At 73.5% G+C, this 94,099-nt stretch carries 73 protein-coding genes; 32 read left to right on the forward strand and 41 right to left on the reverse strand.

From position 1 onward, the window contains the following. Positions 1–1,576 (reverse strand): LutB/LldF family L-lactate oxidation iron-sulfur protein (locus A0J59_RS02470; RefSeq protein WP_172819996.1); only part of this gene is annotated, 1,576 nt, incomplete at its 3' end. Further along, on the reverse strand, positions 1,573–2,367 hold the full coding sequence (locus A0J59_RS02475; protein ID WP_064315120.1) for a (Fe-S)-binding protein: 795 nt from the start codon (positions 2,365–2,367) through the stop codon (positions 1,573–1,575). The genes A0J59_RS02470 and A0J59_RS02475, both read right to left, overlap by 4 nt. 174 nt (positions 2,368–2,541) lie before the next feature. Here A0J59_RS02475 and A0J59_RS02480 point away from each other — a divergent pair, with 174 nt between their 5' ends. Then, positions 2,542–3,285, forward strand: a complete 744-nt coding sequence (locus tag A0J59_RS02480; protein ID WP_064315121.1) for a FadR/GntR family transcriptional regulator — start codon at positions 2,542–2,544, stop codon at positions 3,283–3,285. Positions 3,286–3,421: 136 nt separating this feature from the next. Here the strand turns inward: A0J59_RS02480 and A0J59_RS02485 are convergent, their stop codons facing one another. After that, entirely contained in the window at positions 3,422–5,029 is a 1,608-nt protein-coding gene (locus tag A0J59_RS02485) for an endo-1,4-beta-xylanase (RefSeq protein WP_231581688.1), read from the reverse strand. A gap of 170 nt (positions 5,030–5,199) precedes the next feature. Beyond that, positions 5,200–6,234, reverse strand: a complete 1,035-nt coding sequence (locus A0J59_RS02490; RefSeq protein ID WP_047231453.1) for a LacI family DNA-binding transcriptional regulator — start codon at positions 6,232–6,234, stop codon at positions 5,200–5,202. Positions 6,235–6,533: 299 nt separating this feature from the next. Between A0J59_RS02490 and A0J59_RS02495 the strand changes: the two genes are divergently transcribed. The 7 genes from A0J59_RS02495 (at position 6,534) to A0J59_RS02525 (ending at position 17,234) form a co-directional block, all read left to right on the forward strand. After that, entirely contained in the window at positions 6,534–8,972 is a 2,439-nt protein-coding gene (locus A0J59_RS02495) for a glycoside hydrolase family 3 N-terminal domain-containing protein (protein WP_064315122.1), read from the forward strand. Beyond that, a complete protein-coding gene (locus A0J59_RS02500; RefSeq protein ID WP_047231455.1) occupies positions 8,969–10,018 on the forward strand; it encodes a sugar ABC transporter permease in 1,050 nt (349 codons plus the stop codon). Before A0J59_RS02495 ends, A0J59_RS02500 begins: the two co-directional genes overlap by 4 nt. Further along, a complete protein-coding gene (locus A0J59_RS02505; RefSeq protein WP_082140940.1) occupies positions 10,012–10,932 on the forward strand; it encodes a carbohydrate ABC transporter permease in 921 nt (306 codons plus the stop codon). The genes A0J59_RS02500 and A0J59_RS02505 overlap by 7 nt, the downstream gene beginning before the upstream one ends. Positions 10,933–11,018: 86 nt before the next feature. Then, entirely contained in the window at positions 11,019–12,680 is a 1,662-nt protein-coding gene (locus A0J59_RS02510; RefSeq protein ID WP_064315123.1) for an extracellular solute-binding protein, read from the forward strand. A 128-nt stretch (positions 12,681–12,808) separates the two neighbouring features. Continuing rightward, positions 12,809–14,359: a cellulase family glycosylhydrolase gene (locus A0J59_RS02515; protein ID WP_064315124.1), complete on the forward strand. Its 1,551-nt coding sequence runs from the start codon at positions 12,809–12,811 to the stop codon at positions 14,357–14,359. Next, positions 14,356–15,087 carry a glycosyltransferase gene (locus A0J59_RS02520; RefSeq protein ID WP_220084423.1) on the forward strand — a complete coding sequence of 244 codons (732 nt, stop codon included), beginning with the start codon at positions 14,356–14,358 and terminating at the stop codon, positions 15,085–15,087. The genes A0J59_RS02515 and A0J59_RS02520 overlap by 4 nt, the downstream gene beginning before the upstream one ends. Positions 15,088–15,122: 35 nt before the next feature. Continuing rightward, positions 15,123–17,234, forward strand: coding sequence for a beta-galactosidase (locus A0J59_RS02525; RefSeq protein WP_064315125.1), 2,112 nt, complete (start codon positions 15,123–15,125; stop codon positions 17,232–17,234). A 121-nt stretch (positions 17,235–17,355) separates the two neighbouring features. On the opposite strand, the gene A0J59_RS02530 is transcribed toward A0J59_RS02525, so the two are convergent. From A0J59_RS02530 to uxaC, 8 genes are all read right to left on the reverse strand, one after another. Then, the gene (locus A0J59_RS02530; RefSeq protein WP_064315126.1) at positions 17,356–17,685 is read right to left on the reverse strand and encodes a hypothetical protein; all 330 of its coding nucleotides are present in this window, start codon (positions 17,683–17,685) and stop codon (positions 17,356–17,358) included. A gap of 25 nt (positions 17,686–17,710) precedes the next feature. Further along, a complete protein-coding gene (locus A0J59_RS02535) occupies positions 17,711–18,292 on the reverse strand; it encodes an NADAR family protein (protein WP_369799740.1) in 582 nt (193 codons plus the stop codon). 56 nt (positions 18,293–18,348) lie between these two features. Beyond that, positions 18,349–19,671 carry an RNA polymerase sigma factor gene (locus A0J59_RS02540; RefSeq protein WP_064315127.1) on the reverse strand — a complete coding sequence of 441 codons (1,323 nt, stop codon included), beginning with the start codon at positions 19,669–19,671 and terminating at the stop codon, positions 18,349–18,351. Positions 19,672–19,681: 10 nt separating this feature from the next. Then, on the reverse strand, positions 19,682–20,038 hold the full coding sequence (locus A0J59_RS02545; RefSeq protein WP_047231460.1) for a YciI family protein: 357 nt from the start codon (positions 20,036–20,038) through the stop codon (positions 19,682–19,684). Beyond that, on the reverse strand, positions 20,038–20,208 hold the full coding sequence (locus A0J59_RS02550; RefSeq protein ID WP_156186287.1) for a hypothetical protein: 171 nt from the start codon (positions 20,206–20,208) through the stop codon (positions 20,038–20,040). The genes A0J59_RS02545 and A0J59_RS02550 overlap by 1 nt, the downstream gene beginning before the upstream one ends. Positions 20,209–20,413: 205 nt before the next feature. Then, positions 20,414–21,901 carry a serine hydrolase gene (locus A0J59_RS02555; RefSeq protein WP_064315128.1) on the reverse strand — a complete coding sequence of 496 codons (1,488 nt, stop codon included), beginning with the start codon at positions 21,899–21,901 and terminating at the stop codon, positions 20,414–20,416. A 4-nt stretch (positions 21,902–21,905) separates the two neighbouring features. Further along, positions 21,906–23,942, reverse strand: a complete 2,037-nt coding sequence (locus A0J59_RS02560) for an alpha-glucuronidase (protein WP_064315129.1) — start codon at positions 23,940–23,942, stop codon at positions 21,906–21,908. Positions 23,943–24,016: 74 nt separating this feature from the next. After that, positions 24,017–25,516 (reverse strand): glucuronate isomerase, encoded by a 1,500-nt coding sequence (gene uxaC, locus A0J59_RS02565; protein WP_255364909.1) that lies wholly within the window; start codon positions 25,514–25,516, stop codon positions 24,017–24,019. Positions 25,517–25,651: 135 nt separating this feature from the next. On the opposite strand from uxaC, the gene A0J59_RS02570 reads away from it, so the two are divergent. After that, the gene (locus A0J59_RS02570; RefSeq protein ID WP_064315130.1) at positions 25,652–26,680 is read left to right on the forward strand and encodes a LacI family DNA-binding transcriptional regulator; all 1,029 of its coding nucleotides are present in this window, start codon (positions 25,652–25,654) and stop codon (positions 26,678–26,680) included. Positions 26,681–26,837: 157 nt separating this feature from the next. On the opposite strand, the gene A0J59_RS02575 is transcribed toward A0J59_RS02570, so the two are convergent. Together A0J59_RS02575 and A0J59_RS02580 are read right to left on the reverse strand one after the other, a co-directional pair. Beyond that, the gene (locus tag A0J59_RS02575) at positions 26,838–30,227 is read right to left on the reverse strand and encodes a family 16 glycoside hydrolase (protein ID WP_082918682.1); all 3,390 of its coding nucleotides are present in this window, start codon (positions 30,225–30,227) and stop codon (positions 26,838–26,840) included. 154 nt (positions 30,228–30,381) lie between these two features. Then, positions 30,382–31,386, reverse strand: a complete 1,005-nt coding sequence (locus A0J59_RS02580) for a LacI family DNA-binding transcriptional regulator (protein WP_064315131.1) — start codon at positions 31,384–31,386, stop codon at positions 30,382–30,384. Positions 31,387–31,691: 305 nt separating this feature from the next. Between A0J59_RS02580 and A0J59_RS02585 the strand changes: the two genes are divergently transcribed. The 8 genes from A0J59_RS02585 (at position 31,692) to A0J59_RS02620 (ending at position 40,143) form a co-directional block, all read left to right on the forward strand. Beyond that, positions 31,692–31,979 (forward strand): hypothetical protein, encoded by a 288-nt coding sequence (locus A0J59_RS02585; RefSeq protein WP_047231465.1) that lies wholly within the window; start codon positions 31,692–31,694, stop codon positions 31,977–31,979. A 465-nt stretch (positions 31,980–32,444) separates the two neighbouring features. After that, positions 32,445–33,272 carry a sugar phosphate isomerase/epimerase gene (locus tag A0J59_RS02590; protein WP_053369508.1) on the forward strand — a complete coding sequence of 276 codons (828 nt, stop codon included), beginning with the start codon at positions 32,445–32,447 and terminating at the stop codon, positions 33,270–33,272. Next, complete coding sequence (locus tag A0J59_RS02595; RefSeq protein WP_255364910.1) at positions 33,269–34,228, forward strand: ABC transporter permease; 960 nt, start codon at positions 33,269–33,271, stop codon at positions 34,226–34,228. The genes A0J59_RS02590 and A0J59_RS02595 overlap by 4 nt, the downstream gene beginning before the upstream one ends. Positions 34,229–34,297: 69 nt before the next feature. Beyond that, positions 34,298–35,320, forward strand: a complete 1,023-nt coding sequence (locus tag A0J59_RS02600) for an ABC transporter substrate-binding protein (protein WP_047231467.1) — start codon at positions 34,298–34,300, stop codon at positions 35,318–35,320. Beyond that, positions 35,317–36,132: an ABC transporter ATP-binding protein gene (locus A0J59_RS02605; RefSeq protein ID WP_053369509.1), complete on the forward strand. Its 816-nt coding sequence runs from the start codon at positions 35,317–35,319 to the stop codon at positions 36,130–36,132. Before A0J59_RS02600 ends, A0J59_RS02605 begins: the two co-directional genes overlap by 4 nt. A 17-nt stretch (positions 36,133–36,149) precedes the next feature. Continuing rightward, positions 36,150–37,226 carry a Gfo/Idh/MocA family protein gene (locus A0J59_RS02610; protein ID WP_255364912.1) on the forward strand — a complete coding sequence of 359 codons (1,077 nt, stop codon included), beginning with the start codon at positions 36,150–36,152 and terminating at the stop codon, positions 37,224–37,226. A 176-nt stretch (positions 37,227–37,402) separates the two neighbouring features. Continuing rightward, a complete protein-coding gene (locus A0J59_RS02615) occupies positions 37,403–39,025 on the forward strand; it encodes a mannitol dehydrogenase family protein (RefSeq protein ID WP_255364913.1) in 1,623 nt (540 codons plus the stop codon). 2 nt (positions 39,026–39,027) lie between these two features. Further along, a complete protein-coding gene (locus A0J59_RS02620; RefSeq protein ID WP_255364930.1) occupies positions 39,028–40,143 on the forward strand; it encodes a mannonate dehydratase in 1,116 nt (371 codons plus the stop codon). 24 nt (positions 40,144–40,167) lie between these two features. Here A0J59_RS02620 and A0J59_RS02625 read toward each other — a convergent pair whose 3' ends face one another. Genes A0J59_RS02625 through A0J59_RS02635 form a run of 3 tightly spaced genes read right to left on the reverse strand, consistent with a single transcriptional unit; the run spans position 40,168 to position 43,804 of the window. Beyond that, on the reverse strand, positions 40,168–40,587 hold the full coding sequence (locus A0J59_RS02625) for a TIGR03618 family F420-dependent PPOX class oxidoreductase (RefSeq protein WP_053369511.1): 420 nt from the start codon (positions 40,585–40,587) through the stop codon (positions 40,168–40,170). A 59-nt stretch (positions 40,588–40,646) separates the two neighbouring features. Next, positions 40,647–41,828, reverse strand: coding sequence for a Gfo/Idh/MocA family protein (locus tag A0J59_RS02630; protein ID WP_255364918.1), 1,182 nt, complete (start codon positions 41,826–41,828; stop codon positions 40,647–40,649). Next, entirely contained in the window at positions 41,825–43,804 is a 1,980-nt protein-coding gene (locus tag A0J59_RS02635) for a DUF6807 family protein (RefSeq protein ID WP_082918684.1), read from the reverse strand. Before A0J59_RS02635 ends, A0J59_RS02630 begins: the two co-directional genes overlap by 4 nt. Before the next feature lie 241 nt (positions 43,805–44,045). Here A0J59_RS02635 and A0J59_RS02640 point away from each other — a divergent pair, with 241 nt between their 5' ends. From A0J59_RS02640 to A0J59_RS02665, 6 genes are all read left to right on the forward strand, one after another. After that, positions 44,046–44,969 (forward strand): carbohydrate ABC transporter permease, encoded by a 924-nt coding sequence (locus tag A0J59_RS02640; protein ID WP_047231473.1) that lies wholly within the window; start codon positions 44,046–44,048, stop codon positions 44,967–44,969. Further along, positions 44,962–45,939 (forward strand): carbohydrate ABC transporter permease, encoded by a 978-nt coding sequence (locus A0J59_RS02645; RefSeq protein WP_082140945.1) that lies wholly within the window; start codon positions 44,962–44,964, stop codon positions 45,937–45,939. Before A0J59_RS02640 ends, A0J59_RS02645 begins: the two co-directional genes overlap by 8 nt. 100 nt (positions 45,940–46,039) lie before the next feature. Beyond that, the gene (locus A0J59_RS02650) at positions 46,040–47,386 is read left to right on the forward strand and encodes an ABC transporter substrate-binding protein (protein WP_047231474.1); all 1,347 of its coding nucleotides are present in this window, start codon (positions 46,040–46,042) and stop codon (positions 47,384–47,386) included. Positions 47,387–47,535: 149 nt separating this feature from the next. Continuing rightward, a complete protein-coding gene (locus A0J59_RS02655) occupies positions 47,536–48,960 on the forward strand; it encodes a Gfo/Idh/MocA family oxidoreductase (protein WP_255364921.1) in 1,425 nt (474 codons plus the stop codon). Further along, on the forward strand, positions 48,957–50,507 hold the full coding sequence (locus A0J59_RS02660) for a UxaA family hydrolase (protein ID WP_064315133.1): 1,551 nt from the start codon (positions 48,957–48,959) through the stop codon (positions 50,505–50,507). The genes A0J59_RS02655 and A0J59_RS02660 overlap by 4 nt, the downstream gene beginning before the upstream one ends. A gap of 51 nt (positions 50,508–50,558) precedes the next feature. Beyond that, positions 50,559–51,584 carry a 3-oxoacyl-[acyl-carrier-protein] synthase III C-terminal domain-containing protein gene (locus tag A0J59_RS02665; RefSeq protein WP_053369881.1) on the forward strand — a complete coding sequence of 342 codons (1,026 nt, stop codon included), beginning with the start codon at positions 50,559–50,561 and terminating at the stop codon, positions 51,582–51,584. A 58-nt stretch (positions 51,585–51,642) separates the two neighbouring features. Here the strand turns inward: A0J59_RS02665 and A0J59_RS02670 are convergent, their stop codons facing one another. The 3 genes from A0J59_RS02670 to A0J59_RS02685 form a co-directional block, all read right to left on the reverse strand. Then, positions 51,643–54,252, reverse strand: a complete 2,610-nt coding sequence (locus A0J59_RS02670) for a discoidin domain-containing protein (protein ID WP_064315134.1) — start codon at positions 54,250–54,252, stop codon at positions 51,643–51,645. Positions 54,253–54,356: 104 nt separating this feature from the next. Further along, positions 54,357–55,766 carry a DUF1996 domain-containing protein gene (locus tag A0J59_RS02675; RefSeq protein ID WP_255364923.1) on the reverse strand — a complete coding sequence of 470 codons (1,410 nt, stop codon included), beginning with the start codon at positions 55,764–55,766 and terminating at the stop codon, positions 54,357–54,359. A 151-nt stretch (positions 55,767–55,917) separates the two neighbouring features. Further along, positions 55,918–58,191 carry a discoidin domain-containing protein gene (locus A0J59_RS02685; protein WP_064315136.1) on the reverse strand — a complete coding sequence of 758 codons (2,274 nt, stop codon included), beginning with the start codon at positions 58,189–58,191 and terminating at the stop codon, positions 55,918–55,920. Positions 58,192–58,513: 322 nt separating this feature from the next. Between A0J59_RS02685 and A0J59_RS02690 the strand changes: the two genes are divergently transcribed. Next, entirely contained in the window at positions 58,514–59,560 is a 1,047-nt protein-coding gene (locus A0J59_RS02690; RefSeq protein WP_047231478.1) for a LacI family DNA-binding transcriptional regulator, read from the forward strand. A gap of 39 nt (positions 59,561–59,599) precedes the next feature. Here the strand turns inward: A0J59_RS02690 and A0J59_RS02695 are convergent, their stop codons facing one another. Continuing rightward, positions 59,600–60,538, reverse strand: a complete 939-nt coding sequence (locus A0J59_RS02695; RefSeq protein ID WP_047231479.1) for an SDR family oxidoreductase — start codon at positions 60,536–60,538, stop codon at positions 59,600–59,602. Positions 60,539–60,668: 130 nt separating this feature from the next. Between A0J59_RS02695 and A0J59_RS02700 the strand changes: the two genes are divergently transcribed. Both A0J59_RS02700 and A0J59_RS02705 read left to right on the forward strand, forming a co-directional pair. Then, the gene (locus A0J59_RS02700) at positions 60,669–61,505 is read left to right on the forward strand and encodes a helix-turn-helix transcriptional regulator (RefSeq protein WP_064315137.1); all 837 of its coding nucleotides are present in this window, start codon (positions 60,669–60,671) and stop codon (positions 61,503–61,505) included. 79 nt (positions 61,506–61,584) lie between these two features. Beyond that, a complete protein-coding gene (locus A0J59_RS02705) occupies positions 61,585–62,634 on the forward strand; it encodes an aldo/keto reductase (protein ID WP_064315138.1) in 1,050 nt (349 codons plus the stop codon). A 33-nt stretch (positions 62,635–62,667) separates the two neighbouring features. On the opposite strand, the gene A0J59_RS02710 is transcribed toward A0J59_RS02705, so the two are convergent. The 3 genes from A0J59_RS02710 to A0J59_RS02720 all read right to left on the reverse strand — a co-directional run bounded on the left by A0J59_RS02710 (position 62,668) and on the right by A0J59_RS02720 (position 65,432). After that, on the reverse strand, positions 62,668–64,050 hold the full coding sequence (locus A0J59_RS02710; protein WP_064315139.1) for an RNA polymerase sigma factor: 1,383 nt from the start codon (positions 64,048–64,050) through the stop codon (positions 62,668–62,670). A gap of 28 nt (positions 64,051–64,078) precedes the next feature. Continuing rightward, positions 64,079–64,516, reverse strand: a complete 438-nt coding sequence (locus tag A0J59_RS02715; protein WP_064315140.1) for a YciI family protein — start codon at positions 64,514–64,516, stop codon at positions 64,079–64,081. Between the two features lie 118 nt (positions 64,517–64,634). Further along, entirely contained in the window at positions 64,635–65,432 is a 798-nt protein-coding gene (locus A0J59_RS02720; RefSeq protein ID WP_047231486.1) for an ABC transporter ATP-binding protein, read from the reverse strand. A 261-nt stretch (positions 65,433–65,693) separates the two neighbouring features. On the opposite strand from A0J59_RS02720, the gene A0J59_RS02725 reads away from it, so the two are divergent. Further along, positions 65,694–67,976: a SpoIIE family protein phosphatase gene (locus tag A0J59_RS02725; protein WP_255364925.1), complete on the forward strand. Its 2,283-nt coding sequence runs from the start codon at positions 65,694–65,696 to the stop codon at positions 67,974–67,976. Positions 67,977–67,997: 21 nt separating this feature from the next. On the opposite strand, the gene A0J59_RS02730 is transcribed toward A0J59_RS02725, so the two are convergent. The 7 genes from A0J59_RS02730 to A0J59_RS02760 form a co-directional block, all read right to left on the reverse strand. Then, positions 67,998–68,471: an ATP-binding protein gene (locus tag A0J59_RS02730; protein ID WP_156532764.1), complete on the reverse strand. Its 474-nt coding sequence runs from the start codon at positions 68,469–68,471 to the stop codon at positions 67,998–68,000. Beyond that, the gene (locus tag A0J59_RS02735; RefSeq protein ID WP_047231488.1) at positions 68,468–68,800 is read right to left on the reverse strand and encodes an STAS domain-containing protein; all 333 of its coding nucleotides are present in this window, start codon (positions 68,798–68,800) and stop codon (positions 68,468–68,470) included. Before A0J59_RS02735 ends, A0J59_RS02730 begins: the two co-directional genes overlap by 4 nt. 205 nt (positions 68,801–69,005) lie before the next feature. Further along, positions 69,006–72,608, reverse strand: coding sequence for an Ig-like domain-containing protein (locus tag A0J59_RS02740; RefSeq protein ID WP_064315141.1), 3,603 nt, complete (start codon positions 72,606–72,608; stop codon positions 69,006–69,008). A 134-nt stretch (positions 72,609–72,742) separates the two neighbouring features. After that, positions 72,743–74,896 carry a beta-galactosidase gene (locus A0J59_RS02745; RefSeq protein ID WP_082918685.1) on the reverse strand — a complete coding sequence of 718 codons (2,154 nt, stop codon included), beginning with the start codon at positions 74,894–74,896 and terminating at the stop codon, positions 72,743–72,745. A 137-nt stretch (positions 74,897–75,033) separates the two neighbouring features. Beyond that, positions 75,034–76,374: an ABC transporter substrate-binding protein gene (locus tag A0J59_RS02750; protein ID WP_064315142.1), complete on the reverse strand. Its 1,341-nt coding sequence runs from the start codon at positions 76,372–76,374 to the stop codon at positions 75,034–75,036. An 87-nt stretch (positions 76,375–76,461) separates the two neighbouring features. Next, complete coding sequence (locus tag A0J59_RS02755; protein WP_047231490.1) at positions 76,462–77,418, reverse strand: carbohydrate ABC transporter permease; 957 nt, start codon at positions 77,416–77,418, stop codon at positions 76,462–76,464. 2 nt (positions 77,419–77,420) lie between these two features. Next, the gene (locus A0J59_RS02760; RefSeq protein WP_064315143.1) at positions 77,421–78,359 is read right to left on the reverse strand and encodes a carbohydrate ABC transporter permease; all 939 of its coding nucleotides are present in this window, start codon (positions 78,357–78,359) and stop codon (positions 77,421–77,423) included. 175 nt (positions 78,360–78,534) lie between these two features. Between A0J59_RS02760 and A0J59_RS02765 the strand changes: the two genes are divergently transcribed. Then, positions 78,535–79,602: a LacI family DNA-binding transcriptional regulator gene (locus tag A0J59_RS02765; RefSeq protein ID WP_220084425.1), complete on the forward strand. Its 1,068-nt coding sequence runs from the start codon at positions 78,535–78,537 to the stop codon at positions 79,600–79,602. Positions 79,603–79,749: 147 nt separating this feature from the next. Here the strand turns inward: A0J59_RS02765 and A0J59_RS02770 are convergent, their stop codons facing one another. Further along, complete coding sequence (locus tag A0J59_RS02770) at positions 79,750–80,979, reverse strand: ROK family transcriptional regulator (RefSeq protein ID WP_255364927.1); 1,230 nt, start codon at positions 80,977–80,979, stop codon at positions 79,750–79,752. Between the two features lie 102 nt (positions 80,980–81,081). Between A0J59_RS02770 and xylA the strand changes: the two genes are divergently transcribed. Together xylA and A0J59_RS02780 are read left to right on the forward strand one after the other, a co-directional pair. Beyond that, on the forward strand, positions 81,082–82,272 hold the full coding sequence (gene xylA / locus A0J59_RS02775) for a xylose isomerase (protein ID WP_064315145.1): 1,191 nt from the start codon (positions 81,082–81,084) through the stop codon (positions 82,270–82,272). A 1-nt stretch (position 82,273) separates the two neighbouring features. Then, complete coding sequence (locus A0J59_RS02780) at positions 82,274–83,869, forward strand: xylulokinase (protein WP_064315146.1); 1,596 nt, start codon at positions 82,274–82,276, stop codon at positions 83,867–83,869. Positions 83,870–83,964: 95 nt separating this feature from the next. Here the strand turns inward: A0J59_RS02780 and A0J59_RS02785 are convergent, their stop codons facing one another. Together A0J59_RS02785 and A0J59_RS02790 are read right to left on the reverse strand one after the other, a co-directional pair. Beyond that, positions 83,965–84,297, reverse strand: a complete 333-nt coding sequence (locus A0J59_RS02785) for a hypothetical protein (protein WP_047231495.1) — start codon at positions 84,295–84,297, stop codon at positions 83,965–83,967. A 119-nt stretch (positions 84,298–84,416) separates the two neighbouring features. Continuing rightward, entirely contained in the window at positions 84,417–84,878 is a 462-nt protein-coding gene (locus A0J59_RS02790; RefSeq protein WP_064315165.1) for a tRNA (cytidine(34)-2'-O)-methyltransferase, read from the reverse strand. A 146-nt stretch (positions 84,879–85,024) separates the two neighbouring features. On the opposite strand from A0J59_RS02790, the gene A0J59_RS02795 reads away from it, so the two are divergent. Continuing rightward, a complete protein-coding gene (locus A0J59_RS02795) occupies positions 85,025–85,420 on the forward strand; it encodes a nuclear transport factor 2 family protein (RefSeq protein WP_255364928.1) in 396 nt (131 codons plus the stop codon). A 28-nt stretch (positions 85,421–85,448) separates the two neighbouring features. On the opposite strand, the gene A0J59_RS02800 is transcribed toward A0J59_RS02795, so the two are convergent. Next, on the reverse strand, positions 85,449–86,366 hold the full coding sequence (locus A0J59_RS02800) for a LysR family transcriptional regulator (RefSeq protein ID WP_064315147.1): 918 nt from the start codon (positions 86,364–86,366) through the stop codon (positions 85,449–85,451). 82 nt (positions 86,367–86,448) lie between these two features. On the opposite strand from A0J59_RS02800, the gene A0J59_RS02805 reads away from it, so the two are divergent. Beyond that, complete coding sequence (locus A0J59_RS02805; protein ID WP_064315148.1) at positions 86,449–87,477, forward strand: DMT family transporter; 1,029 nt, start codon at positions 86,449–86,451, stop codon at positions 87,475–87,477. A gap of 42 nt (positions 87,478–87,519) precedes the next feature. Here the strand turns inward: A0J59_RS02805 and A0J59_RS02810 are convergent, their stop codons facing one another. The 6 genes from A0J59_RS02810 to A0J59_RS02835 form a co-directional block, all read right to left on the reverse strand. Next, complete coding sequence (locus tag A0J59_RS02810) at positions 87,520–88,581, reverse strand: hydroxyacid dehydrogenase (RefSeq protein ID WP_064315149.1); 1,062 nt, start codon at positions 88,579–88,581, stop codon at positions 87,520–87,522. Then, positions 88,578–89,759: a dihydrodipicolinate synthase family protein gene (locus A0J59_RS02815; RefSeq protein WP_220084426.1), complete on the reverse strand. Its 1,182-nt coding sequence runs from the start codon at positions 89,757–89,759 to the stop codon at positions 88,578–88,580. The genes A0J59_RS02810 and A0J59_RS02815 overlap by 4 nt, the downstream gene beginning before the upstream one ends. Continuing rightward, entirely contained in the window at positions 89,759–90,826 is a 1,068-nt protein-coding gene (locus A0J59_RS02820) for an NAD(P)-dependent oxidoreductase (protein WP_064315150.1), read from the reverse strand. The genes A0J59_RS02815 and A0J59_RS02820 overlap by 1 nt, the downstream gene beginning before the upstream one ends. An 8-nt stretch (positions 90,827–90,834) precedes the next feature. Beyond that, entirely contained in the window at positions 90,835–91,755 is a 921-nt protein-coding gene (locus A0J59_RS02825; protein ID WP_231581701.1) for a carbohydrate ABC transporter permease, read from the reverse strand. Then, positions 91,752–92,705, reverse strand: a complete 954-nt coding sequence (locus tag A0J59_RS02830; RefSeq protein ID WP_082918686.1) for a carbohydrate ABC transporter permease — start codon at positions 92,703–92,705, stop codon at positions 91,752–91,754. Before A0J59_RS02830 ends, A0J59_RS02825 begins: the two co-directional genes overlap by 4 nt. 76 nt (positions 92,706–92,781) lie before the next feature. Further along, positions 92,782–94,056: a sugar ABC transporter substrate-binding protein gene (locus A0J59_RS02835; RefSeq protein WP_053369529.1), complete on the reverse strand. Its 1,275-nt coding sequence runs from the start codon at positions 94,054–94,056 to the stop codon at positions 92,782–92,784. Positions 94,057–94,099: the final 43 nt, after the last annotated feature.

Consider the following 94,099-nt stretch of genomic DNA (forward strand, 5'->3'; position numbering starts at 1 on the left):
GGGCGGGGCGGTCGCGCCACCAGTCGCGGAAGGTCTGCTTCGCGGGGGCCGGGAGGTCGCGCGAGCGGGTCCAGGCGGACGCGGGCGGCGGGAGGGTCGAGATCCGGCCCTTCGGACCGGCGACCAGGCGCCCGACCCCCGCCGCCTTCTCCGCGAGCTCGAACCGCCGCGCGTCGGACATGACGAACGAGGCCGCCTTCATCGCGGCGCCCCACCCCGTGGGACGGCCGCGGTCGGCGTCGACCTCGCGCGCCCGGAGCTCGACGAGGATCGACGGGATGTCGATCTTCACGGGGCACACCTCGTAGCACGCGCCGCACAGCGTCGAGGCGTAGGGGAGGGACGCGTTCGGGTCGTGGTGGCCGGAGAGGCCGCCGGAGGACTTCGTGAGCTGCGGCGTGAGGATCGCGCCGATCGGGCCGGGGTACACCGACCCGTACGCGTGACCCCCGACGCGCTCGTACACCGGGCACACGTTGAGGCACGCGGAGCAGCGGATGCAGTGCAGCGCGGCCCGCCCGACCTCGTCGGCGAGGACGTCCGTGCGGCCGTTGTCGAGCAGGACGAGGTGGAACTCCTGCGGTCCGTCGCCGGGCGTGACGCCCGTCCACAGGGACGTGTACGGGTTCATGCGCTCGCCCGTGGACGAGCGCGGCAGGAGCTGGAGGAACACCTCCAGGTCGGTGTACGTCGGCACGACCTTCTCGATCCCCATGACCGTGATGAGCGTCTCGGGGAGCGTGAGGCACATACGGCCGTTGCCCTCGGACTCGACGACGGTCAGCGTCCCCGTGTCCGCGACGCCGAAGTTCGCGCCGCTGATCGCGACCTTCGCCGAGAGGAACTTGCGGCGCAGGTGGGCGCGCGCGGCCATCGCGAGCTCGCGCGGGACGTCGGACAGCTCGGGCGGGGCGTCACCCATGCGCGCGAGGAAGATCTCGCGGATCTCCGCACGGTTGCGGTGGATCGCCGGCACGAGGATGTGCGACGGCATGTCGTCGGCGAGCTGCACGATGAGCTCCGCGAGGTCCGTCTCGTACGCCGCGATCCCCTCGGCGGCGAGCGCCTCGTTGAGCCCGATCTCCTGCGTCGCCATCGACTTCACCTTGACGACCTCGTCGACGCCCTTCGCCGTGACCAGGTCCGCGACGATCCGGTTCGCCTCGTCGGCGTCGCGCGCCCAGTGCACGACGCCGCCGCGCGCCACGACGTTCCGCTCCAGCTCCTCGAGGAGCTCGGGCAGGCGCGCCATGACGTCGGTCTTGATCGCGGAGCCCGCGTCGCGCAGCGCCTCCCAGTCCGGCACCTCGCCGACGACGGCCGCGCGCTTGGCCCGGATGGTCGACGTCGCGTGCGCGAGGTTGCGGCGGAGCTGCGTGTTCTGGAGGGCCTCGCGCGCCGCGTCGGGGAACGACCCGCCCCAGCGCAGCGGCGCGTCGGGGTGCGGCACGTCGCCGAACGCGTCCGACGCCGCCCCCGCACCCGCGGAGGTGCCGTGCCCGCCGGGGTGCGCGACGTCGTCGGGCAGGGTGCGCGCACCGCGCCGCACGGGCAGGCCGAGGAACGTGCGGCTCACCGGGCACCCCCGCGCGTCGACGGACCGACCCCGGCGGGGGCGGGCGCGTCCTTGGTGGACGCGAGGATCTCCGCGAGGTGGAGCGTGCGGACACCCGCGCGGATGCGCGAGAGCCCGCCGCCGATGTGCATGAGGCACGACGCGTCGCCCGCGGTGAGGACCTCGGCGCCCGTCGCCTTCACGTGCGTCATCTTGTCGGCGAGCATCGCGGTCGAGGTCTCGGCGTTCTTCAGCGCGAACGTGCCGCCGAACCCGCAGCACGCCTCCGCCGCGGGCAGCTCGACGAGGTCGATCCCCTCGACCGCCCGCAGGAGCCGCAGCGGCTTGTCGCCGACGTGGAGCATGCGCAGCGAGTGGCACGTCGGGTGGTAGGTGACCCGGTGGGGGAAGTAGGCGCCCACGTCGGTCACGCCGAGCACGTCGACGAGCAGCTCGGACAGCTCGTACGTCTTCGCGGCGACCGCGTCGGCGGTGCGCGCGAGGTCATCGAGGCCGGCGCGCCGGCAGACCATGCCCTGCTGGTGCCGCACGGACCCGGTGCACGACCCGGACGGGACGACGACCGCGTCCCACTCGCCGTCGAGCACGGGGGAGAACGCCTCGACGTGGTTGCGCACGACGGGCACCGCCTCGTCGAGGTACCCCGTGTTGACGTGCATCTGGCCGCAGCAGGCCTGCCGCTCGGGGAAGAACACCTCGTGGCCGAGGCGCTCGAGGAGGAGGGCGGTGGCGCGCGGTGCCTGGGGGAACATCACGTCGCCGATGCAGGTCGCGGTGAGGGCTATGCGCATCGTTGCTCCGGGGGAGGGCGAGTCGGTCCAGTCTCGCCGGGCCGCGTCCGCGCCGCCTGCCGAGACCGCCGCGGTGAGGCGCCGCGGCTGTGGTCTGACCACAGTCCTTCCACTGTAGACCACGAGGTCGGCGTGGTCTGACCACAGCGTGCCGGGGTCGCCTACCCTGGGCGGGTGCGCACCCACGAACGCGTCCTCGCCCGCATCGAGGCGGACCTCGCCACGGGTCGCTGGGCGCTCGGCGAGCGGCTCCCGGCCGAGCGCGCGCTCGCCGAGGAGCTGGGCGTCTCGCGCCCCTCCGTGCGGGAGGCGATCCGCGTCCTCGAGGCCATGGGCATCGTGCGCACGGCCGTCGGGTCTGGGCCCGACGCCGGGGCGACCGTCGTCGACCGGCCCGCCGCCGGCCTCGGGGCGGCCGTGCGGCTGCACGTCGCGTCGGGGACGCTCGCCGTGCGCGACGTGGTCCAGACGCGCGTGCTCCTCGAGACGTGGGCCGCCGGCGCGGCAGCCGAGCGGGTCGTCGCCGCGCAGGGCACCGGCGAGCGGGGGGCCGACCCGGGGCCGGGCACGCCCGAGGTCGCCGAGGCGCTCGCCGCGGCGCGCGCGCTGCTCGACCGCATGGACGACCGGGCGCTCGCGGCCGAGGAGTTCCGCGAGCTCGACGCGTCGTTCCACGTGCTGCTCGTGCGGCTCGCGGGCAACCCGCTCGTCGAGGCGGTCATGACCGGGCTGCGCGGCGCGATCGAGTCGTACGTCGCCGCGGGGAGCGCGACCCTGCCCTCGTGGGAGCGGACGGCGGCGCGCCTGCGCGCCGAGCACCGCTCGGTCCTGGAGGCCGTGGCCGCGGGCGACGGTGAGCGCGCCGCGCGTCAGGTCCGCGCCCACATCGAGGGCTTCTACGCCGAGACGGGGCTCTGAGCGACCTCCGGTGCGGCGGCGTCGCGGCCCGGTCACGGTCGGGCCTGGAGCGGCGTGCGAACACGCTGTCCTCCGGGCCTCCGCCGGGACTCCGCCAGGGTGGCGGGACGGACGGTCCCGCCACCCCGGCGCCCCGTCAGGCCGAGCAGGTGGCCGTCGGGAGCGTGGTGTTGCCGTTCGAGTACAGCGTGATGCCGAAGGCGTCGCCGTTGCCGTTCGGTGTCGCGGTGAGGGTGCCGCTCGTGCCGGTGACGGCGGCGTTCCAGGAGTTCTGCAGGCTCTGGCCGGAGCCGGTGCGGATGGTCACGGTCCAGTCGGACGCGCCCGAGACCTGGAAGGTCGTGTTGAAGCGGTCGCCCCAGGAGTCGCCCCGCGTCACGGTCACGGTGCAGGTCTCGCCTCCGCCTCCGGAGGCCGACGCACAGGTGGCCGTCGGGAGCGTGGTGTTGCCGTTCGAGTACAAGGTGATCCCGAACGCGTCGCCGTTGCCGTTCGGTGTCGCGGTGAGGGTGCCGCTCGTGCCGGTGACGGCGGCGTTCCAGGAGTTCTGCAGGCTCTGGCCGGAGCCGGTGCGGATGGTCACGGTCCAGTCGGACGCGCCCGAGACCTGGAAGGTCGTGTTGAAGCGGTCGCCCCACGAGTCGCCCCGCGTGACGGTCACCGTGCAGGAGCCGTCTCCGCCCGGGTTCTCCCCGGGGCCGCCGGGGGTCCCGCCGCCGCTGTTGAGCTGGTCGAGCACGGCGGTGTAGGCGGCCTTCTTGGTGCCGTTGCCGTCGAACAGCAGCGGGGTGCCGGACGCGCGCCACGAGTCGGTGTCCCGCACGCCCCAGACGGTGATGCCGGTGCAGCGCGACACGGCCATGCATGCCTGGACCACGCCGCGGTACTGCTCGGCCTGGGAGGAGCCGGAGCCCTCGATGTCGAGCTCGGTGATCTGCACGTCGACGCCCAGGTCGGCGAAGTTCTGGAGCGTGGTGTGGTAGTTGCTCGGGACCGGGTTGCCCGAGTTGAAGTGGGCCTGGAAGCCGACGCAGTCGATCGGCACCCCCCGCGCCTTGAAGTCGCGGACCATAGAGTAGACGGCCTGCGTCTTCGCGTGGCTCCAGTTGTCGGTGTTGTAGTCGTTGTAGCAGAGCTTGGCGCCGGGGTCGGCGGCGCGGGCCGCGCGGAACGCCGCCTCGATCCAGTCGTTGCCGGTGCGCTGCAGGTTCGAGTCGCGGCGCGCGCCCGAGCCGCCGTCGGCGAACGCCTCGTTCACGACGTCCCACGCGTAGATCTTGCCGCGGTAGTGCGTCGCGACCTGCGTCACGTGGTTGAGCATCGCCTGGCGGAGCGCGGAGCCCGACATGTTCTGCATCCAGCCCGGCTGCTGCGAGTGCCACGCGAGGGCGTGCCCGCGGACCTGCTTGCCACGGCTCGTCGCCCAGCTGACGATCTGGTCGCCCTGGGAGTAGTTGAAGCTGTTCTGCGACGGCTCCGTCGCGTCCATCTTCATCTCGTTCTCGGCCGTGATCATGTCGAACTCGCGGTTCGCGATGGTCGAGTACGTCGAGTCGGACAGCCTGCCGGCCGCGAGGGCGGTGCCGAAGTAGCGGCCGGACTCGGCGGCCGCGGCCTCGAGGGTGGAGCCGGCCGCCTGGGCGGAGCCCACACCGACACCGGTGGTGATGAGCACGGCCACGAGGGCGGCCAGGGCGGCCGACCTCCCGCCGTTCGTGCTGCGCAAGGGTAGTGCTCGGGTCATCGTCGATCCTCTTCCTCCCGGGGTGGACCTCCGTTGGTCCACCAGCGCGAACAACGTGCGCGAGTGACGCTAGTCACACACTGAGGATGTGGCAATCGTTATCGATAACGTTTTACATCGTGGGACAAACGCGACAGCGGTGACAGGGTCGCGCAAATGAGGGTGGAGCGTCAGGTCTGCGGCGGCGCCGTGCTCTCGCGGACGACGAGCTCGGTCGCGAGGTCGAGGCGCTGGTTCATGGGCCGGCCGCCCCGTGCGAGGTCGAGCAGCATGCGCGTCGCCGTCCCCGCCATCTCGTGCAGCGGCTGGTGCACGGTGGTCAGCTCCGGGCCGATCCAGCCGGCCAGCGGCAGGTCGTCGTAGCCGACGACCGACAGGTCCTCGGGGATCCGCAGGCCGAGCTCGCGCGCGGCCCGCAGGACGCCGAGCGCCTGCATGTCCGACCCGGCGAAGATCGCCGTCGGGCGGTCCGGGAGCGAGAGCAGCGCCTTGCCGTGCTCGTACCCGCCGTCCACGTAGAAATCGCCGTAGCGCACGAGCCCGGGGTCGACGACGATCCCCGCCTCGTCGTGCGCGCTGCGGTAGCCGTCGATGCGGGCGCGGCTGCACAGCACGTCCGACGGTCCCGAGATGATCGCGACGCGACGGTGGCCGAGGCCCAGGAGGTGGCGGGTCGCGGAGAGCCCGCCGCTCCAGTTGTTGGACCCCACCGTCGGGACGCCGGCGGGCTGCTCGCCCTCGGTGTCGACCACGACGAACGGGATGGAGCGGGACTCGAGCTGGTGCCGCTGGGACTGGTCGAGGCTCGACAGGACGAGGAGGACCCCGAGGGGGCGGCGCGCGAGGACGCCGTCGAGCCAGTCCTGGGGTGGCCGGTGCTCGCCGCCGAGCTCGGAGAGCACCACGCCGACCTTCGCGGCGGCCGCCGCCTCCTCGACGCCCCGGATGATCTCGATCGACCACGCGGAGTCGAGCTGGTGGAACACGAGGTCGATCAGGGGCGTCGGCGTCGCGGGGGCGGACCGCCGGCGTCGGTACTGGTGGCGTTCGAGCGCGGCCTCGACGCGCGCGCGGGTGGACGCCGCGACGTCGGGCCGGCCGTTGAGCACCTTGGACACCGTGGGCACGGACACGCCGGCCTCTGCGGCGATGGACGCGATGGTCGCGGGGCCACCCGTGGCGGCACCCCGGTCCTGCGCTGGCATGGCGCTCCTCGTGCTGGTCGCAACTTTCGAGTCGAACCGTAGCACTTGTGCGTGGCGCTCGTCCGTTGCCGAGACGGGTGATCTTCGCTGGTATCCCGCGCCTCTTGGCGAGGAAGGCCTCGCAAGCCGTCGTCATCGAACTGTGACCCGAGTCTCGCTTGACGACGCGTCCGCCGTCGGTCTAGCGTCCCGGACCAACGGGTATCGGAACCGTTACCGATACTTTCGAAGACCACGATGCCGTGGACGCCCGGGACACCGGGCGAGGCACGACGACGTGACCGACCCGAGGACCACGATTGACGACGCAGACGACCCCGGCCGCCCCTGAGCGGCACGAGGCCACGACCACGGAGCCGTGGCGCGACGTGCGGCGGGGCGCCGCCGAGCGTGCCCGGGCGCTCGCCGCAGCGATGACCCTGGAGGAGAAGCTCGCCCAGCTCGTCGGCGTGTGGGTCGGCGCGGACGCCTCCGGCGGGGGCGTCGCGCCGCACCAGGCCGACATGACGGGCCACGTCCCCACGTGGGAGTCCGTCATCGAGCACGGGCTCGGTCAGCTCACGCGCCCCTACGGCACCGCGCCGGTCAGCCCCGAGGCCGGGGCCCGCTCCCTGGAGCGGTCGCAGCGCGACCTCGTCGCCGCCAGCCGCTTCGGCATCCCTGCCCAGGTGCACGAGGAGTGTCTCGCCGGGTTCGCCGCGTGGCGTGCGACCGCCTACCCCGTCCCGCTGTCCTGGGGCGCGAGCTTCGACCCGGAGCTCGTCGAGGCGATGGCCGCGCGCATCGGCGCGAGCATGCGGGCCGCGGGAGTGCACCAGGGGCTCGCGCCCGTGCTCGACGTGACGCGCGACCACCGCTGGGGCCGCACCGAGGAGACCGTCGGCGAGGACCCGTACCTCGTCGGGACGGTCGGCGCCGCGTACGTGCGCGGGCTCGAGTCGTCCGGCGTCGTCGCGACGCTCAAGCACTTCGCCGGGTACTCCGCCTCTCGCGCGGGCCGCAACCTCGCGCCCGTCGCGATGGGGCCGCGCGAGTACGCCGACGTCATCCTGCCGCCGTTCGAGATCGCGGTGCGCCACGGTCGGCCGCGTTCCGTCATGCACGCCTACACGGACGTCGACGGGATGCCGTCGGCCGCCGACCGGGGCCTCCTCACCGGCCTGCTCCGCGAGACGTGGGGCTTCGACGGCACGGTCGTCGCCGACTACTTCGGGGTCCGGTTCCTCGAGACGCTGCACAAGGTCGCCGCCGACGGCACGGACGCCGCGCGCCTCGCGCTGCGCGCCGGCGTGGACGTCGAGCTCCCCACCGTCGACGCGTTCGGTCCGGCGCTCGCCGAGGCCGTGCGCCGCGGCGACGTCGAGGAGTCCCTCGTCGACGAGGCGCTGCACCGCGTGCTCCGGCAGAAGGTCGAGCTCGGCCTCCTCGACCCCGGCTGGGAGCCCGTGCCCGGCGGCGGCGCGGGCCTCGTGCTCGACGACGCGCCGGGGCGCGACCTCGCCCTGCGCCTCGCGCGCGAGGCGGTCGTGCTGCTCGCGGACGACGGCGGCGCGCTGCCGCTCGCGACCGGGACGCGCCTCGCCGTCGTCGGCCCGCTCGCGGACGACCCGATGGCGATGCTCGGCTGCTACTCCTTCCCCGCGCACGTCGGCGCCCAGCACCCCGAGGTCGAGACCGGGATCGAGATCCCGACGGTCCTCACCGAGCTCGGGTCGCGCTTCGACGTCGTGCACGCCCGGGGCTGTGACGTGACCGGGTCGGACACGAGCGGGTTCGCCGCAGCCGTCGAGGCGGCGCGCGGCGCGGACGTGTGCGTCGTGGCGGTGGGGGACCGGGCCGGGCTGTTCGGGCGCGGGACCTCGGGCGAGGGGTGCGACGCCGCCGACCTGCGGCTGCCCGGCGTCCAGGAGGACCTCGTGCGGACGCTGCTCGCCACGGGAACGCCCGTCGTCCTGCTGCTCCTCACCGGCCGGCCCTACGCGCTGGGCGCGTTCCTCGACGAGCCGACGCCGCCCGCGGCGGTCGTGCAGGCGTTCTTCCCCGGCCAGCTCGGCGGCCGGGCGGTGGCCGAGGTGCTCGCCGGCGAGGTGTCGCCGTCGGGCCGCCTGCCCGTGAGCGTCCCGCGCGACCCCGGCGGTCAGCCCGCGACCTACCTCTCGGCGCCGCTCGGCCTGCGCTCCGGCGTCTCGAGCGTCGACCCGACGCCCGCCTTCCCGTTCGGCCACGGCCTGTCCTACGCGACGTTCGCGTGGGAGGACGCGCAGGTCGTCGGCGCCACGGCCGGCGGACCGGCCCCCTGGCCGGTCGACGGCGAGGCCCGGGTCGAGGTCACCGTGCGCAACACCGGGAGCGTCCCGGGCGCCGACGTCGTGCAGCTCTACCTGCACGACGCGGTCGCCCAGGTGACGCGGCCCGTCGTGCGCCTCGTCGGGTACGCGCGCGTCGCGCTCGACCCGGGTCAGGCCGCGACCGTGTCGTTCGTCGTGCCGGCCGACCTCACGTCCTTCACCGGGGCCGACGGGCGCCGGGTCGTGGAGCCGGGCGACGTCGAGCTGCGCGTCTCGCGGTCCAGCGCCGACGTCGTCGCGACGCTGCCGCTGCGCCTCGTGGGGCCCGAGCGCGAGGTCGACCACACGCGCCGCCTCGTCACCGACGTGCGGGTCTCCGGACCCGCGACCGTCCCGGCCGCGCCGGGTACGCACCGCGAGAACGATCACGAGGAGGTGAGCGTGGGATGACCCTGGACCAGGGCCCCGTCGACGTCGGCGAGGCCACCACCGTCGCGAGCGCCGTCGCAGCGGCCGAGCACGCGCGGCCCGGCGAGCCCGCGGGCGACGGCGGCGGCCGCGCGCGCCGGGCCGCCCGGCGCCGCAAGGCCGGCAGCGTCCCGTGGCGCGTCGCGCTGCGCAAGGACTGGCGGCTGTACACGTTCCTCGTGGTGCCCGTGCTGTTCCTGCTGGTCTTCCGCTACCTGCCGATGCTGGGGAACGTCATCGCGTTCCGCCGGTTCCGTCCGGGCGGGAGCGTGTTCGGCGACGAGTGGGTCGGCTTCCGCTACTTCGAGATGTTCATCCAGAACGCACAGTTCTGGCAGGTGTTCTGGAACACCGTCATCCTCGGGCTCCTCACGCTGCTGGTCTGCTTCCCGCTGCCGATCGTCTTCGCGCTCCTGCTCAACGAGCTGCGGTCGCGCCGGTTCAAGAAGATCGTGCAGACGGTCTCCTACCTCCCGCACTTCATGTCGATCGTCATCGTCGCGGGCCTCGTGCTCCAGCTCACGTCGGTCAACGGGACGGTCAACCAGATCGTCGAGGCGTTCGGGGGAGACCCGGTCGCGTTCATGCAGCAGCCCGAGTGGTTCCGCACCATCTACGTCTCGTCCGAGGTCTGGCAGACCGTCGGGTGGGGGACGATCCTCTACCTCGCGGCGCTCACGACGATCGACGACCAGCTCTACGAGGCGGCGCGCATCGACGGCGCCAACCGGTGGCAGCAGACGTGGCACATCACCCTGCCGGGCATCCGCCCCACGATGATGGTGCTCCTCATCCTCAACATCGGTTCCTTCATGGCGGTCGGGTTCGAGAAGGTCCTGCTGCTGCAGAACCCGCTGATCTACTCCACGGGCGACGTCATCTCGACGTACCTGTACCGCGTCGGCATCCAGTCCGCGCAGTTCTCCTACGGGACCGCGATCGGGCTGTTCGAGGCCCTCATCGGGCTCGTGCTCGTCCTCTCCGCGAACGCCGTCTCGCGCCGCCTGACTGGAGCCTCGCTGTGGTGACCGACCCCCTGTCCGCGACGCCGGACCTCACCGCCGTCCGCCGCGAGGGCGGCACGATCAAGGACACGGGCGGGTACCGCGCGTTCCGCGTGGTCAACGGCCTCGTCCTCGCGGTCGTGTGCGTCGTGACGCTCTACCCGTTCGTCAACCTCGTCGCGAAGGCGTTCTCGTCCGAGGGCCAGATCGCGGCGGGCAACGTCAACCTCGTGCCGCGCGGGTTCAACGTCCAGACGCTCCAGTACGTGCTCTCCGACGCCATGTTCTGGACCAACTACAAGAACACGGTCGTCTACACGGTCGTCGGCACGCTCATCGCGATGGCGCTCACCACGACGTACGCCTACGCGATCAGCCGCCGTCACCTCAAGGGGCGCAACGCGTTCATCGGCATCGCGGTGTTCACCATGTTCTTCGGCGGTGGCCTGATCCCGAACTACATCCTCGTCGCGGACGTCCTGGGCATGCGGAACACGATGTGGGCCGTCGTGCTGCCGGGCGCGATCTCCGTCTTCAACCTGCTCGTCATGAAGTCGTTCTTCGAGAACTTCCCGACGGAGCTCGAGGAAGCGGCCGCGATCGACGGGCTGTCGACGTACGGGATCTTCGGCCGCATCGTGCTGCCGCTGTCCAAGGCGGTCATCGCGACCATGACGCTCTTCTACGCGGTGGGCATCTGGAACTCGTGGTTCGGCGCGTTCCTGTACCTCGACAAGAAGGAGCTCTTCCCCGTCACCGTCTACCTGCGCAACCTCATCGCCGCGGCGACCGGGCCCGGCTCGCAGGAGGCGGTCCAGATCGGCTCGAACATCCAGTCCGTGACGATGCTGCTCACCGTCCTGCCCATCGTCTGCCTGTACCCGTTCGTGCAGAAGTACTTCGTCTCCGGCGTGATGCTCGGCTCCGTCAAGGGCTGAGCCGCCACGCGCCACCCGCACCACCCCACCGCACCACCCGCACCTCAGCGACGTCAGAGCGACGAAGCTCGAACCCGAGGAGAGAGATGAGAACGATCCGGATCCCGGCCGCCACGGTGGCGACCGCGACCACCCTGGCCCTGGTCCTGACCGCGTGCAGCGGCGGGGGTGGCGACACGCCCGACCCCGTGGAGGGGGGTGGCGCCGTCACGATCGACGCCGAGCACTCCGTCGGCGCCATGGAGGACTTCGAGGTCGGCACGACCTTCAAGGCCACGGAGCCGGTCGACTTCTCGCTGATGTACCGCGACCACCCGAACTACCCGGTGAAGGAGGACTGGTCGATCTTCCAGAACCTGGAGGCCAACCAGAACGTCACCTTCACGCGGACCGACGTCCCGCTGGCCGACTGGGACAACAAGAAGGCGCTGCTCATCGGCGCCGGCGACGCCTCCGACCTCATCCCGGTGACCTACCCCGGCCAGGAGGTCCAGTTCGTCTCCGGCGGGGCGATCCTGCCCGTCTCCGACTACCTCGAGTACCTCCCGAACTTCGCCGACAAGGTGGAGAAGTGGGGCCTCGGCGAGGAGCTCGACGCCAAGCGCCAGGCGGACGGCAAGTACTACCTCCTCCCGGGCCTGCGCGAGATCCCCGACGTGCAGTACTCGGTCGTCGTCAACGACGACCTGTTCCAGAAGGCCGGCATCACCGAGGAGCCGGAGACCTGGGACGAGTTCGCGGAGCAGCTCGCCGCGGTCAAGGCCGCGAACCCCGAGCTGTCGTACGCGATGACCGACCGCTGGACCGACACGCAGCCGCTCGGCGCGATGCTCCAGTACATCGCCCCGAACTACGGCACCGAGGGTGGCTGGGGCTACTCCAACACGTGGTTCGACGAGGAGTCCGGCGAGTTCCAGCTCACCGGCACGACCGACGCGTACAAGGACATGATCACGTACGTCGCCGGCCTGACCTCCGACGGCCTGCTCGACCCCGAGATCACGCAGAACGACGACCAGGCGATCCAGAAGTTCGTCAACGGCGAGGCCGCCGCGATCTCCGGCAACACGCAGGAGATCACGGCCTACCGCAGCAAGCTGGCGGAGGCGGGCAAGGACGTCACGCTGCGCATGATCGTGCTGCCCGACGGGCCGTTCGGCGGGATGCTCGCCGGGAGCCGGCTGTCGTCCGGCCTCATGATCTCGAGCGAGGCGGCCGAGAAGCCGTACTTCAAGGCCCTGCTCCAGTTCGTCGACTGGCTGTACTACTCCGACGAGGGCATCGAGTTCGCCCAGTGGGGCGTCGAGGGCGAGACGTACACGAACGAGGGCGGCACGCGCACGCTCCCGGCCGACATCGGCTGGAACGCGCTCAACCCCGACGCGCCGAAGAAGCTCAACGCCGACTTCGGGTACAGCAACGGCGTGTTCCTGCTCGCCAACGGTTCCTCGAAGGAGCTGCTCCAGTCCGTGATGACCGACGAGACGAAGGCGTGGACCGACGCCGTGCTCGAGCGCAAGGAGATGCTGCCGGTCAAGCCGGCCGCGAGCCTCGACGAGCTCGAGCTCGAGCAGACGTCGCTCCTGGACACGCAGATCAAGGACGCCGTGATGGCGGCGACCGCGGGCTTCGTCACGGGTCAGCGCCCGCTGAGCGAGTGGGACGCCTACGTGTCCGAGATCGACGGGCTCGGCGGTACGCAGCTCATCGACACCTACAACGCGGCGCTCACCCGCTCCGCGGGCTGACGTCCTCCGGCGGGTGCCCCTGGCACCCGCCACCACGGCCCCGCCGTCGCCCGGTCGCCCCACCGGGCGACGGCGGTCCGCCGCCCGCAGCACCCACCGCACCACCCCTCCCCGCTGGAGCATCACCCGTGACACCCACCGTCGTCCCGTCCGAGCCCGTCGCCGTCCTGTCCGACGCGTGGCGCACGTGCGTGGGCACGGGCCGGTTCAACCTCGCGCTGCGCCAGGACTACCAGGAGTCGCTCGCCCTCGCGCAGGCCGAGATCGGCTTCCGGTACATCCGCGGCCACGGCCTGCTGTCCGACGACGTCGGGGTCCACCGCCCGTACGACGTCGCGGGGCACCAGGGCACCCGGTACGCCTTCACCTACGTCGACCAGGTCGTCGACGCCTACCTCGCGCTCGGGGTCAAGCCGTTCCTCGAGCTCGGGTTCATGCCGTCCGGCCTCGCGTCGGGCGACCAGACGGTGTTCTGGTGGAAGGGCAACGTCACGCCGCCGCGCGACCACCGCGAGTGGGCCGCCCTCGTGACCGCGGTGCTGCGCCACCTGGTCGACCGCTACGGGATCGACGAGGTCCGGACGTGGCCGGTCGAGGTGTGGAACGAGCCCAACCTCGTGAACTTCTGGGAGGGCGCCGACCAGGAGGCCTACCTCCGCCTGTACGAGGCGACCGCGCACGCCGTGAAGGACGTCGACGCCGACCTCCAGGTGGGCGGCCCGGCGATCTCGCCCGGTGCCGACGACTGGTGGGCGCCGTTCGCCGACGCCGTCGCCGCCCGCGACCTGCCGTGCGACTTCGTGTCCTTCCACGCGTACACGACCGGCCCCGCGCAGCACGTCCCGTTCGGCGTCTACCAGACCCTGCGCCACCCGACCGACCTGCTCGACCAGTTCGCGCGCCCGCGCGAGCTCCTCGCCGGGACCCGGCTGGAGGGGCTGCCCGCGCACGTCACCGAGTTCAACACGAGCTACCGCCCCGACAACCCGGTGCACGACACCGCGTACAACGCGGCCGCCCTCGCGCCCGTGCTCGCCGCCGGCGGCGACGTGGTGGACTCGTTCTCCTACTGGACGTTCTGCGACGTCTTCGAGGAGGAGAACATCCCCACCGCGATCTTCCACGGCGGGTTCGGCATGCTCGCCCACCGCCAGGTGCGCAAGCCCACCTACCACCTCTACACGTTCATGGCGCGCATGGGCCCCGACGTGCTCGCTCGCGGCGCCGACCACCTCGTGACGCGCGACGCGACGGGCCGGGTCACCGTGCTCGCGTGGCAGCCCGTCGGCGGGACCGACGACCCGGCCGAGCCCGAGCGGCACGAGCTGCGGCTCTCCGTCCCCGTCGGGGCGCCGGGTGGCGGTGGCGCCCCGCAGCGCGCGTCCGCGCACCGCAGCGTCGTGAACGAGACCGACGGCAACGCGTTCACCGCGTGGCAGCACCTCGGCCGCCCCGCGTCGCCGACGGCGCGCCAGCTCGACCTCCTCCACGAGGCCGCGGAACCCGCCCGCTCGACCACGTCCCTCCCCGTCGTGGACGGCCGCGTGGACCTCGCGCTCACGCTCGCGCGGCACGAGGTGACGCTCGTCGAGATCGACCCCGTCCGCGACGAGACGCCCGCGTGGCTCGACGACGACCGGATCCTCGGCCGGACCATCGGCCGGGAGAGCGCACGGTGAGCGACGTGTCCCGGCCCGCTCCGCCGTCTGGCACGGGGAGGAGCACGGGATCGCCGCTGCCGGGCGCGCTCGGCCAGGGGACGCTCGGGCGCGCGACGGCGCTCGTCTACTGGTACGTCGTCGTCACGGCCTTGCTCGCGCTCGCGGCGCTGCCGACGCTCGCCCTGCTCCTGCTGCTCGACCGCACGGCGTCCAACGTGCCGCTCGCGGCGCTCGCGGCCCTCCCGCTCGGACCCGCGCTGTCCGCCGCCCTGTACGCCGTCCGGGCGCGCGAGTCCGACGACGAGGTCGCGCCCGCCCGCACCTTCGTGCGCGGCTACCGCCGCGGGGCGCTCGACGCGCTGCGCGTGTGGGCGCCCGCACTCGGGGTGCTCGCGGTCGTCGGGGTCGTGCTCGCGAACGCCTCGGCCGCCGGCGTCGGCCCGACGTACGCGGCCGTGCTCGTCGTGATCGCGGTGCTCGCGCTCGTGTGGGGGCTGCACGCGGTCGCGATCGCGACCCTCTTCTCGTTCCGCACGCGCGACGTCGCCCGCCTCGCCGCCCACTACCTCGGCCGGATGCCGCTCGTGAGCCTCGGCGTCGTCTCGCTGCTCGTCGCCGCGGCCGGCGTCGCCTGGTTCGCCACGGACGGCGTCCTCGCCCTCGTCGGCGGCGTGTGGGTGTGGTGCTGGTACCGCAACGACCGGCGGATGCTCGACGACGTCCGCGCCCGCTTCACGACCGTCTGACCCCCGACCCGTCCACCCGAGGAGCCGTCCCCGTCATGACCCCCGCCCGTCTGCCCGCGACCGAGAAGATCCTCTACGGGGGCGACTACAACCCCGAGCAGTGGCCCCGCGCCGTGTGGGAGGACGACTACGCCGCGTTCGACGAGGCGTCGATCGACACGGTGACGCTCGCCGTCTTCGGGTGGTCCTACCTCCAGCCCGCCGAGGACACCTACGACTTCACGCGCCTCGACGAGATCGTGGCGCGCGCCGTCGAGGGCGGGCGCCAGATCGTGCTCGCGACGTCGACCGGGGCGCTGCCCCCGTGGCTCGCGCACGCCTACCCCGAGGTGAACCGGACCGACTTCGAGGGCCGCGCGCACGCGTACGGGCAGCGGCACAACGCGTGCCCCAGCTCGCCCGTCTACCGCCGCCTGTCCGCCGAGCTCGCGGGCCGCATCGCCGAGCGCTACGCCGGCACGCCCGGCCTCGTCGCGTGGCACGTGGGCAACGAGTACGGCGGGTACGACGGCGGCTGCTGGTGCGAGCGCTGCGCCGTCGCCTTCCGCGGGTGGCTGCGCGAGCGGTACGGCACGATCGAGCGCCTCAACGAGGCGTGGAACGCGACGTTCTGGTCGCACCTGTTCTCCGACTGGGACCAGGTCGTGCCGCCGAACAAGCTCACCGAGCACTGGCGCGGGCCCGACCACACCGCGTTCCAGGGCATCACGCTCGACTACCGCCGCTTCATGACCGACGCGATGCGTCAGAATTTCCGTGACGAGAAGGCCCGCATCCGCGAGCACGACGCGACGACGCCCGTCACGACGAACTTCATGGGCATGTTCCGGCCCCTCGACTACCACCGCTGGGCGGACGACCTCGACTTCGCGTCGTGGGACAACTACCCGCCCGGGCAGCGCGAGCACGCGCGCATGGCGCTCGCGCACGACCTCATGCGCGGGCTCAAGGACGGCGCGCCGTTCTGGGTCATGGAGCAGACGCCGACCATCACCGCCTCGCGCGACGTCAACCCCGTGAAGCGCCCGGGCGTGCTGCGCCTGTGGTCGTGGCAGGCCGTCGCGCACGGCGCCGACGCCGTCCTCTACTTCCAGATGCGGCAGTCCAAGGGCGCGTGCGAGAAGTACCACGGCGCCATGCTGGACCACGCGGGCCGGCGCGACACGCGCAGCTTCCGCGAGATCGCCGCTCTCGGCGGCGAGCTGCGCGGTCTCGGCGACGCCGTCCTCGGCGCCCGGACCCCGGCGCGCGTCGCGCTGCTGTTCGACTGGGACTCGTGGTGGGCCGCCGAGATGACGGACGGCTTCAATCGTCGCGCGCGCTACGTCGACACGGTGCTCGCGTACTACCGCGCGCTCTGGCAGGCGAACGCCGACGTGGACGTCGTGCCCGTGACCGCCGACCTGTCGCGGTACGACGTCGTCGTCGCGCCCATGCTGCACCTGCTGAAGGGCGACGTCGCCGCGCGTCTGGAGGGCGTGGCCGCGAGGGGCGGCACCGTGCTGTCGTCGTTCTGGGCAGGCCGGGTCGACGAGGACGACAACGCGTTCCTCCTGGACGCGCCCGGTCCGCTCGGCCCGCTGTTCGGGATCCGTGTCGAGGAGACGGACTCCGCCGAGCCGGGCGTCGTGAACCCGGTCGCGCTGCACGACCCCGACCTCGACGACGTCGCCGGTGCCGCCGGGACGCCGGGCAGCGGGGAGGCGCCGCTCGTCGTGGGCGGCGAGCTCGTGTTCGAGATCCTGGTGCCGCAGGGCACCGAGGTCGTCGCGACGTACGGCGCTGAGTTCTACGCCGGCACCCCGGCCGTGACGCGGCACCGCGTCGGGGGGACCGACGGCGTCCCCGGCGAGGCCTGGTACGTCGCCACCGCGCTCGACGAGCCGGGTGTCTCGTGGGTCGTGCGCCGCGTGCTCGACCGGCACGGGCTCGTCGGGCCCTACGCCGACGTCCCCGACCTCGAGCTCGCCGTGCGCGAGCGCGACGGCGAGCGCACCGCGTTCGTCCTCAACCACGCCCAGGAGACGGTCGAGGTCGCCGCCCACGCGTCGGGCACCGACCTGCTCACGGGCCGCCGCGTCGAGCACGGCGAGACGCTCCGCCTCGCCCCGACCGACGTCGTCGTGCTGCGTGAGGACCGCCCCTGACCCGCGAGATCGACCCGAGCGTCCCGACGTCGACCCTCCGAGGGTCGATCTCGGACGCCCGGGTCGATCTCGCGTCTCGGGCGAACGTCACGCGGGCAGAGGCAAGGTCCGCCCCTGTGGCTCACGGACCGGGTTCGGCACGCGTGATGTGAAGACGGCCGGGCTCGGGAAGCTCGGTCGGGTCGTCCCCACCGGAGACCCATTCGATGCCTCCTAGGTGGCCGTCGAGCGAGTAGAGGAAGTGCCCGTCGAAAGAACCGACGACTCCGCCGTTCACCAGGATCTCCATGCCGCCGCCCTGGCGGAAGTCGATCGAAGGACACCCGCAGGCACAGCGGCCGACGACACGGGCTGACCTCGCCTCGTCGCGCAGCCTCTCGACGCCCTCGAAGTCGACCGACAGGAGTGCGTCGAGGACCTCACGTTCCCGGTCCGTCAGCGATCGATCCACGCGATGATCCTGGCACCGGTTGCCGTCAGACGACTCCTCGTGCCTCCATGAGGGCGAACCCCAGCAGGTTCGTTCCCGGCCAACGGTGAGGGAGTGCAGCGTCCGGTGAGTTCGCGGCGAGCCCGATGCCCCAGATCTTGTCGACCGGCGAAGCTTCCGCCAGGACCCGTTCGCGGGTGGAGCGCAGGTAGGCGCCGATGGCGTCGGCGGCGCGGAACTTCGCCACCGAACCTGCGACGACGACCTCCCAGCGATGCTTCAGCCAGACGTCATCGTCGAAGTCGCGAACCCCGCGGCCCAGGGCCTTGGCGTGGGCCGCGGACCGCGCCTCCAGGATGGCCCGGGCTGAGACGTCATCGCCGAAGAGCCGGGCCTTGCGCCACATCATGTACTGCTCGGCGGACCCGAACGCCTCGCCATCGACCTCGAACCGCACGGGCCACCACTGGCTCAGGTAGGACTGGTCCACCTGCCCGGCACGCCGGGGACGTTGACTCCAGAAGTGCACGTACCGAGGTGCTTCTCCGGCAGAGCACGCCGCACGGAGGTCGTCGACGGTACGAGCGCGGAGCGACATGGGCGTGTGCACCTGCGGATCTTCGCGCATCGATCGTGCAGACGTCACTCTGCATCGACCATTCGACCTGACGGAGATCGGATGGGTCACGGTGCCGGCAGGGCTGCCAGGCGGCGTTCCAGGAGGCGGCGGTCGCCCTCGCGGTCGACGAGCGCGAGGGCGCTGCGCAGGTCGACGGCGGCGTCCGCGGGTCGTCCGGCGCGCTCGAGCAGCTCGGCGCGCACCGCGGGCAGCAGGTGGTACTCCGCGAGCGCGGGGTGGGCGGCGACGGCGTCGACCGCGGCCAGGCCGGCGTCCGCGCCGTGCACCTCGGCGACCGCGACGGCGCGGTTGAGCGCGACGACCGGCGAGCCGGTGAGGTCGAGCAGCACGTCGTACAGGCCGAGGATCTGGGGCCAGTCGGTCGCGTCGGCGTCGGGGGCCTCGTCGTGCAGCGCCGCGACGGCGGCCTGCACCTGGTACGGCCCGGGGCGCCCGACGGCGAGCGCCACCTCGAGCTCGGCCACGCCCTCGGCGATCTCCTCGTGCCGCCAGCGCGCGCGGTCCTGCTCGGCGAGGGTGCGCGTCGCGCTGTCCGGGCCGACGCGCTCGTCCCGGCGCGCGTGCTGGAGCAGGAGCAGGGCGAGCAGGCCACGTGCCTCGGGCTCGTCGTCGAGCAGCCGTGCGGCGAGGCGCGCGAGCCGGACGGCGACGTCGGCGAGCGCGCGCCGCTCGGCAGATCCCTCGACCACGTCGGCGGGCTCCGCCCAGGCGTCGTAGCCCTCCGTGAAGAGCACGTACAGGACGGCGAGGACGCCGTCGACGCGCTCCGCCCGGAGCGAGGCGGGCGGCACCCGGAACGTGATCCCCGTCGCGCGGATGCGGCGCTTGGCTCGGACGAGGCGCTGCGCCATCGTCGCCTCGGGGACGAGGAAGGCCCGCGCGACCTGCGCCGTCGTCATGCCGGTCAGCGACCGCAGGGTGAGGGCGACCCGCGCCTCGGCGGGCAGGGCCGGGTGGCAGCACGTGAACAGCAGTCGCAGGAGGTCGCCGTCGGGGTCGTCCGGCTCCCACGCCTCGTCGTCGAGGCCGACGGCGACCTGCTCGACCACGGGGTCGGCGGCGGGATTGCCGGCCCGCGGCCCCGGGTCGACGCGCTCGCCCAGCCGGCCCGACGCGGCGACGCGTTCCGCCTCGACCCGGCGCCGTCGCAGGACGTCGATCGCGTGCCGGCGGGCCGTCGTCGTGAGCCAGGCGCCGGGACGTTCCGGGACGCCGTCGCGGCCCCACGTGCGCAGCGCGGTCGCGAACGCCTCCTGCGCCGACTCCTCGGCCAGGTCGAGGTCGCCCGTGCTGCGCGCGACAGCGCTGAGGACGCGTCCCCACTCGGTGCGGAACGCGTCCTCGACGGCGCGGCTCGGGTCCGTCACGACCGACAGGTCAGGGCCTGTCGAGGTCGAGCGGCCACGCAGGGTGCAGCTCGATCGCGCCGCCGTACGCCATGGGGTGCTCGGACGCGATGGCGATAGCGGTGTCCAGGTCGGGCGCCTCGAGGACGTCGAACCCGGCGATCGTCTCCTTGGTCTCGGAGAACGGCCCGTCGGTGACGAGGACCTTGCCGCCGCGCACCCGCACGCCGACGGCGTCCTCCGCCGGTCGCAGCCGGTCGCCGATCACCGCGGCGCCGCTGCCGTAGTGCCGTCCGACCCACTCCTCGATCGGCGGGGCCGCCTCGAACTCCTCGGGTCGCAGGTCGGGGTCGTGCGGCGTGCCGAGCACGAGCATCAGGTAGCGCATCAGAGGTCCTCCGCCCTCGTCGTCGCGGGCCGGCGGAGCGCCGTCGGCCCGTAGAGCACCACGTCGGCGACGTCGATCCCGTCGCCGACGCTGCGCCGTCCGTCACGGTAGCGCGCGAGGTCCGGCGGCTGCTCCCGGTTCGCCGCGAGGATCGTCTGCAGAAAGGTCATCGTGCCTCCTCCGTCGGTGCGGCCCGTGCGGCCGCTCACCCAGACGACGAAGCCCGGGCGGCGAGATCGACACGACGCGGCGACGAGTTCTGGGAATCCGTCGGGGCGGCGGCAGGGCGGGGCGGCAAGGCCCCGCGAGATCGACCCGAGCGTTCCAGATCGACCCTCGGAGGGCCGATCTGGAGACGGGCGGGTCGATCTCGCGTCAGGAGAACGTCGCGGCGTGGGCCGCAGGGACGACGAGCGTCGACAGGCTCGGGTGCCACAGCGGCGTCGTGTGCCAGGCGAGGGTCAGGCGCTCCCCGGGGCGGCCCGTCGCGACGAGGCGGTGCGGCGACGTCGGGAGCACCACGTGCACCTCGACGGCGCCGTCGGGCAGCGCGCGGCCGCGCGTCGAGACGACGAGCACGGGTTCGACGACGGGCCCCGCGGCAGGGCCGGAGCCCTCGGCGGCGTGGGGCCAGGGCAGGACGCGCGTCGTCCAGCGGTCTTCGGCGACGGGGACCGGCTGTCCACCGACGTCGAGGCGCCAGGTGTACGGGGACCCGGCCCGGACGGCGTGGAGCGTCCACGGCACCGGGCTGATCACGTCCTGCGGCGTCGGTTGCGGGTCGAGCTCCTGGCCGACGACGCCCGGCCACGCGTCGAGCGTCGCGAGCCTGTCGGCGAGGCGCGCCGCGGCGGCGGGGTCGGGCGGCAGCGGGGTGCTGCCGTCGCTCGCGCGTTCGACGAACGCCCAGATCGCGTCGAGGGTCGACTGCGCGTCGCGGGTCGCGCCGCGGTAGCCGATCGCGAGCCCGCGCTCGGGGACGGCGATCGCGAACTGCCCGTACGCGCCGTCGGCCCGGAACCCGTGCCGGCTCGTCCACACCTGGTAGCCGTAGCCGCGCGACCAGTCCGGCGGCTCGCCGCCGGCCACCTCGGGGGCGCCGCCGTGCTCCGCCGTGTCCGACCAGGGCTCGCGCATCGCGGCCAGCCACGCGGGCGGGATCACGGTGACGCCCGCGTACCGGCCGCCGTCGGCCATCGCGACGGCGAGGCGCGCCAGCTCGGTGGTCGTCACGTGCAGCCCCGAGAAGCCCTGGTCGAGTCCGTCGATCTCGACCCACCACGGGTGCGTGATTCCGAGCGGATCGAGCACGCGCGGGCGCAGGTAGGCGAGCAGGCGCTCACCGGTCACGGCGGTGACGACCGAGGACAGCGCGCGCGACGCGGGCGAGCTGTACGCGAAGTGCGTGCCCGGGGCGTGCTCCGGCGGGGTGGCGAGCAGGCGGGGGAGGTCGAACCCGATCTCGGCGAGCTGGCCGGACGTGTGACCGGTGCTCATCGTCAGCAGGTGCCGCACGGTGAGGCCGGAGGGGTCGGGCAGGCCGAGCACCTCCCCGACGCGGTCGTCGACCGTGAGGCGCCCCTCGGCCACGAGGTGCCCGACGGCGAGCGCGGTGAACGTCTTCGAGACGGAGTAGACGAGACCGGGTAGCGGCGCGTCGTGCGGCGCCCAGGCCGCCTCGACCACCGGGATGCCGTCGCGCGCGACGACGAGGCCGTGCGGGTCGAGCCCGCCGCCCTCGAGCGCGTCGAGCAGGTCGAGGACCGCGGCGGACGGGATGCCGTGCGCCTCGGGGCAGGGCGCCGGCGCGGCGGGCCCGGTGGGGGACGCCGTCGCGGTCTCGGTCACGGGGTGCTCGGTCACGTGCTCAGTAGATCGTGCGGCCGTGCGCGTCGGCCACGCCGGACGCGCGCAGGAAGTAGGTGCACACCTGGTCGCGCCACTCGCGGGCGGAGCGGAGCTGCTCCGCGAGGCGCTCGGTGACCCGCTCGAACACCGCGTCGTCGACCGCGCCGCGCAGTCCCTGCCACGTGCGCACGTACTCCTCGACGCGCTCGACGCCGGCGAAGTGGGTGTCGTACACGTGCTGGACGACGGTCGTGCCGTCGTGCAGCACGTGCCCGTACGGCACGTGGTGGAAGAAGAGCAGCAGCTCGTCGGGGCACGTGTCGAGCGACTCGTAGACGTCGCGCCACGGTGCGGGGTACTGGCCGATGTAGCCGGTGCCGGTCGCGCGCGTGCGGTCGACCCCGATGCCGTCGCGGTCGGCGAAGTGGTACGTGCCCCACGGCGAGTACTCGTAGCCGTCGACTGACGGCCCGTAGTGTTGCCCCGGGTTCACCATGAAGCCCACGCCGAGCGGCGCGGTGTACGCCTCGTAGGTGCGCCACGAGTCGTCGAGGACGGCGTGGACCCCCGCCCGGACGTCGGGGTCGACGGTGCGGTCGGCGCTCGCGGACGACGGGGACGCGAACGTCAGCGCGACCCACTCGTCGAGGACAGCGGTCGGGTCGAGCGTCGGGTCCCACGCGAGGCGGCCGAACGCGTAGAGGTTCGCCTGCGCGAGCGGGTGGCCCGTCCAGAACGCGTCGTCGCCGACGTTGGACACCGCGGCGATCCCGCCGCCCCGCGCGGCTGCCACCTGGGGCGAGGCCCCCGGGCCTGCGCCCCCGACGACGTCGGACACCGTGGGGGAGCCGTCGTCGCCCTCGACCGGGCCCCACGGCCGGAACCGCAGGATCTCGCTCCACCACGGGCCCAGGTAGCACGCGTGGCGCTGCTGGCCGGTGTACTCCTGCGTCACCTGGAGCTCGACGGCGAGGCGCGTGCGCGGCATCGCGGCGAGCACGGGGGACACGGGCTCGCGCGTCTGGAAGTCCATCGGGCCGTGCTTGACCTGCACCACGACGTTCTCGTCGAACCGTCCGTCGAGCGGCGCGAAGTGGTCGTAGGCGGCGCTCGCCCGGTCGGTCGAGCGGTCACGCCAGTCCTGCGTGTGGTTGTAGACGAACGCGCGCCAGTGCACCGTGCCGCCGTGCGGGGCGAGGGCGCGCGCGAGGAGGTTGGCGCCGTCGGCGTGGTCGCGCCCGTACGCGAACGGCCCCGGCTGCCCCTCGGAGTCCGCCTTGACGACGAACCCGCCGAAGTCGGGGATCGCCGCGTACACGCGGGCGACGGCGTCCGCCCACCACGCCCGGACGCCCGGGTCCAGCGGGTCCGACGTCGGGAGCCCGCCGAGCACGATCGGCGACGCGAAGCTCACCGACAGGTGCACCCGGATGCCCCACGGCCGGAACGCGGCGGCGACGCGCGCGACGTCGGGCAGGCCGTCCGTGAGCAGCCGCGCCTCGCGCGCGTGCACGTTGACGTTGTTGATCGCGACGCGGTTCACGCCCGTCGCCGCGAGCAGGCGCGCGTACTGCTCGACGCGCGACAGGTCCTCGCGCACGTGCCCGTCCGCGTAGAAGATCGAGCCGCCCGAGTACCCGCGCTCGACCTGGCCCATGACCGGGTGGACGTCCACGTTGTCCCAGTGGTCGAGCATGCGCAGCGCGTGCGCTGGCTCGTGGCGAGCGTCCGGGTGGCCGGCCGGGTCCGTCGTCCCGCTGCGCACGACGTGGAACCACGCGTGGAGGAGCGCGGCGTCGTCGTCCGCCGCGACGTCCAGGCGGCCGTCTCGGTGCGCGGCGACGAACCCCTCGCCGCCGGGGACGGCACCGGTGTCGCGCAGGACGAGGTCGGCGTCGCTGTCGACGAGGGTCGCGCCCGCACGGCGGGCCTCGCCGCGGACGGTCTCGGCGAGCGGGCCGTCGCCCGCGACGAGCACGGTGCGGCCGTGCAGGAACGCGGTCGCGGCGTCGGGCAGCCAGGCGGGGTGCACGGACGGGTGGTCCGGGGTGGTCACGGGTCTCTCCTGGGGAACGGTCTGAGCGTGAGTGCGTGAGATGGTCGCGAGATCGGGCCGCCGCGGCGACGACTTCATGCACTCAACGGCGGGTAGGACGCCTGGGGCAGGTGGTAGGCGAGGTCGACGGCGGTCTCGAGCGCCTCGTCGAGGTCGAGCCGGTGCTCGGCGACGAGGCGGGCGAGGTGGCCGGCGTCGATCCGGCGTGCGAGGTCGTGGCGGGCCGGGATGGAGCAGAACGCGCGCGTGTCGTCGACGAACCCGCTCGTGTTGTAGAAGCCGGCGGAGTCAGTCGCGGCCTCGCGGAAGCGACGCATGCCGTCGGGGGTGTCGAGGAACCACCACGGGGCGCCGAGCCGCAGCGCCGGGTAGACGCCCGCGAGGGGAGCGAGCTCGCGCGAGAAGGTGTCCTCGTCGACGGTGAACGCGATCATCCGGAAGCCGGGGTGGTGCCCGAACGCCTCGAGGACGGGGCGCAGCGCGCGCACGTACTCGGTGCGCTCGGGGATGTCGTAGCCCTTGTCGGGACCGTAGGCCTGCGCGACGCCGGCGCAGTGGTCGCGCAGGACGCCGGGGTGGAGCTGCAGGACGAGCCCGTCCTCGGCCGACATCGCGGCCATCTGGAACAGCATGTGCGCGGAGAACGCCTGCGCGTCGGCCGTCGTGGCCTCGCCGCGCAGCGCGCGGTCGAGGATGCGGGCGGCGTCGGCGTCGTCGAGAGGAGTGGTGTCGGCGGTCAGGTGGCCGTGGTCGGTCGCGCGGGCGCCGGCGGCGACGAACGCGGCGCGGCGTGCGCGCAGCGCGTCGAGGTAGGAGCGGTAGTCGACGACGTCCGTGCCCGCCGCGGCACCGAGCTCGGCGACCTGCGTCGCCCAGTCGGCGCGGTCGACGTGCAGGAGCGGGTCGGGGCGGAACGTGGGCACGACGCGCTCGCCCCAGCCGTCCGCGGCGAGGCGCGCGTGGTCGGCGAGCGGGGACTGCGCGGGGTCGGTCGTGGCGAGGAGCTCGAGGCCGAACCGCTCGAACAGCGCGCGCGGACGGTACTCGGGACGCGCGAGCCGGTCGACCAGGTGGTCGTACAGTGCATCCGCGGTCTCGGCCGACGGCTTCACCGGGGCGCCGAAGACCTCGACGAGCGCGTGCTCCGTCCAGTACCGCGTCGGGGTGCCGCGGAACAGGTGCCACCCGGCGCAGAACCGGCGCCAGATCTCGCGCGGGTCCGTCTCGGCGGGGGCGGTGCCGTCGGGGGCGCCGGGCACGGGCGCGACCCCGAGGTCCTGGACGCCGCGCACGCCCGGCGACCCGTGCGGTGACGTGCTCTGGGCGACGAGCATGCGCACGAGGTAGTGGTCGGGCGTGACGAACAGCGCGGCGGGGTCGCCGAACGGGGTGTCGTCGGCGAACAGCGCGACGTCGACGTGGCCGTGCATCGAGACGATCGGCAGGTCGCGCGTCGCGGCGTAGACCTCGCGGGCGAGCGGTCGGAGCACGGGGTCGGCGGGGAGCGCGCGGTCGGGGTGCAGGGACCACGGCGCCGTCGCGGTGGTCGGGTCCAGGTGGGCCGTGCTCGTCACGGGTTCCTCCAGAGGCGTCGTTGCGAACGTTTGCATCCTACGTCATCGGCGTTCCGCTGTGTCGTCGACCCCGAGCGCTACAATCGTTCGCAGCCCCGGGTCTCCCCGCGGGGCCCGAGCGCCGAGGAGGCAGCCGTGGTCACCGTCCGTGACGTCGCCCGCGAGAGCGGGGTGTCGATCTCCACGGTCTCGCGGGCCCTCGCCGAGCCCGAGCGCGTCGCCCCCGAGACGCGCGACCGCGTCGTCGCGGTGGCCAACCGCCTCGGCTACCGTCCCAACCGCGCCGCGAGCGGCCTGCGCGCGGGACGCACCGGGGCCCTCGGGCTCGTGGTGCCCGACCTGGAGAACCCGTACTTCGCGTCGGTGACCAAGGGGGTGCAGGCGCGGGCGCGCCAGACGGGCCATGCCGTGTTCGTCGTCGACGCGGGGGAGGACCCCGCGCTCGAGACGGAGCTCGTGACCGGGCTGCGGTCCCAGACGGACGGGCTCGTGCTGTGCTCCCCGCGCGCGGCCGAGGCGGACCTGGAGGCCGCGCGTGACGCTCCCGTCGTGCTCGTCAACCTCCGTCACGACGGCGTCCCCTCCGTCTCCTCGGACGACGCGCACGGCGTCCTCCTCGCCGTCGAGCACCTGCGCGCGCTGGGCCACCGCCGCGTCGCCTACGTCGGCGGGCCCGACCGCTCCTGGTCCGACGCCCGCCGCCGCGCCGGGCTCGACGTCGTCCGTGAGCGCTACTCGGACGTCGAGACCGTCACCGTGGGGTCGTTCCGCCCACGGGTCGAGGGCGGCCGCGCCGCCGCCGACCTCGTCGTCGCGTCGGGAGCGACTGCGGTCCTCGCGTACAACGACCTCGTCGCCCTCGGCCTCGTGGCACGCCTGCGCGAGCGCGGCGTCGACGTCCCGCGCGACCTCAGCGTCGTCGGGTTCGACGACACGTTCGTCGCCACCCTCGCCTCGCCCCCGCTCACCACGGTCCGCACCGACCTCGCGCGCCTCGGCGCCCGCGCCGTCGACCGCCTGGTCGCCGCGCTCGGCACGCGTCGCGGCGCCGCCGCCGACGGGTCGCACGACCCCGCGACCTCGCCCGACGACGTCCTCCCCGTCGAGCTCATGGTGCGCGACTCGACGACCCTCGCCCCCACCCGCGACCTTCCCGCGAGATAGAGCCTCCGGTCTCGGTGTAGAGCTCGCCGGGCTCTACCTCGCGACGGGAACCTCTATCTCGCGCGCCACTGGGGTTCTCCCACCGCCGACGACGAACCCGGGGCCGCCTCGTGCGCCGGGTGGCGCGCGGGACGGCCCCGGGTCCGGACCGGGCCGGTCAGCCGCAGGACGGCTGGCCGTGCTCCGGGGTCGCGACGGTCTCGCGCTCGTCAGAGGTGTCGGACGGACGGGCGGTGACGGTCACGGATCCGGCCGTCGGGTCCTCGACCCCGCGGACGGCGAACGACTGGTAGGCGTTCTTGCCGGGGGCGACGTCGGTGAACGTCTTGGACCCGAACGGCGTGTCGAGGACGACGTCCAGCGGCACGGTGTCGTCGTTGAGCGCGCGCACGGCGACGTACGGCGTGCCTGCGAGGCACCGGACCTCGGCGGTCGCGGTGATCGCGACCTCCTCCTGGCCGGGCTCCTCGACGCCCGGGAGCCGCTCGATCCAGATGTTGCGGAACCGGGGGTTGAGGCCGGGGTCGCCGTGGTCCTGGAGCTTGATGTACCCCGACGTCGGTCCCTCCGCCCGGCCGTTGCCGGTCTTGCCCGTGACGGCGACGTCGTCGTGCACGACCTGCCCGTTCCACACGAGCGTGAGGCGCGCGTCCTCGGTCTTCTTGCCGTCGGGGCCGAAGCGGGCTCCACGGAACGTGATGTCGTACGTCTGCCACGTGCCCATCGGGGTCGCCGCGTTCACGTCGGGAGCCCTCTGGAGGTAGATCGCCCCGGCGTGGTCGTTCCGCGGCGGGTCGATGCCGAAGGACTCGAGCACCTGCACCTCGTAGCGCTCCTGGATGTAGACGCCGCTGTTGCCGCGTGCCTGGCCCGTGACCTCGGGCGCGTGCTCCGGCTGGTACCACTCGACGTGCATCCGGAAGTCGTCGAACTTCTCCTTGGTGCGGATGTCGCCCCCGAACGACTCGACGGACCCGCCGGCGATCGGCCACGTCGCGGGACCACCGCCGTTGACGGCTGCCCAGCGGTCGAGGTCGTCGCCGTCGAACAGGGTGATGCGCTCGGTCGGGGTGACGGTGAGGCTGTCGAGGTTGACGTGCCCGATGTCGTCGTCGTCGTGCCGGATCGTGATGGTGTTGGCGCCCTCGCGCAGGGGCACGGTCTCGACCTGGGTGGCCCAGGTGGACCACGCCACGGTGCTGTCGAACCAGACCTGCTTGAGCTTCTCGCCGTTGACGTAGAGGCTCAGGTTCCTCGGCAGCGGCGTGGGGTCGCTGTTCTGGCCGTTGGCGTAGCGGATCGCGAGGTCGTGCAGGCCGGCCTCCTCGGTGCGGACGGCGAACGTCGTCTGGGCGCCCGGCTCCCAGTTGCGGTCGACGAACCCGGAGCCCGAGTAGCCGGCGTGGTTGCTGTTCCAGCCGGCCCCGCCGCTGATGTCGGCGCCCTCGGCCTCGTAGACCGGGGGTGCGACGGAGCCGTCGGGCAGGCGCGTGAGGGTGTACCAGGCCTCGGTGCTCCACAGCTCCTGGCCGGCCTCGGACGCGAACGGGCGCGGGGAGTGGACGTTCACGACGCGACCCGGCTTGAGCCCGTCGATCTGGAGCGTGACGGTCTTGCGGTCCTCGGACACGGTCGCTGCCGTGACGTCGAGGTCCTCCTCGTCGACCTTCGGGCCGCCGTACTGCGGGGTCGCGACGTAGCGCCACTGCGCGGCGGTGTACTTCGACGCGAGGTCCTGCGCCGTCTCCTCGGAGAGCGGCTGCGTGTACTCGATCTCGAACCCGCCCTCGACGGCGCGCATCGCGAGCATGTCGAACGCGTTGTTGTCGTCGTACGTGAGCTTCTGCAGGCCGTAGGAGAGCTTGCCCGCCTGGCCCCAGTTGCCGGACCAGCCGATGCCACCGACGTAGATCGCGCCGTCCGGGCCGACGCTCGTCCGGCTCACGCCGGACTCGAGGCCCTGCGTCATGCGGAAGACGGCGCCCTGCTCCTGGCCCGCGACGTCCTCGAGGTAGGCGCGCTGGAGCCCGCCGTACGTCACGTCGCCGATCGCGAGCTGCCCGGCGAACACGCCCTCGGTGAGCACGACCGGGTTGCTCGGCGAGTTCGAGATCTCGCTGTGCGGCATCCACAGGACCGGCTCGGTGACGGGCTGGTCGTCGTAGGGGCCGTCGGGGTTGGTGAAGTGGTTGTAGAACGCGCCCTCCTCGACGCGCACCAGCTTCGACGTCGGGATGCGGACGCCCTGGTTGTCGGTGACGTACATGCCGCCGTCGGCGCCCCAGCCGAGCCCGTTCGGGGTGCGCAGGCCGCCCGCGACGTACTCGACCTCGCCGGTCTCCTTGCTGATCTTCATGACCGAGCCGCGGTTCTCGGCGAGCTGCGGGTCGAGCGAGTTGCCGCCCGGCACCATGGCGATGCCGGTGGTGACGTAGAAGTAGCCGTCCTCGTAGAGCAGGCCGAACGCGAACTCGTGGTAGTTGCCGCCGAACGGCCAGGTCGCGATCGTGTCGTAGTCGTCGGCGACCTCGTCGCCGTCGGTGTCGACGAGCGCGGTGAGGCCGTCCTTCTCGGACACGTAGATCGTGCCGTCGACGTACTTGAGGCCCATCGGCTCCGTCAGGCCCTCCGCGACCTTCGTGTAGGTCACGTCGTCGGCGCCGGTGTCTCCCTGGACGTGGTCGATCAGGTAGACCTCGCCGCGATGCGTGAGCCGGTCGCCGCCCCACGTGGAGATGGCCAGACGGCCGTCGGGCAGCCAGTCCATGCCCGTGACCTGGGGCTGGAAGCCCTCGGGGCGCAGGTCGGTGAGCGTGTAGTCGGGGTGCACCTCGGTGAGCGGCAGGCCGTCGCCCGGGGCCTCGGTGACGCCCTCGCACTCCTTGCGGCCGGGCGAGGTGACGCGCGTGACGTCGGCGTCGGTGCTCAGCACGGAGTTCGGGACGACCACGTAGCCCGACGCGCCCGGCGGCCGCCACTCGAGCTTCAGCCGCTGGTCGAACTCGCCGTCGAAGTGGTCGATGCGCAGCGCGCGGTAGCCCGCGTCGAGCTGGATCGACCCCTCCTTCGACGTCGCGCCGTGGCGGCCCGGGTGGTCGACGACGAGCTCGTCGTCGAGCAGCAGGCGCGCGCCGTCGTCGTTCGTGATCCGGAAGTCGTACGTGCCGGCCTCGGGGACGTTCAGGTACCCCGTCACCTCGGTGACGAACTTGTCCGTGAGGCCAAAGTCGGCCGCCGTGGTCCAGTCGATGGTCGGCATGATCTTGTCGACGTTGGGCGTCTGGCCGGGCTTGAGCGTGCAGTAGTCGTCGAGGATGACCTGGACGTCGAAGACGCGCAGCGTCACGCCGGGCTCCTGCGGGCGGATGTCCGCCTGCGCCGCGGCGGGTGCGACGGCCGGTGCCGCGGTCGGGACGGCGGCCTGGGCCGTGAGGACGCCGGACGGCACGGCCAGGGCGGCGAGCGCGGCGACGACGGCACGCCGTCTCCTGCGTCGGTGCCGGGGCGTGACGTGCGCGGGTGGTGCGTCGGTCGAGGGGTGTTCCATCAGCCTGCCTCTCCGTCGAGGACCGTGCGTCGGACTGCGCACAGGGCGCGCATCGGTGCGCTGTGCCGTCACTATCCGGGGGCGCGCGCGGTCCGGGCAACGAGTTGCCACTTGTTGCCCCTGGCCCGACGTCGGCCGCGCCCGGGGGGTGCGGTCAGGCCGGGCGGCCGGTCGAGCCGCGCTCGACGAGCTTCGCCGGGAGCAGCGTCGGACCGGCGGCCGGCGCGGGCGACGTGCGGAGCTGGGCCAGGAGCCGCTGGACCGCGAACGACCCGAAGTGGCGCAGCGGCGCCGCGACCGTCGTGAGGGGCGGGGTGCAGAAGTCCGAGCCGAAGATGTTGTCGAACCCGACGATGCTCAGGTCGCGCGGCACCTCGACCCCGAGCCGCCGCAGGCCGCGCATCGCGCCGATCGCGATGAGGTCGTTGTACGCGACGGCCGCCGTGGCGGGGTGCTTGACGAGGGACTTGGCCGCGGAGAGCCCGCCGGCGAGCGTCGGCGCGAACGGTCCGATCCGCCGCGCCTGGACCTCGGCCTCGCGCGTCGCCTCGCGGAACGCGCGCCAGCGCATCCCGTCGGCCCACGACGCCTCGGGCCCCGCGACGTAGGCGAGGCTCGTGTGCCCGAGCCCGGCGAGGTGCTCGACGGCGCTGCGCATGCCCTGCGCGTTGTCCGTCAGGACGCTCGGGACGTCGGTCATGTGCCGGTTCATGACGACCGTGGGCCGCTGCTTGGCGGCGACCCGGATCGAGGAGTCCGAGAGCCGTGACGTCGCGAGGATCAGGCCCTCCACGAGGGGGAGCGTCCGGTCGAGCGCGCGGCGCTCGGCCTCGTCGGACTCGTGGGCGTCGACCAGGAGCAGCGTGTACCCGGCGTCGCGGGCCGTCTTCTCCGCGCCGCGGATGATCTCGAAGAAGAAGGGGTTGGTCACGTCGGCCACGACGATCGCGAGCAGCGAGGTCCGGCCCGTCGGCAGGCCGCGAGCCAGCGGGTTCGTCCGGTACCCGAGCTCGTTGGCGACCTGGCGGATGCGCTCCGCGGTCTGCGCGTTGACACGGCCGGGACGCGAGAAGGTCCGTGACACGGTCGAGGGGGCGACGCCGGCCGCCTGGGCGACGTCGTAGATCGTCGGGCTGGCACCATTGCCGGCTGAGGTCATGCGGTCGGACTGTAACGGCCCTGACAGCGGTGGACAACAACCGGTTGTCGCCCTCGTGTCGCGGTCGTGCCGCGTGACCAGCCGGTACGCGCGCCGTGCCCGCCTCGTGCCCGGCCCGCCCCGCGGAGCGTCCCGTGGCAACCTCACGGCAACCGACGGCAACTCCTTGACGGGCCCCGACGGGCAGCCTCCAATGGCTCCGTGATCTCGCGTGCGAACGCGTCCCTGCGCCCGACGGCGGCACGTCGGCGGCCTGGACCCCGACCCTCCGGTGCCGTCGCGGTCGTGCCCGGCGGACGGCGTCGATGAGCCGCACCGACCAGGCGCCGCCGGTCGACCTCGCCGTCGACCGGGCCCGCGACGGTGAGGCCGCCGTCCAGGTCGAGGCGGCCGAGAGCGAGCTGCGCCGGCTCGGCCTGGAGGACCTGCGGGTCCACCACCACGGCGACCTCGCCCGGGTCGAGGCCCCCCAGGCGGAGCTGCCCGTCGTGGCGAGCGAGCCGCTGCGCGGCGAGGTCCTGCGGGCCGTCCGGTCGGCGGGCTTCCGGCTCGTCGCGCTCGACCTCGGCACCCCGGCCGATCCCGGCACCTGACGCGCCGGCGCCCTCCGGGCGCGCCGCCTGGACCGCCACCGACGCGGCCCGGCAGCCGTGGATGTTCCGTCACCGCACCGTCACAGGGCGTCGCCCAGCGCCGCCGACCGGCGGCAACCGAAGGCAACCGCGCCCTCCTGCCCGCGTCGCGCTCACGCGCGGCCCAGCACCCGCGGCCCGGTGCGCCTCGCGACCCGGTCGCTCGTCCAGCGCTGTCAGGTGCAACAAATGGCAACTCGTTGTCCATGCCATGGCCCGCACCTACTGTCCATGCCAGGCGTACGGAGAACGAGCTCCGTGCGCAGGACCTCGACCACCGTCCCGTACGACCCCGCGTCCTCGCCTCACCGGCACCGCGCCGCCCCCTCCGCACTCGCCCCTCCCCGGGCCGGAGGCTGCGGTCGGCGGGCCCACGGTGCCGGCCGCGTCGTCGCCGGGGGCCACCAGCAGAAGGGAAGGCGCACGATGTGGACGCTCTCGGGCTTCGCCGACGAGATCTCGCCCGACGTCGAGACGCAGTGCGTCGTCGCCTCCGAGCTCGGGCTGGGGTTCGTCGAGCTCCGCAGCGCGTGGGGGACCAACGTGCTCGACCTCGACGACGGCCAGCGCGAGCGGGTCGCGAGCCTGCTGCGCACGCACGACCTCCGCGTCTCCAGCATCGGGTCTCCCGTCGGCAAGATCTTCGTCGACGAGGACTTCGACGCCCACCTCGTGCGGATGCGGCACGCAGCCCGCGTCGCGCAGGAGCTCGAGGCCCCGTACGTCCGGGTGTTCTCGTTCTTCGTGCGTCCGGGGACCGACCCGGGCGCGTGGCGCGACGTCGTCCTGCGCCGGATGGCGGCGCTCGCCGAGGTGGCGCGCGCGGCCGGCGTCGTGCTGGTCCACGAGAACGAGAAGGACATCTACGGCGACGTCCCGGAGCGGTGCCTGGACGTGGTCGAGTCCGTCGGGTCGCCGCACCTGGCGCTCGCGTGGGACTCGGCCAACTTCGTCCAGGTGGGCGTGCGGCCCTTCACCGACGGCTACGCCCTGCTGCGCCCGTACCTGGAGTACGTCCAGGTGAAGGACGCGCTCGCGGCGACGGGCGCCGTCGTGCCCGCCGGGCGCGGGGACGGCCAGGTCCCCGAGACCGTGCGGGCTCTGCGCGACGACGGCTTCGACGGGTTCTTCTCGCTCGAACCGCACCTGAGCGAGGCCCACAGCCTCGGCGGGTTCTCCGGGCCGGAGCTGTTCACCGAGGCCTGGGAGGCCTTCACCACGATCCTCGACGCCGAGGCGGTGCCGTTCCGATGACCGACGCGCCCCGCCCGGACGCCCCGCCGACGACCAGGACCACGACCATGGAGGACCGCACGATGACGACTGCCCAGGAAGTGCGACCGGCCCGCCAGGCGGCGCGACCGCCCGCCGGGACGGCCCGGCGTCCCGGCCCCCGCGGGCGCGGCACGACGTCGTTCGGCAGCCGGGTGGTCGCGGTCGCCTCGGCGGCCTGGCGCCCCGCGCTGGTGCTGCTCGCCCTGTTCGCCGTGTGGTGGTTCGTCGCGTGGCGCGAGCTCGTGCCGGCGTACCTGGTCCCGTCGCCGGGAGCCGTCTGGGACACGATGGTCGAGGACTGGGCCATGCTGGCCGAGCACACCTGGGTGACCACGATGGAGACGGTCGTCGGGTTCGTGCTCGCGGCCGTGATCGGCGTCGCGACGGCCGTCCTGCTCGTCTACTCGCCGACGGCCGAGAAGTCGCTCTACCCGCTCATCCTCTTCGCCCAGGTCATCCCCAAGATCGCGATCGCCCCGATCCTCGTGGTCTGGTTCGGGTTCGGCGCCGCCCCCAAGATCATCCTCGCGGTGCTCATCGCGTTCTTCCCGGTCGTGGTCTCGGCCGTCGCGGGGCTGCGGTCGATCGACCCCGAGCTGCTGGAGATGTCGGCGACCATGGGCGCGTCGCGCTGGAAGACGTTCCGCAAGATCCGCTTCCCGGGATCGCTGCCACAGCTCATGTCCGGCCTCAAGGTCGCCGTCACGCTCGCGGTCGTGGGCGCCGTCGTCGGCGAGTTCGTCGGCGCCGACCGCGGCCTGGGGTACGTGCTGCTCCTCGCGAGCGGCAACCTCGACGCGCCGCTCCTGTTCGCCGACCTCATCCTCATGTCCCTCATCGGCGTGGTGCTGTTCCTCCTGGTCGAGCTGCTGGAGCGCCTCCTCATCCCGTGGCACGCGTCGCGGCGCGGGAACCTCGTCCTCGCGTCCTCCTGACCCGCCGCCGATCCAACCCAGAGTTCGCCGCCCCGACGACGAGGCGGCACGAGCAGAAGGAGTCTTCCCATGCGTGGTGCACGTCTGACAGTCTCGCTGGCCGTCGCCGGCGTCGTGGTGGCGGGGACGGCGGCCTGCGGGCAGTCGGCCGACCCGTCCGGGCCCGCGGAGGGCGAGGGCGGCCTGACCGAGGTCACCGTCACCCTCAACTGGGTCCCCTACGGCGAGCACGCGCCGTTCTACTACGGCGTCGAGCAGGGGATCTTCGAGGAGGAGGGCATCGACCTCACGATCCAGCCCGGCAACGGCTCGGGGAACACCGTCCAGCAGGTCGCGCAGCGCAACACCGACTTCGGCTGGGCCGACACCCCGCCGCTCGCGAACGCCATCAGCTCGGGGATGCCGGTGCGCAGCGTGGGCGTGTTCCTCCAGACCGGCCCCAGCTCGGTGGAGTTCTTCGCCGACCAGGGCATCACCGAGCCGGCCGACCTCGTGGGCAAGACGGTCGGCGGCACGCCGGGCGACGCGATGTACGGGACGTTCCCGGCCTGGCTGGAGCTCAACGGCGTCGACCCGGCGGACGTGACCGTGGTCAACGTGGACGCGGCGGGCAAGATCGCCGCGCTCATCGAGGGCAAGGTCGACGCGATCCAGGGCTTCCACCACGACCAGGCACCGACGATCGAGAACCAGACCGGCGAGGAGGTCGACGCGCTGCCCTTCGCGGACTTCGGCATGAACCTGCTCGGCACCGGGCTGGTGGCGAACGAGGCGCTCATCGCGGACGACCCGGAGCTCGTCGAGGCGATGGTGCGCGCGACGTCGCGCGCCTTCCTCGCGGCGTCCGAGGACCCCGACGCGGCGGTCGCGGCGATGGCCGCGGGTGCCGAGCAGGCGCCCGACGAGGCGGTGCTGGCGGCGCAGCTCGCCGCGACGATCGACCTGCTCAACCTCGAGGACGCTCCCGCGCCCGGCGTGAACACCGAGGAGCAGTGGACGGACACCCTGACCTTCCTGTCCGAGAACACGGACTTCGACGGCGGCACGACCCCGGCCGACTTCTGGGACGGCGCGTTCGGGGCGGACCAGTGACCGCGACCGAGCTCGACGCCCGCGCCGACGCGGTCGGCGCCGACCCCATCATCGAGGTCCGCGACCTCACGATGCGCTTCACGTCGAAGCGGTCGGAGACCGTGGCGCTCGACGACGTCTCGCTGAGCGTCCAGCCGGGCGAGTTCGTCACGATCGTCGGGCCGTCCGGCTGCGGCAAGTCGACCCTGCTGAAGATCGTCGCGGGCCTCACGGCCTACACCGAGGGCGAGGTGCGCCTGTACGGGCAGCCTGTCACGCGCCCGCAGCGCGAGATCGGGTTCGCGTTCCAGCGGTCGGCGCTGCTGGAGTGGCGCGGGGTGCGCAAGAACATCCTGCTCCAGGCGGAGATGCGGGGCATGGACAAGCGCCGGGCGCAGGAGCGCGCGGACGCGCTCATCGCGCTGACCGGGCTCACGGGATTCGAGAAGGCGCTGCCGCACGAGCTGTCCGGCGGCATGCAGCAGCGCGTCGCGCTCTGCCGGGCCCTGCTGCACGAGCCGCGCGTCCTGCTCATGGACGAGCCGTTCGGCGCGCTCGACGCGCTCACGCGCGAGCAGATGAACATCGAGATGAACCGCATCTGGCGCGAGACCGGCACGACCATCGTGCTCGTCACCCACTCGGTGCCCGAGGCGGTGTTCCTGGGGAGCCGCATCGTGGTCATGAGCCCGCGTCCGGGACGGATCGTCGAGACCCTCGAGCCGGGGCTGCCCGACGAGCGCGACTACGGCACGACGCTCGTCGACCCCCGGTTCACGGGTGCCGCCGAGCGGCTGCGCGACCTGCTCGGCGCCAGCCACGTCGCCGAGTGAGCGGGCCCGTGCGGGGGGTGGGAACCGGTGTCGGCGTCGGGATCGTCGGGATGGGCAGCATCGGCGTGCTGCACGCGCGTGCCTTGCGCGACCTGGCGCCGCGGGCGTGGCTCGTCGCGTACAGCGGGAGCCAGGCCCTCGACGAGGGCCTGGCCCCGTCCGGGCGCGCCGTGCACGTGGCGCCGGACGAGGTGGTCCGCCACGAGGGCGTCGACGTCGTGGCGGTCTGCACGCCGAGCGGGAGCCACGCGCGCCTCGCGCTCGCGGCGCTCGAGGCGGGCAAGCACGTCGTCGTGGAGAAGCCGCTCGCGGTGACCGTCGAGGACGCGCTCCTCGTCGAGCGCGTGGCGCGCGAGCGAGGCCTGCTGGTCTCGATGGTCTCGCAGCGCCGCTTCGAGCCCCAGCACCAGGCGCTCCGGCGCGCGCTCGACGACGGCGCGCTCGGCGAGCTGCGCCTCGTCGCCACGCACGTGCCCTGGTACCGCGACGACGAGTACTATGCCGCCGCGCCGTGGCGGTCGTCGGCCGCACAGGGCGGCGGGTCGCTCATGAACCAGGGCGTGCACAACGTCGACCTCCTGCGCTGGCTGTGCGGGCCGGTCGAGTCGGTCACGGCCCAGGCCGGGGCGCTCGCCCGCACGGGCGACCTCGGCGAAAGGCTCGGGGAGGACCTCGCCGAGGACACGACGGTCGCGACGCTGCGCCTCGCGTCGGGCGCGCTCGGGGTCGTCACGACCACGACGGCGACGCCTCCCGGGTTCCCGGCGACCCTCGCGCTCCACGGGTCCCGCGGCTCGGTGGAGCTCGCGCAGGACGAGGTGCTCCGCTGGGACGTGCCGGGGATCGCGGCCCCCGCGTCCGGGAGCGCGGCGGGCGGGGCGGCCGACCCGCTCGCGATCGGTCACGCCGGCCACCGCACCCAGTGGGAGCAGGTGCTCGCGGCCCTCGACGGCGCCGCGCCACCTCCCGTGGGGGCCGCCGACGCGATCGAGACCGTCCGGCTCCTGTGCGCGATCCGCGAGGCCGCCGCGACGGGACGGACTGTCCGACCGGCCGACCTCGCGGCGCAGGGAGCGGCTCCGTCGGTGCCGTGACATCGCCGGTACGCGGCACGGCTGCGCGTACGATGGCGAACGTTTGCACCCGTGATCCCGCAACCGCCGTCTATCACTCTGATGCTGTCGCTACAATCGTTCGCAGAACCGTCTCCGGGAGCGAGTCCCGGCCGGACCACCCGGCGACATCGCCGAACCGACCCCCAGGAGGCCGCGTGACCGCCCCGACAGACGCCCGGAGCCTGCCCGGCCCGACGTCACCCGCCGCCACGTCCGCCGACGCCGCGCGCACGGCGCGCCCACGCCTGCACCGTGACGCACACCCCGCGTTCCCACCGTCGCCGGTCCGCCCGACCCAGGTGGGGATCGTCCACCTCGGGATCGGTGCGTTCCACCGCGCGCACCAGGCGGTCGTCACCGAGGACGCCGCGCGGGCCACGGGCGAGACGTGCTGGGGGATCCTCGGCGTGACGCAACGCTCCGCGTCGGTCCGCGACCAGCTCCGCCCGCAGGGCGGGGTCTACACCGTGCTGACGGTCGGGCCCGACGGCGCGTCCCCGCGCGTCGTGGGCTCGGTGACCGACGTCGCGTGGCCCGCGGAGGAGACGGCGCGCGTGCTCGCGGCGGTCGCGGCTCCCACGACGCACGTCGTGACGCTGACCGTCACCGAGAAGGGGTACGCGCGCCGCGCCGACGGGCGCCTCGACGTCGACGCCGTCGCGACCGACCTCGACCTGCTGCGCCGCGAGGAGGCCTCCGCCGGTTCTCCGGGCTCGGGCGCGCCCGACGCGGACACGAGCGGCGAGGCGGCCGGCGTCGCCGCGGCGACCAGCGCCGTCGGGCTCCTCGTGCGCGGGCTGGCGGCGCGCCGGCGGGCCGGGGGCGCGCCGCTGACCGTCCTGAGCTGCGACAACCTCGCCGACAACGGGCACGTGCTCGCGCGGCTCGTGGGGGAGGCGGTCGACGCCGCGCTCCCGGGCGCCGAGGGCGACGCGCTGCGCGCCTGGCTCGCGGCGTCGGTGACCTTCCCGTGCAGCATGGTCGACCGCATCGTGCCCGCGACCACGCCCGCCCAGCGCGACGAGGTCGAGACGCTGCTCGGCGCGCGCGACGAGGGTCTGGTCGTCGCCGAGCCCTTCGTCCAGTGGGTGATCGAGGACCGCTTCGCCGGGCCGCGCCCCGCCTGGGAGCGGGGCGGGGCGACCCTGACGCGCGACGTCGCGCCCTACGAGCGCGCGAAGCTGCGCCTGCTCAACGGTGCGCACTCCTTCCTCGCGTACGCGGGCTCGCTCGCCGGGCACGCCACGATCGCCGAGGCCGTCGCCGACCCGGCGCTCGCCGCGGGCGCCCGGGCGCTCCAGGCCGACGCGCTCGCGACGCTCGAGGCGCCCGACGGCGTCGACCTCGCCGCGTACGCGCAGACGCTGCTCGACCGGTTCGCCAACCCCGCGACTGGGCACACGACACGGCAGGTCGCGATGGACGGGACGCAGAAGATCCCGTTCCGCTGGGGCGCGACGCTCGCCGACCTGCTCGCCGCGCAGCCGGACGCCCCGGAGCCGCGGGGCGTCGTCGCGGCGCTCGCCGCGTGGGCCGGGTACGTCGTCGCGGAGGTGGGTGCCGGGCGCACGGTGGACGACCCGCGCGGCGACGAGCTGCGTACGGTCGTGGAGGGCGCGCCGGACGACGCCGCGGCGGTCCGCGCGCTCGTCCTCCTCCCCGGCCTGCTGCCGGGTGTCCCGGCGGAGCGCCTGCCCGACGTCGCCGACGCGGTCGTCGCCGCGAGCGCGACCGCCAGCAGCACGACCACCACGAGGAACGAGGAGAGCGCGCCGTGAAGATGGGCTTCCGCTGGTACGGCGAGGGGAACGACACGGTCACGCTCGACCACGTGCGTCAGGTCCCGGGCGTGGAGACGATCGTGTGGAGCCTGCACGGCAAGCAGGCCGGCGAGGTGTGGGAGCAGGCGGAGATCGACGCCGAGGTCGCGAAGATCACCGGGCTGAGCGACGAGGCCCGCGCACGCGGGATCACCCGGACCTTCGACGCCGAGGTGGTCGAGTCCGTCAACGTGCACGAGTCGATCAAGCTCGGCAGGACCGTCCTCGGGCTCGGCCGCGACGAGGCGATCGAGAACTACGTGACGACGATCCGCCGGCTCGGTCGGGCCGGGGTGAAGGTCGTCTGCTACAACTTCATGCCCGTCTTCGACTGGCTGCGCACCGACCTGTGGCACCCGCTGCCCGACGGCTCGACCGCGCTGTTCTTCGAGCGGGCCGTCGTGGACGCGATGTCTCCGCAGAGCCTCATCGCCGACATGGAGGCCAACACGCACGGCCTCACGCTGCCCGGCTGGGAGCCCGAGCGGCTCGCGAGCTTCACCGAGCTCGACGCCGCGTACGAGGGCGTGACGCGCGAGGACATGTACGCCCACTACCGCTACTTCCTCGACGCGGTGATCCCCGCGTGCGAGGAGGCCGACGTCAAGCTCGGCGTGCACCCCGACGACCCGCCCTACGACGTCTTCGGCTGGCCGCGCGTCGTGTCGACCAAGGACGACCTGGCGCGCGTGCTCTCCCTGCACGACAGCCCGTACCACGGCCTGACGCTGTGCCTGGGCAGCTTCTCCGCGAACCCCGACCAGGACCCGGTCGACGCCGTGCGCACGTTCATGGACCGCATCCACTTCACGCACGTGCGCAACATCAAGCACCTCGGGAACGGCGACTTCACCGAGGTCGCGCACCGCGCGTGCGAGGGCAGCGTCGACACGACGGGCATCATGCGCGCGTACGCCGAGGCGGGCTACCAGGGCTACGTGCGTCCCGACCACGGCCGGCACCTGTGGGACGAGAACACGACCAACAAGCCCCGGCCCGGGTACGGCCTGTACGACCGCGCGCTCGGCATCCAGTACCTGCTCGGCGCGTGGGACGCGTTCCGGTACGACGCCTGACGGCGGGCGCCGTCGGGGGAGCGGCTACGCGTCCCCGGCGGCGGCCTTCGCCTCGCCCCAGCCGTACCAGCGCTCCACCTCGATCCACGCGCTGACGCGCGGGCTGTGCCGGTTCGCGTACTCGTGCCCCGTGTAGTGGCGCGAGATCCGGTCGATGTCGGCCAGGCCCTCGTCCGCGCGCAGCTCCGTGACGCGGCCGATGAGCGTCACGTGCGTGTACCAGTTCTCGTCGAGGACGGTGAGCGAGACCCGCGGGTCGTTCTGCAGGTGCTTGAGGCGTACGCGCGACTCGTCGAGGTTGACGAGCACGCGGCCGTCGTCCTCCCAGACGTACCAGGTCGCCGCGGTGACGGGCGCGCCGTCGGAGCGCACCGTCGCCATGACGGCGGCGTTCGGGCGGCGCAGCAGCTCCACGAGCGCGGTGGGCAGCGGGGGTCGGGACACGACGGTTCCTCCAGGCGCGGGACGGCGGGACGTCCCGACGTTACGTCACGCGGGGACCGTCAGCGCGTCCAGGGCGCGCCGAGCTCGGTGAAGGTCCGGGCCGTGCGCGCGGCCTCCTCGCACCACCGCGCGACGTCGTCGACGACGGGGCGGCGGTCGTCTCCCTCGCCCGTCCACGTCACGGCCGACGGGCCGAGGGGCCGCGGGTCCGCGGCCGTCCGCACGGCCTCCAGGACGCGCATGAACGCGCCGGTGTCGCGCACGTCGCACGCGAGCCGGCGCTCCGGGTCGCGGCGCGCGGCGAGCAGGTCCTCCAGGAGCCCCGTGCGGCCGTACGTCTTCTCCACGTGCGCCCGGGGGGTGCGGACGAGCACGCGGTCGTGCTCGTACTCGAGCGTGACCTCGCCGTCCGTCCCGAGCACGAGGACGCGGGCCGGGGTGCGCTCGGGCGCGCAGAGCGTGAGCCCGAACCCGTAGGGCAGGCCGTCGCGCGCGACCACGCGCAGCGAGGACGTGTCGTCCGCCTCGATCGGGTTCGCGCGCCAGAGATCGGTCACGACGTGCGCGACGTCGTCGGCCGTGCGGGCGCCGCCGATGCGCAGCGCGGTCGCGACCGCGTGGGCGAGCGGGTTGGTGACGACGCCGTCCACGACGTCGCGCCCGTCGAGCCGGCGTCGGCCCGCCCACGGGGCGCGACGCCAGTAGCCGGTGGTCCGCACCCACGTCCCGACGGCCCCGATGCCCACGACGTCGCCGACCTCGCCGTCCGCGACGAGCTCGGCGACCGCGTCCACCGCGTGCGAGCCGAAGGTCTGGAAGCCCACCTGGCACCGGCGGCCCGTGCGCTCGGCCACCTCGACGAGCGCGAGGTGCTCCGCGAGGGACGCGGCGGTCGGCTTCTCGAGCAGGACGTCGACGCCCGCCTCCATCGCGGCGCGCGCGAGCGGGAGGTGGGTCGGGATCGGGGTGGAGATCACCACGATCTCGGGGCGGACGGCCGCGTCGGACGACGAGAGCAGGTCGCCCAGCGTGGGGAACCAGGGCGCGGGGGCGTCGTCGGGGCGGCGCGGGTCGACGACCGCGCTCAGCCGGACGCGGCCCTGCTCCGCGAGCGCGGCGACCGTGCGCAGGTGGGACCCGCCGTGGCCGTGGACCCCGACGACCGCGACCGGGACGGCCGACTGCGCGGGGCCGAGCACGTGGTTGGTCCCGGGCGCGGCGGCCCGTAGGCTCGCGCTCACCGGACGCGGTCCGCGAGCGCCGCGGCCTCGTCGAGGTCGAGCCCGCGGTCGATGAGGACGGCGCGCGCGCCGGTCTCGAGCGTGCCGCCCGCCGGGACGGTCCGGGGCGCGTCCCAGGCCAGGGCCGGGCCGGCCCCGGGGTACTCGGAGGCGCGCAGGAACCACGGCACCGTCTCGCCCTGCTGGACCAGGAGCAGCGTCGTCGTGTGGGAGGGGTGCTCCTGCACGAACGCGACCCAGGGGGACGTGCTGCCGTGAGCGCTCTCCTCGCCACGCCCGTGCGCGCTGAGCACGCTCGTCGAGGCCGCCGTGCGCAGGCGCCAGAAGAAGCCGCCGTACCCGGCGCCGGGGCGCCCGTTGGTCGCGGGCGAGCCGATGACGAGCGCGCCGCGCTCGGCGCGCAGGGTGGAGCGCCAGTCGAGCACCCAGGACTCGTCGTCGAGGATCCACGCGTCGAGACGGCGGTCCTCCTCGAGCTGGGGGACGCCCTGCTCGTCGTGCCAGCGGACGCCGTCGTGCAGCAGGTGCTGCTCCACGGGGTCGACGGCGAGCGCGTGGCTCACCTGGCGGCCGTGGTTGGGCAGGAGCGTCGGGCCGACGTCGGCGACGAACGTGCGGCCGCCCCAGTAGGAGGTGCCGTTGACGTCGGCGACGGCCATCGAGGCGCCGTAGTGGTGGCGGTGGTCGACGGGGCCGGCGTCGGTGAGCGGGACGCCGGCGAGGGTGTGGACCGGGTGCAGGTAGGACCGCGGCGCGTGCACGGCCGGGATGCGGTCGCCCTGCTGGTAGCGGGCCAGACGCAGGTCGCCGGCGCGCAGGACGACGGCCTCCCCGTCGGGGGCCCAGCGGACCTCCCGGGGCACGGGCTGGTCGGCGGGCCCGGCTCCGGCGCTCTCGACGACGACCGTGCCGGCGGGCTCGGCCGGCGGGGCCACGCGGGCCCGGGCGACCTGGCGCGGGACGGGTCCCGTCGTGGCGCGGACCTCGAGCCGCGGCTCGAAGCGGGTCGTGCGGGACGCGGGCGCGGAGTCGTCGATCAGGGCGGAGAGCTCCTTCCAGGCGTGCCGGCCGAGCTCGGCCTGCGGCACGGCGACCGTCGTGAGCGACGGCGTCGCGTAGCGCGCGAGGTCGATGTCGTCGAAGCCGGCGACGGACATGTCCTTGGGCACCGCGACGCCCGCCTCGTTGAGCCCGGCGAGCAGGCCGAACGCGACGAGGTCGTTGAACGCGACGACGGCGGTCGGCCGGGCGGTGAGGACCTCGTCGACGGCGGCGTGGCCGGCGGCGATGTCGGGCCCGGCGGGGAGCTCGACGAGCTCGAGGTCGGGCGTGCGGTCGAGCACGCGCCGCAGCCCGGTGCGCCGGAGCGCGTCGGACGCGCTACCGGGCGGGCCGGCGAGGTAGGCGACCCGGCGGTGGCCGAGGGAGAGCAGGTGCTCGAGCACCTGGGCCGCGGCGTCGGCGTAGTCGACGACGAGCGACGGCACGGGCGCCTCGCCCGTGCGGGCGAGCTCGCGGTTGACGAGCACGACGGGGGAGACGTCGGGGACGAGCAGCGCGAGCTCGGCCGCGGGCATGCGCGGGGAGACGAGCACGAGCGCGTCGCAGCGCAGCCGTGCCTCGAGCGCGATCGCGGCCTCCTCGGTGGGGTCCTCGGCGGTGTCCGCGACGAGGACGCGGTACCCGGCCGGGGCGGCCGCCGAGGTGACGCCGCGCAGGATCTGCTGGAAGACCGGGTTGCCCAGGTCCGGGACGACGAGCGCGACCGTGTTGGTCCGTCCGAGCGACAGGCTCCGCGCGACGTTGCTGGGCCGGTAGCTCAGGTCGGCGGCCGCCTGACGGACGCGCGCGCTGATCTCCGGGTCGACCGTCGCGCGGCCGTTCATGACGCGCGACACCGTCGCCCGGGAGACGCCCGCGGCGGTCGCCACGTCGGCGATCGTCACCCCGCCTCGCCGTGTGCTCACGCTTGCCATCGTTCTCCCTCGAGTCGTGGTTCGCGCGCCGCGGGCACGCACGACTGCGTGGTGCCTGCGCTCGCCGGGTTCGGCCGGTGCCGCGCGATGACCTGACCGTACACCATGGGAAACCGGTTCCACATGTGCTACGGTCCTCACCCAGCAACCGGTTTCCCCGTGACGGGGGAACGCAGGACTACCGATCGACGACGACCGGAGGGTGACGGATGACCGGCACGAGGTGCGAGGAGGGTCTCGCATGGCGGTGACCGAGCTCGCGCGAGGGACCGCCACGCGGCGGCCCGCACGCAAGAAGGGGGACGGGAAGGCGGCGGCGCTCTTCCTCGCCCCCTGGTTCGTGGGCCTCGCGCTCATCACGGCGGGCCCGATGGCGGCGTCGCTGTACCTGTCCTTCACGGACTACAACCTGCTCCAGGCGCCGAGCTGGATCGGCTGGGACAACTACGAGCGGATGTTCGCCGACCCGCGGTTGCTCAACTCGCTCCAGGTGACGTTCACGTACGTGTTCGTCTCCGTGCCGCTCCAGCTCGCGGCCGCGCTCGGCCTCGCGCTCCTGCTCGACAAGGGACTGCGCGGGCTCGCGGTCTACCGCTCGATCTACTACCTGCCCTCGCTGCTCGGCGGGAGCGTGGCGATCGCGATCCTGTGGCGCCAGGTCTTCGGCGCCGACGGGCTCATCAACCAGGTCCTGGCGCTCGTCGGGATCGAGGGGCAGGGGTGGGTCTCGCACCCCGACTACGCGCTGGGCACGCTCGTCGCCCTCAACGTGTGGACCTTCGGGGCGCCGATGATCATCTTCCTCGCCGGGCTGCGCCAGATCCCGCGCATGTACTACGAGGCGGCGTCGATCGACGGCGCCGGCCGGTGGCGTCAGTTCCGCTCGATCACGGTGCCGATGCTCACGCCGATCATCTTCTTCAACCTCGTGCTCCAGCTCATCAACGCGTTCCAGTCCTTCACGCAGGCGTTCGTCGTGAGCGGCGGGACCGGCGGGCCGGCGGACTCGACGATGTTCTACACGCTCTACCTCTACCTCAAGGGCTTCGGCTCCCTCGAGATGGGCTACGCGTCGGCGATGGCCTGGTTCCTGCTCCTGATCATCGGCGGGATGACGTTCGTCAACTTCCTCGCCTCGAAGTACTGGGTCTTCTACGATGACTGACACCACGCACCCCGCCACGGGGACCCCCACCGACGCCGCCGTCATCGAGGACGCGGCCCCCGGGACCCGCTCCCGGTCGACGCTCTCCCAGCTCGCGGCCGACGCGCCGCCCACCGCCCCGCGACCTCGGCGTCGTGCGCAGTCCGCGCGGGTCCGGTCCGTGCTCAAGCACGTGCTGCTCGTCGCGTTCGGCCTCGTGATGCTCTACCCGCTGCTGTGGATGCTCGCGAGCTCGTTCAAGCCGTCGGCGCTGATCTTCCGCGAGCCGGGCCTCATCCCGTCCGCGGTCGACCTCGGCAACTACACCGACGGGTGGAACGCGCTCACCCACCCGTTCGGCCACTACCTGCTCAACTCCGCGGTCGTGGTGCTCGGCTCGGTGCTGGGCAACCTCGTCTCGTGCTCGCTCGCCGCCTACGCGTTCGCCCGGCTCCAGTTCCGGGGCCGCGGGGTCTGGTTCGCGATCATGCTCATGTCGATCATGCTGCCGATCCACGTCGTGATCGTGCCGCAGTACGTGCTGTTCTCCTCGCTCGAGTGGATCAACACGTTCCTGCCGCTCATCGTGCCCAAGCTGCTCGCGACCGACGCGTTCTTCATCTTCCTCATGGTCCAGTTCTTCCGCGGGATCCCCAAGGAGCTGGACGAGGCCGCGCGGCTCGACGGCTGCGGCCACGGCCGGATCTACCTGCGCATCATGATGCCGCTCGCGCTCCCGGCGCTCGCGACGACGGCGATCTTCACCTTCATCTGGACCTGGAACGACTTCTTCAGCCAGCTCATCTTCCTGACCAAGCCGGACATGTACACGGTCCCGATCGCGCTGCGCACCTTCGTCGACGCCACGGGCCAGAGCTCGTGGGGCCCGATGTTCGCCATGTCGATCGTCTCCCTAGTCCCCGTGTTCCTCGTCTTCCTCTTCGGTCAGAAGTACCTCGTCAAGGGCATCGCCACGACGGGGATCAAGTAGCTCCTCCGGCCCGCGGGCACCCGCCCGGGGGCCACCCGGTGCCGACCGGCACCGCTCCGCACGACAGAACGACGACGTCCCGTCACGCACAAGGAGAGTCATGAACACCTCGATCCACCGTTCGCGCCGGCCCGGCGCGCGCCGCGCGGCGCTGGCCGCCGCACTGACCGTCGGTGCCCTCGCCCTGACCGCCTGCGGCGGCGACGGCGGCGTCGCGAACCCGGGCGGCGACGACGAGTCGTCGTCCGCGGAGTCCGGGCCCGTCCAGATCCGCTTCTCGTGGTGGGGCTCGGACACGCGCCACCAGACGACGCAGCAGATCATCGACCTCTTCGAGGAGCAGAACCCCGACATCACGGTCGTCGCCGACTACACCGACTGGGGCGGGTACTGGGACAAGCTCGCGACCTCGGTCGCGGCCGGCGACGCGCCCGACGTCATCACGCAGGAGGAGCGCTACCTCGCGGACTACGCCTCGCGCGGCGTCCTCGCGGACCTCGGGGAGCTCGACATCGACACGAGCTCGATCGACGAGTCGGTCGTGGGCTCGGGCGAGACGGGCGGGGCGCTCTACGGCATCCCCACCGGCGTCAACGCCTACGCGGTGCTCGCCGACCCGCAGGTGTTCGCCGACGCCGGTGTCGAGGTGCCGGACGACGCCACGTGGACGTGGGAGGACTACGTCGAGGTCTCGAACGCCGTGACCGCGGGGTCGACCGACGGCATCTACGGCACGCAGGACTACGGCTTCAACGAGGCCGGCCTGTCGATCCTCGCGCGCCAGCGCGGCGAGGCCCTGTACACGCCCGAGGGTGAGCTCGGCGTCTCCGCGGAGACCGTCGCGGACTTCTTCCAGCTCTCCCTCGACCTCCAGGCGGGCGGGGGCCAGCCCGACGCCGCGCGGTCCGTCGAGCTCGAGGGCGCCGGCCCGGAGGGCTCGCTCCTCGGGACCAACCAGGGCGCCATGGGCATGTGGTGGACCAACCAGCTCGGCGCCATCAGCACCGCGTCGGGTCGCGACCTGGAGCTCCTGCGCCTCCCGGGCGAGTCCGAGGGGGAGCGCACGGGCATGTACTTCAAGCCCGCGATGTACTACTCGGTCGCCAAGACGTCCGAGCACCCCGAGGCGGCGGCGAAGTTCGTCGACTTCCTCCTCAACGACCCCGAGGCCGGGGCGCTCATGCTCTCCGACCGCGGCCTGCCCGCGAACACGGAGGTGCGCGCGGCCGTCAAGGACAGCCTCTCCCCGGCCGACAAGCAGGCCGCGGACTTCCTCGAGGCGCTCGGCGCCGACGTCGTGGACGGCCCGCCCGTCCCGCCGCAGGGCGCCGGCGACGTCGTCGAGATCCTCAAGCGCATCAACACCGAGGTGCTGTTCGAGCAGAAGTCTCCGCAGGACGCCGCGACGCAGTTCCTCGACGAGGTGGGCGCGGCCATCGGGCAGTAGCCCCGCCGTGGCGTCCCGCCACCCCTGACCGGCCGGGCCGGTCCGTCGCCCCACGGACCGGCCCGGCCAGGCCCGACCAGGACTCGCACCGGCACGACCCCACCGTCGCGCAGACCCCGCGCCCAGGACCCCGAGAGGACCGCAGACCCGTGCACCACCCCGGCACCACCCCGACCGAGACCGCGACGACAGGCCGCCCGCGGCGCTACGCCGTCGCCGGCACCGGGCACCGCGCCCGCATGTTCGTCGACGCGCTGCTCGGTGAGCACCGCGAGGACGGGCACCTGGTCGCGTGGTGCGAGCCCAACCCGGTGCGCGCCGCCTGGTACGACCGTCGCCTGGAGGCCGCGGGCCTCGGGCCGCTGCCCCGCTACGAACCGTCCGACCTCGGCCGGATGCTCGCCGAGCAGGCCGTGGACACGCTGATCGTGACGACGCCCGACCACGCCCACGCGGACTACGTCGTCGCGGCGCTCGGGGCCGGTGTCGACGTCGTGTGCGAGAAGCCGCTCACGACCGATGCGGCCGGGATGGCGCGCATCCGCGCGGCCGCCGAGCGCTCGTCGGCCACGCTCACCGTGACGTTCAACTACCGGTACTCGCCGCGCAACACCGCGCTGCGGCGCGTGATCGCCTCGGGCGAGATCGGCGACGTCGTCTCGGTGCACTTCGAGTGGCTGCTCGACACGGTCCACGGCGCCGACTACTTCCGGCGCTGGCACCGCGACAAGGCCGCCTCGGGCGGGCTCGCCGTGCACAAGGCGAGCCACCACTTCGACCTCGTCAACTGGTGGCTCGACGACGTCCCCGAGACCGTCGTCGCGCGCGGCGGCCTCCGCTTCTACGGCGACGACGGCGCCGGGCGTCCCCCGGGAGACCGCCCCGGCCTCGGGCGCGACGCCGCGCCGGACGACCCGTTCGGCATCGACCTCGCCGGGGACGACACGCTCCGCGCGCTCTACCTCGACGCGGAGGCCGAGGACGGCTACGTGCGCGACCGCGACGTGTTCGCGCCCGGCGTCACCATCGAGGACACGATCGGTGCGCTCGTGGGCTACCGGCGGGGCGCGGCCCTCACCTACTCGCTCACCGCGCACAGCCCGTGGGAGGGGTACCGCGTCGCCGTCAACGGCACGCGCGGCCGGGTCGAGCTCGACGTCGTCGAGCGCGCCCACGTCGAGTCGGGGCACGCCGCCGAGGCCCTCGGGCCGGACGGCAAGCGGCGCCCGGTCGTGGACCCGAGCGCCGTGCACGACCCGGGGGCGGGCGACGTCCGGCCCTACGGCGCGCGCCTCGTCGTGCAGCGGCACTGGGAGCCCGCGCGCGAGGTCGTCATCGAGGAGGGCGAGGGCTCGCACGGCGGCGGCGACCGCCTGCTCCTCTCCGACGTCTTCCGGGGCGCGGGCGAGGACCCGCTCGCCCGCGCGGCGGGCTACGTGGACGGTCTGCGCAGCGTCGCCGTCGGCGTGGCCGTGAACCGCTCGCTCGAGACCGGGCGGGTCGTGCGGACCGCCGACCTCGGCGTCTCGCTCGAGCGTGCCGCGGCACCCCGACCCGAGGCGGTGCCGTCGTGACCGCGGCCGCTCGCGCGACCGACGCGCCCGTCCTCGTCCTGCGCCCCGAGGACGACGTCGCCGTCGCGACGCGCGACCTCGCGCCCGGGGACGTCGTGGGACTTTCCACCGGAGGCTCGGTCGACGTGCTCGACGACGTCCCGCGCGGGCACAAGGTCGCGCTGCGGGACGTCGCCACGGGCGGTCCCGTGCGCAAGTACGGCCAGGTGATCGGCGTCGCGACGCGCGACGTCCGCGCCGGCGAGCACGTGCACACGCAGAACCTCGGGTACGCGCCGGGGGAGCGCGAGCACGAGCTCGCCACGGTGCACACCCCGCTGGCGACGCCGCCCGGACCGCGCCCGACCTTCCGGGGCTACCGCCGCGCGAACGGCTCGGTGGGCACGCGCAGCTACGTCGCGATCCTCACGTCGGTCAACTGCTCCGCGAGCACGGCCCGCATGATCGCCGACCAGTTCCGAGGCCTCGCGCTCGAGGCCTACGACGACGTCCACGGCGTCGTCGCCCTCACGCACCAGTCGGGGTGCGGGCTCGTGCCGACGAGCGAGGGCGCCCAGGTGCTCCTGCGCACGCTGCGCGGGTACGCCGCCCATCCCAACGTCACGGGCGTCCTCGTGCTCGGCCTCGGCTGCGAGATGATCGCCGTCGACACCGTGCTCGCCGGGGCCGACCTCTCGCCGGACACGGTCGTGCGCACGCTGACCATCCAGGACACCGGCGGGGTGCGGGCCACCGTCCGCGCGGGTGTCGAGGCGGTGCGTGAGATGGTGGTGGAGATCGACGCGCGCTGGGAGCGCACCGACTGCGACGTCGCCGACCTCGTCCTGGGGCTCAACTGCGGCGGCTCCGACGGCTACTCCGGCATCACCGCGAACCCCGCGCTCGGGATCGCGTCCGACCGCCTCGTCGCGTACGGCGGCACGTCGGCGCTCGCGGAGACGCCCGAGGTGTTCGGCGCCGAGCACCTGCTCACGCGGCGGGCGGTCACGCCCGGGGTCGGGCAGCGCCTGCTCGACCGGCTCGAGTGGTGGCAGGGCTACGCCGCCGCGGGCGGGGGCACGCTCGACAACAACCCGTCGCCCGGCAACAAGGCCGGGGGTCTGACGACGATCCTCGAGAAGTCGCTCGGCGCCGTCGCCAAGGGCGGGCAGGCCGACCTCGCCGCGGTGCACGAGTACGCCGAGCCCCTCGACACCAAGGGTTTCGTCTTCATGGACACCCCCGGCTACGACCCTGTCTCCGTGACGGGGCTCGTCGCGGGCGGGGCGACCGTGGTGTGCTTCACGACGGGCCGCGGGTCCGTGTTCGGCTGCAAGCCGACGCCGAGCATCAAGCTCGGGACCAACAGCGAGCTCTTCGCGCGCATGGGCGACGACGTGGACATCGACTGCGGGCGGATCGTCGACGGCGTCGCGACGCTCGAGGAGGTGGGCGACGAGATCTTCGCGCGCATCCTCGCCGTCGCCTCGGGGGAGCAGACGGCGAGCGAGGAGCTCGACCTCGGCGGCGAGGAGTTCGTCCCGTGGCAGCTCGGCACGGTCACCTGAGGCCCGAGGACCCGGTCCTGGGGCCGCCGGCTGCGTGACATGATCGACCTCATGCTCACTCCCGCCACCGGCGCGGCCGGGTCGCGCATCGCCGGCCTCGGTCACTTCCAGCCCGAGAAGACGCTGACGAACGACGACATCGCGCAGCTCGTCGAGACCAACGACGAGTGGATCCGCTCGCGCACCGGGATCGTCACGCGGCACGTCGCCGACGACGACACGACGGTCGCCGACATGGCCACCGCGGCGGCACGCCACGCGCTCGACGACGCGGGCGTCGACCCCGCCGAGGTCGACCTCGTCATCGTCGCCACGGCCACCGCGACCGATCGCTCGCCCAACACCGCGGGCCGCGTCGCCTACCACCTGCGCACCGGCGTCATGCCCGGGCAGTCGACGCCCGAGGAGGCGTCCGAGCTCGACCTGCGCGGCGTCGTCGGGCCCGCCGTGCTCGACGTCAACGTCGCCTGCTCCGGGTTCGCCCACTCCGTCGGCCTCGCCGACCAGGCGATCCGCGCCGGCTCCGCCCGCACCGCCGTCGTGGTCGGCGCGGAGAAGCTCACCGCGTTCACCGACTGGACCGACCGCAGCACGTGCATCCTCACCGCCGACGGCGCGGGCGCGGCAGTGCTGCGCGCGACGGACGAGCCCGGCGTCGGGCCCGTGACCTGGGGCTCGGAGCCCGACCTCACGCCCGCCGTGCTCATCGAGTCGCCCGCGGACAAGTTCGCCCAGGACGGCCGCGCCGTCTTCAAGTGGGCCATCACGCGCGCCGCCGACCGCGCGCGCTCCGTCGTGGAGCGCTCCGGCGTCTCGCTCGACGACATCGAGGTCCTCGTCGCGCACCAGGCGAACCTGCGCATCATCGAGCCCCTCGCGAAGTCCCTCGGGCTGGAGTCCAAGATCGTCGTCACCGACATCGTCGAGTCGGGCAACACGTCGGCCGCGTCCATCCCGCTCGGGCTCTCCAAGTGGTGGCACGCCGGCAAGATCCCCGCCGGCGTCCCGGCCCTGCTCTTCGGCTTCGGCGGTGGGTTCGCTTGGGCGGGCCAGGTCGTGGAGACCCCGACCCGCTGACGAGCGGTCGCCGTCGGCCCGGCCCCTGCACCGGGCCGACGGCGATGCTCGCACCCGCCTAGGGGTAGCTGACGACCTTCGCCGGGACGGTCTCGACGCCGCTGGCGCGGGGGCCGACGCCGTTGATGACGTGCTCGTACGTGCCCACCCCGCCGAGCGAGACGGTCAGCAGCGAGTGCATCCGCACGCCCGGGGTGATCGGGACCTCGAACCCGTTGTCCGAGACGATCGACGCGTCCGAGGTGAACACGCAGTAGGAGCCCAGGCCCCACGCCTCGTGGTTGCGCACGTGGTCCGCGACCTTGTACGCCGCCCACCCGCGGATGCCGTCGTGGTTCCACGCGGCCTGGTTCGGCGGGTCGTACGGGAGCTCGTTCTGGTAGAAGATCGTGCGCCCCCGCTCGCCGTTCCACAGGGTGTTGTACTTCTGGTAGTGCTCGACGAAGAGGCCGTAGCCGTCGACGTCGTCGCCGTTGACCACGAGGCCGTGGTCGGCGGTGTTGACGTCCCAGCCGATGCCCTCGCCGTGGTCGCCGCGCCAGGACCAGATGTGGTCGACGATCGTGTCGTCCGCGTTGATGACGATCGCGCTGTCCACCTTGCCCGCGTGCGCGCCGCCGACGCGCACGAACACGTCGTGGATCGAGATCGGGTCGTCGGCGTGGTCCGCGCTCGAGCCCTCCGTGCCCACGGTGAGCATGCTCGGGGACTCGGCCGCCCCGGCGTCGAACAGGACGCTGGCGACCCGGACGCCGTCGACGTCGCCGACCTGCAGCGCGGTCTGCCCGGCGGTCGGCACGATGGTCGCGTAGCCGAGCCCCAGCACGACCGTGTCGGCGCGGTTCACCTCGATCGTCTCGTCGAGGTGGTAGACGCCCGGGGTGAGCAGGAGGTTCAGACCCTGGTCGAGCGCGGCGTTGATGTGCTCGGCGGTGTCGCCGGGGTGCGCGACGTAGAAGTCGTCGAGCGGGATCGACGTGCCGGGCGTGGAGCCGTTCTTCCACGTCGCGCCGCGCGTGCCCTCGCGCAGCGACGGGACGAAGACGGCGTAGTCGTCGCCGTCGAGGTAGAGGTACGGCTTCTCGCGGATCGTGCCCGTGGTGTCGAGAGTCGTGACGGCGGGCTCGGGGAATGTCGTCGGCGGGGCGTTCTCGGTGCCGGAGAACACCATGTTCCACAGCGTGCCGTCCCAGCCGCCCGTGAGCGTCGAGTCGCGCGTGTACCACTGCTGCTGCGTGTAGCCGCGGACCTGGCCGTCGACGATCGAGTCGGCCGTGAAGCCGCCCGACGCCCACCCGTAGCGGGACGAGTGCAGCATGAGGTTGCCCTTGACGTGGATGCGCCGCATCGGGGCCGCCTGCGAGACGGCCCAGCGCATGTCACCGCCGGTCGGGGTGACGGCGAGGTTCTCGATGGAGCGCCAGAAGTTCTGCGTCGCGTTCCCCTCGAACCACTCCGCGTCGGCCCAGACGCCGCCCGTGATGTTCACGTCGTCGGGGTTCTTGCCGAGGCCGTTGACCGCGGTGTTGAAGCCGACGTTGACGTGCACCGGGTACGTGCCGGGCTCGAAGAGGAACTGGTCGCGGCGCAGGCCGAACTGGCTCTCCTCCTGCGCGGCGTACGCCGCGTCGACGGCGGACTGGATGTCGGCGACCGGGGTGCCGGGGCCGAACACGTGCACGTTCGGCCCGAGGTCCCCGCCGCCCTCGATCGGCTCGCCCGTGCCCGGGTTCCCGGTCCCGTCGCCCGTGGTCAGCACGCGCAGCTCCCAGATCGAGTAGCCCCAGCCGGTCCCGCGCTCGGTCCCGACGAGCCGGACGTAGCGGCCCGAGCCGGTGACGTCGAGGGCCTGCTTCCCGCCCGTCCCGTCGGTCACGGTGCGCAGCGTGCGCCACAGGGCGCCGTCGTCGGACGTCTCGACGCGGAAGCCCTTGCCGTAGGCGCCCTCCCAGTCGATCTCGATCCCGCAGACCGGCTTGATCGCGCCCAGGTCGACCTGGAGCCACTGCGCGTCGGAGAACTCGCTGCTCCAGCGCGTGTCGGCCTTGCCGTCCACCGCGAGGCCCGCGGCGTACGCGCCCTCGGCGGACGACGCCGTCGCCGCCTTCCCGAGCGCGGCGTTCGTCGTGCAGTCGTCGCCCGGGTCGACGGTTCCGTCGTCGGTCCCGGGCGTGCCGAACACCTGGAGCTCCCACAGCGAGTAGCCGTAGCCGGTGCCGCGCTCGGTGCCGAGCAGGCGCACGTAGCGCCCGGTCCCGGACACGGGCAGCGTCTGCTGCCCGCCCGTGCCGTCGGTGACGGTCCGCAGCGTGCGCCAGGTCGTGCCGTCGTCGGAGGCCTCGATGCGGAAGCCCTTGCCGTAGGCGCCCTCCCAGCTCAAGGCGACGGAGGAGAGCGTCGAGACCTGGCCGAGGTCCACCTGGAGCCACTGGCCCTCGGCGAACTCGCTGCCCCAGCGGGTGCTCAGGTCGCCGTCGACGGCCCGTGCGGCGGCGTAGTCGCCCTGCACGCTCGATGCTGTCGCGGGCTTGCCCTGGGAGAGGTTGACGGGTCCCGCCGCGGCGGCGACGGGCGCGGCGGCCGCCACGAGCGGCGCCGCGACGCACGCCGCGGTCAGCCCGGCGGCGAGGGAGGCCAGGCGGAGCCTGGCCGGGGATCGGAGGTGCATGGTCCTGCCTTCTTCGGGTCGGTGGGTCGTGCCACGGGCACGACCGTGCCCCGGGCGCGGCGCCGTCGTGCTCGACGACGCCGCGCCCGTCGGGCGGTGGGGTGTCAGCCGACGAGCTGGTAGTTCTCGTCGAGGACGGTGCCGCGGTGCGGCTTGTAGAGGTCGTACCCGCGCGGGTTGCACTGGAGACCGCCGTTGATGCAGTGCTCCACGAGGCGCTCGAGCACCTCGGGCTCCCAGCCGTTGATGAAGTCGTAGTGCCACGACTGGTCGGAGCCGCTCACGAGCCTCACGTCGGACATGTCACCGCTCACGGGCCACGCGATCTTGAACTCGATCATCGGGACCGCGATCGGGTGCGTCATGGGGCACTGCCCGTCCACGGGGTACGCCATGTGCGCGCCGTGGCCCATGTGCGCCGAGGCGTCGGGGGACAGGTGCATGCCGTCCCAGCAGCTCGGGGCCTGGTAGCGGATGTTCAGCTCGGTGCCCTCGGGGCAGTGGGCCGGGATGTCCCAGCTCTTCGAGATGTCGCCGCACTCCCAGCCCTCGACGGCGCCCGGCGCGGTCCTGAACTCGTCGTACGTCGCCATCATGTCGCCCGCGACGAACCGCAGGCCCGGCGGGAAGGGCTTGACCTTCGTGTAGTCGTCGATCCCCGACTTGTAGTAGATCGTCATGGGGATGTCGGGCTCGATCGGGACGCCGTTCTTCTCGATCGCGGGGAACCAGTACGACGAGTGGTCCTGCGGGACCGTGCAGGTCGAGTCGGTGTTCTCGAACAGGTCCTCCGGGACCGTGAACGCGTCCGTCACGCGGTTGCCGACGAACGTGTGCAGGTGCGACCTCCCGGGCTGACCGGGGAAGACGATCGGGTCGTCGGGCAGGAAGTGCGAGAACGAGCAGTTGGCCTGGAACTCGTGGTGCGTGACCTCGTCGTCCCACTCCGGCGGGTTCTCGGGGGCCGGCGCGTCGCCGTCGCCGAACACCTGGAGCTCGTACAGCGAGTAGCCGTACTGCGTGCCGCGCTCCGTCCCGACGACCTGGACGTAGCGACCCGTCACGTCGACGTCGAACGACTGCACGCCGCCCGTCCCGTCGGCCACGGTCGCGACGGTCGTCCAGGACCGGCCGTCCTGCGACACCTGGACCGTGAAGTCCTTGCCGTACGCCGCCTCCCAGTCGAGGACGACGCGGTCGAGGTCGTGCGCCTCGCCGAGGTCGACGCGGAGCCACTGGTCGTCGCTCGGCTGGCTCGCCCAGCGAGTCGCCCGGTCGCCGTCGACCGCGAACCGGGGGCCCAGGCCGCCCGACTCGGAGCTCGACGCCGCCGTGAGCGCACCCTGGGAGAGCAGGGTGTCCGGGGCGGCGGCGGCGCTCGTCGTGACGACGACCGAGGTCGACGCGACGAGGACGCCGGTCATCGTCGCGGCGATCCGGCGTCGGCCCGTCCCGGCGCGGCGTCTGCCGTGCCGGGGAGGCGTTAGCGTGGTGGTGCGTGTCGTGCCGTGCATGCTTCCTCCTTCGAGGTCGTCGCGCGCTGCGGAGCCTCTCGGGCAGGAGCGCGCGACGCTGCGCGGATGATGGGCACGCCCGGCGTCTGTCACCGGGCGCCGTGCCGGGTGGGGGCGGTTGCCGCCGCCCCCACCCGGACGTCTGCGGGTGTCAGCGCTGGTACACGCCGAGCTCGAAGAGCGAGTAGCCCCACTCGGTGCCGCGCGCGTCGAGCTGGAGCCGCACGTAGCGGCCGTTGCCCGCGACGTCGAGGCTGTCGACCCCGCCGTCGCCGTCGGTCACCGTGCGGACCGTGGTCCAGGACTGCCCGTCGTTCGACGTCTGGATCCGGTAGGCCTTGCCGAACGCGGTCTCCCAGACGAGCTGGACGTGCTGGAACGCCTGGACGGATCCGAGGTCGACCGTCAGCCACTCGTCGTCGTTCCAGTTGCTCGCCCAGCGGGTGCCCTGGTCGCCGTCGGTCGCCTGGCCGGGGGACCAGTTCCCGTTCCAGGGGTCGAAGCTCGACGCCGTCGTGGTCTTGCCCTGCGCGATGTTCGTCCCCGCGACCGGCGGTGCGACGACGCGGAACGAGCGCGTCTCGACCCCGACGTTCCCCTTCCCGTCCTCGGCCCAGACGTAGAGCTTCCACACGCCGAGCCGCGACGGTGCGGTGACCGAGAACTTCCCCTGGCCCTTGCTCGTGAGCTCGGTCCAGGCGAGGCCGCCGGCGCCGTCGATGTACTTGCTGTTGAAGAACGCGACGTAGTTGATCGGGTCGCCGTCGGGGTCGGTCGCGGCGAGGTCGAAGTCGAGCGTGGCGCCGGCGGTCACGGACGTCGCCCCCGGGATCGCCATGCCGCTGATGCGGGGGGCCGTGTTCACGCCCGCGAGGTCGACGCCCCACGTCTGGGCGATCGCGTGGTAGCCGAGGCGCTTGTTGTTGCCGGGCGTGACGTTGAACCATACGCCGCCGAAGTCGCCCTCGACGCCGTAGTGGAAGAACGTCGCGCCGAGCGCCTTGCCCTCGTGCTCCATGAGGCACTTCCACGACAGCGGCAGCGCGCGGCTCTTCTCGATGTCGGTGGGCTCGTCCGGGACGCCGTTCGCGTCGTCCGGCACCTCCCACTCGCCGGCCGCGCCGCCCTCGGTGAGCACGTACGGCTTGCCGTAGTTCCCGGCCTCCCACGCGCTCGCGATGCTGCACACGTCGCCGTAGGCGTTGATGGAGAGCAGGTCCAGGTCGGGCGCGTGGTCGCGGATGTACGGCCACGCGCCGGTCCACGCGTCGGTGTTCGACGTCGGGTGGTTGGGGTCGATCGCGTGGATCGCGACGCTCACCTCGTTGACGAACGACGCGTACGCGTCGCGGATCTCCTCGAGCTCGGTGCCGGAGTAGCAGTTCTGGAGGCCGAGGATCGCCTCGTTGCCGATGTTCCACATGAGGACGGCCGGGTGGTTCTTGTACTCCTCGACCCAGCGCAGGATGTCGGCCTTGGTGTCGTTCTTGTACGTCGTGTCGGTGCGGTAGTCGATGCAGCCGCCCGACCCCGGGCCGCCGCCGGGCATGAGCCAGAAGCCCGCGATGACGCGGACGTCGTGCGCGGCCGCGGCGTCGAGGATCGCGCGCGAGTCGGCGCCCGTGCCCCAGGTGCGGGTCGTGTTGCCGTTGATGTCGGCGAGGCCCTGCATGCGCGGGCCGGTCTCCTCGGCGCTCGTGCCGCCCCACGTGAACCCGCGCACGGTGTACGGCTGCCCGTCCACCTGGAGATCCCAGTCGCCGTTCCCGCCGACGACCTTCACCACGCTCGGGCCGGAGTCCTTGACCGGGACCGTCGGGTGGCCCGGGTGCACGTAGTCGGGGAACGGGTCGGTCGGGTCACCGGGGTCGGTCGGGTCGACCGGCCCCGAGCCGCCCGCCTCGCCGAACACGCGGAACTCGTAGAGCGAGTGGCCGTAGCCACCCGGACGCGCGGTCGAGAGCACGCGCACGTAGCGGCCCTCCCCGTCGACGTCGAGCACGTCCGTGCCACCGTCGCCCTGGGTCGTGGAGTAGAGCGTGCGCCACGCGGAGGCGTCGTCGGAGACCTGGACCTGGTACGCGGAGGAGAAGGCGCCCTCCCAGACGAGCTCCACACGGTCGACGCTCGCGGCCTGCTGGAGGTCGACCTGGAGCCACTGGGGGTCGCTCCAGGCGCTGGACCAGCGCGTGCCGAGGTCGCCGTCGACGGCGTTGCCCGCGGCGTACCCGGCCCAGTCGTCCTGGACGGACGACGCGGTGGCGGGCTTGCCCTGGGACAGGAGCACCGGCTCGGCGCTCGCGGTCGTCGCGGGCACGACCAGCGCCGCTCCCGCGAGCGCGCCGGAGGCCAGCGCTGCGAGCGCGGCGCGGGCCGCTCGGCGTCTGCGGGGTCGCCCGGGGGCGGTGGGGGATGTGGTGCGCATCGTGTTCGTCTACCTCTCCGTCCGCCCCAGGTCTGCGTCGACCCGGGGCACAGTTCGTCGTCGAGCCGTGCCCTCAGCCGCGGCGCCGCGGCTGAGGTATGAAGCAGGGAGAGCGCTCTTACCCGAGACCCGAGTTTTCACCCGCTCACGAGGGCTGTCAAGCGCAGCGGCCGTGAGATTGGGTAGCAATACGTGCATAAAACGACTCAAAACGGTCACTAAGTCTAACAAACTGGTTAGTAAGAAATGGACGGCGATCCCGAGCGTGCCCCGGGCCGGTGCCAGCCGGGAAAGCGCTCTTACCCCTGCTATCGTCGATGGTGTGAGCGAGGACGTGAGGCACCGGGCGCCGACGCTCGACGACGTGGCCCGGGTGGCGGGCGTGTCGCGCGCGACGGTCTCGCGCGTCGTCAACGGCAAGCGCAAGGTCGCTCCCGCCGTCCAGGAGGTCGTCCTGGAGGCCGTCGCGACGACCGGCTACGTGCCCAACCGCGCCGCGCGCTCGCTCGTCACGCGCCGCACCGGGACCGTCGCGGTCGTCGTCTCCGGTGCCGAGCCGGCGCCCGACGACGGCCTGCACCTCCCGCGTCTGCTCGCCGACCCGTTCTTCGGCCGCGTCGTGGGGTCGTTCGTGCGGTCCCTGCGCCCGCACGACGTCCACCCCGTGCTCATGCTCGCCGACGGCGACGAGGCGAGGCGGCAGGTCGTGTCGTACCTCCGGTTCGGCAACGCCGACGGCGCGCTCCTGGTCTCCACCCACGCCGACGACCCGCTCCCCGAGCAGCTCCTGGCCACGGGCAGGCCCACGGTGCTCTTCGCCCGGCCACCGCGGCCCCTCCCGGTGAGCTACGTCGACGTCGCGAACGCCGACGGCGCACGGCTCGCCGCGCACCACCTGCTGGACCGCGGCTGCCGGACGGTCGGCGTCGTCTCAGGGCCTCTCGACGTGCTCGCCGCGCGCGACCGCCTCGACGGCTTCCGCGACGCCATGGCGCGGCGGGGTCACGCGTACGTGCCGAGCGTCGAGGGCAACTTCACGGTCGAGAGCGGCGAGGCCGCGATGCTCGAGCTGCTGCGCACCGCACCGGGGCTCGACGGCGTCTTCGTGTCGAACGACGTCATGGCGCAGGGCGCGGTCCACGCGCTGCGCGAGCAAGGGCGCCGGGTGCCGGACGACGTCGCTGTCGTCGGGTTCGACGACAGCCCCGCCGGCACGCTCACGCGCCCGGCCCTGACGACGGTGCGCCAGCCCGTGGAGGAGATGGCGGCCGAGATGGCGCGCCTCCTGCTGGAGCAGGTCGAGACCGGCGAGCCACGGGTCACGTCACGGATCTTCGACCCCGTGCTCGTCGTGCGGGACTCGGCCTAGACCGGCGCGCAGCGACGCTCGGCCGACGCCGTGCGCCGGTCAGTCGAACGTGACGCCTGTCAGCTCCTGCGAGACGGACCAGAGGCGCGCGGCTTCCGAGGCATCGCGCAGCGGGGCCCAGAGCTTCTGCTCTCCGGGCGGTCCGCCGGCGTTGCCCGGCCACTGCGGTCCGTAGAAGGCACCGCTCTTCGCGTCGGGGGACGTCGCGGCCATGAGAGCGGGCAGGGCTGCCGTCTGCGTCGTCCCGACGAGCAGTCCGTGCGAGGACAGCCACTCGATCATGCGTCGGCCTCGTGTCGCGGAGTCACGGGCGAGCTCGGGCCGTGCTGCGAGCAGGCTCGTCGGGGCGACACCGGGATGGGAGACGTTGCTCGTGATGCCCCAGTCCTGTGCCGTGCTGCGCCGGTCGAGCTCGAGCGCGAACAGCCCGACGGAGATCTTCGACTGCCGGTAGGCGCCCATCCCGTCGTAGCCCTGCTGCCACTGGAGGTCGTCCCAGCGGATCCTGCCGCTGCGTGCGGCAACGCTCGCCTGCGACGTCACCCGGGCCTGCCCGGTCCGCAGGAGCGGGAGGAGGTGGCCGGTGAGGGCGAAGTGGCCGAGGTGGTTGGTCCCGAACTGCAGCTCGAACTCGTCGGTGGTGACCTGACGTGTGGGCGGTGTCATGACGCCGGCGTTGTTGACGAGCAGGTGGATCGGCTGCCCCTCGTCGAGCAGCGTCTGCGAGAACGAGGACACGGAGGCGAGCGAGGACAGGTCCATCTCACGCAGCGTCAGGCGAGCTGCGGAGTGTCCGGCTCGGATCCGCGCCGCCGCGGCCTCGCCCTTGTGCGGGTTGCGGACCGGCATGACGACGTCGGCCCCGGCGGCGGCGAGCCGGGTCGCGATCTGGAGGCCGACGCCGTCGCTCGCGCCGGTGACGACGGCGCGCCGACCCGTGAGGTCGGGGACGGTGATCTCGTGGCTCGTGCGGGGCATGAGGACTCCTCGGTGCTGGATGAGGTGGGCGCGCGGCGGACGGCCCATGCCAGGTTCAGCCAGGCGCAGCACGTTATCCACGACCTGATGATCCGTGGCTCTGCAGCCGCAGGCACGTGACGATGGACCCATGATCGACAGAGCGGGGCTCGCCGACTTCCTGCGCACCCGTCGCGCCGTGCTGCAGCCCGAGGACGTGGGTCTGCCGCGTGGATCGCGGCGCCGCACCGAAGGGCTGCGGCGAGAGGAGGTCGCGAGCCTGTGCCACATGTCCACGGACTACTACTCCCGGCTCGAGAGAGAGCGTGGCCCGCAGCCCTCGGAGCAGATGGTCGCTTCGATCGCGCAGGGCCTGCACCTGTCGCGCGCGGAACGCGACCACCTGTTCCGGCTCGCCGGGCATCGCCCGCCCGAGCCCGGGGCGGCCGGCGATCACGTGGACCCCGGGCTGCTGCGGATCATCGAGCGCCTGGAAGACACACCGGCGGAGATCGTCACCGAGCTCGGCGAGACGCTGTGGCAGACGCCTCCCGGCGTCGCGCTCGTCGGCGACCTTCGCCGGTACACGGGCCCCTCGCGAAGCATCGGGTACCGCTGGTTCACCGATGCGTCGGTGCGCGATCTCTACTTCCCAGAGGACCACGCCTTCTACTCCCGGATGTACGCGTCGGGGCTGCGTGGGGTGCTCGCCCTGCGGGGGCCGCAGTCGCGCGCTGCCCACCTGGCCCAGCTTCTCCTCGACCGCAGCGAGGAGTTCCGCACGGTGTGGGACCGGCACGAGGTGGGCGTGCGACCACGCCAGGTCAAGCGGTACCTCCACCCGCTCGTCGGACCGCTCGAGCTCAGCTGCCAGACCCTGCTCGATCCCGAGCAGTCGCACTCGCTGCTCGTCTACACCGCAGCACCTGGTAGCCAGTCCGCGGAACGCTTGCAGCTCCTCACAGTCCTCGGACCAGCCCGGGCCTGAGACGTCGTGCGAGACGACGGCCCGCCTGCGGGACGAGTCTGGGCACAGCTCCCAGGGCGCAGGGAGGCAGAATGGACCCATGCCTCTCGCCCCGCGCTACGTCGCCGCCGACGACCGTTACGACACCATGACCTACCGCCGGACGGGGCGCAGCGGCCTCGACCTGCCCGCGATCTCGCTCGGTCTGTGGCACAACTTCGGCGACGTCAACCCGTTCGAGACGCAGCGCGCCGTGCTGCGCCGCGCGTTCGACCTCGGGATCACGCACTTCGACCTCGCCAACAACTACGGCCCGCCGTACGGCTCCGCGGAGGAGAACTTCGGCCGCCACCTCGCGCAGGACCTCGGCGCGTACCGCGACGAGCTCGTCATCTCCTCCAAGGCGGGCTACGACATGTGGCCCGGGCCGTACGGCGACGGCGGCTCGCGCAAGTACCTCCTGTCGTCGCTCGACCAGTCGCTGACGCGCACGGGCCTCGACTACGTGGACGTCTTCTACCACCACCGCCCGGACCCGAGCACGCCGCTCGAGGAGTCCATGCGGGCGCTGCACGACGCCGTCCAGCAGGGCAAGGCGCTCTACGTCGGCGTCTCGAACTACTCGCCGTCCCGCACGCGGGAGGCCGCCGCGATCCTCGCCGACCTCGGCACCCCGCTGCTCATCCACCAGCCCAGCTACTCGATGCTCAACCGCCACGTCGAGGACCCCGCGCACGAGGACCGGTACGACGGCGTCCAGAGCGAGTCGCTGCTCGACGTCGTGGGCGACCTCGGCGTCGGCACCATCGTGTTCTCGCCGCTCCAGCAGGGCCTGCTCACCGACCGCTACCTCTCCGGCTCCGCGCCCGAGGGGTCGCGCGCCGCACGCCCCGACTCCCCGTTCCTGTCCGAGCAGAACCTCGACGAGTCCTACCTCGAGAAGGCTCGCGCGCTGAACGACATCGCCACCGGCCGCGACCAGACGCTCGCCCAGCTCGCCCTCGCCTGGGTCCTGCGCGACGACCGCGTCACGTCCGCCCTCATCGGCGCGAGCAGCGTGCGCCAGCTCGAGAACAACGTCGCGGCGCTCTCGGCGCCCCCGCTCACCGCCGACGAGTCGGCTGCGATCGAGTCCGTCCTCGCGAGGTAGAACCGCCGGTCGCGAGGTAGAGCTCGCGGGGCTCTACCTCGGGCCCGGAGGTTCTACCTCGCGACCACGGGCGGGGTGCGGGTCGGCGGACGACGACGCGGCGGCGGACCGCTCCAGGAGGAGCTGACGCTCGTGGCGGGTCGGGGCCAGGCCTGCGGCGCGTTCGAGGACGTCGGCGGCCTCAGCGTGCCGGCCCAGCCGGGTGAGCAGGTCGCCGCGCACGGCGCCGTAGAGGTGGTGGCGCGCGAGGCGCGGGTCGTCCGCGACGGCGTCGAGCACGAGGAGCGCGGCCTCGGGACCGTCCGCGTAGCCCACGGCCACGGCGCGGTTGAGCTCGACCACGGGGGAGGGCGCGACCGACGCCAGAGCGTCGTAGAGCGCGACGATCGCGTCCCAGTCGGTGTCGGCCCACGTCGCGGCGCGGGCGTGGCACGCGGCGATCGCGGCCTGGAGCGAGTAGGGCCCGAGCGCCTTCCCGGCGCGCGTGCCGAGCGCGAGCGCGCGGTCGAGCGCGGCGAGGCCGTGCCGCACAAGGAGCCGGTCCCAGCGGGAGCGGTCCTGGTCCTCGAGGAGCACGGGCTCGCCGTCGGGCCCGGTGCGCGCGGCGAACCGTGACGCCTGGAGCTCCATGAGCGCGACGAGCCCGTGCACCTCCGGCTCGCCCGGCAGCAGCCCGGCGAGCACGCGTCCGAGGCGCATGGCGTCCTCGGCGAGCTCGCGCCGCACCCACGTGTCGCCCGACGTCGCGGCGTACCCCTCGGTGAAGACGAGGTACACGACCTCGAGCGCGGCGGGCACGCGGGCGGCGAGCTCGTCGGCCTGCGGGACGTCGACGGGGACGTTCGCCTCGGCGAGCGTCCGCTTGGCGCGGGAGATGCGCTGCCCGACCGTCGCGGACGGGACGAGGAACGCTCGGGCGATCTCGTCGGTCGTCAGGCCCCCGACGAGGCGCAGCGTGAGCGCGACGCGGGACTCGCGCGGCAGCACGGGATGGCACGCGACGAGGACGAGCGCGAGCAGGTCGTCGCCCACGGGGTCGTCGACGATCGCGTCGGGGGCCGGGACCGACCCGACGAGGACCGCGCCGCCGTCGCCCGGGCGCGCGACCGCCGTCGTCCCTGCGCCGGACCGTGCCCCGGGCGCGGCGAGGTCCGCCGCGAGCCGCGCGTACTTCGCGTCGCGCGTGCGCTCGCGGCGGACCAGGTCGACGGCGCGGCGACGCGCGACGGTGGTCAGCCACGCGCCGGGATTGTCCGGGACGCCCTGCTCGGGCCACTGCTCGAGCGCGGCGACGAACGCCTCCTGGGCGACCTCCTCGGCGAGGCCGACGTCCCGCAGGGTCCGGACCAGGCCCGCGACGAGCCGTGGCGACTCGATGCGCCACACGGCCTCGACGGTGCGGGAGACGTCGGTCATCGCGGTGCCCGTGCTCGCCGGGTGACCCTCAGGAGCCCTGCTGGGCGCGGATCTGCTCGGCGAGGCGTTCGTCCTTCTCGCGCTGCTCGGGCGTGTATTCGGCGCCGAAGTCCTCGATCTCGAAGATCGGCCGGATCTCGAGGACCTCCTCGAGCCCCATGCTGGGGTCGCTCGGGCACTTGCGGGCCCACTCGACGGCCTCCTCGAGCGAGGAGACCTGCCAGATCCAGTACCCGGCGACGATCTCCTTGGACTCGGTGAACGGACCGTCCACGACCGACGTCTCGCCCCCGCTGAACACGACGCGCGCGGCCTTGGCGGTGGGCTGGAGGCCCTGGCCGTCGAGCATGATGCCCGCCTTGACGAGCTCCTCGTTGTACGCGCCCATCTGGGCGAGCATGTCCTGCGTGGGAGCGATCTTGTCCTCGTCGGCCCCGGTGCCCTTGATCATGACCATGACGCGCATGACGTTCCTCCTCGGTGAGTGCCCCCTCGACCCTAGTGTCGTGAAGGCGTGTTCACCCTGACGTCGGACGGCGCCCCCCGGTCTTCGACACGCGCCGCCGACGAGTTCTTCCGGAGCGTCAGCGGAACCGCTGGACGGCGAGCGGGGCGGCCTCCGCGAGCCCTCGCACGGCCGGGTGGTCGGCGCCGGGGGCGGTGCCGGCGAAGACGTCGCGCAGCGCGCCGGAGGCGACGAACGTCCCGTCGGCGAGCACGTGCACGGAGGGGCACATCCGCTCGACGAGCTCCAGGTCGTGCGAGACGAGCAGCACCGCGGTGCCGAGCTCGGCGGTCGCGTCGGCGAGGCGCCGCACGACGTCGCCGCGCATCGCCGGGTCGACGGCGGTGAGCGGCTCGTCGAGCAGCAGGGCGCGCGGGCGCGTGGCGAGCGCGACGGCGAGCGCGACGCGCTGCTTCTCCCCGCCCGAGAGCGAGTGGATCGTGCGCGGCGCGTACCGGGGCTCGAGCGCGACGTCGCCGAGCAGGTCCTCGACGGACCGCCCGCTGGGGCGGCCGGCGCGCCGCGCGTCCTTGAGCGCCGCGGAGAGCGTGCGGTCGACGGTCCAGCGCGGGTCGATCCCGATCCCGGCGAGACCGTCCTGCGAGACGCGTCGGACGTCGGCGGTGAACTGCTTCTTGTCCCGGCGCGACAGCTTGGTGACCGTGCGCCCGGCGTACGTGACGTGGCCGGCCGTCGGCCGGACGAGCCCGACGAGCGCGCGCACGACCGTGGACTTTCCGGCGCCCGACTCGCCGACGATCCCGACCGGCGGAGCGCCCGGCGTCACGTCGAGGTCGATGCCGTGGACGACGTCGGGCCCTCCGTAGCCGGCGGCGAGGCCGGTGGCGCGCAGGATCGGGGTCGTCGTCGTGCTCATGGGTCACCTTCTGGTCGTCGGGGCCGGGCGGGCGGTCCGGGGCCCCGCTCGTCCGACGAACGACGCTACCGCGGAGTTCCGTGGCGTCGCTCACGGGCAGCGCCCTGGCGGCACGCGGCGACGTCCCCCGGGGCCGCCTGCCGGCCTGAGCCACGAGGCGCGGTAGCCTGGGGCACTCGACCAGGATCCTCGAGCCCAGGTGGTCCGTCGACCCGCGCCGCGGCACCGTGCCTGTGCGCGGCGACCCGGACGGAGGAGCACGTGACCAGGACGGTCGACGAGCCGGAGCTGCTGGCGCCCGGCGAGGCGGTGGACCTCGACAACTGCGCGCGCGAGCCCATCCACGTGCCCGGCATGATCCAGCCGCGGGGCGTCCTGCTCGTCGTGCGTGAGTCGGACGGCGTGCTGCTCCAGGCGTCGGCCAACGTCGAGCGGTACCTGGGGACCTCGGCCGAGGAGCTCGCGGGCCGCCCGCTCGCCGACGCGCTGGGTGCGGACCCGGCACGCCGGGTGCTCGACCACGCCGCGAACGTCGGCGACCTCGCCACGCGCAACCCCGTCACGCTGACCCTCGACCGCTGGGACGGGGCGTCCGTCGTCGTGGACGCCGTGCTCCACCGGCCCCCGCTGCCCGCCGACGGTCCGGAGACGGAGCCGGTGCTCGTCGTCGAGCTCGAGTCCGCGGCAGGCGCGCGCCCCCTGACGTTCCCCAACACGTACCTCGCCGTGCGGCACGCGCTGCGCGACCTCGAGCGCGCCGCGACCCTCGACGAGCTGTACGACGACGCGGCCCGGCACGTGCGCGAGCTGACCGGGTTCGACCGCGTGATGATCTACCGCTTCGACGCCGCGTACAACGGCGAGGTGGTCGCCGAGGCACGCCGCGAGGACCTCAACGCGTTCCTCGGGCTGCACTACCCGGCGTCGGACATCCCCCCGCAGGCCCGGGCGCTGTACGAGAAGAACTGGATCCGCCTCATCGCGGACGTCCACTACGAGCCGCAGCCGATCGTCCCGACGCTGCTGCCGACGACGGGCGCGCCCCTCGACCTCACGTACTCCACGCTGCGCAGCGTCTCGCCGATCCACCTCGAGTACCTGCGCAACATGGGCGTGCGCGCGTCGATGTCGATCTCGCTGCTGCGCGAGGGCAGGCTGTGGGGGCTGATCGCGTGCCACCACTACGCAGGTCCGCACGAGCCTCCGTACGAGGTGCGCACGGCCGCGGAGTTCCTCGGGTCGGCGCTGTCCGTCCGGCTCGTCGCGCAGGCCGAGGACGAGCGCGAGGCCGAGGTGCGGCGCGCGGAGGGCGTCCTCGCCCACCTGGCGGCCGACAGCCGGGACGAGAGCGTCCCGATCGGCACCGCGCTCACGCGCTCCGGGTGGCTCCGCCGCCTCGTCCGCGCCGACGGCGCGATCGTCGTCGCCGAGGGCGGCCTCATCAAGGTCGGCAGCACGCCCGACGAGGACGGGTGCCGCGCCCTCGTGGCCTGGGTGCTCAGCCACGACGAGGACCTCGTCGCGACCGAGGCGCTCGGCCGCGACGCGCCCGACCTCGCGGCGCTCGCGCCCGACGTCGCCGGCGTGATGGGCATCGTCCTGCCCGAGGGCCAGGTCGTCGTGTGGGTGCGCGACGAGGTGCTGCGGCACGTCGACTGGGGCGGGGACCCGTACAACAAGGCGATCGCGCAGCGTGAGGGCGAGACGGTCCGGCTCAGCCCCCGCAAGTCGTTCGAGCGCTGGCGCGAGGTCGTGCGCGGCCAGAGCGCGCCGTGGACGTCGGACCAGACGGACGTCGCCACGTCGCTGCGCGGCCACCTCGTCGAGGCGCTGTACCTGCGCGGGCGCAAGGCCGTGCGGGCGACGGAGGAGCTCCAGCGCAGCCTCCTGCCGGCGCTGCTGCCCGACGTCCCGGGCTGGACCCTCCAGTCCCGCTACGAGTCCGCCGGCACCGGGCTGGTCGGCGGCGACTGGTACGACGCCCTCGTGCTCCCCTCGGGCCGGCTCGCGCTCGTGGTCGGCGACGTCACGGGGCACGGGCTCCAGGCGGCCGCGACGATGGGCCAGCTCGGCACGACGCTGCGCGCGGCACTCGTGAGCACGGGATCGGCGGTCGAGGCGGTGGCGCGGCTGGCCGAGGTCGCCCGCTGGACGCTGCCGGGCGAGGTCGCGACGCTCGCGGTCGCGCTGCTGGACACGGTGAGCGGCGTCGTCGAGCACGTGTCGGTGGGCCACCCGCCCCTGCTCGTCGTCGGCCCCGACGGCAGCACCGCCTGGACCGAGAGCGCGAGCGTGCCGCCCCTCGGGCTCGTCGACCGGGTCCCGCCAGCACAGCGCGTGCAGGTACCGCGCGGGGGCGCGCTCGTGCTCTACAGCGACGGTCTCATCGAGCGGCGGGGAGAGTCGATCCGAGACGGCCTGGACAGGCTCGCGGCGGTCTTCTCGACGGGCCCGGACGTGGACGTCGACGGGATCGTCACCGCGGCGCGCGACCCGCGCTCCGCCGACGACGCGACGCTGCTCCTGGTGCGTCGCGACGCCTGAGGGCGGTGGCCGGGTCGGCGGTCAGCCGACGGGGAGGAGCGCGCTGCGCACCGAGGCCCCGGCACGGAAGACCGGGACGTCGAACCGTGCCCACACGTGCTTCTCGCCCGTGCCGGTGCGGCACCAGCCGACGGCCGTCGACGCCCGCTGCGCGAGCACGAGTCCGAACCCGCCCGCGCCCGGCGAGCGCCGTCCGGCGACCACGGGTGCGTCCGGCGAGTGGTCGACGACGTCGACCACGAGCTCGCGCCCGTCGCTGAGCAGCCGGACGCGCGTGGGCGGCAGTCCGTGGCGCAGGGCGTTGGTGGCGAGCTCGCTCGCGACGAGGACGACGCGCTCCGGCGTCGCCTCGAGCGCGCGGTCCGGCGGGAGCGGCCCGCCGGTGAGCAGGCGGTGCAGGCCCTCGCGCAGCGTCGCGAGGTCACCCAGGCCGCGCAGCGGCCAGGAGCCGATCTCGACGAAGCCGACGGGGACCGCGGCGTGCTCGACGCTCACGCGCTGTCCTCGTCGGTCGGGTCGTCCGCGAGCTCGAAGAGGTCGACGACCCCGCTGAGCTCCAGCAGGTCGCGGACACGGCGCGGGACGCGCTCCAGGACGGGAGCTCCCGAGCCCGCGGTCGCGGCGTGGTAGAGCAGCCGCAGGCCGCCCGAGTCCATGAAGGTCACCTCGCCGAGGTCGACGTGGATGCGCTCGTTCGCGGACTGCGCGATCCGCAGCAGCTCGTCCTCGCGCCGGGCCTGGACCGCGGCGTCGATCTCGCCGCGCATGGTCCAGCGCGTGCCGCCGCTCGTCGTCAGGACGTCGCCGCTCGTCGTCGGGGTCACCGTGGTGCGCTCCTCCTCGTCCCGACACCGTGCCGGGCACCCGGGACACGGTACGCGGACCTGCCGACGCTCGCTCTGCGATCCGTCGCGTGGCGCGGATCTCTTCTGGTCGGACCCGGGCCCGGGTGCCGGTCCCGCCGGACGGCGACGGGCCCGGACGGCGTCGCGGACGACGTCGACCGGGCCCGTGGCGGGGCCGGACGGCTCAGCAGGTACGCGCGTCGAACGCGACCTCGACGGGCTCGAACCCGTCGACCGTCACGACGGCCGTCCCGGCGGCGACGGATGCCGCGCGCGACGCGAACGACTGGTACGCGCTCGCGCCCGGGGCGACGCCCGTGAACGTCCGCGTGCCGTACGGCGTCGCGAGCGTCACGTCGAGCGGTGCGTCGCCGTCGTTCGTGGCGCGGACCGCGGCGTAGACCTTGCCGGCCAGGCACCGCGTCTCGGCGACGGCCGTCACCGGCGCCGTGCCGGCGTCTGCCGTCCAGCGCAGCTCGTACGCCTGCTCCGTCCCGTCCTCGGCGGTGACGCGCACCGTCGTCGTGCCGGGCACGGCGTCGGCGGCCTCGACCGCGACCGTGGCGTACGGGTCGTGCGCGGCCGCCTCGACGGCGGGCACCCCGCCCCCGACGGGCACGTCGTACGCCGTCACCGCGGGGTCGAACCCGGCGAGGGGCTCGCCGTCCACGGTGAGGTCCGACGCCGTGGCGTCGGTCCCCGTGCCGGGCACCTTGGCGAGGACCTCGATCTCGGAGACGACCAGGTGCGTGTTCGCCCGCGCCGTGAGGACGACGCGCATGGACGAGGTCCGGACGTCCGCGGGGATCTCGACCGCGGGCGCCGGGCCGTCCGGCGACGCGTCCACCGTGACCGGCGCGCCCACGTCGGTCCACGTGCCGCCCACGAGGGCCTGGAGCCGGACGGACTGCGCCCAGCTCGCGCTGGACCCGTCCTTCCAGAACCGCGTCACGACGCCGGTGACGTCCCGGTCGGCGGGGAGCGTGACGGTGAGCGTGTCGGACGACCGCTTGGTGCCGGACACCCAGTTCGACCAGGCCTTGTCCGTGAGGTTGCCGTTGACGACGCCCCCGACGGAGTAGCCCGGCTCGGTGAACGTCGCGCTCGCGGTCGTGCCCGCGGCGAGCGCGCCGTTGGCGGACGCGGCCTCGGTGACCTGGACGCGGACGGTGGCCGGGAGCGTGGCGCCCGCCCCGGCGTCTGCCGTGCCCGTGAGCTCGACGACCCCGACGGCGTCGTACGCGCCCGCGGGGGCGTCGTCCCAGACCACCGGGCGCTGGACCTCCGCGCCGCCCGCGGCGACCGCCGTGACGGTCGCGGGCAGGGCCGGGGTACCGCCCGCGTACGCCTTGGCGCGCGCGGGGAGCGTGGACGTGAGCTCGTCGACGACGACGGTCGCCGTCGCGGCGACCTCGCCGCCGGTCGGCGTGACCACGGTGCCCGTCACCTCGACGGTGCCGGGCTCGGCCCACGCGTCGTCGTCCGGCACGTCCCACGTCACGGGGAGCGCGCCGCGCGCCCCGTCGCGGTAGACGGGCGTGACGGTCGCGGGGAGCTCGGGCGCGGTGCCCGGCGTCGTGAACGCCTCGACCGGCTCGATGCCGAGGACCGTCTCGTCGGCGATCCGCCAGCGCTGGTTCACGCCGGAGTTCGCGAGGTACGTGCCCACGGGGGACCCGTCGGCCGTCGCCTGGCCGCCGACCTCGAGGAGGGTCTTCGAGGACGCGTTGACGAGCGTGAAGGTGCCGTCGCCGGTCGTCGAGAGGATCCACTGCGCGGCGAGCGGGGTGTCGGCGACGTCGGCCGGGGCGTCCTGGAGGACGGCGGACGTGTCGGCCGCGACGGCGAGCTGGCGGCCCGTCGCCGCGTTCGTCACGGCGTAGCGCTCGCGGTGCGTGCCGGAGCCCTCGGGCGCGCCGAGCGCCGTGAGCTCCCACGCCTGCTCCGCGACCGGCGCGTCGGTACGGATCACGACGCCCGTGCCCGACGCCGACGGCGCGAGCGAGCGGTCCGCCTGCACGCCGTCGAGACGGTACGCGTGACCGTCCTGGACGAGCGCGGCGTCGTCCGCGACGCCGGAGACGCCGTCGACGACGAACGTCGTCACGGACTCGCCCGGCACGACGAGCGTCGCGCCGGGGCCGTCCGCACCCGTCGTGACGTCCACCGGCTCGCCCTCGACGAGGTAGCCGGCCGTGCTCGTGACCACGGGGGTGACGGTCGCATCGGACCCGACCGCACCGAACTTCGACAGGTCGAGCGTCACGGCGCGCTCGCCCTTCGTGGCGTTGACGTGCACGACCGTCGCGGACGTGCCGTCGGCCGACACCGCGGCCGTGCTGCTGGCGTCGTCCGAGCGGATCAGCGAGTCGCCCGGCTCGATGTAGTGCGTGAAGTTCTGGGTCGCCCAGTACTTCGTGTTCGTGTAGATCGGGCACGTCTCGAGCGTGTCCTCGGCGGTGCAGTCGAACGGGATCTGGATCTCGCCCCAGTTCATGCCGTTCGCGCTCTCGCCGCCAGGCGCCATGTTGGCGTAGTCCTCGACCGGCTGCCAGAACACCCACGCGCTCGGCTCGAGCTCGCGCAGGTCGTCGACGATGTGCTGCGCGCTGCCGAGGCCGGACTCCATGGTCTCGAAGTCCTGGCCCGTCGAGCTCCAGTTGCCGCCGACCTCGCTCATCCACAGCGGCTTGTCCTCGCCCTTGGCGATGTCGCGGACCGTCGTGCGCTGGCCCGTGCCGTAGGTGTGGACGTTGAGCTGCGACACCTGGTCACGGACCGCCTGCGGGTACGCGTTCCAGTTGGTCGCGAACGTGCCCGGGTTGGTCTCGTCCATCGCCGAGATGACGGCGTCCGTCGAGGAGTCCTCGAGCGCCGCGGCGAGCGCCGGGACGACCTTCGCCTGGAGCGCCGGGCCCATGTGGGCGCCCTCCTGGCGGCCCCCGGTCGGGTTGCCGTCGCTGCCGAGCTGGGTGCCCCAGTAGTTGGTGTTGGGCTCGTTGAACGGGTCGATCGTGTCGACCTCGATGCCGTGCGCGTCCTCGAGGCGCTCGGTCACGCCGACCAGGTAGGCCGCGAAGTCGTCGATGCTCTCCGTCTTGAGCTGGTCCGCGGTCGAGCTGAACCCGCCGGAGACGTACCCGCTCACGGTCATGAACCACGGCGGGGAGTTGCTGAACGTCTCCCAGTGCGTGACGTCGTCCTTGACCCGGTCGACCCACCAGCGCTGCGTCGCGTCGGCGTCCTCGTCCCAGTGGTCCGGGTTCGCGGGGTCCCACCAGTTCACGTCGGTGCGCGTCGTGCCCTCGGGCGCCTTCCACCACCCGTCGACGGCGCCGCCGGCGCGCAGGTAGTCCGGTACGTCGGGGGCGTTCCCGCCGCCGACGTTGTAGCGCGCGATGTTGAGGTTGAGGCCCTCGTCGCCGAACACCATGTCCGCGAGCCGGTCGCGGATCTCGTCCGGGTAGCCGCCCGTCGCGTTGGCGAACCACACCAGGCTCGTGCCCCAGCCCTCGAACGGCGCGCCCGCGTACGACGGGTCGGGCGTCACGGTGACGCCCGCGACGTCGGCCGCGGCCGCCGTCGTGCCGGCCGCGGCGACCGCGCCCAGGGGCGAGGCCTGCGCGGGCAGGGCCGCGAGCGCGCAGCCCGCGACGAGCGCCCCGGCGCCGAGGCCGGCCACCAGCCGCGCGCTCGTCCCGTGGACGGCCCGACCGCCCGGGCTGCTCGTGCGGCGAGGACCGGGTGGTCCACCCCGCATGGTCGTGTCGGTGTCGGTCAGGCTCATCCCTGAGCCACCTCCTTCGCGTCGCTGCGAACCGGCGGGGTGCACCGGGTGCGGGTCGTTCCCGCGGGGTCTGTTCTGCCGAGGTAGAGGCGCGGTCTCGGCCTACCGGGCCTCTACCTCGTGGTACCGGGGCTCTACCTCGGCGGGGTCGACTCGGCCGGGCGTCGTACCACGGCGACGCCGCGCGGCTCGAGCAGGAGCGCGCCGGTCTCCGGGGAGCCAGCGCCCGACGGCGCGAGGCGGCGGCCGGCGAGGACGTCGCCCGCGACGTCGGGCACCTCGACCGGACGCACCGTGCGATTGACGAGGAACCAGAAGTCGTCGGTCCCGTCCGTACGCACCGCGAGCTCGACGTCGCCGCGCACGCCCGCGGGCAGCTCGCTGCGCACGCCCGCGTCGTCGAGCAGGCGCGCGAGCACGGGGACGAGGCCGAGGCGGCCGAACCGCGTGGAGACGTATGCGGCGGAGCCGGCGCTCTCCCCGCCCCGGACCGTGCGGCGCGTCACCGCGGCGCGCCCGGACTGCTCGCCGGTCTTGTACCAGCCCAGCACCTCGACGTCGGGGTCGACGACGTCGACCGGCTCGGTCCACAGCGTGCCCTCGAGCTGCTCGCCCGCGACCTCGACCGTCGCGCTCTCGCCGTCCAGCAGCGGCGCGAACTCCTCGACGCGGATGCCGAGCAGGTCGCGCAGCGCGCCCGGGTAGCCGCCGAGCCACGCGTGGTCGTCCTGGTCGACGACGCCCGAGAAGTACGTCGTCACGAGGTGGCCGCCGCCCTCGACGAACGCCGTGAGACGGTCGCGCAGGTCGGCGGGGACGACGTGCAGCACGGGCGCCACGACGACGTCGTACCCCGCGAGGTCCGTGGCCGTCGGCACGACGTCGGCGCGCACGCCGAGCGCGAGGAACGCCGAGTACCAGTCGAGCGCCTCCTGCCGGTAGCGCAGCCGGTCCGTGGGGTGGGAGTCGAGCTCGCTCGTCCACCACGAGTCCCAGTCGAAGACGATCGCGGCGCGCGCGGGCTTCTGCTCGCTCCCCGCGACGGGCGCGAGGTCGCGCAGCGTCGCGCCGAGCGCGACGACGTCGCGGAAGAGCCGCGAGCGCTCGCCCGCGTGCGGGAGCATCCCCGAGTGGTACTTCTCGGCGCCCGCCGCGGACTGGCGCCACTGGAAGTAGCAGACCGCGTCGGCGCCGTGCGCGACGTGCGTGAGCGAGTCGCGCGCGAGCTCGCCCGGCTTCTTCGCGACGTTGACGGGCTGCCAGTTCACCGCGCTCGTCGAGTGCTCCATGAGGAACCACGGCTTGTGCCGGGCGATGCCGCCCGTGAGGTTCGCGGAGAACGACAGCTCGTCCAGGGCCTGCGGTCCAGGGAGCACGTAGTGGTCGTTGGACACGAAGTCGAGCTCGTCCGCCCAGGCGGCGTAGTCCATGCCCTTCGTCTCGCCCATGACCATGAAGTTCGTGGTCACGGGGACGTCGGGCGTGATGCGGCGCAGGATCTCGGCCTCCGCGCGCAGGTACTGCCGCAGCGCGTCGGACGAGAAACGCTTGAAGTCGAGCTGCTGCGTCGGGTTCGGGTGCGACGCGGCCAGCCGCGGCGGCAGGATCTGCTCCCACGCGCTGTACCGCTGCGACCAGAACGCCGTGCCCCACGCGTCGTTCAGCGCGTCGAGGGTCGTGTAGCGCTCGCGCAGCCACGCGCGGAACGCCGCGGCGGCGTCGTCGGAGAAGTCGTCGACGTTGTGGCAGCCCAGCTCGTTGGAGACGTGCCAGGCGACGAGCGCCGGGTGGTCGCCGTACCGCTCGGCCATGCGCTCCACGAGGTGCAGCGCGTGCGACCGGAAGATCGGCGACGTCGGGCGCCACTGCTGGCGCGCGCCGGGCCACAGCGTCTCGCCCGTGCGTGTCTGCGGCAGGATCTCCGGGTGCTTCGTCGTGAGCCACGGCGGCGGCGAGGCCGTCGCCGTCGCGAGGTCGACCGTGATGCCGTTCGCGTGGAGCAGGTCCATGATCTCGTCGAGCCACGCGAAGTCCCACGTGTGCTCCGTCGGCTGGATCCGCGCCCACGAGAAGATCGCGAGCGAGACCACCGTGACGCCCGCCTCGCGCATGAGGCGCACATCCTCGTCCCAGACCTCGCGCGGCCACTGGTCCGGGTTGTAGTCCGCGCCGTAGGACAGGCCCGACGGCGCGTACGCGTCGGTCGCTCCGCTGGGCGCGGCCGTCGCGCCCGGCGGCGTGTGCGGCCCGGGACGGCGCAGCCAGCGGAACGGGGTGGGGGTGGACATGCAGGCTCCTCAGGTGCTCGCAGAGCGGTGGACGGCGCGGTGCGCCGCCGGTGGTGGTCGCGTGGTCGTGCCCGGAGGCACGACCACGCGACCGTGGGGGCAGCCGGGCACCCCGGCAGGTGCCCGGCGGGATCGGGTCACTCGTTGACGGTGAAGCCCTGCTCCGTGCCGTACTTCGCGGACGCGTCCTGCCAGGCCTTGAGGCCGTCGGCGAGGGTCGTGCTCGACACGTACGCCTGGCCGACGGTGTCGTTGAAGATCGAGTTCGCGTAGACCTGGAACGGCAGGTACGACCAGCCCTCGACGACGTCGGAGGCCGACTGCGCGAGGACCTCGTTGATCTTCTGGCCGCCGAAGTACTCGGACTCGTAGCCCTGGAACTCGTCCGACTCGAGCTCGGCCGTCGTGGCCGGGAACGCGCCGCCGTCGACGCGCGCCTGGACGCCGTCGCCGGCGTTCGCGTACTCGAGGAAGCCGTAGGCGAGCGCCTGCTGCGAGCTCGCGGCGGTCACGGACAGCGCGGAGCCGCCGTTCTCGGAGCTGGCCGACGCGCCCTCCTCCCACTGCGGGAGCGGGGCGACGCGCCACTTGCCGGCACCGTCGGGCACGCCGGACTCGAGGTTCGCGGGCATCCACGCGCCGATCGCGAGCGTCGCGATCGTGCCGTTGCCGAGGCCCTGGTACCACTCGTCGCTCCACGAGCTGACCGGCGCGAGCAGGTCCTCGTCGATGAGCGTCTGCCAGGTCTGCGCGAACTGCGTGCTGCCCTCGTCCGCGAGGTCGATGGTCACGTCCGTGCCGTCGACCTGGAACGGCTGGCCGCCCGCCTGCCAGATGAGCGACGTCGTGAAGCCCGCGTCACCGGTGTCGTTGGTGATGTAGACGTTCGGGTCCGCGGCGTGCAGCGCGCGGGCCGCCTCGACGAAGCCGTCCCACGTCGTCGGCACCTCGATGCCGTGCTGTGTGAAGACCTCCTCGTTGTAGAAGAGGGCCATCGGGCCGGAGTCCATGGGCAGGCCGAAGATGCCCTCGCCCTGCTGGACGGCGCTCCACGGTCCGGGCGTGAACGTTCCGTCGAGCTCGTCCGCGCCGAGCGAGGAGAGGTCGGCCAGCGCGTCGGAGAGCGCGAACTGGGGGAGCGCGTAGTACTCGACCTGCGCGACGTCGGGCACGCCCTTGCCGGCCGCGATCGCGTTCTGCAGCGCCGTGTACTGGTCGTTGCCGGTGCCGGCGTTGACGAGCTCGACGTCGACGTTCGGGTACTTCGCCTCGAAGTCGGTGACGACCTGCTCGAGCGTGGGCTCCCAGGCCCACACCGTGAGGCTGCCGCCCTCCTCGAGGGCCGCCGCGACGTCGTCGGCCGAGCCGGCGTCCCCGCCGGAGTCGTTGCCGCCGCCGGAGCTGCAGGCGGCCAGGGCGAGCGCGACGACGCCGGTGGCGGCGACGGCGCGCAGGGCGCGGGTGGTGCGGATGGACATGAGGGTTCCTCTCACTTCGTCGTCAGACGGATCGGGCGGGGTGGGTGTCTGGGGTGGTGCGGGGCGTGGAGACGACGCGGGTGCGCGTCACTCCTTGACGGACCCGGCCGCGAGGCCGGACTGCCAGTAGCGCTGGAGCAGCAGGAAGGCGGCGACGAGCGGGAGGATCGTCAGCAGCGAGCCGGTGATCACGAGGTCGAAGATGGCCTCGCCCCCGGCGGTCGCGGCCTGCGCGTTCCACGCGTTGAGGCCGAGCGTCAGCGGGTACCAGTCGGGGTCCTTGAGCATGATCAGCGGCAGGAAGTAGTTGTTCCAGGTCGCGACCATGGTGAAGAGCAGGACCGTGACGATCCCCGGAGCGAGCAGCGGCAGGGAGACCTGGAAGAACGTGCGGCCCTCGCTCGAGCCGTCCATGCGCGCGGCCTCGAGCAGCTCCGTCGGGATCGACTCGGCCGCGAAGACCCACATGAGGTAGAGGCCGAACGGCGAGATGAGCGACGGGATGATGACGGCCCACGGGGTGTTCGTCAGGCCCATCTGGCTGAACATGAGGAAGGTCGGGACGGCGAGCGCGGTGCCCGGGACGGCGACCGCGCCGATGACGGTCGCGAAGACGCCGCGCTTGCCCGGGAAGTCGAACTTGGCGAGCGCGTACCCGCCGAGCACGGCGAGGAAGGTCGCGCCGCCCGCCCCGAGCACGACGTACAGCAGCGTGTTGGCGAACCAGCGGCCGAAGATGCCGCCGTCGTAGGTGAGCGTGCGCGCGATGTTGTCGAACAGCGCGAAGTCGCCGCTGAACCAGAGCCCGAACGAGGAGAACAGGCTCGACTGCGTCTTGGACGCGTTGACGACGAGCCAGAACAGCGGCACGAGCGCGTAGAGCAGGACGATCCCGGTGAGGACGGTCATCAGGACGCTGCGGCGCGGGCGGGCCACGCTGTGCGGGGCGCGCGAGCGCAGGCGCACGGGCTTGCGCGTCGTGGCGCTCGTCGTCGTGCGGGACGCGGCGGGGACCGCCGGGGTCGAGGGGGTCGTGGCGGTCATCGTCAGGCCTCCTTGCGCATGCCGCGCAGCTGGACGACGTAGGCCACGATCATCGTGAGGACGCCCATGATGATGGCGACGGTCGCCGAGTAGTTGTACTGCTGGCCGGAGAAGGACAGCGAGTACGCGTACAGGTTCGGGGTGAAGTACGTCGTGATGGCGTTCGGCGCGAGGCTCTGGAGGATGCTCGGCTCGTTGAAGAGCTGGAACGAGCCGATGATCGAGAAGATCGTGGCGATGACCAGCGAGCCGCGGATCGCGGGGATCTTGATGGCCCGCACGACCTGCCACTGGGACGCGCCGTCGAGCTCGGCCGCCTCGTAGAGCGACGTGGGAACCACGCGCAGCGCCGAGTAGAAGATGAGCATGTTGTAGCCCACGAACTCCCAGGTCACGATGTTGCCGATCGACAGCAGCACCCAGTCGGGGGAGAGCGGGTTGGGGATCGCCGTGCCGAGCGCGTCGTTGATGTTGGCGACGAGGCCGAATCGCGTCCCGTACATGAACCCCCACATGAGCGTCGCGACGACGGCCGGGACGGCGTAGGGGAGGAAGATCGAGATGCGGAAGAAGTTGCGCCCGTAGAGCCGGCCCGAGTCGATCGCGAGGGCGACGAGCAGGGCGATGCCGAGCATGATCGGCACCTGGACCACGAGGAACAGCCCGACGCGCGACACGCCCGACCAGAACTGCGGGTCGGAGAAGGCGCGCGCGTAGTTCTCGAACCCGACGAACTGGGTGCCGCCGACCATCTGGGTGCGGAACAGGCTCAGGTAGATCGAGTAGGCGATCGGCGCGAGGAACACGAGCGCGAAGACCGCCATGAACGGCCCCACGAAGCCCCATCCGGTCCACGAGCGCCGTCGGCGCCGGGCCGGGAGGGACGAAGGAGCGCCGACCGGTGGCCGGTGCCCTGCCACGGGTGGGGACGTCGTCGTCATGCTGGGGGTCCTCGTCATCGGGGGACGGCGACGTCGGTCGTCGCCGGTGTTTGCGTAAACATGAGCATGGCACGAGGTTCGGTGTTTACGCAAACATCGCCTACGCTGGTCCGTGACCGGCCACGATGTCGGTCCGGCCCAGGTACTGTGCCGACACCACGAGGACGAGGAAGCCATGACCGACGGGCTCGACGACGAGACCCCCGCCCTGACGCGCACCGGGGGAGCTGCCGTCCGCACGGCACGGCGCGTCTCGATGGCCGACGTCGCGCGCGTCGCCGGGGTCTCCGCGCAGACCGTCTCCCGCGTCTCCAACGGCCACCCGGGCGTCGTCGAGGCGACGCGCTCGCGCGTGCTCGAGGCCATGACCGAGCTCGGCTACCGCCCCAACAGCGCCGCCCGCGCGCTCAAGAGCGGCTCCTTCCGCACGATCGGCGTGATCCTCTTCTCGCTCGCGACCACGGGCAACGTCCGCACGCTCGAGGCCATCGCGACGTCCGCCGCCGCCGAGGGCTACGCCATCACCGTCATCCCCGTCGCCGCGCCGACGCAGGACGGCGTGCACGGCGCGTTCACGCGCCTGGGCGAGCTCGCCGTCGACGCGATCATCCTGCTCATGGAGGTCCACCTCCTCGACGTCGCGCGGGTCAGCCTGCCGCCCGGCGTCCAGGTCGTCGTCGCCGACTCCGACGCCGGTGAGAGCTACGCCGTCGTGGACACCGACCAGGCCGACGGCACGCGCCAGGCCGTGCAGCACCTGCTCGACCTCGGCCACGAGACGGTGCACCACCTCGCCGGGCCCGCGCTCTCGTTCGCCGCGGAGCGCCGCACCTCCGCGTGGCGCGCGACGCTCGAGGAGGCCGGGCGCGAGGTGCCGCCGATCGAGCGGGGCGACTGGTCGCCGTCGTCCGGCTACGAGGCGGGGCTCCGCCTCGCGCAGCGTGACGACGTGACGGCCGTGTTCGCCGCCAACGACCAGATGGCCCTCGGGCTCGTGCGCGCCCTGCACGACGCGGGCCGGCGCGTGCCGCAGGACGTGAGCGTCGTCGGGTTCGACGACCTGCCCGAGTCCAGCGAGTTCCTGCCCCCGCTCACGACGGTCCACCAGGACTTCGCCGAGGTCGGGCGCCGGCTCGTCGAGCAGGTGCTCCGGCAGGTCCGCGAGGGCGTCTACGAGACCGGCACCCGCCTGGTCCCGACCCGCCTCGTCGAGCGCGCCAGCACCGCCCCGCCCCCGAGGTAGAACCCCGCCACGCGAGGTAGAGCCGTGGTTCTTGTGCTCGACGGCGGTCAGGTCACCTGGGGCGGACGGGGTGGGTGGTGGTCACCCGGTGTCCGACGGCGACCGGCCCGCCCGTGGGCCGACCACGGTGCGTCCTCGGCGGAGGGGTCAGTCGTCGGCGACCCAGGCGCTCGGGTCCTCGACGACGGCGCGCAGGACCTCGCGCGCGCCGCCGGTGAGGGCCGCGTGGTCGCCGACCGGGGCGGGGAGCAGGACGACGTCCGTCCACGGGGCGGCGAGGACGCGCGTGCGCAGCTCGGCCTCGGCCGCGCCGCGCAGGTAGGGCAGGAGCGCGGGGTAGATGCCGCCGAGCAGCACGGTGTCGATGTCGACGAGGTTCACGTAGTCGGCGAGCGCGCTGCCGAGCGCGGTCCCGGCCTGCTCGACGACGGCGAGCGCGGCGGGCTCCGCGGCGTCGAGCGCGGCGACGAGCGTCTCGGTGGGGGCGTCGACCGGCAGGCCCGCACCGCGCAGGAGCGCGTCCTTGCCCGCGTACTGCTCGAGGCAGCCGGTCGCGCCGCAGCGGCAGCGTGGGCCGCGCGGGTCCACGACGACGTGCCCGACCTCGCCGGTCCAGCCGTGGCGGCCGTGGAAGAGCCGGCGGTCGACGACGATCGCGGAGCCGATGCCGACGTCGCCCGACACGTAGAGGTAGGTGGACGGTGCGGGCTCGGTCGCGTCGTCGGGCACGACGCCGCGGCTCGCCTGGGCGAGCGCGGCGAGCTTGGCCTCGTTGCCGATCTCGACGGGGACGTCCGGGTCGAGGCCGAGGAGACGGACGGGGTCGAGGTGGGACCAGCCGAGGTTGGGCGCGACCTCGAGCCGTCCGGCGCGCGTGTCGACGAGGCCGGGCAGGGCGAGGCGCGCTCCGGCGACGGTCATGCCGTCGGCGCGGACGGTCGCGAGGAGGTCCTGCGCGATGCGACCGAGCCGGGCGAGCACCTCGGCGGGATCGCTGTCGTGCAGGTCGTCCGGGTCGACGTGCTCGGCGACGACGGCGCCGGTGAGGTCGAGCACGCGGCCGCCGAGGTAGTCGATGTTCACCTCGAGGCCGAGCCCGACGAGCGAGTGCGGCGCGGGCGCGAGGGGGACGGCGGGCCGTCCCGCGCGCTGCGGGGTCGCGGGAGGGAGCTCGGCGACGATGCCCGCGGCGACGAGCCGGTCCACGAGGGTCGAGACGGTCGCGCGCGTGAGGCCGCTCGCCGCGGCGATGTCGGCGCGCGAGCAGGGGTGGGCGGACTCGAAGACCGCGCGGGCGACGAGGGCGAGGTTGTGCTCGCGAAGCGTGGCCTGCCGTGCTGCTGGGGGACCCGTGCGGGTCGCGACGCTGCGGTTCACGGTCTTGACCTTACCGACCCGGGCGGATAAGTTCATCCGTACGACATAAATAGGCCGTCGGCGCGAGGACCGCGTCACGGCCCTCTCGACGAGGAGACCACCGTGGCCGACGAGACCACCCGACACGACACAGACATCAACTTCTCCTTCGGTCTGTGGACCGTGGGCTGGACCGCGCAGGACCAGTTCGGCAGCGCGAGCCGTCCCGCGCTCGACCCGGCCGAGTCCGTGCGCCGCCTGGCCGACCTCGGCGCGTGGGGCTTCACGTTCCACGACGACGACGTCGTGCCGTTCGGCGCCGACGACGCCGAGCGCACCAAGCGCCTCGACTCCGTGCGCCAGGCGGCGCAGGACACGGGCCTCGTCATCGAGATGGTGACGACCAACCTGTTCAGCCACCCCGTGTTCAAGGACGGCGGCCTCACGTCGAACGACCGCGGCGTGCGCCGCTACGCGCTGCGCAAGGTGCTGCGCAACGTCGACCTCACGGCGGAGCTGGGCGCCAAGACGTTCGTCATGTGGGGCGGCCGCGAGGGCACCGAGTACGACGGCGCCAAGGACCTGCACTCCGCGCACGAGCGCTACGCCGAGGGCCTCGACCTCACCGCGGCGTACATCAAGGAGAAGGGCTACGACCTCAAGATCGCGCTCGAGCCCAAGCCGAACGAGCCCCGCGGCGACATCTTCCTGCCGACCATCGGCCACGCGCTCGGCCTCATCGCCAAGCTCGACAACGGCGACATCGTGGGCCTCAACCCGGAGACGGGCCACGAGCAGATGGCGGGCCTCAACTACACGCACGGCCTCGCGCAGGCGCTGTGGGCGGGCAAGCTCTTCCACATCGACCTCAACGGCCAGCGCTCGATCAAGTTCGACCAGGACCTCGTGTTCGGCCACGGCGACCTGCTCTCCGCGTTCTTCACGGTCGACCTGCTCGAGAACGGCTTCCCGAACGGCGGCCCCACCTACACGGGCCCGCGCCACTTCGACTACAAGCCGTCGCGCACCGAGAACGAGGTCGGCGTGTGGGACTCCGCGCGCGCCAACATGGAGACCTACCGCCTGCTCGCGCGCAAGGCCGCGGCGTACCGCGCCGACAGCCGCGTCCAGGAGGCGTTCGCGCACTCCGGCGTGTTCGAGCTGGGCCAGCCGACGCTCGCCGAGGGCGAGTCCGTGGCCGACCTGCTCGCGGACCGCAGCGCATACGAGGAGTTCGACGTCGACGCCGCGGCGAACCGCGACTTCGGCTTCGTGCGCCTCAACCAGCTCGCGCTCGAGCACCTGATCGGCTGAGGTGACGACCGACGCCAGGACGTCCGACGCCGGCGGCGAGCGCACGCTCGTCGCCGGCGTCGACACGTCCACGCAGTCCTGCAAGGTCGTCGTGCGCGACGCCGCGACGGGCGCGCTCGTCCGCACCGGGTCGGCCAAGCACCCCGACGGCACGGAGGTTCATCCCGACGCGTGGTGGGACGCGTTCCGCGAGGCCGCGTCCGCGGCGGGCGGGCTCGACGACGTCGCGGCGCTCGCGGTCGGCGGCCAGCAGCACGGGCTCGTCGCGCTCGACGCGGACGGGAACGTCGTGCGCGACGCGCTCCTGTGGAACGACACGCGCTCGGCCCCGGCGGCGCGTGACCTGATCCGCGAGCTCGGCGAGGCCCGCCTCGCCGAGGGCGTCCCCGACGCTCACGACCGGGTCGAGTCCGCGACCGAGGCGGGCGCCCAGGCGTGGGCGGACGCGATCGGGTCCGTGCCGGTCGCCTCGCTCACGGTGACGAAGCTGCGCTGGCTGCGCGACGCGGAGCCGGAGAACGCGGCGCGCGTCGCCGCCGTCGCGCTGCCGCACGACTGGCTCACGTGGCGCATCGCGGGGTACGGCCCGGCGGGCGACGAGTCCGCGCCGCTCGGCCCGGACCTCGACGCGCTCGTCACCGACGCGTCCGACGCGTCGGGCACCGGCTACTACGACGCGACCAGGGACGACGGTCCCGACGGCCGGGGCGCGTACCGCCTCGATCTTCTCGAACTCGCGTTCGGCCGGACGGACGTCGTGCTGCCGCGCGTCGTCGCACCCTCAGCCGTGGCGGGCGTCGCGCACGCCTCGGTCGCAGGCAGCGCGGTCGAGGGCGGCACGCTGCTCGGCCCCGGTGCGGGCGACAACGCGGGCGCGGCCCTCGGCCTCGGCATGGTCGCGGGCGACGTCGCGGTGTCGATCGGGACGTCGGGCGTCGTGTCCGCGGTGACCGACGACCGCACGGCGGACGGCTCCGGCCTCGTCAACGGGTTCTCCGACGCGACGGGCCGCTACCTGCTGCTCGCGGTGACGCTCAACGCGAGCCGGGTGCTCGACGCGGCGCGCGCCGTCCTCGGCGTCGACCACGCGGGCCTGTCGCGGCTCGCCCTCCAGGCGCCCCCCGGCGCGGACGGACTCGTGCTCGTGCCGTACCTGGAGGGCGAGCGCATGCCCAACCGTCCCGACGCGTCCGGCACGCTGCACGGCATCCGGCTCGGCACGTCGACTCCGGAGCACCTCGCGCGCGCGTACGTCGAGGGCATGCTGTGCGGCCTCGCGGACGGGCTCGACGCGCTCCGGGCGCTCGGCGTCCGGGTCGAGCGCGTGCAGCTCATCGGCGGCGGCGCGCAGTCCGAGGCGGTCCGGCGCATCGCGCCGCAGGTCCTCGGTCTGCCCGTCACGGTCCCCGAGCCCGGCGAGTACGTGGCCGACGGCGCCGCGCGCCAGGCGGCCTGGGTCCTCGCCGCGCACGCGGCGGGCGGCTCCGGGGCGGACGTCGCCCCGCCCACCTGGGCCGCGTCGTCGGCCACGGTGGTCGAGGCCGACCCGGTCCCGGCCATCCGCGAGCAGTACGCGGCGGTCCGCGACCTCGTCTGACCCGGACCCACCCCGCTGAGTGCATGAAATAGTCGCGTCCGAGACCCTCGGACGCGACTATCTCATGCACTCAGCGGGGGCCGGGGGAGGGGTGGTCAGAGCACGCGGACGACGGGGCCCGTCACGCCCGCCTTGCGGCCCACCGCGGCGGCGCCGGTCACGCCCCAGACCGGTCCGGCGATCTCCACCGACGCGACCGACGTCGTCGAGACCGACCGGTTGAGATTCATCCCGTACGCGTTGCCGTAGACCTCGAGCAGGACCCAGTCGCACGTGCCCGCGCTGACGGTGAAGACGTTCCCGGTCCGGGTCACGTCGAACGTGCAGGGGCCGCCGTCGTACGGCGCGGCTACCGCGGACGGTGCCACGGCGACGGCCGCGGCGACGAGGGCGGAGACGACCAGGGCGCGCTGGCGTGTGGTTCGCATGGAGCTCCTTCGCTCGGGATGATGGGCCTGCCCGGCCCGGTCCCAGTCCACCGCGTCGCGCCGCGCTCCGGTATCCGGGAAAACCCGGCCCGGGACCCGTACCCGGTACGCGGTCTCCCTCACGCACCCCCGGCGAAGCCCGTCTGCCGCCACGCCTCGTAGACGGCGATCGACGCCGCGTTGGTGAGGTTGAGCGAGCGTCGCCCGGGCAGCATGGGGATCTTGAGCTGGTCGGTGATCCGCTCGTGGGCGAGCACGTCGTCGGGCAGGCCCGTCGGCTCGGGGCCGAACAGCAGGACGTCGTCGGGCCGGTAGGACACGTCGGTGAACGACGTCGTCGCGCGCGTCGTGAACGCGAACACCCGGCCCGGGAGGGTCGCGAGCGCGGCGTCGAGGTCCGCGTGCACCTCGACGGCCGCGAGATCGTGGTAGTCGAGGCCCGCGCGCCGGAGCTTGGGCTCGTCCAGGTCGAACCCGAGCGGCTCGACGAGGTGCAGGCGCGCCCCGGTCACCGCGGCGAGGCGGATCGCGTTGCCCGTGTTGCCGGGGATGCGCGGCTCGTAGAACACGACGTGGGGCAGGGTCGACGGCGGTCGGGCGGCCGGGTCGGCGACGTGCGGTCGCCAGTCGGTGCCGGGGTCGGGGGTCTCGCTCACCCCCCGATTCTCGCAGCGCCGCGGGAGAGGTAGCGTCGGACGGGTCGACGACGACCGACGGAGGAGGACCCGTGCCCGAGAGCGAACCGCGCGTGGCCGTGGCGGCCTGGCTCGCGGCGTACGAGGAGGCGTGGCGCGCGAGCGACACGACCGCCGTCGAGCGGCTGTTCACCCCGGACGCGACGTACCTGCGCTCGCCCTACGACGACGAGCCGCTGCGCGGTCACGACGCGATCCGCGGCTTCTGGACCGCGGACGAGGGCGCGACCTTCACGGTGACCGCGGAGCCCGTCGCGGTCGAGGGCCACGACGCCGTCGTGCGTCTCGAGGTCCGGTACCTCGCGCCCGAGATGCAGGAGTACCGCGACCTGTGGGTGCTCCGGTTCGCCCCGGACGGGCGCGTCGACCGCTTCGAGGAGTGGCCGTACTGGCCGGGCAGGTCGTACACGGCGTCCGACGGGGCATAAGCCGGACCACCTCCCGACCCTCTCGTCCTCAGGTCGAACGGGAACCCACCAGATCGACACGTGCGCCCACGACCTGGTGGAGCGTGTCGAGCACGGCCCGGGCCGGGGGCGTGCCGACGACGGCGTCGCGCAGCACGGCGTGGATCGAGCGCACCGGCGCGGGGCGGACGACCGGGACGGCGACGAGCCCGGGAGGCAGGTGCGCGGCGCCGAGCGCGGGCAGGACCGTGACCCCGACCCCTGCGCCGACGAATGCGATCGCGGTCGGGTAGTCGTGGGCCTCCACGTGGAACGGCGGGCTGAACCCGGCGGCCGTGCACGCCTCGACGAGGTTGCGGCGGCACCAGCCGCGTGCAAAGTCGTTGTCGACCCAGCGCTCGTCGCGCAGCGCGGCGAGCTCGACCTCGTCGCGGGGCGCCAGGTGGTGGTCGTCGCGCAGCACGACGACGTACGGGTCGTCGAGCAGGTGGTGCGACCGGAAGCCGCTCCCGGGGTCGAACCCGCGCGGCGCGACGACGAGCTGCACGTCCGCGCGCGCGTCGGGGTCGTCGGGGATGGTCTCGCGCAGCTCCAGGTCGATCCGGACGCCGGGGAAGTCCGCCGTGAGCCGGCGCACGACGTGCGGCAGCCAGGCGGCGCCCACCGACGCGAAGTAGGCGAGCGAGAGCGAGCCCGTGCGGCCCGCTCGCAGGTCCGCGACGACGGCCTCCGCCTCGCCGAGGCGCGCGAGCACGCCGTCGGCCTGGGCGGCGAGCGCGAGCCCCGCCGCGGTGGGCCGCACGCCGCGCCCGGCTCGTTCGAGCAGCGTCAGACCGGTCTCGCGCTGGAGCGCAGCGACGTGCTGGCTCACGGCGGACGGCGTGTACCCGAGCGTGGCGGCGGCGGCCTGGACCGACCCGCTCGCGACGACCGAGCGGAAGATCCGGAGGCGATGAACGTCGAGCATCCCTCCACGCTACAGCGAGACTGAATCGAGGGGTAGGAAATCTCGCTGGTGCTGAACAGTGGGTTGGGGCGACGATCGACGCGTGACCGCACCCGAGACCCCGACGACCACGCCCGTCGACGCCGTCCGGCCCGCCGCCCCCGCGGCGGCCTCTGACCGGTCGGGCCCGCCCCCCGCTCGCGGGTCGGCCGGTCGTGCCGCGATGCCCGTCGTCCTCGCCGTGGCCGTGACCGTCCTGCTGTGGGCGTCGGCGTTCATCGGTGTCCGGGCCGCAGGCCACGACTACGAGCCCGGGTCCCTCGCGCTCGGCCGTCAGCTCGCCGGCAGCGTCGGCCTCACGGCGATCGTCGCCGTCCGGTGGCTGCGCAGCGGTGCGCGACCCGTCCTCCCACGCGGTCGCGTGCTCGTCGCCGTCCTCGCGTGGGGCGTGGGGTGGTTCAGCCTCTACAACCTCGCGCTCAACGCCGCCGAGCAGCACCTCGACGCGGGGACGACGGCGCTGCTCGTCAACGTGGCGCCCGTCCTCGTCGCGGTCCTCGCGGGACTGCTGCTCGGGGAGGGCTTCCCGCGCCGCCTCCTCGTGGGCATGGCCGCGGCGTTCGCGGGCGTGGCGATCATCGCCGCGGCGACGTCGTCGGGAGAGCGCGACGTCGTCGGGGTCGCGCTCGGGCTCGCGGCCGCGGTCCTCTACGCGGGCGCCGCGACGTCGCAGAAGCGGCTGCTCGCGCGCGTCGACGCCCTGACGATGACGTGGGTCGGGTGCCTCGCGGGCACTGTCGCGCTCCTGCCGTTCGCCCCGACGCTCGCCGCCGACGCGGGGTCGGCTCCCGCGTCGTCCACGTGGGCCGTGGTGCTCCTCGGGCTCGGCCCGACGGCCGTCGCCTTCACGACGTGGGGGTACGCGCTCTCGCGCCTCAGCGCGGGTCGCGCGGCGGCGACCACCTATCTCGTCCCGCCGATCGTCGTGGTGCTCTCCTGGCTCGTGCTCGACGAGGTGCCGGCCGTCGTCACGCTCGCGGGCGGCGCGCTGTGCCTCGCCGGGGTCGCGGTCGCGACGCTCCCGCGGCGGCGGTTCGGCCCGGCGCCTCGGGTGCCGGACCCAGGAGCCTGACCCGCCCCGGGACGGCCCGCCCCGACACGGTCCCCCGCGGGCTCAGCCCATGCGGTCGAGGTCGGCCTCGCGCACCTCGTGGACCAGCGGCTCCCCGGCGCGGAAGCGGGCGAGCTCGTCGACGACGATCGCGCCCTGCGCGAGCCGGCCCTGCACGGTCGCGGCGGCGTGGTGCGGTGTGAGGAGCACGTTCCGCAGGCGGCGCAGCGGGTGGTCCTCGGGCAGCGGCTCGGCGTCGTAGACGTCGAGCGCGGCGCTGATCCGCCCGCTCGCGAGCTCGCGGACGAGCGCGTCCTCGTCCGTGAGCCACGACCGCGCGGTGTTGACCAGCCCGGCGTGGTCGGGCAGGAGCGCGAGCTCGCGCGCGCCGAGCAGGTGGTGCGTCTCGGGCAGGACGGGCGCGTGCAGCATCGTCACGCGGCTCGTGGCGAGCAGCTCGTCGAGGCCGACGAGCGTCGCGCCGAGCGCGGCGGCGTCGGCGGGGGAGAGGGTCGGGTCGGCGACGACGACCTCCGCGGCGAGCGCGCGCAGCATCGCGATCGCCGCGCGCCCGGTGCGCGACGCCCCGACGACGCCGACGCGCGTGCCCGCGATCTCGCACCGCGGGGGTGCGGCCTCCGCGTCGGCCCACGGGACGCCGTCGTGCAGGGCGTTGTGGAACGTCGGGACCTGGTGCAGCAGCGCGAGCGCGAACGTCACCGAGACCTCCGCGACCGGGCGCGCCATGGCCTGCCCCGCCTGCGTCACGCGGATCCGGCGAGCCCACAGCGCGGGCGTGACGAACGGCTTGACGGAGGCGCCCGTGTGCGCGACGAGCTGCAGCCCGGGGAGCCGGTCCAGGAGGTCCGCGTCCAGGGGAGGCGTGCCCCACGAGATCACGAGCGCGTCGACGCGCTCGCGCGCCGCGGGGCTCAGCCGGTCGAGCGCGGCGCCGAGCGCCCGCGGGTCGTCGACGACGTCGAACGGTCCCGCGCCGGCCAGGCGCTCCCACGCGTCGGGGGCGAACAGCTCGGCGCGCAGCCACGGCGCGACCGCGACGACCGCGCGGGCCGCGGTCCCCGGACCGGGCCCCGCGACGGTCTCCACGCCGGGCGCGCCGGTCATCGCAGCCAGGCCTCGAGGTGCTCCGCGACGAGCGCGTCGTCCGCGGCGGCGAGCCACGGGTACGACGCCGTCACGCGCGTCAGCTCGTCGGCCTGCCCGGGGGAGAGGGTCTCGTCCGGGTCGAGGCACCAGATGCCGTCGAGCAGGCCCTGGCGACGCAGCACCTCGTGGACGCCCGCGATGACGCCCGCGAAGTCGTGCGCCGCGTCGAAGACGGCCGCGTTCGCGTCGGTGAGGCCGGCCGCGCGCGCGGTGAGGGTCGCGAGGGCGGCGGCGTCGGGCACGGTCGCCCCGCCCTCGGGGCCGATGCCGTGCGCGGCGTGCGCGAGGGCCAGCGTCTCGACCGCGCCCCGGGTCCAGACCGCCCACTGCCCGAGCAGGCCGCCCACGAACCGGGCCGTGAAGGTCGAGGCGCGGCCCTCGGCGTCGGTCACCGGGACGTCGAGGCGCTGCGTGAGGTCCGCGACGATCGCGTCGTCGTTGCCCGTGTACAGCGCGATCTGGTCGCCGCGCCCCGACGCGGCGACGCCGCGCAGCACGTCGACGGTCCGGTAGCGGTGGAACGGCGCCGCCTTGATCGCGACGACCGCCTCGATCGACGCGTACTCGCGCCAGAAGCCGACGGACAGGCGCGGCCCGCCGATCGCCTCCTGGAGGTAGAACCCGATGACGGGCAGCACCTCGCCGACGGCGCGGGCGCGGTCGAGCAGCACGCGCTCGACCTCCTCGCGCGAGCCGGCGAGACCGGGCACGCGCGGCGCGAGCAGCACCGCGTCGTAGCCGAGGCCCGCGGCAAGCTCCGCCTCCGCGACGGCCTGCCGCACGTCGCCGGCCGCGCCCGCGACCTGGACGAGCGGGCGGGGCCCGGTGTGCAGCGAGCCCGCCGGCGCGTCGCCCGCGACGGTCGCGCGCGACACCTCGGCCGCGAGCTCGAGAACGGGCTGCAGGAGCCCGTGCTCGCGGATCTCGAACTGCGTCGTGTGGACGCCGACGGCCACGCCGCCCGCGCCCGCCGCGTGGTAGTACCGCGTGAGCGCGCGCTGGCGGCGTTCGTCGAGGCGGCGGTCGGCATCGAGCGCGAGGGGCTGGGCCGGGATGACGGTCCCCGCGCGCAGGAGCGCGGCGACGTCGTCGGCGAGGCGCGGGGTGGCCGGCGCCGCGGCGGTGGAGGCCGTCATCAGAACGCCCCGTCGCGCACGGCGAACTTCGTCGGCTTGCCGCTCGTCGGCAGGCCGGCCGCGAGCCACTGCGCCTGCCAGTCCACGAGCGTGCGCAGCGGCACCTGCGGGTAGCCGAACAGCTCGTGGCAGCGGGTCGCGTCGTTGAGCAGCGCCGTCGGGGCGGGCTCGCCCGTGAACGACACCTCGCGGTCGAGGCCGCGGCCGAGGAGCTCCGCGAGGCGCCGCACCGACGCCGTCTCCGGGCCGGTGAGGTTGATCGCCGTCGCGGGCGACGACGCGAGGCCCAGCGAGCGCAGCGCGACCTCGTTCGCGTACCCCTGCCACACGACGTTGACGTGCCCGGTGGTGAGGTCGACGGGCTCGTCCGCGAGGATCGGCGACGCGACGTCGAACAGGACGCCGTAGCGCAGGTCGACGGCGTAGTTGAGGCGGATCGTCACGACCTTCGTGCCACGCGAGAGCGCGGCGTGCTGGAGCACGCGCTCGCGGCCGAGGCAGCTCATCGCGTACTCGCCGACCGGCCCGACGGGGTGCTCCTCGGAGCACCCGCCGGACTCGACGGGCACGAGCGGGTAGACGTTGCCGGTCGAGAACGCGGCGATGGTCGAGTCGGCGTAGCGGCGCGCGACGTCGTGCACGAGCGCCGCGTTCGCGGCCCACGCCAGCGACGGCGCGGCCGACGTGCCGAACTTGGCGCCCACCATGTAGACGACGTCGGCGCCGTCGGGGAGGGACGCGAGGTCGGCGTCGGGCGCGAGCAGGTCGGCCGCGACGACGTTCACCCCGGCGTCGCGCAGACGGTCCGCCTGCGCGGCGTCGGACCACCGCGAGACGGCGTGCACGACGTCGCCCGTGCGCCCGGCCGCGTCGAGCGCCCGGCGGGCGAGGACGGTGAGGCTCGGGCCCATCTTGCCGCCCGCGCCGAGGATGACGAGGTCGCCCGAGCGGGCGGCGAGGTCCTCCACGAGGGCGGGGGACGGCGTCGTGAGCAGCTCCTCGAGCTCCGCGACGGACGTCGGGGCCTTGAGGGCGGCCGGGGCGGTGGTGCTGGTCTGCGTGGTCATGTGGTGAGTCATCCCTTGATGCCGGACGAGGTGACGCCCTCGACGAAGAAGCGCTGGGCCACGAGGTACGAGGCGAAGATCGGAACGAACGAGATGGTGGCGCCCGCGAGCACCATGTTGAGCGGCACGTCCTGCTGCTGGAGCGAGGCGATGCCGACGGTCAGCGTCCAGTGGTCGGTGCCCTGGCCGATGATGAGCGGCCACAGGAAGTCGTTCCAGTGCCACAGGAAGACGAACGTGCCGAGCGTCGCGAGGATCGGCTTGCACAGCGGCAGCACGATGCGCAGGAAGATGCGCCACTCCGAGGCGCCGTCGAGCTTCGCGGCCTCGAACAGCTCGTCGGGCAGGTCGAGGATGAACTGCCGCATGAGGAACACGGCCTGCGCGTTCGCGAGCGTCGGCAGGATCAGGCCCCAGTACGTGTCGAGCCCGCCCGCCTGGGCGATGAGGATGAACGTCGGGATGAGGGTCACGTGGTACGGGACCATGACCATCGCGAGGAACGACCAGAACATCGCCTCGCGCCCGGGGAACTTCTTCTTCGCGAACGCGTAGCCGGCCATCGACGCGAGCAGCAGCACCGCGACGACGGACACGACCGAGTACACGAGCGTGTTGACGAGCCAGGTGCCGATGTTGCCCGCGCCGAGCACGCGGTCGTAGGCCTCGGTCGTGAGGTTCGTCGGCAGGAGCGACGCGGGGAAGTCGATCGCGGCGGCCGGCTTCAGCGACAGCACGACCATCGCGTAGAACGGGAAGATCGTCACGACGGCGGCGAGCGAGAGCACGACGTAGCGCAGCACCTTGCCGCGCAGCGACAGGTCGCTCGCGCCCTTGCGGCCGCGCCGGCGGCGGGTCGCGGTGGGGCGCACGGGCATCGCGGCGCCCTCGAGCACCCGCCCGGTGGTGGTGGGGTCGACGGCGGTCACTTGTCCCTCCCGATGGCGTAGCGCTGGATGAGGGCGACGACGAGCGTGACGACGAACAGCGCGACGCCGAGCGCGCTCGCGTAGCCGAGGTCGAAGTACTTGAAGCCCTGGTCGTAGATGTAGAAGACGAGGTTGTAGCTCGCCCGGGCCGGTCCGCCGGCGGTCATCACGTAGACGAGGTCGAAGATCTGGAACGACGCCGTCGTCTCGATGACGGCGAGGAAGAACAGGGTCGGCTTGAGCTGGGGCGCGATGATGAACCAGAACCGCTTCCACGGTCCGGCGCCGTCGATCGCGGCGGCCTCCTCGAGCTCGCGCGGCAGGTCCTGCATGCGGGCGAGGAGGATGAGCATCCCGTACCCGAAGCGCGACCAGATCGCCACCATGGCGAGCGCGGGGAGCACGAGCAGCGTGTCGCCGAGCCACGACTCGGTGGAGAACCCGAGCGCGCCCATGAGCTTGGACCAGGGGCCGTTCGTGGAGAACACCCACGTGAACACCGTCGCGGCGAGCACGAGGCTCGTGACGACGGGCAGGAAGAACACCGACCGGTAGAAGCCGGAGCCGCGGAACGAGCGGCGCACCATGAGCGCCATGAACGTCGAGATCGCGAGCGACACCGGGACGATGAGCAGGCTCAGCACGACCGTGACGCGCAGCGCGGACCAGAAGATGGGGTCGTCGACCATGCGCCGGAAGTTCTCGACGCCCGTCCACTCGGCGCCGACGCCGATGGTGTAGTCGAAGAAGCTCAGCGCGACGCCCGCGATGGCGGGGCCGAACCGGAACAGCAGGAACAGCAGGAACGCGGGGAGGGCGAACAGCAGGCCGATCCTCGCCTCACGGCGCTCCAGGACGCGGCGGGTGCCGCCGCGCGGGGGCTTCGGCGCCGGGCGCCGGTCGGCCCCGTCGGCGGTGAGCCCGTCCGAGGTGGGGGCGGTCGCGGTCATGGGTTCTCCTCTCGTACCGCGAGGGGTGCCGCGGCGCGGGCGGCCAGGGGGAGGGCCGCCCGCGCCGCGACGTCGGTCAGCCGAGCAGCGGGTTCGCCGCCGCGGCCGCGTCCTTCAGGGCCTGCTCGGGCGTCTTCTCGCCGATGAGCGCGGCCTGGATCTCCGGGGCGAGCACGCCCATGACCTCACGGGACTTCTCGTTGACCTCGCCCGCGGTCGTGTACTGGAGCGTGTCCTCGAGCGCCGAGAGCACCGGGTCGTCGGCGTAGAGGCCCGACTCGCTCTCGTACGGCGAGAACCAGCCCGCCGCCTTCGCGTACTCGGTGCTCACCTCGGGCGAGGTCGCGAACGCGGCCCACTTGCCCGCGGCGTCGAGGTTCTCCGCCGTCTTGAGCACGGACAGCGAGCCGACCGTGCCGAACGCGACCGCCTCGGCCTGCTTGAGCGGCGGGAGCACGACGACGTTCTCCTCGCCCCAGAAGCCCGCGACGTCGGCCGGGCCCTGCTGCCAGGTGCACGCGATCTTGCCCTTGGCGGTGTTGGTCTGCTCGAACGCGGGGATCGTCGTCAGCAGGTCCTTCTCGATGTACCCGCCCTCGGCGAGGTCGACCGCGAACTGGAGCGCCTCGATGCCCTCGGGCGAGTCGAACGCGACCGACGAGCCGTCCTCGGAGAAGACGGACCCGCCCGCCTGCCACAGCAGCGGGTAGAAGGACTCGTTGAGCGTCGCGTCGACCGAGCCCCAGTAGTTGGTGACGTCGTAGCCGGCGGCCTGGAACGTCGGCGCGAGCGCCATGAGGTCGTCCCACGTCTCCGGGTAGTTGCCGGCCTCGCCGACGGCCTCGAACGCCGCGGCGTTGCACACGAGCGGCTTGCTGTTCATGATCAGCGGCGAGCCGAGCATCGCGCCGTCGACCGTGACGGCCTTCGACGCGTTCTCGCGCAGGTCGCCCACCTGGTCGGTGACGTAGTTGTCGACCGCGGCCAGCGACTTGCCGTACTTGGGGATCTGGTCCGGGATGAGGTAGACGACGTCGGGGCCCTTGTTGCCCGCGATGGCCGTCGCGAGCGTCTCGTCACGGCCGGCCCACGGGTAGATCTCGACCTTGACGTCGACGTCGGGGTTCTCCTCCTGGAAGGCGGCGATCTGCTCGTCCCAGAAGGCCTTGTGGGCGGCCTCGTCGGCGATGACGGGGTACGTCCACATGGTCACGGAGCCGGACGCGGCGCCGTCCTCGGGGGTGGGGGTGGAGCTGCCGGCGCCGGCACCGCCGGCGCAGGCGCTCAGCGCGCCGAGCGTGCCGACCGCGAGAGCGGCGGTCCAGAGGCGCTTCGTCGTGCGCAGGGTCATCGACGTGTCTCCTTGGTGAGGTCCCGCCGGGGTGGGCGGGTGG

Origin of the sequence: Cellulosimicrobium sp. I38E (genome assembly GCF_001647255.1) — a bacterium.
GTDB lineage: Bacteria > Actinomycetota > Actinomycetes > Actinomycetales > Cellulomonadaceae > Cellulosimicrobium > Cellulosimicrobium cellulans_E.

Excerpts from the sequence above, each read along its gene's own strand:
- A0J59_RS02475 (WP_064315120.1), bottom strand. The coding sequence starts at position 2,367 with ATGCGCATAGCCCTCACCGCGACCTGCATCGGCGACGTGATGTTCCCC.
- A0J59_RS02485 (WP_231581688.1), bottom strand. The coding sequence starts at position 5,029 with ATGACCCGAGCACTACCCTTGCGCAGCACGAACGGCGGGAGGTCGGCC.
- A0J59_RS02490 (WP_047231453.1), bottom strand. The coding sequence starts at position 6,234 with ATGCCAGCGCAGGACCGGGGTGCCGCCACGGGTGGCCCCGCGACCATC.
- A0J59_RS02500 (WP_047231455.1), top strand. The coding sequence starts at position 8,969 with ATGACCCTGGACCAGGGCCCCGTCGACGTCGGCGAGGCCACCACCGTC.
- A0J59_RS02510 (WP_064315123.1), top strand. The coding sequence starts at position 11,019 with ATGAGAACGATCCGGATCCCGGCCGCCACGGTGGCGACCGCGACCACC.
- A0J59_RS02525 (WP_064315125.1), top strand. The coding sequence starts at position 15,123 with ATGACCCCCGCCCGTCTGCCCGCGACCGAGAAGATCCTCTACGGGGGC.
- A0J59_RS02535 (WP_369799740.1), bottom strand. The coding sequence starts at position 18,292 with ATGCGCGAAGATCCGCAGGTGCACACGCCCATGTCGCTCCGCGCTCGT.
- A0J59_RS02545 (WP_047231460.1), bottom strand. The coding sequence starts at position 20,038 with ATGCGCTACCTGATGCTCGTGCTCGGCACGCCGCACGACCCCGACCTG.
- A0J59_RS02550 (WP_156186287.1), bottom strand. The coding sequence starts at position 20,208 with ATGACCTTTCTGCAGACGATCCTCGCGGCGAACCGGGAGCAGCCGCCG.
- A0J59_RS02575 (WP_082918682.1), bottom strand. The coding sequence starts at position 30,227 with ATGGAACACCCCTCGACCGACGCACCACCCGCGCACGTCACGCCCCGG.
- A0J59_RS02580 (WP_064315131.1), bottom strand. The coding sequence starts at position 31,386 with ATGACCTCAGCCGGCAATGGTGCCAGCCCGACGATCTACGACGTCGCC.
- A0J59_RS02585 (WP_047231465.1), top strand. The coding sequence starts at position 31,692 with ATGAGCCGCACCGACCAGGCGCCGCCGGTCGACCTCGCCGTCGACCGG.
- A0J59_RS02590 (WP_053369508.1), top strand. The coding sequence starts at position 32,445 with ATGTGGACGCTCTCGGGCTTCGCCGACGAGATCTCGCCCGACGTCGAG.
- A0J59_RS02595 (WP_255364910.1), top strand. The coding sequence starts at position 33,269 with ATGACCGACGCGCCCCGCCCGGACGCCCCGCCGACGACCAGGACCACG.
- A0J59_RS02600 (WP_047231467.1), top strand. The coding sequence starts at position 34,298 with ATGCGTGGTGCACGTCTGACAGTCTCGCTGGCCGTCGCCGGCGTCGTG.
- A0J59_RS02620 (WP_255364930.1), top strand. The coding sequence starts at position 39,028 with ATGGGCTTCCGCTGGTACGGCGAGGGGAACGACACGGTCACGCTCGAC.
- A0J59_RS02635 (WP_082918684.1), bottom strand. The coding sequence starts at position 43,804 with ATGGCAAGCGTGAGCACACGGCGAGGCGGGGTGACGATCGCCGACGTG.
- A0J59_RS02640 (WP_047231473.1), top strand. The coding sequence starts at position 44,046 with ATGGCGGTGACCGAGCTCGCGCGAGGGACCGCCACGCGGCGGCCCGCA.
- A0J59_RS02645 (WP_082140945.1), top strand. The coding sequence starts at position 44,962 with ATGACTGACACCACGCACCCCGCCACGGGGACCCCCACCGACGCCGCC.
- A0J59_RS02650 (WP_047231474.1), top strand. The coding sequence starts at position 46,040 with ATGAACACCTCGATCCACCGTTCGCGCCGGCCCGGCGCGCGCCGCGCG.
- A0J59_RS02665 (WP_053369881.1), top strand. The coding sequence starts at position 50,559 with ATGCTCACTCCCGCCACCGGCGCGGCCGGGTCGCGCATCGCCGGCCTC.
- A0J59_RS02670 (WP_064315134.1), bottom strand. The coding sequence starts at position 54,252 with ATGCACCTCCGATCCCCGGCCAGGCTCCGCCTGGCCTCCCTCGCCGCC.
- A0J59_RS02675 (WP_255364923.1), bottom strand. The coding sequence starts at position 55,766 with ATGCACGGCACGACACGCACCACCACGCTAACGCCTCCCCGGCACGGC.
- A0J59_RS02685 (WP_064315136.1), bottom strand. The coding sequence starts at position 58,191 with ATGCGCACCACATCCCCCACCGCCCCCGGGCGACCCCGCAGACGCCGA.
- A0J59_RS02695 (WP_047231479.1), bottom strand. The coding sequence starts at position 60,538 with ATGCCCCGCACGAGCCACGAGATCACCGTCCCCGACCTCACGGGTCGG.
- A0J59_RS02700 (WP_064315137.1), top strand. The coding sequence starts at position 60,669 with ATGATCGACAGAGCGGGGCTCGCCGACTTCCTGCGCACCCGTCGCGCC.
- A0J59_RS02705 (WP_064315138.1), top strand. The coding sequence starts at position 61,585 with ATGCCTCTCGCCCCGCGCTACGTCGCCGCCGACGACCGTTACGACACC.
- A0J59_RS02710 (WP_064315139.1), bottom strand. The coding sequence starts at position 64,050 with ATGACCGACGTCTCCCGCACCGTCGAGGCCGTGTGGCGCATCGAGTCG.
- A0J59_RS02715 (WP_064315140.1), bottom strand. The coding sequence starts at position 64,516 with ATGCGCGTCATGGTCATGATCAAGGGCACCGGGGCCGACGAGGACAAG.
- A0J59_RS02720 (WP_047231486.1), bottom strand. The coding sequence starts at position 65,432 with ATGAGCACGACGACGACCCCGATCCTGCGCGCCACCGGCCTCGCCGCC.
- A0J59_RS02740 (WP_064315141.1), bottom strand. The coding sequence starts at position 72,608 with ATGAGCCTGACCGACACCGACACGACCATGCGGGGTGGACCACCCGGT.
- A0J59_RS02745 (WP_082918685.1), bottom strand. The coding sequence starts at position 74,896 with ATGTCCACCCCCACCCCGTTCCGCTGGCTGCGCCGTCCCGGGCCGCAC.
- A0J59_RS02750 (WP_064315142.1), bottom strand. The coding sequence starts at position 76,374 with ATGTCCATCCGCACCACCCGCGCCCTGCGCGCCGTCGCCGCCACCGGC.
- A0J59_RS02755 (WP_047231490.1), bottom strand. The coding sequence starts at position 77,418 with ATGACCGCCACGACCCCCTCGACCCCGGCGGTCCCCGCCGCGTCCCGC.
- A0J59_RS02760 (WP_064315143.1), bottom strand. The coding sequence starts at position 78,359 with ATGACGACGACGTCCCCACCCGTGGCAGGGCACCGGCCACCGGTCGGC.
- A0J59_RS02765 (WP_220084425.1), top strand. The coding sequence starts at position 78,535 with ATGACCGACGGGCTCGACGACGAGACCCCCGCCCTGACGCGCACCGGG.
- A0J59_RS02785 (WP_047231495.1), bottom strand. The coding sequence starts at position 84,297 with ATGCGAACCACACGCCAGCGCGCCCTGGTCGTCTCCGCCCTCGTCGCC.
- A0J59_RS02800 (WP_064315147.1), bottom strand. The coding sequence starts at position 86,366 with ATGCTCGACGTTCATCGCCTCCGGATCTTCCGCTCGGTCGTCGCGAGC.
- A0J59_RS02810 (WP_064315149.1), bottom strand. The coding sequence starts at position 88,581 with ATGACCGGCGCGCCCGGCGTGGAGACCGTCGCGGGGCCCGGTCCGGGG.
- A0J59_RS02815 (WP_220084426.1), bottom strand. The coding sequence starts at position 89,759 with ATGACGGCCTCCACCGCCGCGGCGCCGGCCACCCCGCGCCTCGCCGAC.
- A0J59_RS02820 (WP_064315150.1), bottom strand. The coding sequence starts at position 90,826 with ATGACCACGCAGACCAGCACCACCGCCCCGGCCGCCCTCAAGGCCCCG.
- A0J59_RS02830 (WP_082918686.1), bottom strand. The coding sequence starts at position 92,705 with ATGACCGCGACCGCCCCCACCTCGGACGGGCTCACCGCCGACGGGGCC.
- A0J59_RS02835 (WP_053369529.1), bottom strand. The coding sequence starts at position 94,056 with ATGACCCTGCGCACGACGAAGCGCCTCTGGACCGCCGCTCTCGCGGTC.